Genomic DNA, 84,767 nt, shown 5'->3' with positions numbered 1-84,767 from the left:
GCATCTTCCATCGCGCCATCGCTCAGGTTGTACCAATGCTGCATGCAGTGAATGCGTAGCATGGTTTCCAGCGGATAAGGTCGCCGGCCACTACCAGCCTTGGGGTAAAACGGCTCGATGACTTCCACCATGTTTTGCCATGGCAGAATCTGCTCCATGCGGGACAAGAAAATCTCTTTTCTGGTCTGACGGCGCTTACTGCTGAATTCACTGTCGGCGAAGGTAAGTTGATGACTCATGATGAACCCTGTTCCATGGCTCCAGATGACAAACATGATCTCATATCAGGGACTTGTTCGCACCTTCCTTAGGCATGAGAGCAAGAACGGTATTTATTGAATCCTGATTTCAATGGGTACTTTCCTGTTGTTTTGACTGTTCATCCTCGGGCTAAACAAGATAGAATCTGGTCCAAAATCGGGTTTGGGGCATCAATTGCCCAAGATGTGAGCAATGCAGGCTGACGGATGGCCTGGGTGTGCAATGTGATGCGACAACATTGCTAAACATCAATCAAAACAAGAAGCTGGAGGATATGATGACCAACAGCGCACACAATCAGGTTAAAAGCAGCGTGTTGGGAGCTGTAACTCAAGGGCGGTAGCGTAATTTATTGCAAACAGGAACGATTTTTACCTACTGCCACTTGGTTCTTGGTATTAGGTATGTGCCCAGCTAGTCAATGGACCGCCTATCAAATTATTGAATTTAACGTTCACCCCATCACTACAATCATATTTTTGCTCCAGAAATAATCTGGTGGCATACAGCAATTACTCCTTATAAAAATATTTATTTTTCATTTAGTTAGAATAAAATCAGGAACCTCTCAATGAAAATCCTTGTGACTGGCGGTGCCGGGTTTATCGGATCTGCGGTTGTTCGCCATATCATCCAACATACCCAAGACTCAGTGGTCAACCTCGACAAGCTGACCTACGCAGGTAATCTGGAGTCCTTGGCTGAGGTCTCAAGCAACGGTCACTATGTGTTCGAGCAGGTAGATATCTGCAACCGCGCCGAGCTGGATCGCGTCTTTGCCGCCCACCAACCCGATGCAGTGATGCACCTCGCTGCTGAAAGCCACGTCGATCGCTCCATCACCGGCCCTGCCGATTTCATCGAAACCAATATCGTCGGTACCTATATGTTGCTGGAAGCCGCCCGTGCCTATTGGAGCATGCTGGACGAGACGCGCAAGGCAGCGTTCCGCTTCCATCATATCTCCACCGACGAGGTGTATGGCGACCTGCCCCATCCCGATGAAGTTGCCCCCGGTGAGGCGTTGCCACTCTTCACCGAGACCACCCCTTATGCGCCCAGCAGCCCCTACTCTGCGTCCAAGGCCTCCAGCGACCATCTGGTGCGCGCCTGGCGTCGTACCTACGGTTTGCCGACCGTGGTCACCAACTGCTCTAACAACTACGGTCCCTATCACTTCCCCGAGAAGCTGATCCCGTTGGTGATCCTGAATGCACTGGATGGCAAGCCGCTGCCGGTTTATGGCAAGGGCGACCAGATCCGTGACTGGCTCTATGTGGAAGATCACGCTCGCGCGCTCTACAAGGTGGTGACCACTGGTGTGGTGGGGGAGACCTACAACATCGGTGGTCACAACGAGAAGCAGAACCTGGAGGTGGTGCATACCATCTGCGATCTGCTCGATGAGATGGTGCCGAAAGCAGGATCTTATCGTGATCAAATCACCTATGTGGCCGACCGCCCCGGTCACGACCGTCGTTATGCCATCGATGCCAGCAAGATGAGCGCTGAGCTGGATTGGCAACCACAAGAGACTTTCGAATCCGGCATTCGCAAAACCGTGCAGTGGTACCTGGAAAATCAGCAGTGGGTCGGTAACGTCAAGAGCGGTGCCTACCAATCTTGGATCGAGCAGAATTACGGGGAGCGTGCCTGATGAATATTTTGCTGTTTGGCAAAAACGGTCAGGTAGGCTGGGAGTTGCAGCGCTCACTCGCCCCATTGGGCCAGGTTACTGCGGTTGATTTTGATTCCACCGACTATTGCGGTGATTTCAGCAACCCGGCCGGCGTGGCGGAAACGGTGCGCCTGCTCAAGCCGGATGTGATAGTCAATGCCGCTGCCCATACTGCAGTCGACAAGGCGGAGAGCGAGCGGGAGTTTGCCAAGCTGCTCAACGCCACCAGCGTGGCTGCGATTGCCAAAGAAGCCGAAGTGCTGGGTGCCTGGCTGGTTCACTACTCCACCGACTATGTGTTCGATGGTAGCGGCGAGCGCCCCTGGGTGGAAACCGATGCAACGGCACCGCTCAACGTCTACGGTGAAACCAAGCTGGCGGGTGAGCAAGGCGCCGCGCTTTGCTCCCGTCATCTGATCTTCCGCACCAGTTGGGTCTATGCCGCCCGCGGCGCCAACTTTGCCAAGACCATGCTGCGCTTTGGCAAAGAACGTAGCGAGATGTCAGTCATCAATGACCAGTTCGGCGCCCCAACCGGTGCCGAGTTGCTGGCCGATTGCACCGCCCATGCACTCCGCGTGGCGCAGCGCAAACCCGAGGTTGCCGGGCTGTATCATCTGATTGCCTCCGGCACCACCACCTGGTTTGACTACGCCCAGCTGGTGTTTGCCAAAGCCAGAGAGGCCGGGGTTGAACTGGCTGTGACGCAGCTCAATGCGGTGCCGACCAGCGCCTTCCCGACCCCGGCCAAACGCCCCCATAACTCCCGTCTTGATACCGGCAAATTCCAGCGCACCTTCGATCTGGTGCTGCCGGACTGGACTGTCGGTGTAGAGCGGATGCTGACCGAGATTTTGGGTAAGTAAATCACTGGCCAGGGATGTATTGCATGCACCCATGGCTGGTAGGGATAAAACAGAAAGGTATGGCTTCTCGCCACTCTTCTTTTGCAATTCAAAAATAAGAAACAAGCATCATGACTAAACGCAAAGGCATTATTCTGGCTGGTGGCTCTGGCACCCGTCTCTACCCGGTCACCATGGCGGTGAGCAAGCAGTTGCTGCCTATCTATGACAAGCCGATGATCTACTATCCGCTCTGCACCCTGATGCTGGCCGGTATTCGCGATATTTTGATCATCAGCACGCCGCAAGATACCCCCCGCTTTGAGCAATTGCTGGGTGACGGCAGCCAGTGGGGTCTGAATTTGCAGTACAAGGTGCAGCCAAGTCCGGACGGGTTGGCACAAGCCTTTATTCTGGGTGAAGAGTTTATCGGGTCAGACCCCTGTGCGCTGGTGTTGGGGGACAACATCTTCTACGGCCACGACCTGCAGAAACAGTTGGCGGGCGCAGCGGCCAAAGAGAGCGGGGCCACCGTCTTTGCCTACCATGTGCACGACCCCGAGCGATATGGGGTGGTGGAATTTGATAAAGAGGGCACAGCTATCTCTCTGGAAGAGAAGCCACTGGAGCCCAAGAGCAACTATGCGGTGACCGGCCTCTATTTCTATGACCACAGCGTGGTAGACATCGCTAAGAGCTTGAAGCCGTCGCCCCGTGGTGAGCTGGAAATTACCGATGTGAACCGTATCTACCTGGAGCAAGGGAATCTGTCGGTGGCCATGATGGGCCGTGGTTATGCCTGGCTGGATACCGGTACCCATGAAAGCCTGATTGAAGCGAGCAACTTTATTCAAACTATCGAAACCCGTCAGGGGTTGAAGGTGGCGTGCCCGGAAGAGATTGCCTATCGCCAGAAGTTTATCAATGCCGACCAGGTTCGTGAACTTGCAGCGCCGTTGGCAAAGAATGCTTATGGACAATATCTGTTAAGAATGATTGCTAAGGCATGATGTGATATGGGGGAGGGAATATACTTCCCCCATAAAAATTGAATTAAGTGTGGATAGACAGATGAATGTAATCAAGACAGCAATTCCAGATGTGCTTATCTTTGAGCCAAAAGTATTTGGTGATGAGCGAGGTTTTTTCTTTGAAAGTTTCAACCACAAGTTGTTTGAAGAGGCTGTAGGGTATCCGGTGACTTTTGTGCAGGATAATCACTCCAAATCATCGAAAGGGGTGTTGCGTGGGTTGCACTATCAGTTGGCGCCCCATGCCCAGGGAAAGCTGGTGCGTTGTGTGGCAGGTGAAGTGTTTGATGTGGCGGTAGATATCCGTAAAAGCTCCCCGACCTTCGGCCAATGGGTTGGCGTACATCTTTCAGGGGAGAACAAGCGGCAACTGTGGATTCCGGAAGGGTTTGCGCATGGCTTCTTGACGTTGACTGATACAGCTGAATTTTTGTATAAAACTACAAATTATTACAATTTAGATTGTGATAGAGGAATTAAATGGGATGATAAGGATATATCGATACAATGGCCTGCAGAAAACTTAAACTTGAATTTATCGCATAAAGACATGAATCAACCTTGTATGAATAAAGCAACTCTATTTTGACGTAATGCTCAAGTCGGTTGAAACCAATATTATTGTGCGAACTATCGTTCATAAAATAACTTCAAATTAAATTGCCATGAGTTAGTTCTACTTTATATATAGGTATTATCACATGGCAAATAACATAAGATAGATGTAAATAGGTTTCGATATGAAAAAACACATTCCTGTCACACAGCCATTTTTACCAGATTTAAACGAGTTTATTCCCTACCTTGAGCAAATCTGGGATAACCGCTGGCTAACCAACAATGGCCCGTTCCATCAAGAACTAGAAGCCAAACTAGCCGAGTATCTTGGTGTTGAGTATGTCTCTTTATTTAATAATGCCACCATTGCACTCATTACCGCCTTGCAGGCGATGCGCATTCACGGTGAAGTGATTACCACACCTTATTCGTTTGTGGCAACCAGCCATTCGATCATGTGGAATGGCTTAGAGCCTGTGTTCGTTGATATTGATCCTACCACTTTTAATATTGATCCTGCCAAGATAGAAGCAGTGATTACCCCTCGCACCACCGCTATTATGCCGGTGCATTGCTACTCCAATCCTTGCGATGTAGAAGCCATTCAAAAAATTGCTGATAACTATGGCCTGAAAGTGATTTATGATGCGGCCCATGCCTTTGGTGTGAACTATAAAGGTGAGAGTTTACTTAAATGGGGCGACCTGTCGATTTTAAGTTTTCACGCCACCAAGGTATTCAATACCTTTGAAGGTGGGGCAATAATCAGCCCAGATGCCAAAACTAAGCAGCGCATTGATCGCTTAAAAAACTTTGGTATTGCAGATGAACTCACCGTAACTGCCCCAGGCATTAACGGAAAAATGAGTGAAATCAATGCGGCCTTTGGTTTAGTGCAGCTTAAACATATTGATCAGGCTATGGCGCAGCGCCAAGCAGTCGATGCGCGTTACCGTGCCGAGCTTGCCGATGTAACCGGCATTACCATGTATCAGCATGACAGCAATGCTAATAGCAACTTCTCTTATTTCCCTATTTTGGTTGAGGCCGAATATCCACTCAGTCGCGATGATCTATACGAAAAGCTCAAAGCCAATGGCATTTTATCGCGTCGTTATTTTTACCCGCTTATTAGCAATATGCCGATGTATCGGGGTTTGCTCAGTGCTGATACAGCACATTTGCCACAGGCCAATGCTTTGGCTGAAAAGGTACTATGTTTGCCGATTTACGCTGATCTTGATAAAGAAGCTATCAATATCATTGTTAAATTAATCTCAGGGAGAAATTAAAATGAAAACTATTTATGGCATATATGGTGCGGGTGGCTATGGCCGTGAAGTTTATCCATTGGTTAGAGAACAACTAAAAAATGCTAACATAGATAGTGAAATTTACTTTGTTGCTGACGAATCAGAAGAAAATCAAATAAATGGAATTGACGTCTTAAGCTTTGATGATTTTGAGATCATCAAAGCTGATGAAAAAAAAGTGACAATCGCTATTGCTGACTGGCATGTTAGGAAAAAACTTACAGAAAAATGCAAGGAGCATGGATTTAAGTTATTTGATGTTTTTGCAAATAACATTGTCAAAATGGATTTTGTCGATATTAAAGAAGGCTATATTTTAAGTCCGTTTACCTGCTTGACATCCAATATTTCAATAGGTAAATCATTCCATGCAAATATTTATAGTTACGTAGCCCATGACTGTAAAATTGGTGATTATGTTACATTTGCTCCTGGTGTCAAATGTAATGGCAATGTGATTATTGAGGATTATGCTTATATCGGTACTGGTGCGATCATTAAGCCTGGCAGTAAAAATAAGCCGTTGGTTATTGGTCAAGGAGCTGTTATTGGAATGGGCGCTGTTGTGACTAAAAGTGTAGCGCCTGGCGTAACGGTTTTTGGGAATCCAGCTAAACCGATAGGGAAAACAAAATGAAAATTGAAAACACAGATGTAACAAACACAGATGTTATTAATTTTTTTTCAGTTGGAATGACAGAGTCATACTCTCAAACAATAACTGATTCTGATATTAAATCGTTTTCAGGTATTAGTGGTGATAAGAATCCTGTACATATGAGTGATGAGTTTGCGTTAAACACACAATTCAAAAGGCGTATAGCTCATGGATTAATGTCAGCAAGTTATTTTTCTGCATTATTTGGTATGAAAATACCAGGGCCTGGTTGCGTATATCTCTCGCAGAGTTTAAAATTTCTAAAACCTGTTTATATTGGTGATACTGTTACAGCAAAAGTAAAAATTACAAAATTGAATAAAAGATCTCGACGCTTTACATTTGAAACTTGTTGTTATGTTGATGGTGTAGAAGTTATTGTTGGTGAAGCAGAAATATTTTTGCCTAAACTACAATAAAAATAATTTATGCGATAATTAGCTCCCTCTTTTAATTATATTATCAGGTCTGAGCCTGCATGAAGGCACCACGGTAGGTTCATTATCAATGATTACCAAAATTGCGGAGCCTTTGGTATTTATATGTGGGTCTGCGAAAAATAAAATATAGAGAAAAATATGCTGTATCTTGAAATGGAACTTATGGATAAAAATAGTGTATAGATTTTTGATATAAAATAACCTCAATACTGAGTAAGTGGCTGTTTTAAATTGCTTAAGTCATTGCAAGGTTATCAAGATGAGACGTTATTGAGCTCTGTAGGTAGTGTTTAATTTATACGTTATGATTATCTTTTGATACTAGTTCATAGTATGTTTTTAAATATACATATGAGTTAACATAACGTTTTTTAGGTATTTTTTTAAGCGTGGTGATTAAGTGGGCCATATAAAAAATGGACTAAAATGGAGTGCAATTGAAAAAATAGTATCACAGGGTGTACAGTTTCTTACATTGTTGATTTTGGCAAGGCTGCTTACTCCAAATACATTTGGTGTCATCGCCATGACATCAATTTTCATTTCAATTGCACAATTATTAATTGATGGAGGGTTTACCAGTGCGTTAATTCGCAAAGGTAAACCTTCCGAAGTTGAATATTCGACAGCATTTTATTTTAATATAGTGGTTGGTCTTTTTATATATATTATAATATATTTTTCCGCACCACTGATTTCATTTTTTTATCATGAGCCTATATTACAAGATGTTCTAAGAGTATTAGGTGGCGTCATTCTTGTTAATTCTTTGACCGTAGTTTATCGTGCAAAACTAAATGTAGCCCTAGATTTTAAATCTCAATCAAAGGTTACTGTATCTTCATCTTTAGCAAGTGGAGTAATCGGTGTTGCGTTGGCATACCATGGGTATGGTGTTTGGGCTCTAGTTGCACAATCTTTGTTTAACGCAATAATATCAATGTGTTTATATGTATATATATTTAAATGGCGGCCAATAAAAGCATTTGATGTTAATGAGTTTAAAGATATGTTTGGTTATGGCTACAAACTAATTTTATCCTCACTCATTGAAGTTATATATGCGAATAGTTTCATCGTTATAATTGGTAAGATATATTCATCTAGTCAGGTTGGATTGTTTTATCAAGCACAGAGATTAATTGAACTACCAACAAGTTCATTTATTGGCATCATACAAAGAGTTAATCTTCCTTTAATGAGTAAAGCTCATGATGCTACGGAAATAAATAAAATATTTAGTGACAGCATAATATTATCTACATTTATATTCACGCCTTTAGTCAGTATTCTTGTTGTTCTATCAGATGCATTTTTTTATTATGTATTGGGGCCCGCTTGGCTTGCTGCATCAAAATACTTAATAATATTGTGTGGTTGCTATGTTTTTTATCCTATACACGTATTTAACTTGAACCTGCTTCAGGTTAAAAAGCGTTCAGATATGTTTTTAAAGGCTGAAGTTATAAAAAAGATAATTGGAGTCTTGAGTATTATTTGCTCGTTTAAATTTGGAGTCATTGGTTTATGCATTGGAATGATGATATCTTCTATATTAAGCCTATTCGTTAATTGCTTTTATAGTGAGAAGGTCGGTGGGCTAACTACTATTCAACAGTTTAAACTAACGTATAAAATTTATCTTTCAAATTGTCTTTCGCTTATTATCGCACTATTTATTGCCTCATCATTTTTCCATGAAAATATAATCATTTCATCACTCGTTGGATTATTGTTGTTTTGCCTTTCTTGGCTATTGTGTTGCTGTACTTTTATGAAAGATGAATTTATTACAACCAGAAATAAATACATAAAAGCAATTTGATAAGGGCATGTAATGGCTACCAGATATGTTATTTTTTCGCCCTCCTATACTCCCAATGCTGGGGGGATAGTCGTATTACATAAACTATGCCACATTATTAATGAATGTGGTGGTAATGCAGTTTTATATCCTTGGTTTCCACAGTTCAAAATAACAAAAAAAGACATGTCAGGATGCGTCTCTTTGATGCGCAATACTATTGGCAGCTTATTTAGAAAATATAAAACTAACGTTGACTTTAATACACCCGTACACACTGGAAATGTGCTGTCGGACAATGATATTGTCATATATCCTGAAATTGTTTTTGGCAATCCTCTGAAAGCTACAAGAGTTATTCGTTGGTTGTTGAATAAGCCTGGATATTTCACCGGTGATATTTATTATGGACCCGGTGAGTTGTATTTCAAGTTTGATGATGGCTTAGTTGATGATTTTGCTTTCTATGGTTCAGAAATTTCATCTTCACCATTGAAAGTGATTCATATTCCAAGTGTTTATAATGATAACAACATCCACTCAGTAAGAAGTGGCGTTGCATATTCAATCCGAAAAGGGTCTGATAAGCCTCTGATCCACCATCCTAAGGATGCAATATTGATAGATGGAATGGATCATGCTGAAATAGCTAGAGTATTCAAGAGTGTTACATGCTTTATATCGTATGATTTATATTCTGCATATTCAACATTCGCTGTACTTTGCGGTTGTGATTCGGTGGTAATACCAGATGACTGTTTGAGCAAAACAGAGTGGTATCCAGATGAAAAAAATCGATATGGTATAGCATATGGCTTTGATGATATTGACTATGCAAGAGAAACAAGAAGATTAAAGCTTGATGTTATAAGAAATAATGATAAGAAGAATACAGATTCAGTGCTTAGTTTCATGAGTACAGCAGAAACATTTTTTTCAGAGAAATGATGGTTCGTTTAATAGGTTTTAAATAAAATGCAGAAAATTAAGATAAGAGAAGTCTTTTCATATTACTTGCCACAATTTCATGAAATCCCTGAAAATAATGAATGGTGGGGGAATGGATTCACTGAGTGGTCATTGCTGAAGTCTGCTGCAGCTTTGTTTTCAGGGCATGATATACCTAAAGTTGGAGAGCTTGGGTATTACTCTTTAGAGGATGTCTCTGTTGTTGAAAAGCAATACCAACTAGCGAAGCAGCATTCTATATCTACATTTGCATTTTGGCATTATTGGTTTGGTGATAATGAAAAATTACTACATAAGCCAGCTGAGTTAATATTGTCGAGTGATGTTGATGTCAAATTTTGTTTTGCTTGGGCTAATCATACTTGGTATAACAAGTCAAAGGGATTGCTATTGAAGAAACAGAGGTATGATTACGATATTAAAAAGCATTTTAATTATCTGCTGCCATTTTTTATGGATGATAGATATACTAAAATAGATAATAAGCCCGTATTTTTCATTTACAATCCTCGCGAGGCAACTAACTGTGCCTTGTTCATGGATACGTTTAATAAGATGGCAAAAGAGCATGGGTTTGATGGTTGCTTCTTTATCGCTGAAAACAGCGATGTTCATATTGCTGAATATTATGGGTTTGATAGGTTTTTAAATAGCTGTAATTTTATGAAGGGGCGTTCACTACAACAGAAAATTACTGACAAAATCAGGATTATTTTAAACAAAAAAATTCCAGTCTGCCTTAGAAAGTATGATTACAGTGAAAGAATGCAAAGGTTTTCTGCTAATGTAGATGTGGCACATAATGAAATACCGGTAGTATTTCCACGTTGGGACTCCTCAATCAGACATGGTCGACGTGGTGTGGTGTTGACTAACGCGACTCCTGCCGCGTTTGCAGCTCATCTTGATCAGTGCTTGCTAAAGACGGCTCATATTCCTGAGTCTGAAAGATTGATAATGATAAAGTCTTGGAATGAATGGGGAGAGGGTAATTATATTGAACCATGTCTGAAATATGAAAGAAAATTCCTTGAGATCGTTAAATCTAAAATTGAAATAATGTGATGAATTTAAATAGCAACGGTTTGAAAAAGAATAGAACTGTATATTTGTCATTGTACATAATTTCCAACATATATTTTACTATTTATTATTCGTTTAGTGGGTGGCTGGGTGGGGATTTTGCTGGGAATTATCCAGCTGTACCCGAAAGCCTATCCATGGCATTGTTTTTAATACTGATGTGCTGGGGGGCGTATGTATTAATATTCAAATCCTTTGAAGTAATGTCAACCTATAACGTCGCGACAGTAAACTCTAAGCGCCTTGATGTAATATTCTTTGCTCTGGCATTGACTCACCTCAACGGGCTTGTTAATGGTTATATATCACCCTCATCAGATATTGAACGTTCATTTTTCTATCTGATGTTCAATTATCTTTTATCCGTAGATACACTGCTGCTTATATATTTATTTTATTGCATAAAGTTCAGAAGCGTACTTTATTATATTAATCTAGTTATTACAATTATCATCTATTTGTATTCAGGGCGAACCGGGATTTTTATTTATCTACTGGCATTAATAAATTTAGCTGCGTTCTACGATAAGGGAAGGGTGAATCTTAGATTGAATTTCATCTTGATTGTGATCGCTTTTTCACTATTTCCTTTCGTGCGTTCCCTTAAGCACTACATGTTACTAACTGTCATCTCTGATGAGTTTAGAAATATGTCATTTTTCGATGGCTTTATAGCTTTTTGGGGAAAGAATGATTTTTATGTAACATATATAAAATATTTTAATGAGACTGTAGAGCGCTTTCAACATGTATCAAATATCAGCTTTATATTTGATAACTCGAACGGTGTTAACAGGTTTCTCTCTGGATATGATTTTAGTTTGATGTATCCAACAACTCAAAGGATTTTTGAAAACCTCATTGGCTTACCGAATACGCCATACCAGTTTTATAAGCTCATTGGAAGCTATGTTAGTGGTGGGGAGACCTTTGATTGGAATGTTCCTGTGGGGGTGCCTGGATTAATTTTTATTGATGATGTGTCATTTGTTCTATATTTTTTTATATCCATATTACTTCTCTTCGCGGCAGTCATTTTATCCAAAACTATCGATCGTAATGGTGCTGTATTAGAACTATCTTTTTTGTCCATGGTACTTTTCATTCTACATGGCTGGATTAATGAATTCATGTCGTATGTTATGTCATTAGCTGTTTTTCTGTTATTAATTATTTTTATAAGAAGTTGCAACCATCTCAATAAAAGTTGATGAGTAACTTATACTAAGTTTCATATGTTTAAATAAACCTATACTTTAATTATTAGGTGCATTAATGAGGAAGCGTGTTTTAATTTATCTTGATAGTATGCAGCCTGCTGGTGGCATTGAGCGAGTAGTCGCAACATTGGCTAACGTTCTCTGTATTGATAATGAAGTTACTATTTTGGTGAAAGATAGACCATCATCTTTTTATGTTATTGATGATCGAATAAAGTTTGATTCAATTAATTCTGCACTTGTTTTTGATATGAGTAGTAGAATTAAACGAGCTAAAAGAATTTTAGGGAATATTATTGATTCAATACGTAAGTTACATTTTTACTTTAAAGATCATGATTATGATTGTGTATATGTTACAACCCCTCGCTCATATTTAGAGTGCCTTTTGGTCTTAAAGAGTGGGCGGGATATTATAGCATCAGAGCATGGAGCAAGAAGTAATTACAATGTTGTGTATAGAGCAATAAAATTAGCGTATAAGTTATCTAGGGCATATGTATTACCGACTACAGATGATTATAATTTTTTTGCATCTAATGGTTTTCCTGCCATACATATACCGCATCTGCGTCCCCCACTAAAGTACAAAAAAACAGATACAGCCCAAAAAACTGTTATTAACATAGGTCGTTTTACTCCAGATAAAAGACAAATCTTATTAATAAAACTCTGGGCTGACATTATTAAAAATAATATACAACTCAAAGATTGGGTTCTTTTATTGGTTGGGACTGGGGAATTGCAAAATGATATAAATTCAATTATATCTGAGCTAAATATATGTGATAATGTTCAAATAGTCCCCCCGCAAATAAATGTTGATGAGCTTTACACTAAAGCATCAATATTTGCTCTTACTTCGAGTAGTGAAGGCTTCGGAATGGTCGTTTTAGAGGCATTATCATTTGGATTGCCAGTTATATCTTTTGATTGTCCTTCTGGCCCTAAAGACATAATAAGTCATGAAGTGGATGGTTTCTTAGTCGAGATGGATAATTTCACTTTGTATCAAAAAAGATTGACAGAGTTAATGTTATGCAATGATTTGAGGGCGGCAATGTCAGAAAATGGCTTTGTTAAGGGGCAGCAGTGGAATGAATCTAATATAATAGATAAATGGAGAGGTTTGCTCTAACATGCTTTCAATTATTGTCCCTGTATATAACTCCTCAAAAACGATACTTCAATGTTTAAATTCCATAATTAATCAAACCTCGTTCAGATTAGTTAGTGAAATTATCATAATTAACGATGGGTCAACAGATAACTCTGACTTGCTAATCAGGGAGTTTATGGGGGAAAATACCAGCGTTAATTTTAAATATATTTACAAAGAGAATGGAGGAGTCTCAAGCGCGAGAAACTTAGGAATTAATATTTCCTGCGGAATTTGGATTGCTTTTATCGATTCTGATGATATTTGGCTTCCTAATAAATTATCAGAACAATTTAAAGTAATTAACTCATCCCCGTTTAACATTGATTTTATTGGTTGTGCGAGAAATGATGAAATGCTGACTCTTTATGGTAAAAAAATCACCTCTTTGCATAAGGCTACGTTACATCAACTATTGATTAAGATGTTTCCACAGACATCAACTGCAATTGTAAAGAAAACGCTTTTGAACAAAGTTGGTTATTATGATGAGTCAATGTCACATGCTGAGGATGGTGATTTGTGGCTCAGGTTGTGTGATGCTGGTGATTTTTATTATATGCCTCAGTCATTAGTTATCACAGGTGGAGGCAAAAATAATTATGGAGAGTCTGGTCTCTCAAGCAATCTATCTGCCATGCATAAAGGAACTATATATACAATAAATAAATTACACAAAAGCAAAAGATTATCAAATGTCGCTGCTTTTATGTTTAAAGTATTTTATTACGTTAAACATATTAGAAGAACCATTATTGTAATTTCACGGCGATTTTAACTATGCTATTTAAAATAAAGTGGATGCTAAGCGCATTATTTTTATCGCTTTTTTTTAAAAAGATAAAGTTTCCTACATATATTGCGTTCCCAATTTTTTTTATGGGGTTACATAAGGTATCAATAGGAAAGCGTGTACGAATATTCCCTGGTTCAAGAATCGAGGTTCATGGTGATGGTGAAATAATAATTGAGGATAATGTTGCAATAGGCCAATCATTTCACATAACATCAGCATCAAGACTAGTTATCGGTAGTGGCACAGTTATATTGGCTAGGGTTTTTGTAACAAATATAGATCATGAATATGACAAAATTGATACGCCAGTGTTAGAGCAGAATAATAAAATATCAGATACTAGTATTGGTAAGAATTGCTATATCGGAATTGGGGCAGCCATCCAAGCTGGAACCAAACTTGGTGATAATGTTATTGTTGGTTCAAATAGTGTTGTTCGAGGATCGTTTCCATCTTATTGTGTGATTGTTGGTGCTCCTGCAAGAATTATAAAAAGATATGATCATCAACTTGGTATCTGGAGACGCACGGATTCTCATGGTACCTTTATTCAAGAATTAAAATAGGTAATAAAAATGACGGGACATGTATTAATTACTGGTGGTGCAGGGTTTATTGGTTCTAATTTGGCATTGAAGCTGGTTGCATCTGGTTTCTCAGTAACTGTTTTGGATAATTTATCCCCGCAAATTCATGGCGATGATCCAGAGTTATCGCCTCTCTATTGTGCTATTAAAGATAAAGTTACTTTTATCAAAGGCACTGTTGAGTCAAGAGAGGATTGGTTAAGGGCATTGGTAGGGGTAGATATAGTCGTACACCTGGCAGCTGAGACTGGCACAGGGCAATCGATGTATCAAATCAAGCGCTATAGTGATGTCAATATTGGTGGTAGCGCGATATTTCTCGACTTATTAGCTAATCAAAAGCACAGCATTAAAAGAATGATAATTGCTTCTTCACGCTCTATCTATGGAGAGGGTAAGTACCAGTGTAAAGAACATGGCATTGTATATCCGACTGCGCGTGATGATGCAGCTATGCTGCAAGGGGACTTCAATGTCAAGTGTCCTTTATGCAATACGGATGTAGAATTGTTGGCGACAGATGAAAAAAGTAAAATTCATCCCTCATCTATTTATGGTGTCACCAAGCAAGTTCAAGAACAGATGTTTTTAATCACCGGTAAGAGCTTGGGTATTGATACAGTTGCACTGCGCTTTCAAAATGTATACGGAGCAGGACAGTCACTGTCTAACCCGTATACTGGTATTTTGTCAATATTTTCTACACGAATAAAGAATGGAAATGATATTAATATTTTCGAAGATGGTAAAGAGAGCCGAGACTTTGTCTACATTGATGATGTAGTCAACTCCATTATTTTAGCGATACAAAGTGATAAGGCTGCAGGTAAGGCCTACAACGTAGGCGCAGGTATATGCACGGATGTACTCACAGTCGCTACAACCCTTAAAGATATCTATCAGAGTGATTCCAAGATTAACGTCAGTGGTAATTACCGTGTTGGTGATATTCGTCACAACTATGCTGATTTGACTAGGGTTCAAAGGGACCTTGGGTTTGCGCCACGCATCAACTTTGAGCTGGGAATGAAGATGTTTACCAGTTGGGTTAATTTGCAGGATGTGCAAAGTGACCGTTATGAGCAATCCATAGATGAAATGAAAAAGAAAGGCTTATATAAATAATGCTATTCTCATGTTGTGCCTTGGATATCTTAATAATCAAGGCACTTCTCTTGGTATTGGTAGATAACATGAACGATTTGGCTGGTAAAAAAGTTCTTTTTATATGTCCGCGTTTTTTTGGATATGAATATGAAATTAAGAGTGGCTTGGCAAAATTAGGTGCTCAAGTTGACTATTATGATGAGAGGCCATTTAATTCCTCTATTGCAAAGATATTGAATAGGCTTAACTTTAAAACTGTAATTAAGAAGAGTATTTCGGATTATTATTTTGATATTTTACAAAATGCAGTAGCCGTGGATTATGACTACCTCTTGGTGGTGGCTCCGGAAACGATTACTGCTGATTTTATAAATGGTCTAAAGTTAAACAATACAAGAATAAAGACAGTTTTATATCTTTGGGACTCAATAAAAAATAAAAAAAACGCTTCCGATTTGATAGAGTATTTCGATAAAGTTGTTACCTTCGATAAAGTTGATGCTTTAATGGACTCCAGGATTAGTTTTTTGCCATTATTTTATGTAGATGCATATGCTAAAAGTGTAAATGAACCTAAAGATTGCCCCTATCAGTTTTCATTTATCGGAACGGCTCATAGTGGTAGATATAATCTAGTAACAACCATTGCAGATAGTCTGGGGATGAAAAAAGTAAGCAACTATTTATTTTTCTATTCTCCTAGTAGGTTATTGTTTATTCTAAAGAAAATATTTACTAATGAGCTAAATGGAATTTCTCTTAGAGACATATCTTTTAAATCAATGACATCAGAAGAAATAATATCTGTATTGGCTGATACAAAAGTTGTGATTGATATAGAGCATCCCAATCAGAATGGATTAACGATGCGAACCATTGAAATGGTAGGGATGCAAAAAAAATTAATTACTACTAACCGGAATGTTATGGAGTATGATTTCTACAACCCTAATAATATACTCGTAGTTGATAGAGAAAACCCCCATATAGATATTTCTTTTATGCATTCTGAATATCATGATATTGACGATGCAATTCGTGAAAAATATAGCTTGTCATCATGGCTGATTAATTTGCTATCATTAAAATAAGATAATAGCTTCTTATCGTAGGGGGATTTATGATCTTGTTGACCGGGGCAACTGGATTTGTTGGAAGGGCAATTCTTAAAAATTTAATTAAAAACATGAGGTTTTCTGTTCGAACTTTTGGACGTTCCCTACCATTTTCTGAGCCTGATCTAACTCAGCATGTATATGGAAATCTTGATGCCGATGCTGACTATACAGGTGCATTACTCGGTTCGGATGTTGTAATTCATTGTGCCGCTATGGCCCATGTTCATAAAGATTCTACAGATAAAAAGAGTGAGTTTAATAGAGTTAATTGTGCTGCGACTATAAAGTTAGCCAAGCAGGCCGTAGAACAAGGTGTTAAACGATTTATATTTATTAGTTCAATTGGGGTGAATGGTGGGCATAATCAGCAAAGAGCATTTCGTTTTGATGATATCTCCCAGCCTTGGGATGAATACACGCAATCAAAATATGCCGCTGAATTAGGGTTACAGCAACTCGCTAAAGAAACTGGACTAGAAGTGGTCATCATTCGCCCGCCGTTAGTGTATGGTGCTAATGCACCCGGTAACTTTGGTAAATTGGTTCAAGCAGTGAAGGCGGGTAAGTGGTTACCGCTTGGAGCAATTCATAATCAGCGAAGTTTTGTCGCACTTGATAACCTGGTCGATCTGATCATTACCTGTGTCACCCACCCTCATGCTACCAATCAGACCTTTTTGGTTAGTGATGATCAGGATGTATCAACCACTCAGTTACTTGAGAAGATGAGCCGTGCTGTGGGTAAATCTCCACGATTATTGCCGGTGCCAATGAGCTGGTTACGATTGGCAGGAAAGCTAACGGGTAAGCAGGCTGTGATTGATCGGTTGTGTGGTAATCTGCAGGTCGATATCAGCCACACCAAAACAATATTGGGTTGGCAGCCACCGATATCGCTGGAAGAAGGAATTAAACGCTGTTTTATTGAGGATAAAGAAGGATGTTGATTAGAACGCTTGATTTTTTTGCAGCATTTTGGGGCTTGTTATTGCTTTGGCCTATTTTGTTGGTCGTCACCTTGATCGGCCTGTTTGATACCGGCTCGCCAATTTTTATACAAGAACGTGTCGGACGACGTAAGAAACCGTTTAGGTTGATTAAATTTCGTACCATGTCGGTCGATACCCAGTCGGTGGCGAGCCACTTGGCGAATACAAGTTCGATCACCAAGCTAGGGGCCTTTTTACGCAAGACTAAAATTGATGAACTTCCACAACTGATTAATGTGCTTAAAGGTGAGATGAGCTTGGTTGGGCCGCGACCTAATCTTTTTAATCAGGAGGAGCTGATCAGAGAGCGTGATGCCTTGGGAGTTTATGAGGTGTTACCCGGGATTACCGGCTTGGCACAGGTACAAAATATCGATATGTCGACTCCTGCATTGCTTGCCAAAACAGATCGGCAGATGATCGATACCCTAACCTTAACTAGCTACTTTCGTTATATCATCATGACGGCAACCGGCAGCGGAGCTGGCGATGCGGTTGGATCGAAATAGTATTACGCCGAGTTACTTCACCTTATCTTTCTTACCGTTATTAACGAGATGGTGCCACTATGTTGACCTCTTTCTTGGCTATCCCCCGTGTTTATAAACGGGGGATTAGCATATGTGCTGATTTGCTATTGCTAACTTTGGCATTCTGGGGCGGTTATTGGGTGCGATTGGATGCCAATATTCCGTTACAGAGTGTGTTGCACTGGCAAATGCTGGGGTTGTTGCTGCCAATCACTATAGTCATATTTATGCGCTTGGGGCTGTATCGTGCGGTCTTACGCTATGTCGGTTTCAAGGTGTTGTGGACTGTGTCACTTGGCGTTCTACTTTCCACCATGTCTTTGGTCATGCTGGCGTTTTTTATGGAAGTGCCACTTCCCAGAACGGTATCGGTTATCTATTTTGCTTTTTCGGTGTTGCTGATTGGCGGTGTGCGGCTGTTTTTCCGGGCGCTGGTACATCGTAGTGGTCAGCAACGGGTAGCGGTTCTGATTTACGGTGCTGGATCTTCCGGGCGGCAGTTACAACTGGCGTTGAATCAAGGGCAGGAGTACCTGCCAGTGGCATTTGTCGATGATGATCCCGCTTTGGTTAAAACTGTGATCCAGGGAGTGAACGTTTACAGTACTGACGCTATCGAGGCGTTGATCGAACGCTTTGATATTAAAAAAATCTTGTTGGCCATGCCGAGTGCTTCGCGTAGTGTAAGGCAAGCTGTGATCAATCGACTGGAACAATGCCCATGTCAGGTTCTCTCTATCCCTGGTATGGCCGATCTGGTTGAGGGGCATGCTCATATCGATGAGCTTAAAGAGGTCAGCATTGAGGATTTGTTGGGGCGTGATGCGGTTGCCCCGATCCCTGAGCTGATCAACGCCAATATATCTGGCAAGCGGGTGATGGTGACGGGGGCGGGCGGTTCTATCGGCTCTGAATTGTGTCGTCAGATAATTCGTTGTAAGCCCGCGAAACTGGTGCTGTTTGAGCTGTCTGAATATGGTTTGTATGCCATTGATAAAGAGCTGCAAGAAATCATTCAGCAAGAAGGGTTGCAGGTTGAGATCGTGCCATTGCTGGGGTCGGTGCAGCGGCAACATCGTTTGCAAGCGGTGCTGAGCACCTTCCAGATCCAGACGGTTTACCATGCTGCGGCTTACAAGCATGTACCCCTTGTTGAATACAACGTTGTTGAAGGGGTGCGCAATAATGTGTTTGGCACCCTTTACTGTGCACAGGCAGCCATCAGAGCAAAGGTTGAAACCTTTGTGTTGATTTCGACTGATAAAGCGGTGCGTCCCACTAACACCATGGGCACCACCAAGCGATTGGCCGAACTAGTGCTACAATCGTTGGCTGCCGCGCAGCGGCAAACCCGTTTTTGTATGGTGCGTTTTGGTAATGTACTGGGCTCATCTGGTTCTGTTGTGCCACTGTTTCGTAAGCAGATCCGCGATGGTGGTCCCTTGACCCTGACTCACCCCGATATCATTCGTTATTTCATGACCATTCCTGAGGCGTCACAGCTGGTGATCCAGGCTGGAGCCATGGGGCAGGGGGGGGATGTGTTTGTGTTGGATATGGGGGAGCCGGTCAAGATCATTGATTTGGCGCACCGGATGATCCGCTTGAGTGGCCTTAAGCTCAAGAGCGACAAGCACCCCACTGGTGATATTGAGGTGAAGATCACCGGCTTGCGCCCCGGTGAGAAGCTGTTTGAAGAACTGCTTATTGGTGAGCAGGTTGAGGGCACAGCCCACCCCCGGATCATGAAAGCCTCTGAGTTAATGCTGCCATGGCCACAACTGCGGGCGTTTTTGGCCGAGCTCGATAGCGCGTGTTTCCGCTTTGATCATGAACAGATTCGTAGTCTGCTGTTAAGTATGCCGACCGGTTTTAATCCGACCGACGGAATCTGCGATCTGGTATGGCAGGCAAAAAACACTTTGCAGCATGAACCGCACTTAACAATGGTCGATGAGATTGATTTCTTAAATTCAGAAACTCATCAACCAGCTCATTAATATCCTTGGCCGGAAGACATCTATTCCGAATGTCTGCGAAAGGTTAGCGGGATGTAATGACAAAGGACTGTGAAGGGTATCTCCCTTACCTATAAAATCAGACCTGTTGGCTTGACAACTCGAACCTCAGGGCTAGCTGATAAAAGTGATCACCGGCACCATCTTCGATGTGGCAGTCGATCTGCGCGAGGGTAGTACGACTTATGGTCAATGGGTTGGCGTGCAGCTCTCGGCGGAAGACGGGGGGCTGTGGATCCCTCCCGGGTTTGCCCACGGCTTCTATGTACAGAGCGAATGGGCCCATGTGCTGTATAAATGTACCGACTATTATGTTCCCGAGCTGGAGGCATCTCTCAACTGGTCGGATCCGACGCTGGCTATTGCGTGGCCCCTCATGGACAATGTGCCATTAATCTTGTCTGACAAAGACCGTCACGCCCCTTTCTGGAAGTAACTTCATCATCTTTAGAGCTCAGTATGAACAAACAGGTATTCGATAATTCTGGCAAACAGTTACCTCAGGGTTGGCAAGCATCCGCCGGCGACGAGATAGATATGCGCGAGCTGATCCTGGTGTTATGGCGCCAGAAGCTCCTGATCCTGCTGGTCGCAGGTGTATTTGCCGCAGCAGGTATCGCTTATGCCCTTGTGGCACCTCAGGTCTGGGTCAGTCAGGCCGAGATCAAGCAGCCCACCCTCAAGGAGATGGAATCGCTCGAACTCAACATCAACCAGCTGATTAACGCTCAGATACCGGCGACCGCCTTCACCGCCTTTGACAAGAAGGCGCTCTACGGTGATTTCGTCAACAACTTCAACAGCTTCAATAACAAGCGTCAGTTCCTGATGGAGAAAGGGTATCTGGACGCCGAGGCGGCGCAGTCCGGAGTAACGGACGCGAAAGGCAAGCGACTGTTGCTAAAGTCGATGACCGAAGGGATCAGCGCCAAGGCCCCGGACAAACAGCGCGAAGATGTCACCCTCTCCTTCGCCGCAGGCACGGCGGCCGAGGCCAAGGAGCGTCTGGAGCAATACATCGCTTTCATACAGATGCAGGAGTCGGCGGCCAAGGGCAAGGAGCTAGACACCATCTGGCAGAACCGGATCAAGACGCTGCAGACCCAGTTCGAGAGTGCCAAAATAGATACCCTCAAGCAGTTGCAAGACGATATCCTGCGTACCGAGTACGGTCTTCGCATCGCCCAGGTGGCCGGACTGGAGGCGCCGGTGCAGAACCTGCAGGAGCAGGGCAGCCTGCCCATCGATCTGGGGGCTCGCGCCTTGGCCGAAAAGCTCAAGATCCTCAAGGAGATCAAGAACCCCGAGTTCATGAACCCAGGGATCGGCGATCTGCGCCTGCAACTGAGCAGCTTGCAGGCCATCAAGCTCGAGGAGCTGCCCTTCCAGTCCTTCGCCTATCTGGCTTCGCCGAGTGAACCCCTGAGCCGTGATAAGCCCAAGCGTTCCTTGGTCGTGGTCCTGGCTACACTGCTCGGCGGCATGCTGGGCGTGGGCATAGTGCTGGTGCGTCATGCGTTTCGCAGGCCAGAGCCGGCATGATGGCAAGGAAGTGAACAGGGGGGCGGTTGCCCCCTTTTACGTATTGGACGCTTGGTGACGACACCATGGAAATGACGCTGCAGGGATCAGGGACGATGAGGACAACAACAGGGATCTTTGGCTTGGTCAGCATCCTCTACTGGCTGCTGGGCATGCACTTTTTCATGCACAACCCGGGCGGGGCCGGGCTCTACCTGCCCTTCAACGCCTGGGGCTGGATCTTCGCGAGCCTGGTGATGGCGCTGGGACTGTGGCAGGTCACCCTCAACCAGCGGCTGGTGGTCTCGCCGCTGCTGACGGTCCTGTGGCTGGGGGCCTTGCTGCTGCTGTTGCCCATGGCTTATCCGGGCTTCGAGCTCAAGGACTATGCCATCCCCCGTCTGCTGGGGCTGTTTGCCGGTCTGCTGTTTCTCGCTTGCCTCTATCAGTGGCGACTGGACCGTCAGATGCGGGATCGCTTGCTCTACCTGCTGCTGGGGGCGGTCGCCATAGAGGCGATGCTCGGCCTGGTGCAATACTACCTGCTGGTGCCGGGCAACTGGATTGGCTATGACACCAGGACCAATCGCCCCTATGGCATCTTCCAGCAACCCAATGTGATGGCAAGCTTTATGGCAACCGGGCTTGCCCTGGCGATATGGCTTCAGATGCGAGGGCACGCCAACCCCTGGCTCAAGGTGCTGCGTCATGCCGTGATCCTGGCGACCGCCTTGCTGCTGGTGGTGCTGCAGTCCAGGGTGGGCCAGCTGGGAGGCGCCTTGGCCCTGATCCTGTTGCTGCCGCAGTTGCATCGCGAGCGACAACTGGGCCGGGTGCTGGGACTGGTTGGGCTGGGCATAGCGCTCGGGCTGGCTTCCCAGTACTGGATGGTTGGCGCCAAACGGGGGCTGGAGATGTATCAGTCCGGCGGCATGAGATCCATCTACTGGCCCTATGCCGCCAGGCTGATTGCCGAGGCGCCCTGGACCGGCTGGGGCTATGGCAGTTTCGAGTCCGTGTTCCTCCAGCATTACATGGCGGACAAGGCGCTCAATCCCGCCATGGCGCAGATCGAGTACAACCTGGATCACCCCCACAACGAGTTTCTCTACTGGGCGGTGGAGGGGGGACTGGCCCCCATGCTCGGCATGGCGCTGATGGGCGGGGCCCTGCTGTGGCGACTGGGTCGGGCTGGCTGGGTCAGAGGGACTGCCTTGCTGGCCCTGGTGATCCCCATACTGCTGCACACCCAGACCGAGTATCCCTTCTACCATGCCATCGCCCTGTGGTGGGCGCTGCTGCTGCTCATCCATGTGCTGGATGCGGAAGTGGAGGAGGGGGGGACCGCTGGCCATGCCAACTGGCGGGAGCATGTCTATCGCCCCTGGCTCTTGCTGCGTTTCCTGGCCATTGGCATTCCCCTGATCGTCGTTCCCTTCATGCTGACTGCCCTGCATACCGCCTGGGTGGTGACCAAGTATGAGCGCGGCGGCTACAAGCAGCCTGCGCTCTTGCTCGACATCGTCAACCCCATGGCCTGGCTGACCCGGGTGGAGTTCGACGTCAATGCGGTGCGCCTGATGGTGGGTTTGCAGGCCAACAACAAGGCGGAGCTGGAGGCCTATCTCGACTGGGGGCAGGCGTTCGTGCGCCATACCCCCAGGGCCAACATCTACGCCAACATGGTGATCGCCCTCAATGCGCTGGGACGGACCGAAGAGGCCAGCCGCCTGCGCACCCAGGCGCTGATGCTCTATCCGGGTGAGCCCTTGCTCACCGCCTCGGCGGCCAAGTCGGTCGCTTCGACCCTGGAGCCCAAGCCCTCCTCATGAGTGGGCCGGGCGCCGCTTCTCCTTCTCCCATCACGGCCGCCCTGCGGCCGTGATCATTTCCACCTCAGGCAAGCTCACAGTCAGGATCGGCGGTGTAGTCTCCCGAATGGGGATGGCGGGGCCGCGCAGGCGCGGTGCCGGCGCCATCGGGTCTCAGTCGTCATCGGAGTCGACATAGTGAAGAAGATTGCATCCATCATTACCAGCCTGCTCATCCTGATGGGCACACCGGCCCTCGCAGGCACCAGCGCCCAGGTGGAATACGGCACAGTGCAAGAGAGCCGCATCCTGACCCAGGAGGTGGCGCCCCAGCAGGGCGGAACCCGGCCACTTCGTACCATAGGGGCCGCCGCCCTGGGGGCAGCCGTCGGCAGTCAATTTGGCGGTGGCTCTGGCCAGACCGTCGCCACCACTGTGGGGGCAGTGGCGGGGGCCGAGGCTTCCCGTCGCCGTCAGGGCAACCAGCAGAGCGTGCAGGGCAAGCAGACGGTCGAGCTGCTGATCAAGACCGAGGCAGGCAAACTGCTCAACGTCGTGCAGGATCAGGATCCCGCGCTCACCTTCAACAAGGGGGACAAGGTGCGCATCCTGACCACGGGAACGGATACCCGGGTCGACAAGTCCGTCTAGGCGCTGCCTGGTGCTGGCTTCCTGGCGGTATGGTGTTGCCCCCTGGTCGTGGCCGGGTTGTACGATGTTTCATCAAGGGTTTCATCGGCTCGCAAAAATGCGGTTCCGTGCTGGACGGCGAGAGCGCCTTGGCTAAGATAACGGCCTTAACGTTTGGCAATGGAGGTTGACGTGGAGATAGTACTAGGCCCATTAGAGGCTCGCGTGATCGGCTGCCTGATAGAGAAAGAGATCTGCACGCCGGATCAGTACCCTCTCTCTCTCAATGCACTGGTCAATGCCTGCAACCAGAAGAGCAATCGTGAACCCGTGCTCGAGCTCGCCGAGCTGGATATCCGCGCCGTCATCGACGAGCTGATCCGCCGCCGCCTGGTGGTCAACACCGCTGGCTTCAATGCCCGGGTGCCCCGCTATCAGCACCGTTTCTGCAACACCGAGTTCGGCGAACTGAAGTTCAGTGCCCAGGAGCTCGGCATTATCTGCGAGCTCCTGCTGCGGGGCCCCCAGACCCCGGGTGAGCTGCGTTCGCGCACCAACCGGCTGTGCAGCTTCGACGATGTGACCGAGGTGGATGCGGTGTTGGCCGCGCTGGTCGAGCGGGGACCCTATGTGGTCAAGCTGCCCCGGGAGCCGGGCAAGCGGGAATCCCGCTATGCCCACCTGTTTGGCGGCGAAATCGATCTGGAAGCCCTGGCCGAGGCCGCTCCCGCCAGCAGCTATGCCTCTCCTACCGCAGATCGCCTGAGCCAGCTGGAAGAGGAAGTGGAGCGCCTCAAGTCGCAGTTGCAGGCTCTGGAAGCCCGTCTGACGCACTTGGAAGGCTGAATCCGGCGAGTTTGCTTACCCCATCAAGAGGCGCTGCGGCGCCTTTTTTCATGCCCTGCTGGCCGCCGCAGAAGAGGGGCTGCCCGGCCCCCAGCCCCCGCTTTTATGAGCCTGACCGCTTTTTTTGTACTAATTCGCGGTTAAGGGTCGAGCCGCCGCCGCTTTCCCGTTAAAATTCCGCCTTTGCACCTGCCCGCGAGTTCTGATGTCAGCCTTCACCCTCTCTTCGGATTGCCATGCCCTGCTCAGCGAGCTGCAACTGCAGCGCGCCGCCAGTACCCGTTATTTGCAAGACACGCTGTACCCACAGCGATCGCCCGGGCAGGCGCTGACGGAGATGCTTAACCAGTTGCAGCAGCAAGGGCTGATACGGCTGCGCACCGAGCAGCAGTGGAGTCTGACGGCGGAGGGCACCCTGACCCTGATCCTGGCGGTGCGGGGAGGGGCCTGCCCCATGCCGGACTGGACGCGGGTCCCCTCGGTCACCGGCCAGGAGATGGCACAAGGAGTGGTGCGCGAACTCTGCCTGGGGGAGGCGGGGCAGATCCCCGCCTACTACCAGAGCGCGGATCTCTTGAGCCTGCTGGACCTGCCCGATGCCCACCGCCTGCTGCCGGGCTCAAGCCCTGCCTGGCAACAGCTGCTGCTGGAACATTTCGCCCTGCAGACCCTGCTTGATGCCGAGCCTGACGCGTGCTGCCCGCTGGCGTCCGTGACCGTGGCCTGCGCCCCGGCGTTGGCAAGCCGCCTCGAGGCGCTGGCCAGCGAGTGGGACTGGCTCTGCGGCCCGCTGGCCGGCGAGGTGACCACTCACTGGCCGGCTCTGCAACAACTGGCGGAGCAGGGAGATGAGCAGCCCCTGGCGGAGCGGTTGCTCGGCGCGCTGGGGCAGTGGCAGGCCGTGGCGGCGCACGAGCCCTGGCCCAGGATGTTCAGCGCCCTGCTCTGGCTTGGCTGGCTGCAGCAGGCCGATCCCGTGCTCGCCAGCGAGCAGCGCAAGAAGTGGCAGCGCAGCCTTGGCAACCATTTCCCCCTGCTTTCGGATCTGCTGGGACAGTGGGCCGGTGATCGTCACGGTCAGGCGATAGGCCTGTTCGATACCCTGCAACTGCCGCTGGAGGAGCTCCACTGGGGCTACCTCTGGCTGGATCTCTGCGCCCTCGCGCGCCACGGCGAGCAGAGCCCCCAGGTGGCCATACTGCACAAGTGGGATCTCTCCCATGTGCTGGAGGCCGAGCCCCGCCATCGCCTGATGGCCTTCTGCCAGGATCTGTTGCGCCTCTTGCTGGGGGAGGGGGCCGAGTGCCCCCCGTTGCAGCAACTGCGTGCCACCGCGGCTCCCGAGGCGGCCAGCGACGCCGAGGATGAGGACAAGACCCCCGCCTCGGCCAGCTGGCTCAACTGGTTGCAGGGGCTGGGGCGCTCCAGCGGCGTGCGCAAGGCGCAGGAGCGGCTGGTATGGCTGCTCCATGCGGAAGGGCCCGAGCTCGAGTGCAAGATCCAGAAGCAGAGCACCAAGGGGGAGTGGACCGCCGGGCGCCGGGTCGATCCTGCCCTGCTCTCCACCCAGTATGCCGCCCTGCTCGACGAGGCGGACTGGGCCCTGGTGCGCACCCTGCCACGGGGCATGAGCAAGCTGCCCCGTGACGCCTGGGCCCCCCTGGCCAGCCATCCGCGCCTGTTCAACGCCAAGGGGCAGAAGCTGCAACTGGCCATCAGCGCCCCCTTGCTGCAGGTGGTCGCCACCGAGCAGGGCATGAGCGCCGTTTTGAGCCCGGCCGCCGCGGCGCGCGGGGCGCACATAGTGCCCCTGGCCCAGGATCTGTGGCAGCTCATCCTGACCCCGCAGGCGCTGCTGGACAGACTGCCTGCGCTGGAATCCATTCCGCTGCTGCCGGACGAAGGGCTCGCCGAGCTGCAACGCACCCTGGACGACATTCCCGAGCTGCCCTGGCACAGCCAGGTCGAGGGGCTCGGTGGCAATGCCGAGCTGACCCCCTGGCCCGGAGTGCCCTCGGTCCAGCTGGACTGGCAGGATGGTCAGCTGGTGGTCCAGCTGGTGACCCGGGAGGGGGAGCTGCCGCCGTTGCCCCTTGGCAAGGGGGAGGCCATAGTGCGCCAGGGCGTCAGGGACTATCACTACTGGCAACGGGATCTGGCCGCCGAGAAGGCCGAGGCCCAGTTGCTGCGCAACCAGTTGCCCATCGGCCTGCCGGGCAACGAATGGAAGCTGGACGGTGAGCAGGCACTGACCCTGGTCAATGCGCTGCCCGAGCTGGTGGACGCCGGAGTGGTCGTTCACTGGCATCAGGACAGCGCCCGTCTCAAGAGCCTCGACGAGGCGGCCCTGAGCCTGCGTATCGAGCGTCGCCAGGACTGGTTCCAGGTGGAGGGGGCGCTGGCGCTGGACGAGCACCAGATCCTCGACTTGCGCCTCATCCTGCGCCAGCTGACCCCGGGTCAGCGCACCGTTCAGCTCGACGAGAAGACCAGTCTGATGCTGAGCGACAAGCTGGTGGAGCGCCTCACCATGCTGGGGGCCATGCTGGATACCGAGCAGCGCATCAACAACAAGCTGGCCTACCCCCTGGCCCGCCTGCTGTCGGCGGTGACCACGGCCGGGGATGATGCCTGGCACTCCCTGCAGCAGGAGTGGCAGCAGGAGGTGGAGTGTGCCCCCGAGCTCCTGACGGCGCTGCGGGACTATCAGAAGGAGGGGGTGCGCTGGATGGCGACCCTGGCCCACCATGGCTTCGGTGCCTGTCTCGCCGATGACATGGGCCTTGGCAAGACGCTGCAGGCGCTCATGGTGCTGCGCATGCGCCAGCACCTCGGCCCCGCCCTGGTGGTGGTGCCCAAGTCCGTGGTCACCAACTGGCAGGAGGAGGTGACGCGGTTCGCCCCCGAGCTGGAGGTGGTGGTGTTCGAGAATCCCGCGGAGCGGGAGACCCTGATCCAGGAGGCCAAAGCGGGCCAGATCATCCTGGTCAACTACGGCATGCTCGGCAGCCTGGCCCAGTCCCTCAAGTCCCGCCGCTGGGCGAGCATGGTGCTGGACGAGGCGCAGCAGATCAAGAATGCCGGCACCCAGCGTGCCAAGCTGCTGTTCCAGCTCGAGGGGGATTTTCGCCTTGCCCTCTCCGGCACCCCCATCGAGAACCACCTGGGCGAGCTGTGGAGCCTGTTCACCTTCATCAATCCGGGCCTGCTCGGCAGCCTCGGCGAGTTCAAGCGCCGCTTCGGCAAGGCGGTGAAGGATCCCCAGCACATGGCGCTGCTGCGGGCGGTGATCAGCCCCTTCATCCTGCGCCGCCTCAAGCAGCAGGTACTGACCGAGCTGCCGGACAAGACCGAGATCATCCACCACATCAGCCTCTCCCCCGAGGAGCGTCAGCTCTACGAGGCGACCCGGCGCGAGGTGGTGCAGCAGGTGCAGAGCGCCGATGGCCGCGCCCTGATGCACGTGCTGAGCGGCCTGACCCGCTTGCGGCGGCTCTGCTGCTCCCCCGAGCTGGTGATGCCGGAGTGGTCCCAGACCAGCAGCAAGCTGGACGAGGCCATGGCGCTGCTGGAGGAAGCCATCGATGGCGGGCACAGGGTGCTGGTGTTCAGCCAGTTCGTCGATCTGCTGAGCCTGCTGCGAGCCCGCATCGAGCAGCGGCAATGGGACTACTGCTACCTGGACGGCGGCTGCTCCGCCAAGTCCCGTCAGGAGTCCATACTGCGTTTTCGTCATGAACCGGTTCCCCTGTTCCTCATCAGCCTCAAGGCCGGGGGCACAGGCCTCAACCTGACCCAGGCCGATACCGTGCTGCACCTGGATCCCTGGTGGAACCCGGCGGTGGAGGATCAGGCGAGCGATCGGGCCCACCGCATGGGCCAGACCCAGCCGGTGACCGTCTATCGACTGGTGTGCGAGCAGACGGTGGAGGAGAAGATAGTGGCGCTGCACGACGAGAAGCGGGCCCTGGCCGATGGCCTCTTGAGCGGCCAGTCCGAGGTGCGCGGTCTGGATGTGGAGAGCCTGCGGGCGCTGCTGATGGGCTAGGCGCGGCTCTGCCTGCCTGGGTGCGAGAGGGGGATGGTCCTGGTGGCCATCCCCCTCTCTGCTTCAGGGACTCATGATCCGGCTCTGGCCAGGAGGCGCTAGCCCTGATAACGATAGAGGTGCAGCCGCTCTATGATGGCTTCGCCGCCAATCTTGCGATCCCGCCGCGCCTGGCGCAGCTTGGGCGGATAGTGGCCGAGGTGGGTGACGGCGGGTTGGGTATCCGAGCAGAGCAGCAGGGGCAGGCTCGCCTTGAGTTGCTGCTTGCGCGGCTCCCTGTCCTGCCAGAGCAGGTTGATCATGGGATGGGTCTTGACCGGCCGGCGGATCCGCAGCTGCGCATCCGCCGGCAGGCGGCGGATGTCGTACACCTCCTGATCCACCATCTTGCTCCACTCCTCGTTGCTGGAGAGCGCCGGCACATAGCGGCGGCTGCGCTCCAGCATCTCCAGCACCTGCTCGCGACTGAGGCGGCTGATGCTCTGCTTGTCGGCCCAGGTGAAGCCGAGGGAATGCAGCTCTCCGGTGAGCAGGGTCAGCTTGCGATAGACCTGCAGGGTGATGACCCCGGGCAGTGCACCGTGCACCAGTTCGAACTTATCGTCCCGCCCGCCGGCGGCCTGCACCAGCGCCTTGAAGGCGAGCTTGTGGCCGTTGATCTCGTCGAGCAGCGGCTGCAACAGGGGGGCGCTGGCGGCGGGGAAGCGCAACCAGCCAGGCAGGCGGTGAGTCGCCTTGGTAGAGCAGCCGGGGCGGGCGCTGTGATCCTGAAAGGCGGCCAGGGTGGCGGCCAGCGCCTCCTCCCCCGAGAGATAGCCCACCTCTATGGCCTCGATGGGATCGTGCTCTTCCCCTTGCGGCACGGCGGGCAGGGGATAGACATGGGCCTCCAGCAACTCGAGCTGGCCGAGCTGTCTGGCGAGACGGGCAAGGGCGTCTTCCAGTTCGTCCATCTGTTGACGCAGGGCGGCGGTGGGGGTAAAGGTGTCCATCGGCATATCCTGTCTGTTCCCCCAATTCGTTGCCCGAAAGGTGACGATCAGGGGGCATGATTAAAGTACTGTATAAATAACCATACCAGTATGACGGGAAGGCGCCAAGTGCCGCCTTTCAAGCGCCGTCCGGGGGTGGCAGCCCTGGTCGCCTTCCAAGGGTTGCCTGTCTGTATCATCCTGTTAAATAACGATCTTTAAGTGATCCAACGATTAACAATTGGCGCCTGGGCCGAGGTAACCGCGTCCTGCCTGGCACTCGGGCTCTGCATAGCTAACGTGGGAAACTGCATAGTTAGAAGCCGATGATGCAGGAGAAAATGCTGTTGGGCAGAGGGAGGGAATGTCTTGTTAATATTTTACATATAAATCAATGTTTTGTGTTTCACCCCATGGCGAGATCAGCCATTACTTTTACTAATCCCATGTATCAAAATTCGTCAATTGAGGCACCTCCTCGCCCTGACTAAGCTTTGCGCATCAAATCCGAGCCTTGCGCAGAACTAGAGAGAGGAGCCATATCATGGCCAACATGACTTATACCGAAGCCGGTTACCAGGATTCCAGCGAATCGAATCTGGTTGCTCGCGTCAAGATGACCGTCCTGACCTGGCTGGAACGCAGCCGCAGCCGTCGCCAGCTCTCCGAGCTGCCCGCCTACCTGCTCAAGGACATCGGTCTGAACGAAGCTGACCGCTATCAAGAGACCACCAAGCCGTTCTGGCGTGGTTGATCAGCCGGGCATGGATGCCTCGTTTTCTTTCTGATCTGAACGGCTCTGCCTGATGCTCTTCGCCCCCAGACGGGCCTGATTTTTCCCCTGTTGCCGCTTCCTGTTTTTCCCCTTGTCTGTTTTTCCTTCTGTTTGCCCCCAGTGGCATGAATTGTCATCATCCCTCGCCAACTTTGTATCCTTACTGTTTGAATTTGTTTAAAAACTGATTTTAAGCCCGGCTGCCTTGCGTATAATCCGGCCATGGCATTCCAGACAAGAGGGTGAGATGGATGATTCCCCAGCATGACTTTTTGGCCCTGACCCGCCGCCACGAGTGGCAGCTCGAGCCCTTTGCCTTCGACCTGGCCAACGGCACCCGGGTGAGCGTGTGGGACACCGGCGTGCTCTGCCTGGAGCCCGCGCCTGGGTTGCCTGGCGGGCGCAAGGACATAGTGCTCTCCTGCGGCATTCACGGTAACGAGACTGCCCCCATCGAGATCTGCAACCAGCTGCTGACCCGGCTGCTCAGCGGGGAGCTTCAGGCCCGCCACCGGGTGCTCTTCCTCTTTGGCAACCCTGCCGCCATGAACCAGGGGGCGCGCGAGGTGGAGGAGAACATGAACCGGCTCTTCAGTGGTGCCCACAGCAAGGGGGAGGGGCTGTGCAATCGGGAACGCATTCGCGCCATGCGCCTGGAGCAGTATGTGAGCCGCTTCTTCGCCGATCCCGCCCGGCCCCGTTATCACTACGATCTGCACACAGCCATTCGCGGCTCCCGTCACGAGAAGTTTGCGGTCTATCCCTTCCCCCACGAGCGGCCGCACTGCAAGGAGCAGGTGCAGTTCCTCGGGGCCTGCGGGGTGCGCACCATACTGCTCTCGAGCGGCCCGACCACCACCTTCAGCTATTACAGCTCGCACCAGCATGGCGCCCATGCCTTCACGGTGGAGCTAGGCAAGGTGCGCCCCTTTGGCGAGAACGACATGACCCGCTTCATCGAGGCGCGTCAGGCGCTGCAGGAGCTGGTGACCCAGGATGAGGTGGCGCTAGAGCCCTGGCGGGCGGATGACTTCACGATTTTTGCCATCGAACGGGTGATCAACAAGCAAACAGCCGAGTTTCGTTTCCTGTTTGCCAGCGACGTGGACAATTTCACCGAATTTCCCCAGGGGTTTGTGCTGGCGGAAGACGGGGATCGCCAGTACAGGGTAGAGAAAGCGCGGGAGGCGGTGGTCTTCCCCAATGCCAACGTGGCCATCGGCCAGCGGACCATGCTGCTGGTGGTGCCAACCCGCCTGTGGTCGTGATCTGAGCCCCTCTTTTCACACCAACCCTGCGCCCCTGGCGGCGTGGCCAGGATGGACGTGATCCCGAACTCGCCCTGACAGGGAGCCCGAAAGGGCTCCCTTCTTCGTTTCTGCTCGCCGAAAATCTCATCTTCTTTCTGAAATTAAAGAAGTTTCTACTGGTCTTACCTGAATGAATCACGTTGCCCTTTGCTTAACATCTTATTTACATTCTAAGGGTCACCTCATGGTGGTGACGCTGACAACGGCAAGGAGCCAGTTATGACCCATGTCGACATCCCCTTCCTTCGTTACCTCGATGAGGAGGGGCGCCCGGTCGCGACACTGCCGACCTGGCTGGACAAGGCGATGCTGCACACCTTCTACCGCAACATGGTGATGGTGCGCAGTTACGACAAGAAAGCGATAGCACTGCAGCGAACCGGCAAGCTCGGCACCTTTCCCTCCCACCTGGGGGCGGAAGCGGTGGGGATCGGGGTCGGTCTCGCCATGCGGCCGGAGGATGTCTATGTGCCCTATTACCGGGACATGCCCACCCTCTATGTGCGGGGCGTGCCCATGGAGCAGAACCTGCAATATTGGGGCGGAGATGAAAGGGGCAGTGTCTTCTACAAGGCCGATGGCGAGTTGTCGGAAGACTTGCCCATCTGCGTCCCCATCGCCACCCAGATCACCCATGCCGCCGGCATAGCGGCCGCCTTCAAGCTGCGCAACCAGCCCAGGGTCGCCGTGGTGACCATAGGGGATGGCGGCACCTCCAAGGGGGATTTTCTCGAGGGGCTCAACTGTGCCGGCGTCTGGCACCTCCCCATGGTGATCATCATCAACAACAACCAGTGGGCCATCTCGGTACCACGCAAGCTGCAGTCGAGCGCGCCTACTTTGGCTCAGAAGGGCATAGGGGCCGGGGTGCGCAGCCTGCAGGTCGATGGCAACGACGTGGTGGCCGTCTATGAGGCGACCCGTGCCGCCGTGGAGCGGGCACGCAGCGGCAAGGGGCCGACGCTGATCGAAGCCGTCAGCTACCGGCTCGGGGATCACACCACGGCCGACGACGCGACCCGCTATCGCGAGGCCGCCGAGGTGGAAGCCGCCTGGGCCAAGGAGCCGGTCAAGCGGCTGCGCCAGTTCATGTTTGAGCAGGGCTGGTGGGACGAGCACCAGGAGCAGGCGCTGCTGGCGGAGGCGGGCCGGGAGGTCGAGCGTGCCGTCGCCGCCTATGAAGGCATGGCGCCGCAGGCGCCGGAAACCCTGCTCGATTACCAGTTTGCCGAGCTGCCGCGGGAGTATCGTGCCCAGCGTCAGCGCATCATCGCCAAGGGCATGCAGCAGCGCGGCGGGGAGACACACCATGAGTGACATGACACTGCTCGAAGCGATCCACCTGACATTGCATCACGAGATGGTTTTGGGTCTGGGGAGGCTGCATGAGTGAAATAACGCTGCTCGAAGAGATCCACCTGACATTGCATCACGAGATGGTTTTGGGTTCGGGGAGGCTGCATGAGTGAAATAACGCTGCTCGAAGCGATCAATCTGGCGCTGCATCACGAGATGGAGCACGACCCCGATGTGGTGGTGCTGGGTGAGGATGTGGGGGTCAACGGCGGGGTGTTTCGCGCCACAGTGGGGCTGCGCGACAAGTTCGGGTTCAAGCGGGTGATAGACACACCGCTGGCGGAGGGGTTGATCGCCGGGGTGGCGGTCGGCATGGCGACCCAGGGACTCAAACCCGTGGCCGAATTCCAGTTCCAGGGCTTCATCTTCCCCGGCATGGAGCAGATCATCTGCCAGGCGGCACGGATGCGAAACCGTACCCGTGGCCGGCTCTCCTGTCCCATCGTCTACCGCTCCCCCTATGGCGCCGGCATCCATTCGCCCGAGCACCACAGCGAGAGCGTCGAAGCTCTGTTTGCCCATATTCCGGGTCTGAGGGTCGTCATCCCCTCCAGCCCGAGACGGGCATATGGCCTGTTGCTGTCGGCCATTCGCGACCCGGATCCCGTGATGTTCTTCGAGCCTGACCGCATCTACCGCTCCATGAAGTCGGACGTGGTGGATGACGGCGTCGGCCTGCCGCTGGATGTCTGCTTCACCCTGAGGCCCGGACGGGATCTCACCGTGGTTGCGTGGGGGGCCTGCATCCAGGAGGTGATGCGAGCCGCCGCCCTGCTGGCGGAGCAGGACATCCAGTGCGAGGTGCTGGATCTCGCCACCATCAAGCCCCTGGACATGGAGAGCATCCTGGCCTCGGTGCGCAAGACCGGGCGTCTGCTGGTGGTGCACGAGGCCTGTGGCAGCTTCGGGGTCGGTGCCGAAATCGTGGCGCGGGTCACCGAGGAGGCGTTGACCTCCCTCAAGGCGCCGCCAAAGCGCCTCACCGGGGTGGATGCCGCCGTCCCCTACTATCGCAACGAGGAGTATTACCTCATCACCGAGCAGGATATCGCGGATGCGGCTCACCAACTGATGGAGAACAAGTGGCTATGACGTCTCTCAACTGTTGGCGCCCAGGCGCCCGAGCAAGGAAGAGCCATGAAGTCGGTCAATCTTTGGTGATGTTCCCGCGGATGGAGAACTGGTCATGAAATTTTTCAAATTACCGGATCTGGGCGAAGGCTTGGCCGAGGCCGAGATAGTCGAATGGAAGGTCAGTGCCGGCGATACCGTGAGTGTCGATCAGGTGCTGCTATCGGTGGAAACCGCCAAGGCGCTGGTGGATGTGCCCTCGCCGGTGGCGGGGGTGATCGCCAGGCTGTGCGGCCAGGAGGGAGACATACTCCACATCGGTGCTCCCCTGGTGGAATTCGAGGGGGGGGAGGACGACGGTACTGTGGTGGGTAAGGTCAGCGCCCATCAACGGCACATCGAGGATCACTTCGTGGTGGGAGCCATGGCGCCCGGTGGCGCCCTGGTGCAGGCCATGCCGGCGGTACGTCTGCTGGCGCAAAAACTGGGGCTGGACATCGACAGGCTCAAGGGCACTGGCAGCGCCGGCATGGTGACCGAGCAGGACGTGCAGAGCGCCTTCGAAGCGCTGCAGAGCAGCGGCAACGAGTTCCTCAAGGGCTCGCGCCGGGCCATGGCCAAGGCGATGGAGCACTCCCATCAGACTGTGGTGCCGGTCAGCATCACCGACGAGGTGGACCTGCGTCACTGGCGGGCAGACGAAGACGTGACGGTGCGCCTCATCAAGGCCATCGGGGTGGCGTGTCGTGCCGAGCCCTCCATGAATGCCTGGTTTGACGGGGATACCCTGTCAAGACGGCTGTTCAGGGAGGTCAACGTGGCCATCGCCGTCGACTCCAAGCACGGGCTCTATGTGCCGGTGATGGAGAACGTGGCCGAGCGGGAGCGGGCGGACATACGTCACGGACTGGATCGGATTATCGCCGACGTGAAGGCGCGCGCCGTGCCGCGGGAGATGCTGCAGGGGGCGACCATCACCCTCACCAACTTCGGTGCCATCGCAGGCCGCTATGCCAGCCCTATCGTCACGCCACCCCAGGTGGCCATCATAGGGGCGGGCAAATTGTTCGAAAAAGTGGTCTTCATCCATGGGGAGGCGCGGCCGGTCCGGGCACTGCCCTTGTCGATGACCTTTGACCACAGAGCCTGTACCGGCGGGGAGGCTGCGCGCTTCCTCAAAGCCCTGGTTCAGGCACTGGAAGCGGCTGATGCGTAAGTGATTGCACCCTGCCCCCGGCGGGGTGCAAATTTGGTTGCGTAATCGACAAAGGCACGTATAATCTAAACCAGCTTGAAAGGGCGTTAGTTATGTCAATGAATATGATGTTTTGCATCTTTTCCTGTTGTTCATAAGTTAATCCCGTTTTTGAGCTTTATCCGCTGAAAAGCATAAGTAATTATTTTGAATACAGGTTAAAGATATGTCTAACATGATCACCGGTACCGTTAAGTTTTTCAACGAAACCAAAGGTTTTGGCTTCATCCAGCAAGAAAACGGCCCGGACGTTTTCGTTCACTTCAGCGCTATCAGCGGTAACGGTTTCCGTACCCTGGCTGAAGGTCAGCGCGTACAGTTCTCTGTGACCCAAGGTCAGAAAGGCCCGCAGGCTGAGAACGTAACTGCTCTGTAATTCTTACAGAATTTAAGAAAGCCGTGGTACCTCTGGTGCCACGGCTTTTTGTTTTATGGCATATTCATAAACCACCTTTGCCAATGACCATCATCATGCTCCCATCACTCTTGTTGACCGTGGTGCTTGCCAATACTCCTGTGCCGGATCCCGCGGCCAGCGAGGCCGTGACCGTGTGCCAGCAATTCGTGCAGGTCCGTTTGGGCAAGGCAGAGCAGCCCGAGGAGATCAAGGCGCAGCCTGTCCCGAAGCGGGCAGGGGAGTGGCTGATCGATGGCAAGGTAAAAGGACCCGAAGGTCCTTTGTTGTTTGCTTGTCTGCTGCGGCAGGGAAAGCGCTGGGAATTGCTCAACTTCTCGCTCTGGGCGCCGCAGGAACTCAATTCGGCTTGAGTGCCACCAGCAGGTGCTGAAGATGCTCCAGCATGGTCATGCCGAAGGGGGTCAGATAGCCGCCATCAACGGCACTGATCATGCCTTGGCTGTGCAGGCGCTGCGCCGCCAGGCACAACTCTTCAGACATGTCGCTGCGTAACTTGATCCCCAGACTCATGTTGGCCGGATCAAAGCATGCCAGTATTTTCAGCTCATTCACAAAATCGTCAGAAACCTGGTCGATCCCACTCATGGATGCACTCCTTACGCTAAAGATGTATGCAAACTAGCATTCCCGGTTTGACTTTAGTGGGCGCTGGCTCAAAGTATTGGGCTTTGTCTGGGCCGGCTGTGCCCGAACGCTGCTTTTTTGGCCGGAAGCCTCACGCCCCAGCTGGCTGGACGAGCAGAGTCCGCGTGCCGCTAAACATGGTAGAATGGTCCCTCTTTTGTCCCCCTGGCCAGGTATGAACCCAGGTCTTCCAGCTCAAGGCGCGTCTCATGATCACTGTCACTCTGGTATCTCTGCTGCACACCCTAGGTCCCCGCTTTCCTGTTTATGCTCCGTCCTTGTTGCTTCCCTTGCTCGATGAGCATCAGGGGGATCTCTGGCTGCCTTCCATCAAGGGGGCGGATGTTGCCGCCCTGCGTCAGCATGGCAAGGGGGGCGGGGCCCAGACCCTGGCCCCTCTGGCGGCGGGGTGGTGCGATTTCGGGACCGGCGGCGAGGGGGATACTCCCGAGCTGGATGCGCTGGCGAGTTACGACGAAGAGATGCTGGACAACCTGCTGATGTACTGGCACAACCCTGGCAAGATCAACAGCCCGATCACCGATAACCTGTTCGAGCTGCGTCGCGAGGTGGTGGATGAAGCCCATGGCACCGGGCTGGCGACCGCCTGGCAGCAGCAGCAACAGGCGCGCTTCGAGCAGATCATGCAAGGTGTGCAGGCCGGGCGGGATCAGCTCTGTTTCGTCGAGGTGGAGTCCGCCTACTGGCTGCGCCAGCGTTTCTGCGAGACGGCGGAGATCACCCTGGTGACCCCGGCGCTGGGCTGAGATCGCCGAAACAGGGGCGACCGAGCACTCTTGCTGGACAAGGCGCCAGCAAGATGTGAACATGTCGCCCTTTATTGAATGAGAGACTTGACCAATGAGCTATGAACTTAGCGACACCGAGCGCAATGCCGCGCTGCAACTGAACGCCGACTACCGCTTTGATCACTTCATCAGCAAGCTGGTCGAGCACGAAGAGCTGTTTGTTCTGACCGACGAGCACGGCGTCATGATGCTGACCACCGAAGACGAAGACTGCATCCCGGTCTGGCCGCATCCGGAATACGCCAAGGCGTGGGCCGAAGGCGAGTGGGCAGACTGCAAGCCGCAATCCATCACCCTCAAGGTGTGGCTGGATCGCTGGGTCGATGGCATGGAGCAGGACGAACTCTGCGTGGCCGTGTTCCCGACCCCGGAACAGGAAGGCATAGTGCTGGATCCGGCCGACGTGGCCGACGCCATCGCGCAAAAGCAGGCCAAGCGCGGCTAAGTCCCGCCCAGGCGCTGCCGCCACAAAAAAGACCCCGCCACAGTGCGGGGTCTTTTGTTTGCGCCGAGCGAGAGCGTAGAGAGGGCTCAGGGCTGTTGATAGCGGGTGTCGATCAGGGTGACGGGAGGGAAGGTCTTGCCCTGCTTGATGGCGGCTTTCGTCTCCGCTTTCAGCTGCTCGTCAATCCAGAGCAGGCCGCCGAAGCTGTAGCCCGAGTTGGCGCCATCCAGGGGCCAGTAGAGCAGATCGCTCTGGGGGGTTGCCGGAATCTTGGGCAGTTTTACCCAGCGCCAGGCGCCAGCCCGGGTATAGGGGACCTGATAGGCGGGGACGAAGCTGGCCAGCTCATAGAGCCGCTGCTGGATCTGCCGTGAGAGCTCGGCCTTCTTGCCGAAGTCGAAGGCCTTGTCGTATTGCTCCACCAGGGCCGAGATGGCGTCGTCATCGAGGTTCATGATGTTGTTGGTCTGGGGCTTGTTGGCGTTGACCTTGTGGAAGTGCTCCCAGTAGGCGGGATAGCGGCCACTGCTCCAGGCCATCCAGGCGCTCTGGTGCTTCTTCTCCAACATGGATTTGAAGCCGGCTGAGGCATCCATCAGGTTCAGCTCCAGATTGAGACCCGCCTTCTTCGCCTCTTCCCGCAGCAGGGTCAGGCGCTGGGCATGCTCGGCCGTGGTGTAGGTGATGCTGAGGGAGAGGGGCTGGCCCTTGTCGTTTTGCAAGATGCCATCCGGCCCCGTCTTGGTGAAGCCCGCCTTGGCGAAGTAGTCCCGTGCGAGCCTGGGATCGAAGGGGCGTGCCTTGATGTCGGTGTTGGTAAAAGCCCCCTGGCCCGAGCCGTAGCTGTTGAGGCGCTGGTAGTCTCCCCGCAGCAGGGTGGCGATCATCTTGTCGAGGGCGAGGGCATACTGGATGCCGAGCCGCACATTGATATCCTTGAGCAGCGGGTCTGCGGTGTTGAGGTAAAGCCCCATGGGGGACTGCGGGGTCTGGTTGTAGAACCAGAGCCGCTCGATATACCCCTTCTCGAATTCCGCTGTCTTGCTCTTGTCGTGCCACCAGTTGGGCATGACCAGCGGGAAGGTGTCGAGATCGCCGCGCAGGAAGTGCTGCCAGGCGATGTTCTGATCCCTGAGCACCTTGATCTCTATCCGGTCCGGGTTGAAGCGGTGCTGGAAGTAGCGCTCCTCGTCACCCCACCAATCCTTGACCCGGTTGAAGGTGACCGACTTGCCCTTCTTCAGCTCGCCAATCTGGTAGGCGCCGGTGACCGGCAGCACCTTCCAGTTGTACTCCTTGACCCAGTTGGCCGTGAGCTTGATGGCATGGCTCGGCTCCGGGCTGAACGGCAGGGATTCCAGCAAATCCTCCCGGCTCTTCTCGGTGCCGCTGGTGATGGCGAGGGTGTGATCGTCGAACCTGGTGACCTCGCTTATCTGGGTGCTGTAGTAGTTGTTGTACCAGGGATCATTGATCTCCTTGCTGCGCATCATCTTGAGGGTAAAGAGCCAGTCATCGGCGGTGACGGGCTGGCCGTCCGACCAGCGCGCCTTGGGGTTGAGGCGAAAATAGAGGGTCTTGTGGTCGGCGCCGAAGGCCCATGCGCTGGCCAGCATGGGAATGGGATTGCCGGTCACCGGATGGGTGGCGAGCAGGGGCAGATTGGTTTCGCGGACGTAACCGGCGAAGCCGCCGTTGGAGTCGGGCCCGTACTTGCGCAAGGTGAGCGGGAAGCTCGACATGAAGTCACGGAAGGTGCCGCCCCGTTTGGCCTCTGGATCGGCATAGACGGGGTCTGTGTCGTTGCTCTCCCACTTGAGATCCGCCGGCAGGGTGGCGCTCCAGCCGAAGGCGCTCCAGCAGAGGGGGAGCATCATGGCTGCGGCCCGCATGACACGGGGCAAAGCGGGGATGACCGAGGGTGAACTGTGCAGCATGTCCTTGCTCTCCTGATGGTTGGCGTCCTGCCGGGTCAAGCTGTGGGGCCCGTGAGGGCCTGTCTCATCATGGGAAGTTTCCCCATCGAGGTCAATGCTCGGCTTGTGCCTTGAACAGCCTCATTTTTCCGCCCAGCAGATGGACCACGAAGCCGAGCAGCACCAGGCCGGATCCCAGCCACTGCAGGGACGTGGGGTGCTCATCGAGCAGCAGGGCGGCCGCCACCATGCCGACGCAGGGCACCAGCAGGGAGAGTGGCGCCACCTGGGCCACCGGATAGCGCATCAGCAGCCGCCCCCAGAGGCCGTAGCCAAGCCAGGTGGCGACCAGCGAGAGATAGAGCACGCACAAGAGCCCCTGCCAGCTGAAGTTGAGCAGGCTGGTGGCAATGGCATCGGGCCCCTCGAACAACCAGGAGAGCGCGAAGAAGGGCAGTATGGGCACCAGGCCGCCCCAGGCGATAAGGCTTGGCAGAGCTGTCTGGTAACGCAGCCCAATCTGGCGATTGATGACGTTGCCAAGGCCCCAGCAGGCGGCGGCGCACAGGGTCAGCACGAAGCCGAGCAGGGTCAGGTTGCCTTCGCCATGGGTGGCGATGAGATAGAGACCGGCCCCCGCCAGCGGCAGCGCTACCCAGTGGTGAGGCTGCCAGCGCTCCCCCAGCCAGATCATGGCGAACAGCAGGGTGAACACCACCTGGGATTGCAGCACCAGGGAGGCCATGCCCGCTGGCATGCCGAACTTCATGGCGCAGAACAGGAAGGCGAACTGCCCCAGGCTGATGGCGCCGCCATAGGCCAGCAGCCAGCGCCAGGGCATGGCCGGCCTGGGCACCAGCAAGATGGCGGGGAAGACAACGCCGACGAAGCGCAGCGCCCCCAGCAGCAGCGGCGGTATGCCCTCCAGCCCCCATTTGATCGCCACGAAGTTGAGTCCCCAGCAGAGAATGACCAGGGCGGCCAGACACTTGTCCTTGGCTTGCATACAGCGTCCTTGTGTGAGAGGCAGGGCCATCAGATGGCGCCGGAAGGAAACGAGCATACCCTCGACAGGGTGGCTGGCGTCAAGTCGCAAGCGGGGGGAGGGTGGGGCGGGTCCAGGCGGAGAGCCGCAATGACAGGTTCAGGCGGTGACGCAGTGCAGGGTGATCCCCTTGGCCGCGATAGCTGCCCGCATGGGGGCGGGCAGGGCATCGTCGGTGACCAGCACGCCGATCTGGCCCGGGGCACCCAGCTGGCTGGGGTGGATGGCGCCAAACTTGCTGCTGTCGGTAATGACCACATTGGTCACCCCCTTGGCCAGCACGCTGTTGACCACGTCGGCCCGCATCATGTCGCGGCCAGTAAAGCCCACTTCGGGGTGAAAACCGTCGACCCCGATGAAGGCCTTGGAGAAGTGCACCTGCTCGATACACAGGCGCGTCAGCGGCCCCACCACGCTTTCGCTCTGATGCTGGAACAGGCCGCCGAGCAGCACCACCTGGGCCGGGGTGTCCTTGAGCAGATGGGCGATATAGCTGCTGATGGTGATGATGGTGACCCGCTTGTGCAGGGCAAGGTGGCGCGCCAGCATGGCGTTGGCGCTGCCCCCTTCGATAAAGACCGTCTCGCCATCTTCCACCAGCTGGGCGGCCCGCTCGGCGAGGCGCTCCTTGAGCAGGTAGTTGATGTTCATCCGGGCATCCGGATCATCGGTCTCCAGCGCCATGGCCGAGCCGTGCACCCGTCTGAGCAGCCCCTGTTTCTCCAGCGCGGTGAGGTCGTTGCGCACCGTTACCTCTGACACCCCTGTGTGCCGGGACAGCTCGGCCACACTCATCTTGCGGGCCTGATGGACCAGGGTGAGGATCAGTTGATGGCGTGGATTCATGGTGCGCTCGCATGCAAGGTGGTGGATAGCGGCAAGCCACCCGTGGGGTGGCTTGCCAATCATATGACGTCACAGGCGCCATGGGACGCGCCCCGTCAGAGACTGTGCTCGGTGCGGGCGATGATATCATCTTGCGCATCCGGGGATAAGGCGGTGAAGAAGGCCGAATAGCCGGCCACCCGCACCACCAGATCCCGGTACTGATCCGGATTGGCCTTGGCCGCCAGCAGGGTTTCGCGCGAGACGATGTTGTACTGCACGTGCCACCCCTTGTGCACCTCGAAGAAGGTGCGCAGCAGGCTCATCAGCTTGGTTTTGTCCCGCTCGTTCTCAAGGCTGGCCGGACTCAGCTTCTGGTTGAGCAGCACCCCGCCGAGGATGGCCGCCGTGGGCAGCTTGCCGATGGAGTTGAACACCGCCGTCGGGCCGAGACGATCCGACCCCGAGGAGGGGCTGGCCCCTTCCGCCAGCGGCGTGCGGGCGCGGCGACCATCCGGGGTGGCCATGGTGGCGGCACCGAACGGTACGTTGGCGGAGATGGAGGAGGTGCCGGCATAGTAGGTACCGCCGATGGGGCCGCGCCCGAAGCGGGTGTTGTGCAGCCCCTTGAGCTCGTCGATGTAGCTCTGGTAAGCCTGCACCAGCAGCATATCTACCTCGTCCAGATCGTTGCCATATTTGGGGGCGGCGTTGGTGAGGCGCTGACGTAGCTGCTCCCCCGCCAGCCCGGCAAAGTCTTGCTCCAGGGCGGCGGCAAGCTCGTGCTGATCCACCGCACCCTGTTCGAACACCAGTTTCTTCAGGGCAGCCAGACTGTTGCCCAGGTTGGCGATCCCCACCTGCAGACCGGAGACCCAGTCATAGACGGCGCCCCCCTCCTTGATGGTCTTGCCGCGCTCGATGCAGTCATCTACCAAAGTGCTGCAGAGGATGTCGTGGGCCTGCGCCTCCAGCACGCTGTCGACCACGCAGTCGATTTCGATGGATTTGCGGGTGAAGTAGCGCACCTGCTCATCCCAGCGGGCCATCACCTCGTCAAAGTTGCCAAAGCTCCCGTCTCGCAGCGATTGGGGCTGGGGCAGGAACACCTTGCCGGTGGTGGCATCGCGGCCGCCATCGAGGGAGGCCAGCAGGATGCGGGCGAAGTTGATAAAGCTCATGCCGGTGCAGCGGTAGCCCCACTTGCCGGGCACGGCGGTCTCGATGCAACCGATGGCGGCGTAGTGGTGGGCATCCTCCACGCTCACCCCGAGCTTGATGAACTCGGGGATCACCACCTCGTCGTTGTTGAAGGCGGGCATGCCAAAGCCGCAGCGGATCACCTGAATGCAGGCGTCGAGGAAATCCTCGCTCATCCCTGCGTGGTAGCGCACCGAGAGGTTGGGCTGGGTCGAGCGCAGTTGGCCGCAGGACTCCAGAATCGCGTAGGAGAGGCCGTTGACCGCGTCATGGGCCGCACCATCGCGCCAGTTCTGGCCACCGATGGTGACGTTCTGGTAGAGCGGGCTGCCGGCGGAGGCCTTGGAGTGGGTGCCGGAGCGGATCTTGTTCACCTCCAGCAGTTTGAGCCAGCACCCTTGCAGCAGCTCGATGGCGCGCGTCCGAGACAGGGATTCCGACAGCTCCACCTCGCGGCGATACCAGGGATAGAGGTACTGGTCCATCCGGCCAAACGACACCGAGTGGCCGTTGGATTCGATCTGCAGGATGAGCTGGATAAAGTAGCAGAGCTGCAGCGCCTGCCAGAAGGTCTCGGGGGGCTGGTGGGCGATGTGGGCGCAGTTGAGCGCCATGGTCTCAAGCTCGCTTTGGCGCTCCGGGCGCGGCTCCTGCACGGCCATGTCATGGGCAAGGGTGGCGTAGCGCCCGATGTGATCGCTGACCGCCTCCAGGGTGATGGCGACGGCGTGCAGGAACTGCTCGCGCTGCAGATCGGCCCAATCCGCCAGATCCAGCCGACTGCGCCGCTCGGCCACCTTGGCCTTGAAGCCATCGAGCCCCAGCGTGAGCAGCTCCTCGTAGTTGACCGCGAGGTGGGCATCCCCCGAGGTCATGTTGCCCTCGGCCTTGATGATGCCGCTCTCCAGCAGCGCTTTCTGCTCGTCGGTAAAGAGGCCGAAGCAGCGATCCTGCACCGTCTGGCCACGCCAGAAGGGGGTGAGGGCGTGGATGACCGCCTTGTCGGTTTCGCTGACCGCAAAGCCGGCACCGGGTCTGTCTGCCAGCTCGTTTATTTCCTTCTCAATCCAGCTCACCGTGTATTCGGGAAACAGCGGCGCAGCCCGTACCTGACTGGCCTGATTGCCGACGATAAGCTCGTCGTGCTTGATCCAGATGGTGCGTTCCTTGAGGTGATGAGCCAGCGCCAGGGCGCGGCGCACCGGCAGCGGGCGGGCGAGATGAGCCTGATAGGCCTCGGTGTAGTGGCGGGCACGCTCGGTGCAGACCGGCGGCTGAACGATGTGGATCAGGCTCTCTTTGTGGGCGCGGATCCGCGGGCTGAGGGTATTGAGGTCGAGCTGGGTCATGATCTTATCCTCTGGTCACAGGGGTCAGCCCCTGACGTTGGGCGTATGCGTGGGCAAAGCGGAGTAAATCGGGGTCGTCGAGCGGTGTGTCCGGCGCCTGATAGGGCAGATCCAGCAGGGCATATTTGCCCATCCCCAGCGTGTGGTAGGGGAGGAAGTGGATCTCCTGCACTGTGCCGAGGCTGGCGGCGGTGTCGGTGATGGCTTCGATCGATTCGCGGTCGGCATTGAAGCCGGGAATGAGCGGCACCCGGATCTGCACCGGCACGCCGTGCTCGGCGAGGCGTTTGAGGTTCGCGATGGGCAGCTCCACCTTGCCGCGGGTCCAGTGGAAGAAACGTTCTTTATCAACGTGTTTGAGATCCGCCAGCACCAGATCCAGTGAGGGGAGGCTTGGCTCAATCTGGTGCCAGGGCACATGGAGGCAGCTTTCGACCGCTGTGTGCAGCCCTTGTGCCTTGCAGCGGGCCAGCAGGGCGGCGGCAAAGTCGGGCTGCATAAACGGCTCGCCACCGGAGAGGGTGACGCCACCGCCGCTGCGCTCGAAGAAGGGGCGATCCCGCAGTATGGTGTCCATCAGGGTATCCAGGGTTTCATCCCGGCCGCACACTTGCAGCGCTTCGCTCGGGCAGAGACCGCGCAGCCGTTCCATATCGTCGGCCTTGAGGGCTGAACGGGTGAGCTGGATCCCCTCGCTGTCATGCAAGATTGCCGGACAGGTCTGGCTGCAGAGCTGGCATCCCTCAATGCATTGGCGCCGGTCGAGTAATATGTCCGGCTTGGGAGAGCGGCTCTCCGGGTTTTGACACCACAGACAGGCCAGCGAACACCCCTTGAGAAATACCAGGGTGCGAATGCCGGGGCCATCGTGAGTTGAATATCGTTGCAGGTCGAAAATCATACCGCCCCCTTTTGTTTTTTCATTCTATCTGCTTTCATTCGAAGGTTGATTTGATTTCGATCAAGTAATTTGCAGATGTTTTATCGCTAGAATGGCGACATATTGAACATCCCGTTAAGGAGTTAGAGATGGAGCTGTATCTCGATACCGCCGATGTGGCGGCAGTGCGTCGCTGGTCACGGATCCTGCCGTTGGCCGGTGTTACCACCAATCCTTCCATTACTGCCGCCGGGGGATTGCCGCTCTACGAGCTGCTGCCCGCCCTGCGCGACGTGCTGGGACCCAAGGCTCGACTGTTTGCCCAGGTGATGGCCAAAACCGAAACCGAGATGGTGCGCGAGGCATTTGCCCTGCGTGAGCTGGACCCGGATCTAGTGATCAAGATCCCGGTATGCGCAGAGGGGCTGGCAGCCATCAAGAGCCTGACCGCCAACGGCGTGCCGACCCTGGGCACTGCTGTCTATACCCCGCTGCAAGGCTGGCTGGCGGCGGTGGCGGGGGCGGAATATGTCGCTCCCTACGTGAACCGGTTGGATGCCCAGGGGGGTGATGGCATTGCCACCGTGCAGGAGCTGCAACAGCTGCTTGAGCTGCACGCACCGAACAGCAAGGTGCTGGCGGCGTCATTCCGCACTCCCCGTCAGGCCCTTGACTGCCTGCTGGCCGGTTGCCAATCCATCACCCTGCCGCTCGATGTGGCTGAGCAGCTGCTGAACGTGCCTGCGGTGGATGCGGCGCTGGTGAAGTTTGATCAGGATTGGCAGCGCGCCTTCGGTCGCTGATTGCCTGACTGCAGTGATAGAGGGGGGAGGGTGAAGAGGCGCGGGTGATGGGGATTGACCGACTAGACTTGGAAGAGGTGGCCACCTTCGCTGGCCGCCTTGCTGTCTACCGGAGGTATCCCATGAGCGACCATACCCTGCTGCCCCATGGTGAGGATCTGCGCCGCGCCGTACGCTGGCTCAGCGAACACCATGAACACGACATCCGGGCCATCGAAGAGGCCTGCGTTCGCTTCGATCTCTCCCCGCTGGATGAGGAGTTCCTCCTCCGCTATTGCCGCGAGCAGGCACCGGAGTCCCAGGTTCGCTAGACGAAGTTGGCCAGGTTGATGCCAAACTCCTTGGGATCGACCGTGCTCTCTATGCTCTCCTGCCCCCCATTTCTGGCGAGATCCAGCCACTGCACCTCGAGGTAGTGGCGTTGGGTGGCGTGATAGATCACCTTGACCAGCGGCTTGAGCGGCTGCTGTTCGTTGCGCTGCATCACGACCGCCAGCCGCTGGTTGGATAGCTGCACCAGGGTGCCCACCGGATAGACCCCCATGCACTTGATGAACTTGGTGACCAGCTCGGCATCAAAGTGCTGGTTGATGCCTTTGAGCAGGATGCGAAACGCCTGGGTCGGCTGCATCCCCTGCTTGTAGACCCTGTCTGCCGTCACCGCATCGTAGACATCGACGATGCCGCTCATGCGGGTATAGAGGGAGAGCTGATCCCCCTTGAGCCGCTGCGGATAGCCGGTGCCATCGAGGCGCTCGTGGTGGTTGGCGGCCACCTCCAGCATGGTGGGGGTGATGCCAGCGGTATTGCTGAGGATGTCGTAGCTGTGCACCACGTGCTGGCGCATCACGCCAAACTCCTCGTCGGTCAGCTTGCCCGGCTTGTTGAGCACCTCGTCCGGGGTCATGATCTTGCCCACGTCGTGGAGCAGGCCGCCCAGGGTCAGCTCCTTGAGCACGCTGCGCTCAAGCCCGAGATAACGGCCGAAGTTGGCGAGCAGTATGGCCACGTTCATGGAGTGTTCCATCAGGTAGGCATCCTTGGCCCGGATCCGCGCCAGACAGAGCATGGCGTCGCCATGGGTGAACATGGTGTCCACCATCTCCTCGGCGACCGCCGCCAGCGGGGTGATGTCGATGGGTTCCCCGGCCTTGAGGTGGCGAATGAACTTGCCCTGCAGCTCGCGCGCCTCCTGATAGAGACGGCGGATCTTGAGCTCGCGCCCTTCGCCACTGCCTGCGGGACGCGCCGAGCCGGCGCTTTGGGCCGGGCTCGGGGAGACGACCTGCTCGATCCCGGGCAGTTTGCTGCGGGCGAGATCCACCCGCACCGTCAGCACGCCGCGCCGGATCAGCGCATCCACCTGCTGACGGTTGGTCACCAGCCCCGTCTGGGCGATTTCCATGGCGCCGGTCTGGCTGGCGATGGCTAACACGTACATGCCAGGTTGCAACTGGTTGACGGGGATGACGGGATGAGGCTGAGTCGGCTTCATGGTGGCTTCCTGGGATTATTATTATGCGTGTTGTCGGCGCTCTGTCGGCAGTCTATCACTGGCACATCATGGCGTCAGGCGCCATCTGCCTAACTTCTCCCTTAGTGCTGGCGTTGTGGGGGCCGGCCTATATAATGACGCCCCTTGATAACGTTGGATTCCGAGGTTTTGTGCATGAGGCTCGATAAATTTCTTTGCGATTGCTCCGATTTGACCCGTTCCCAGGCGGGCAAGCTGATCCGTCAGGGGGAGGTGATGGTGGACGGTATCCTGGTCAAGCAGCCCGCCTTCCACATCAATGAGCAGAGCCTGATCGAGTTTGATGGCGTGACCTTGACCCTGAATCAGCAGAATCGCTACTTCATGCTGCACAAGCCGGAAGGCTACGTCTGCTCCAACGAGGATCCCGATCACGCCACCGTGTTCCACCTGCTGGATGAGCCCGCCATGGGCAAGCTGCACGTGGTGGGCCGGCTCGATCTCGACACTACAGGCCTGGTGCTGATCACCGACGATGGCAAGTGGTCCCACCGCATCACCTCGCCGCGCCACGAGTGTGCCAAGACCTATCATGTCTGGCTGGCCGACCCCGTGAGCGAGGATGCCATCTCGCTGTTTGAAGATGGTGTCTACCTGCGCAACGAGACCGACAAGACCCGTCCCGCCCAGCTGGAGATCCTGGGGGAGTGCGAGGCCAGACTGACCATTCACGAGGGCAAGTACCACCAGGTGAAACGGATGTTTGCCGCCATCGGCAACAAGGTGATTGGGCTGCATCGGGAGCGGATCGGGGCGCTCGGCCTGGACGACGAGCTGGCACCGGGGGAATACCGGGAGCTGACTGCCGAGGAAGTTGCCCAGTTTTAATCACGCCATCCGACGGCGAAGGTTCGCAATGAGGTTACCGCGTCCGATTACGCCGCGACGCGACTAATCGAACCGGCAGAACTAATTGAATTTTGTAGGTTCGAATAGCGAAGCATATTCGGATGAGCTCGATGATTGGGCGCAGGTTGGCACTGAGCGAAGCCCAGCATCAACCCCCGACTGACCCCGCTCCCAGTACCAGGGCCGTGCCCAGGGTGGCCAGCAGGGCGCCGGCCCAGGCGGGCAGGGCAGGGCGTACCCCCGAGTGCCACCACAGCAGGGGCAGCAGTATGACCGGGGTGGTGGAGGAGAGGATGGCCACCATGCCCACGTCCCCCTGGCGCAGGGCCACAAGGATGAGCGTCATCCCCAGGGCCATCGCCAGGAAGCCGTTGATGCCTATCATGCCAAGCACCTGGCGATTGATGGGGTTGTGCGGCATGGCCAGGGGCACCCTCAGCACCCGCAGGGCACAGTGCGCCAGCAGGGCGCTCCCCATGCGGATGCCGGAGGCGCTCACCGCGTCCACGTTGCCAGCCATCATCACCGGCTTGGCGATGATGGCTCCCAGGCTCTGACACAGGGCCGCGGTCAGGCCGAGCGCGATGCCGACGGTGAGGTGGCCGCGCACCTGTTCCCATTCGTTGTGCTGTTGCGCCTGCTGCGGGTTGCCACGGCGGCCGAACAGGATGGCGAGCATGACCCCGGCCAGCACCAGCAAGGCCCCCACCAGACGCCAGCCACCGAGTTGTTCGCCAAACAGCCAGAGTCCGAGCAGGGCGGAGAAGAGTGCGTGGCAGGAGAACAGCAAGCCGCTGCGCCTGGGCCCCAACCGGTTCATGCAGGCAAATAGCGCGGTGTCACCGACGAAGATGCCGATGAGCCCCGACAACGCCAGCAGTGGCAGGGCGCTCTGGGTGAGGGTCTGCCAGCCCCCCGTGACCAGGCTGGCGCTGGCCAGCATCAGGCTGACCAGAAACATCCGCCAGCGGCTGTAGGCAAAGGCCCCCAGATGGCGTGCCGGTTTGACGGAAATCAGGGCTGCGACGGCCCATAAACTGGCGGCAGCCAGCGCCAGCCACTCATACCCCATAAAGACCCCTGAAACGGTAGAAATCAGCCGGGCTGATGCCTGCATCGAGCGCCATGGCGGCCTGACTGACCTTCATGCGAGGCGAGTCGAGGGGGCCGTCAGGCGGTCTTGCGCACTCGTGGCTGACAGTTGGGAAAAATCCCCTGAAAAAAATAGCCCGAAAGACTCCATCTGCCGGGCAAGCCCGATACAATACGGGGCGTCTTCGGGGATAACAAGCGCGGCATCATGCATTCGTTTTAAGGCGCGCCGCCGGCCTTCCCCCTTCTTGAAATAAAGTGAATTGAACGAGGTTGATGTCATGCTTTACCGTTTCGCCGCCCGGCCAGCCCGTCGCTGGCTCTCTCCCATGCTGCTCGGACTGATGCTGGCGCCGCCGTTGCAGGCGACCACAGTGGTGCAGCAGCCTGCGCTCTCTGACAGACAGACCCTGGTCAAGGGCAACGGCGCCGAACCCGAGTCCCTCGACCCTGCCCAGATCCGCTCCGGTTTCCCGGGGGAGGTGGTGCTGGTGGACTTGTTCGAGGGGCTGGTCAGCGAGGATGGGCAGGGCAGGATAGTGCCGGCCCAGGCCCAGCGCTGGGAGACGCGCGAGGATGGCCTGGTGTGGCGCTTCTTCCTGCGTCCGCAGCTCAAGTGGTCCAACGGCGAGCCACTCACCGCCCAGGATTTCGTCTACGCCTGGCGGCGTCTGCTGAGCCCGGCGCAGGCCTCGCCCTCCGCCGGTCTCTTGCTGGCGACCGGCATCAACAACGCCCAGTCCATCTATGCCGGTGCCCTCGATCTCGATGCCCTGGGGGTGGAGGCCGAGAGCGATCAGATCCTCAAGGTGACCCTGGAGCGGCCCGTGCCCTACTTCCTGCAGCTCATCAGCCAGCGCCCCTTCGTGCCGGTCAACGAGCGGGCCATCACCCTGTTTGGCAAGCAGTGGACCCAGCCTGGCAAGCTGGTCAGCAACGGCCCCTACCGGCTGGTGAACTGGGTGCCGAACGAGCGCATCGAAGCCGAGCGCAACCCCCAGTACTGGGATGATGCCCACACCCGGATCCAGCGGGTAACTTATCTGCCCCTGGCTTCCCAGCACGCGGAGCGGCTGCGCTACGAGGCGGGGGAGATCCAGCTCACCAACAAGGTGGCGCTGGAGTACTACCAGAAGACCATGGAAGAGACCCCGGAGCGGATCTGGGGCCTGCCGCTGCTGGGGACCTACCTCTATACCTTCAACCTGCGCCGCCCAGAGCTGCAGGATGTGCGGGTGCGTCAGGCGCTCTCCATGGCCATGGATCGCCGCCTGCTGACAGAGAAGGTGAGCGGTCAGGGGGAGCGGCCGGCCTGGTCCCTGCTGCCCGGCATGCCGGATTACGAAGAGCTGGGTTCGGCGCTGGCCCTGGAGGACATGCCGACCCGTCTGGCCAGGGCCGCCGCCCTGCTGACGGAGGCGGGCTACAACAGTGCCCACCCCCTCAAGCTGACGCTGACCTACAACACCTCGGAGAACCACAAGAAGCTGGCCCTGGCGGTCGCGGCCATGTGGAAGCCGCTGGGGGTGGAGGTCACCCTCAACAACATGGAGTGGAATGCCTATCAGGTGGCCAAGGACAGCGGCGACTTCATGCTGGCCCGCTCCTTCTTGTTTGGTGACTATGTCGAGCCCTCGTCCATGCTGGGCAGTTTCCGCTGTCAGGATCCCCAGAACGAGAGCGGCTACTGCAACCCGGCCTTCGACGGCCTGTTGCAACAGGCCGCTGACTCTCTGGATGGCGCCGCCCGAACCGGGCTCTACCGCAAGGCCGAGCAACTGCTGATGGAGGAGATGCCCGTCATCCCCGTCTATCACTACAACCAGATGAGGCTGGTGGACCCCGCCCTGCGCGGCCTGCCGAGCAGCAACCTGAAGGGGGCCATCGCCACCAAGGATCTCTACTTCAGCCAGCCATGAGGAGTGCGCGATGAAGATAGCCATCATTTCCGATCTGCACGGCAGCCTGCCTGCCCTGGAGCAGGTGCTGGCGCAGCTTGCCCCCTGGCAGCCGGATCACTATCTGTTGCTGGGGGATCTGCTCAACCACGGCCCGCGCAATCCGGTGCCGGCGGGGTATGAGCCTGCCGCCGTGGCGGCGCGGCTCAACCAGCTGGCCCCCCGGATCATGGCGGTGCGGGGCAACTGCGATTCCGAGGTGGATCAGATGCTGCTGCACTTCCCCATCACGGCCCCCTACAACCAGTTGCTGGTGGACGGTCGGCGCTGGTTCGTCAGCCATGGTCATCTCTATGAGCCCGAGGCGGTGCCCTTGCCGGCGGGCAGCCTCTTCATCAGCGGCCATACCCACCTGCCCGTATTGCGACGAGAAGTGCGGCAAGAAGGGGAACTGGTGCTGGTGAACCCGGGATCCATCTGTTTTCCGAGGGGAGAATGGGCGGCCAGCTATGGCCGGTATGAGGATGGCGTCATGAGCATTCATGCCTGCCGCGACGGGGCAAGGCTGATGGAACTGGTGCTCTGACTGCCGGGCATCAAGAGAAGGAAGGAGAGAGGATTAGGCCTTGATACCCAGGGAGCGGGTGCCGGAGCGGGTATTGCCCTTGGCGTCATAGGTCAGGGAGTTGCTGTCTCGCAACTTGCTGAGAAAGCTCGCCAGGCGGCGATTGGAGATGATGCTGAGCTCGAGCAGCCGACCGTTTAGGTTGTTCTGCTCCTGACAGGCTTCCAGCTTGGCTTGCAGGGCCTGCACCTGGGTCGGGAAGGCGCCGAGTTGTTGCTGCAGATCGGGCAGCTCGGCCAATGTCTTGTCCAGGGTCTCGATGGCCTCAAGCAGTTGCTGCTTGCGCTCGGCCAGCGCCGGCAAGGCCAGGGCCCGGTGTGCCTTGAGCAGGTCAAACTCCTCTGCCAGCAAACCTTGCATCTGGGAGAGGTTGTGGTCCTGGGCGTGCAGCAGCGAAGGCAGTTCCATCATCCCAGCCGTTTGTCCAGATCCGCTTCGAAGCTGAACATCTTCCTGGCCACGGCTTCGCTGTTGACCTTGTATTCCCCACTGGCCACGGCCTTCTTCAGGCTTTCGACGCGGCTCTCGTTACCGGTGGAGGCGGTGTTGAGGGTCTTCTGCATCTGTTGCAATTGCTGCGCCTCACTGGTCAAGGAGACAGAGTCGGTCTTGACGGTCGCCGCACGATTGCTCTCGGCAGAGGCCGCGGACTTGGTGGCTACACCTTGACTGGTCCCACTGTTTTGCAACCGGCTGTTTGCCAAGTTGTTGATATTGTTGATAGCCATACGGTTTACCTTCGTCTGCTTTGCTGTTCGCTTACCTGTTTATCGGTGACGGCGGTCAGAACTTTAGAAAAAAATTGCTGCATTAATAAAACAGTCAGAATGTGACCACCACAGAGCCGACGGCACTCACCTGGCCCTGCACCGCTCTGCCGGAACGAATGTTGACGAGCCTGATCATGTCTCCGAAGCTGCCATCTTGCAAGGCTCGGGCCATGGTTTTGATCTGCATGCTGCTGTTTTCCGCACTCAGGGTGACCTGGTCCCCCTTGCAGACCACGCAGACCTGAGTCAGCCTGATTGGCTGGCCCGGCTTGAGTTCACGCTTGCTGCGCACCCCGATGAGGGCGGCGGGGTCGGTGAGATAGTCACCGCGGATCAGGGTCTGATCCTGGTAGGCCAGGGTCAGCATGGACTCGCTCAGTATGTCCCCCTTGGCCACGGGAGCCGCGACGGTCACATAGGGTTTCTGGATGCTGACCCGCACCGGGAGATAGAGATCCCAGGGTTTGTCTCCCTCGCACTTGAGGTAGACGGTGGTGTTGCGGCGTATCTCCATCTTGGCCGGGAGGGAGATAGTCAGCCCCTCTTCGCAGTGGTTCAGGGGGAGGCGCTCATCTATGGTACCGGCGGTCACCTCGGCCTGGGCATCGAGGGGGACATCCAGCTGGTCGAGGACGAATGTCTGTGCCTGCTCCTGCAGATAGTCGGTCACCTCGGATGCCATGGCGTGAGAGAGGCTGCAAAACGGCAGTAAGATGAGGAAAAGTCTATTAATCATTTTTGCTTACCGGTCGATAAGTTGTTCACGTACACCATCGCAGTTAACTATGCTTGCTGCAGATTTCGGTTGTCGAGACATCGATAGTCTGATGCAAGCCAATGTGCATGCACACACAACATGCACGATCAGTGCCAAGCGTTTTTTAGGGAGTGTTTATGGCGAGTATTCTGGACTCGGTCAACCAACGGACCCAGCTGGTGGGACAAAACCGGTTGGAGCTGCTGCTGTTTCGTCTCAACGGACGTCAAAGATTTGGCATCAACGTATTCAAGGTACGTGAGGTGCTGCAGTGCCCTCCCTTGACTGTCATGCCCAAGCTCAACTCCTGCATTCGCGGTGTGGCGCACATTCGCGGCCAGACCATCTCGGTGATCGATCTCAGCATGGCGATGGGCAAGCGCCCCATCCAGGACATCTCCAAGTGCTTCATCATCATCTCCGAGTACAACAGATCCGTTCAGGGGTTCCTGGTCCATTCGGTCGAGCGCATCATCAACATGAACTGGGAGTCCATCCTGCCGCCCCCCAAGGGCGCCGGTCGCATCAACTACATGACGGCGGTGACCGAGGTGGATGGCGAGCTGGTGGAGATCCTGGACGTGGAGCGCATTCTCAACGAGATCTCGCCGGTCTCCACCGAGGTGAGTGCCGAGCTGGTGGAAGCCAGCGTGGAGCGCAACCCCCACGGCCGTCCCGTGCTGGTCGCCGACGACTCTTCGGTGGCGCGCAAGCAGGTACAGCGGGCGCTGGAGGCCATCGGGGTGCAGTGCGTGCTGGCCAAGGATGGACGGGAGGCCCTCAACATGCTGCTGGAGATGGCCAAGCAGGGCCCCATCCTCGATCAGATTGCCCTGGTCATCTCCGACATCGAGATGCCGGAGATGGATGGCTACACCTTCACCGCCGAGATCCGCAACAATCCCAACCTCAAGGATTTGCATGTTATCCTGCACACATCCCTCAGTGGGGTGTTCAATCAGGCCATGGTGCAGAAAGTTGGTGCGAACAACTTCATAGCCAAATTCCAGCCTGATGAGTTGGCCAAGGCCGTACAAGGCGCCCTCTAATAAAGAAGAACAACTGCATGAAGACACTTTCGGACGACTTATACAGGCAATTCAGCAATTTTCTGGCGCAGCAGAGCGGCATAGTGCTGGGTGACAACAAACAGTATCTGGTCAAGAGCCGTCTGTCGCCCTTGATGACTCAGTTTGGTATCGAGAGTCTGTCTGAACTGGTGACCCGGGCGATGAACGTGCGCGAGCGGGAGCTCAAGATGGCCGTGGTCGATGCCATGACCACCAATGAAACCCTGTGGTTTCGCGATACCTACCCGTTCCAGCTGCTGAGCGACAAGATCTTCCCCGAGCTCGGCAAGAGTGGTCGTCCCATCAAGATCTGGTCTGCGGCCTCCTCCTCCGGGCAGGAGCCTTACTCCATCGCCATGACGGCGCTGGAGCAGCAGGTCAAACGCCCCGGCACCTTGCCGGGCGGGGTGCAGATAGTGGGGACCGACATCTCCAGCACCATGCTCAACCAGTGCAAGGAGGGGGTCTATGATAGCCTGGCACTGGCTCGCGGCCTGTCACCCGAGCGCAAGCGGCTGTTCTTTGAGCCCTGCGGCGACAACAAGATGCGGGTATCGGAGCGTGTCAGAAAATTGACCAGCTTCCGGCCCCTGAACCTGCTGGAGAGCTACAGCCTGCTCGGCAAGTTTGACATCATCTTCTGTCGCAACGTGCTCATCTACTTCGCGCCAGAGGTGAAGTCCAAGATCCTCAACCAGTTTGCCAGCAGCCTCAATCCTGGCGGCTATCTGATGCTGGGGGCCTCGGAGTCCCTGGCGGGCCTCACCGACAAGTTCGAGATGATCCGCTGCAACCCCGGCATCGTCTACAAGGTCAAATAACTCCCCCCTCGTCCCTCTTTGGCACACCTCTTGCTAAACATTCGTGAAGCAGGAGGTGCGCTATGGCAATTTCATTCGACAAGGCATTCGGTGTTCACCAGTACACGCTGAGCATTCGCGCCAAGCGTGCGGAGGTGCTATCGAGCAACATCGCCAACGCGGATACGCCGGGCTTCAAGGCCCGTGACATCAACTTCTCCCAGGCGTTGCAGGATGCCCAGAGCCAGCAAGGGTTCGGGCTGTCCACCACCAGCGAGAAGCATTTCGCCTTGCAGATGGATGCCCCCGGGTCGACCCAGTATCGCAACCCCCTGCAACCGGATACAGGTGACGGCAATACGGTGGATGTGCAGCAGGAGCGCAGCGAGTTCCTGCGCAACAGCCTCGAGTACCAGGCCACCCTCGAATTCATGAATGGCAAGATAAGCGGCCTGCTCAAGGCGTTGAAAGGAGATCAGTAATGAGTTTGTTCAAGGTCTTTGACATTGCAGGCTCTGCCATGAGCGCGCAGTCCGTCCGCCTCAATACGGTGGCCAGCAACATGGCCAACGCCGACAGCGTCAGCTCCAGCGTGGAAAAAACTTACCATGCCAGGCGGCCAGTCTTTGCCGCCCAGCTGGATCAGGCCATGTCGGACAAGCAGGCCTCGGTGGGGGTGGATGTGAAGGGCATAGTCGAGAGCGATGCGCCGCTGCTCAAGGAGTACAACCCCAACCACCCCATGGCGGACAAGGATGGCTTCATCTTCAAGCCCAACGTCAACATGGTGGAGGAGATGGCGGACATGATAGCGGCATCGCGCAGTTACCAGACCAACGTCCAGGTGGCGGATGCGGCGAAGAAGATGCTGCAGCAGACGCTCGGCCTCGGCAAGTCCTGATAGAGGTGAACCCGGATGACAGTGATCAGTGACGGCCTGCATGGCCGCGACCATGGGTTCGACCCGTACGGCGCCCGGCAAACCCGGACAGAGGGGGAATCCTAAGTGGCAGATACCTATGACAGCCTGCTGGGGGTCAACCGGACGTCGTCCGCCCAGACCAATACCACCAACACCACGACCCAGAAGAAGGAGCTGGACCAGGAGTCCTTCCTGAAGCTGCTGACCATGCAGCTCTCCTACCAGGATCCGTTCAAGCCGGTGGACAACGCCCAGATGCTCTCCCAGATGACCTCGATGTCGACGTCCCAGGGGATCAGCAGCCTCTCCACCCAGATGGAGAGCCTCAACAGCCTGATGACCTCCAGCCAGGCGCTGCAGGCCTCGGCCCTGGTGGGCCAGAACGTGCTCATTCCCTCCAACACCGGTTATCTGGAGAAGGGGAGCACCCTCTCCGGCGTCATCGCCACCGGGGACGGTGGCAGCAACGTCAAGGTGACGGTGAAGGACGAAAGCGGTCAGGTGATCAAGGAGTTCTCCATCGAAGGGGACCAGAAGGGGAACGTGGCCTTCGAGTGGGATGGCCTAGACAAGTCGGGCAATGCCGCCAAGAGCGGGAAGTATTCGATAGAGGCGCACGCCACTGTCAATGGCAAGTCCGAGAGCGTACCGGCCCTGACCTATGCCAAGGTGGAGAGCGTCACCTTGGGCACCAGCACCAACCCCAGCACCCTCAAACTCAAGGGACTGGGTGGCATCTATCTGACCGATGTATTGGAAATTGGCGGGACGACCGGCAAGTCGACGCCGACACCGACCCCTAACGCAGTGATCTAAGGAGAAAGACATGTCATTCAACAATGCCCTCAGCGGCATCAATGCGGCTCAAAAAGACCTGAACGTCACCGCGAACAACATTGCCAACGTCAATACCACCGGCTTCAAGGAGTCCCGCGCCGAGTTCGCCGACGTCTACGCCAACTCCATCTTCGTCAACGCCAAGACCCAGGTCGGCAACGGGGTGGCGACGGGGGCGGTGGCGCAGCAGTTCCACCAGGGGGCGCTGCAGTTCACCAACAACGCGCTGGATCTCGCCATCCAGGGCAATGGTTTCTTCGTGACTTCCGATGGCCTGACCAACCTGGATCGCAGCTACACCCGTTCCGGCGCCTTCAAGCTCAACGAAAGCAGCTACATGGTCAGCAACTCCGGCGGTTACCTGCAGGGGTACGAGATCAACTCTGACGGCACCCCCAAGGCGGTCAGCATCAATGCGACCAAGCCCATCCAGATCCCGGACAAGGCCGGTGAGCCGGTGCAGACCACGACGGTCGAGGCCGGTTTCAACCTGCCTTCCAGCACTAAGACGCTGATGGATGTGAATGCCTCCAAATTCGATCCCAAGGATTCGAGCACCTACGCCTCCTCGACTTCAGTGGTGGTCTATGACTCCCTGGGTGAACCGCACACCATCACCCAATACTTCACCAAAGAAGCGGATCCCGCCGATCCGACCAAGGCGGCAGTGCCGACCGCCTGGCGCATGTACATGTATGAGGGGGACAAGCCCATCGACGTGGCGGGTGGCGTGGACACCACCATGGCCACCGGCGTCAGCCAGGCGCCCAAGAGTGCGCGTATGACCTTCGATGCCTCCGGCAAGATGGTGACGCCGACCGATCCTGCGGTGATCAAGACGGTATCATTAGGTTCACCTGCTGGAGGCACACCGGGCACAGGGGAGCCAGGTGCCGGTATCATAAGCAACGGCGCCGATGGGACTCAGCAGTTTGAATTGAAGCTCGGCACCGTGACCCAGTACGCCTCGCCGTTCGAAGTCAGTAAATTGACCCAGGATGGCTCCACCGTCGGCCGGCTGACCAAGGTGGAGATTGGGGCGGACGGCATAGTCTCCGCCACTTACAGTAACGCCACCACCGTCAAGGTGGCCATGGTGGCCATGGCCAAGTTCGCCAACTCCCAGGGGCTGACCCAGGTGGGGGACACCTCCTGGCGCCAGTCCCTGCTCTCCGGTGATGCCCTGCCGGGCACCCCGAACTCCGGCACCTTCGGTTCCATCAAGTCGTCGGCGCTGGAGCAGTCCAACGTGGATCTGACCACAGAGCTGGTGGACCTCATCACCGCCCAGCGCAACTTCCAGGCGAACTCCCGCTCCCTGGAAGTGAACAGCTCGCTGCAGCAGAACATACTGCAGATCCGCTAAGGTTGTTCGCGGTACAAGGGGCGCACATGCGCCCCTTGTCGTTTCCGATGCGGCGCTTTTCCCTCCACTGTTTCACCCTTCCCATATCTCTTGGCACTCAATTTGCAGTTGTCCTGCGAGAGTCATCTGTTTGACGGAGGATCCCATGGATCACCTGCTTTATATCGCCATGTCCGGGGCCAAGGAGAACATGAACAGCCTGGCTGTGCGTGGCAACAACCTGGCCAACGCCAACACCATCGGCTTCAAGTCTGACTTCGAGCAGGCGCGCAGCATGCAGGCGTTTGGCGAAGGGCTGCCGTCCCGGGTGTTCGCCATGACGGAGCGGCCGGGTCAGAACCTGCAGCACGGCCTGCTGCAGACCACGGGGCGGGATCTTGACGTCGCCGTCGACGGCCCGGGCTGGATTGCGGTGCAGGATCCCAATGGGGCAGAGGCCTATACCCGCATGGGCAACCTGCAGCTCAATGCCACCGGCAATCTGCAGACCTCCACCGGGCTCAACGTGGTGGATGACGCAGGCCAGCCCATAGTGCTGCCCCTGCCTATGGAGAAGATAGAGATCAACCGGGATGGCACCATCAGCGGCCGTCCCGAGGGGGCCGCCGCCAACCTGCCGGAGGATTTCCAGCGCATCAAGCTGGTCAACCCTCCCAGCGATGCGGTGGAGAAGGGGCAGGATGGCCTGTTTCGCCGCAAGGATGGCCAGCAGGAAGCCGCCTCTGCCGAGGTCGGCCTGCTGGCTGGCTCCCTCGAGGGGAGCAACGTCAACGTGGTCGACGAGATGACCAACCTTATTCGTTTGCAGCGTCAGTTCGAAACTCAGGTCAAGATCATGAAGACCGCCGAGGAGAATGACGAGGCCCAAACCCAGCTGCTGCGTATCAGCTAATCAAGGAGCATTAAATGAATCCTGCACTCTGGATCAGCAAGACCGGCCTCGATGCCCAGCAGACCAACATTTCGGTCACCTCGAACAACCTGGCGAACGCCAGCACCGTAGGCTACAAGAAGGCCCGCGCCATCTTCGAGGATCTGCTCTATCAGAACATCAACCAGCCAGGTGGCCGCTCCTCGGCGGATACCGAGCTGCCCTCCGGCCTGATGCTGGGGGCGGGGGCCAAGGTGGTCGCCACCCAGAAAAACCACAGCCAGGGCAATGTCCAGACCACGGACAACTCCCTGGACTTGATGATAAGCGGCCGCGGCTACTTCGAGATCCAGCTGCCGGACGGCAGCGCGGCCTACACCCGCAACGGCCAGTTCACCCTCAATGACGAGGGCACCATAGTCACCCCGGGCAACGGCTACCCGCTGCAGCCGGAGATCCAGATCCCCGAGAACGCCCAGAGCGTGACCGTGGGGGAGGATGGCCAGGTCTCCGTCCAGCTCAAGGGGGATGGCCAGTCCCAGGTGGTGGGCCAGATCAACACCACCGACTTCGTCAACCCGACCGGCCTGCAACCCATGGGGGAGAACTTGTTCCTCGAGACCCAGTCGAGCGGCGCCCCCATCCAGGGGACGGCAGGTGCGGACGGACTGGGGGTGATCAAGCAGGGCATGCTGGAGACCTCCAACGTCAACGTGACCGAGGAGCTGGTGAACCTGATCCAGGCCCAGCGGGTCTACGAGATGAACTCCAAGGTCATCTCGGCAGTAGACTCCATGATGTCCTTCCTGACCCAGCGGACCTGATGAAAGGAGAGCCATGATGAAAGCCCTATGGATGCTGGGCCTGCTGACACTGGCAGGCTGTACCAGCACCCCCAATACCGCCAGACCCGACGACCCCGAATTTGCCCCCGTGTATGGCGAGTCGGAGCCGGTGTCGGTACGTCCGACCGGGGCCATCTTCCAGCCCGAGCAGGTCAACGGCATCTACTCGGACATCAAGGCCCATCGAGTGGGTGACATCATCACCATAGAGCTGGCGGAGTCGACCTCGGCGTCGAAGAAGGCCAATACCCAGAGCGGCAAGGACAACAAGATGGAGCTGGAGCCCGTCACCCTGGGCGGGGTGCCGGTGACGGCGAGCCCCTATGACTTGTCAGCCTCCATCGGCCAGAGCAGTGCGTTCAAGGGCCAGGCCAAGGCGGATCAGAGCAACAGCCTGCAGGGCAACATCTCGGTCAGCGTGGTCAAGGTATTGCCGAACGGCAACCTGCTGGTGCGCGGCGAGAAGTGGATCATGCTCAACAACGGCAACGAATACATTCGCATCACCGGCCTGGTGCGCCCGGAGGACGTGAGTTCGGAGAACAGCGTCTCGTCCCAGCGGGTCGCCAATGCGCGCATCCATTACGGCGGCACCGGCGATCTGGCCAACACCCAGGAACAGGGGTGGCTGACCAGCTTCTTCAACGGCCCCTGGTGGCCCATTTAATACTCGGGCCTCGGGTCGTCAGTGGCGACCCGGGGCCGGAATGGTTTAGTCAGGAGATGTCATGAACCGACTCCGTTTGCTTGGCCTGCTGTGCTGTATCTTGCCCCTCGGGCTGGCGCACGCCTCCCGCATCAAGGATCTCAGCTCGGTGGAAGGGGTGCGCAGCAACCAGTTGATCGGCTACGGTCTGGTGGTGGGCCTGCCCGGGACGGGCGAGAAGAACAACGCCTTCACCGAGCAGACCTTCAGGACCATGCTCAACAACTTCGGCATCAAGGTGCCGGACAACATCAAGCCCAAGATCAAGGACGTGGCGCCCGTGGCCATCCACGCCGATCTGCCCCCCTTCTCCAAGCCGGGCCAGACCATAGATGTCACCGTCTCCGCCATCGGCGAGGCGAAGAGCCTGCGGGGCGGGACCCTGCTCCAGACCTTCCTCAAGGGGTTGGACGGCCGCGTCTATGCGGTGGCCCAGGGCAGCCTGGTGGTTGGTGGTCTCGGGGCCGAGGGAGCGGATGGCTCCAAGGTGGTGGTCAATACCCCCACAGTGGGGCGCATCGCCAATGGGGCGACAGTGGAGCGTGAAGTGCCGAACTCCTTCTCCCAGGGGGATACCATCACCTTCAACCTGAACCGGCCCGATTTCACCACGGCCCGTCGGGTGGCCGACGTGGTCAATGATCTGGTAGGCCCCAACACGGCCCAGGCCCTGGACGCCACCTCCATCAAGGTGTTTGCCCCGCGGGATCCGAGCCAGCGGGTCGCCTACCTCGCGACCATCGAAAACCTGGAAGTGGATCCGGCCACCGAGTCCGCCAAGATCATCGTCAACTCGCGCACCGGCACCATAGTCATCGGCAGCGAGGTCAAGCTGAGGCCCGCCGCCATCAGCCATGGGGGCCTGACGGTCACCATCGCCGAGAACCAGCAGGTCTCCCAGCCCAATCCGCTGGCGGGGGGCGAGACCGCGGTCACCAACAACTCCACCATCAACGTGCAGCAGGATCCGGGGCGTATGTTCAAGCTCGACACCGGGGCGACCCTGGATGACCTGGTGCGGGCGGTGAATCAGGTGGGGATAGCGCCGGGGGATCTGATGGCGATTCTGGAGGCCCTGCAGCAGGCGGGCGCCATTCAGGGGCAGCTGGTCATCTTGTAACGGGCTGTCTCGGCGAATCTCCGGGCTGGCGCAGCAGCCGGCCCGGAGAGCCAACAGGTAAAACAGTCATTTCTTGAGCGGCAAGAGGTTGCCACGGGCGGCAAAGAGGAAGGTTATGGCAGAGTTCGACACCCAGAGTGGTATCAATCTTGGCATGGTGCAGGACGTTCAGAATCTGGACAAGCTGCGCCAGATGAGCCACAGCAAGGAAGGGAAGCAAGAGGCACTGATGGCGGCGGCCCGCCAGTTCGAGTCCATCTTCACCCAGACCCTGTTCAAGGGGATGCGCCAGGCCAACTCGGTGCTGACTGAAGGCAACCCGATGAACAGCAGCTACACCCAGTTCTACGAGGGGATGCTGGACGAGCAGCGGGTCTCCGACATGTCGAGCAAGGGGGGCCTTGGCATCGCCGAGATGGTGGCAAAACAGTTCTCCCCCGAGAAGACCTTCACCCATAACGACGGTCGGGTGCTCAAGCTGCCCCAGCGCACCGAGCGGGTCTACAAGCCCTATGAAGCCCCCAGCGCCTCCAACGATCTGATCGCCGCCTCCAAAGTTGGCAAAGATTTTGCTGATAACGAAATGAAGAGCGAGCTGAATGGGGCCGAGTCCTCGTTGAACCTGCCCAGACGCCCCCATCGCACCGTGCCGCCCATGGGCAGCAGCCCGCGGGCCTCGGCCCTGGATGAGAGCGCCAAGGTGTTCGACAGTCCGGAGGAGTTCGTCGAGCGTCTGATGCCGCTGGCCAAGAAGGCGGCGGACAAGCTGGGGCTGAGCCCGGCGGTGCTGGTGGCCCAGGCCGCCCTTGAGAGCGGCTGGGGCAAGCGGGTGATCAAGGACGGGGAAGGGCAGATGAGCCACAACCTGTTCGGCATCAAGGCCGATCCCCGCTGGGAAGGGCCCAAGGCCGTGGTGAGCACCCTGGAGTACGAGCAAGGGGTGGCGTCGCGCCAGAAGGCGGCGTTCCGCTCCTACGAGTCGTTTGAAGAGAGCTTCAACGACTATGTGGACTTCCTGACCTCGGGGAGTCGCTACAAGGGGGCGCTGGCCAAGGTGGACAGCCCGGATCGCTATTTCGAGGCGCTGCAGCAGGCCGGTTATGCCACCGATCCCCAGTACGCCAGCAAACTTAAACAAGTGTTGCGCAGTGATGCCATCGCCGGCTACTCGATGCCCGGCAACGCTGCGACCAGGAACACAGAGATGGAGCTGTAAGCTATGGCAAGCGATCTGCTTGGAATCGGGACTTCGGGTGTATTGGCCCAGCAGCGACTGCTGCAGACCACCAGTAACAACATAGTGAACGTCAACAGCCAGGGCTATGTACGTGAACGCACCCTGATCTACACCAATTCCGTCGGATTGGGCACGGGCGACATGGTGAGCGAGCGGGTCATCAACGCCTACGCCCAGGCTGAGGTGCGCCGGGATACCTCCGCCTACCATGCCGCAGGCTCGCGCTACGATCAGCTGTTCCAGCTCGACAGCCTGCTGGGGGATGCCAGCAACAGCGTGGGCACCACCATCACCTCCTACTTCAAGGCCTTCCACACCGCCAACGAATCGCCGGCGGAAGTGGGCGGGCGCAAGACCACCCTGAGCGAGCTCAGCGGCATGGTGGATCGCTTCCACACCCTCTCCGCCCAGCTCGACAAGCAGAGCGACACCATCAACGCCACCATAGGGGACGAGACGGACAGGGTGAACAGCCTGCTGAGCAGCATCAACGATCTGAACCAGGCCATAGTGCGCACCCAGGGCTCGCCGGAAGAGAACCTGATGCTGTTCGATCAGCGTGACGAGGCGATCCGCCAGCTCTCCGAGAAGATGGAGATCCGCACCGTGACCCAGCCCAACGGCAGCATGCTGGTCAACATGAGCACGGGGCACTCCCTGGTGCTGGACGGCGGCGTGGCCCAGTTCAAGGTGGTGGCGGGCAGCCCGGATTCCCGGGATGCGAGGCTGCAGCTCACCCTGGGGGCCAACCAGGCCAACATCAATGACAAGGATCTGGGGGGCGCCATCGGCGGCCTCTTCACGGCGCGCAACGATCTGGAGCCCGCCAAGCGGGAGCTGGGCCAGCTGGCGGTCGCCATGGCCGATGCCATGAACCAGCAGAACCGCCTCGGCATGGATCTGGACAACGAGCTGGGAGGGGATCTCTTCTCCCTCAAGGGGAGCCAGGGGCTCCCCTATGCCGGCAACCAGGGCAGCGGGGCGGCCAGCGTCAACTTCGTGCCCGGCAAGGGCCCGGAAGTGACCACCTTCGATTACGAAGTGCAGTTCAACAACGGCACCGATTATGAGGTCTTCTCCATCGACGGCTCAGGGCAGCGGACCTCGGTAGCGACCGGCACCACGCCCCCGCCCCCCGCCAAGTTCGAGGTGGCCGGGCACGGCATCGAGATCGACCTGTCCGGCACCCCGGTCGGGGGCGACAAGATAGTGCTGCAACCCACCAAGCACGCCGCCGCCGGCATGGCGCAGGCCGCCACCAGGCCGGAAGACATCGCGCTGGCATCCCCCATCAAGGCGGACAAGCATTCCCAGAACCTGGGCTCGGGCGAGATCAAGGTGAACAGCGTCTACAACACAGGCACGGGGTCGGGCTTTGGCACCAATACCCTGGACTCGAGCGCTCCCCAGGTCATCAAGATCGACGGCAGCGGCAACTACGAGGTCTATGACAAGAACAACAACCTGCTCGGGGTGGCCCCCGCCTCCACCAAGGGGCAGAACCTGATGTCCGCCCTCGAACTGCCGCTGGGCACGCCCATAGTGCCGGCCCTGACCCCGGGCTACGACTTCAGCATCACCGGCAAGGCGGAGGCCAGCGACAGCTTCACCCTGAGCTACAACAAGGATGGCTTTGCGGACAACGGCAACGGGCTGGCGCTGGCGGAGCTGCAGAACAAGGAGTTGGTGCGCAAGAACAACAACGCCGCCACCAGCAACGACAAGATGACCTTCAACGACGCCTACAGCGCCCTGGTGACCGGGGTGGGCAACAAGGCCAGCCAGGCCAAGACCCTGCTGCAGGCCAATGAGGCCAAGCTGACCCAGAGCACCGCCATCTTCGAGAGCGTCTCCGGGGTCAACCTGGAGGAGGAGGCGGCCAACCTCATCCGCTTCCAGCAGTCCTATGCCGCCTCGGCCCAGATAGTCAATACCGCGAAGACCATCTTCGATACCCTGTTGTCTTCCGTGAGGTAAGTCATGCGCATCACCACCAACATGATCTATGACCGCAACCTTGCCACGATGAGCAAGGTCAGCGAACGCCAGAACACCGCCTACAACCAGCTGATGACGGGGGACAAGTTCACCCGCGCCGGCGAGGATCCCTCCGGCATGAGCCAGAAGCTGGCGCTGACCAAGGAGATCGATCTCTTCAAGCAGTTCGGTGTCAACGGCAGCCTGCTGGAGAACAGCCTGGGCCACGAGGATACGGTGCTTACCTCCCTCAACAGCGCCATGCTGAGTGCCCAGACCCTGATCCAGAAGGCCAACAGCTCGGCCATGGGCGCCGAGGAGCGCAACGCCATCGCGAGCGAGCTGGAGGGGCTGCAGAAACAGATGTTCGATCTGATGAACAGCAAGAACTCCCAGGGGGAGTTCATCTTCGGCGGCAACCAGAGCAAGACCCAGCCCTTCGTCAAGAACGTCAGCGGCAACTATGTGTTCCAGGGGGACACAGGACAGCGCAGCATCCAGGTCTCTCCCACGGTCAAGATCCCGGCCAACGACTCCGGCTTCGATCTGTTCGAGATGGTGGCGACCCGGCGCACCGCCAGTGGCACCAGCGCCAACATCCAGGTAGGGGTGGGGGATCAGGGGAACTTCGAGAGCTTCTATCGAAACAACTACGACCCGGCCACACCGGCCAACAACCAGTACACGATAAGCACCCAGATTGGTCCACCTGAAACCTATCATATTGAAAACAGCCAAGGTGACATTGTCCAGGGACCCGCTCTTCCCTATACAGCGGGCAACGCCATCTCCTTCAACGGGTTGGAGCTGACCTTGGATTTGCCCGCAGGTTCGACGGATCAAACTTTTGTGCTCGATAAGCCGGTGAACGACAACATACTGAACGGCATGTCCGACTTCATCTCCGCCCTGCGCGACCCCACGCTTCCGGCAAGCGACTTCCAGCTGGCGGTGGCCGATGCCACCACCCACATGAACAACGCCAGAACCAAGGTGGACAGGGGGCAGGGGGAGGTAGGCAGTCGGCTCAACAGCCTGGAACAGGTGATGAGTTCCAATGACGGGCTCAGCACCCTGAACCAGCAGGCGAGGGCCAAGGTCTCCGAGGCGGACATGTACGAGGTGATTGCGGCGCTCTCCAAGGAGGACGCGGCCATGAGCGCCTCCCAGCTCGCCTTCAGCAAGATAAGCAAGCTGACCCTGTTCGACTATATCCGCTGATATCTACCCGTTGATCGCCCGCTCCCCCGTGGCCCAGGCCCGGGGGAGCGTTCTTTTCATGGGCGGCCCGCTTCCCGCCCAATTTGTAACAACCCGTTGCCAGCAGCCCAATGGCCTTGACTCGGGGAGGCCCCGGACAGATGATGCCGCCCGCACCACCCAGGTGGCGCGCATTTTTCGCAGCATCTCGTTAGGCGAGGCTCCTGCATAAACACAGGCCACTGATCTCACGACGTCCAGAGACGCCCAAGATCAGGACAGTTTTCATCGGATTAAGGTGTCAACCCAAGTGGCTTCCGGCATGCCGGATACGTTATGCAGTGCTAAAGCTGGTACGTGGGGATGAAAACACGCCGGACGGCGTCATTTCCTGCCTGTTACTCGTCAATCAAATTGCTGTTTTCTTGTCGACAGCGACCGGTGCGAGCCGGTTGCCTTCAGGCCCTGCCTGAAATCACATGAGGATATCTGTGATGAAGAAAACACACACCCTGCTCAACCGTCATCAACTGCTCGATCTCGCCGCCCTGCAGGGCTGGCTCGACCACAACCTGGACCCGGTGCAGCGGGCCGATCAACTGCTGACCCTGCGCCCGGAAGAGCTCAACTGCGTCTTCGATACTCTCCCTGCGCCGCGAGGAGCCGCCCTGCTCGCCTCCCTGTCGGCGGAGAGCGCGGGCCAGCTGCTGCTGCGTCTGCATGGCAGTATAGTGGGCGTGCTGCAGGAGGCCATTCCCCGGCGCGATATGGTGGCCATCCTGCGCAAGCTGGGTGCCCAGGATCGCACCAGGCTGCTGGCCCGCTTCCCGACCCAGGCGCAGGCCATCTACGATGCTCTGCTCGATTGGCCGAGCGAGTCGGTCGGTGCCAACATGCGCCACGAGTACCTGGCCGTCGACCAGGGCACCACGGTGGAGAGCGCCAAGCGGCGGATCCACGACGCCTGGGACAAGGCCCAACTGTTTCAGCACCTCTATGTGGTCGACGGCGAGCGGCGCCTGCTCGGCAGCGTCTCCCTCAAGTCCCTGCTGATCGCCGATCCGCTGCGACCGGTGAGCGAGCTGATGGAGCGGGAGGCGGTGCGGATCAACGCCCGGGCGGATCAGGAGCTGGCCGCCCGCCTGCTGATCGATCGCGACATCTCGACCCTGCCGGTGGAGGATCAGGGGCGCCTGGTGGGGGTCTTCCACGTGGATGACGCCGCCGACATCCTGGAGCTCGAATCCACCGAGGATGCGGAGTTGCAGGGGGGCTCATCCCCCCTGGATACCCCCTATCTGCAGGCCACTCCCTGGCAGCTGTGGCGCAAGCGGGTGGGCTGGCTGCTGATCCTGTTCGTAGCGGAGGCCTACACGGGGACAGTGTTGCGGGCCTTCGAGGAGCAGCTGGAGGCGGCCATCGCCCTGGCCTTCTTCATCCCCCTGCTCATCGGCACCGGCGGCAACAGCGGCACCCAGATCACCACCACCATAGTGCGGGCCATGGCGGTGGGGGAGGTGAGCCTGAAGAACCTCGGCACAGTGCTGAGAAAGGAGCTCTCCACCGGTCTGCTCATCTCGGCCGCCATTGCGTTGGCCGCCTGGGTACGGGCCTGGAGCCTGGGGGTCGGTCCCCAGATCGGCATGGTGGTCACCCTGACCATCATTGCCATCGTGCTCTGGAGCGCCGCGGTCGCCTCCATCATCCCCATGGTGCTGCGTCGCCTGCGCATCGATCCGGCCGTGGTCTCTGCCCCCTTCATCTCCACCTTGGTGGATGGTACCGGCCTCATCATCTATTTCGAAATCGCCAAATGGTTGCTGCCCGAGCTGCAGTGACAACGACAGAAGGCAAGAAGGCAGCCATCGGCTGCCTTCTTTCGTTTGAGGTGAACGATCACCCGAGCTGGAACAGCAGGGGCCAGCCCTGCTCCTGGCAATAGCGGTGCTCCTTCTCCAGGTTCTGGATCAGCAGGCGGTTCTCCTCGCACCAGTCGGTGGGCAGGGTGACCACCAGCTGATCCCCGGCGGCCTGCACTCGCCACTCCGGCAGCAGGTTGTCCTGGCGCCTGTGGTGGGCCGCCACCGCGAGGCGCAGGATGCGGATGCAGCGCAGCACCGTCTGCTCGTCGTGGTTGGGCAGGGCGGGCAGCTCCGAGAGCTTGAGCCCCTTGCGCTGGAAGCGCACCAGGGCCGCCAGCAGGGCCTGATCGTCCTGGTTGAAACCGGGCAGATCCGTGTTTTGCAGGATGTAGGCGGAGTGGCGATGGATGCCGCTGTAGTTGATGGCCAGACCGATTTCATGCAGCCGCGCCGCCCAGCCGAGGATGGCGCGATAGGGCTCGATGGGCATCTCCCAGGGGTCGCTCAGGGCGTCGAACAGATCGAGGACGCTCCGCTCCACCCGGGTGGCCTGGCGCTTGTCGATGTGGTAGTGGGAGCTGAGGGCCAGCGCGGTGCGCTCGCGAATGTCGTGGTGCTGCAGCCGCTCCTCGAACTCATAGAGCAGCCCCTCGCGCAGGGCGCCGTCGGAGTACTCCATCCGCTCGATGGGCAATGAGGTGAAGAGCCCGAGCAGTATGGCCACGGCGGCGGCAAAGACTCCCTGGCGCTCCTCGGTGAGGCCGGCGAGTTTGAGCTGGTCGACCCGCTTGTGCCTGAGCATCTCTTCTTTCAGCCGCTCCAGACCCGCCAGGGTGATGGCGCCATCCGTCCACTCCTCCCCTTGCAAGACGTCGCGCACGGTGCGAATGGAGCCCGAGCTGCCGAGGCAGCTCTGCCAGCCCAGCTTGCGGTACTGGTTGATGATGGGGGCGAGCTGGTGCTGCGCCTCCAGCACGGCGCTGTTGAAGGCCTTCTCGCTCAGCTTGCCGTTGGCAAAGAAGCTCTGGGTGAAGCTGACGCAGCCCATCTTGCGGCTGGTGAGGGCCTTGTGTTCGAAGCCCTCGCCAATAATCAGCTCGGTGCTGCCGCCGCCGATGTCCACCACCAGCACCTGGCCTTCGATGTGCTGGGTATGGGCGACCCCCTGATAGATGAGACGCGCCTCTTCCTGGCCGCTGATGATCTCGATGGGGTGGTTGAGCACCTCGGCTGCCTCGCGCACGAAATCCCGGGCGTTGCTGGCGCGGCGAAGGGTGTAGGTGCCGGCGATGCGGATCTGATCCGGCTTGATGTTGGTGAGGCGCTCGGCGAACAGGGCGAGGCAGTCGAGCCCCCGGGCCATGGCTTCCGCCGACATGCGGCGCTGCTCATCCATCCCCTCGGCGAGGCGAACCCGCTCCTTGATGCGATCGACGATCTGCATCCGCCCCTCGTTGAGGCGGGCGATGACCATGTGGAAGCTGTTCGACCCCAGATCGACAGCGGCGTACAGACTATTGTCCATTGTTTGACTCGATACGTTTGAGATAGTCGTAAATCGCAACCTGGGAGCGAACCTTGCGGCGGTTGCCCCGCTTCACGTATTCGTTCTTCTGATCGGCATCGATGACCCGCGCCTTGCAGGTGTCGCTCAGCTGCAGCTCGAGGATGTCCAGGATGCGTTGTTTCAGCCGCTCGTCGTAGATGGGGGTGCCCACCTCGATCCGGCCGTCGATGTTGCGGCTCATCCAGTCGGCGCTGGAGATGAACAGCTGGGGGTTGCCCTTGTTGTGGAACACCATCACCCGCGGGTGCTCGAGGAAGCGGTCTATGATGCTGATGACCTGGATGTTGTCGCTCAGGCCCGGCACCCCGGGACGCAGGGCGCACATGCCGCGGATGATCATCTGGATGGGCACCCCGGCCTGGCCGGCGGCATAGAGGCGGTTGATGAGGTCTCTGTCCACCAGGTTGTTGATCTTGAGGGTGATGCCGCTGGGCTGGCCCGCCTTGGCGTTGGCCAGCTCGTTGTCGATGAGGCGATAGAGCTGGCGGCGGCTGTTGATGGGGGAGACCAGCAGGTGGTTGAATTTGTAGCGTTTATAGGGGTACTCGATGTACTCGAACACTCCCTCCACCTCGGCGGTGATGTCCGGGTGGCGGGTCAGCAGGGAGAAGTCGGTGTAGATCTTGGCGGTCTTCTCGTTGAAGTTGCCGGTGCCGATATGGGCGTAGCGCACCGCCTCGCCATTCTCGTGGCGGGTGATGAGGCAGAGCTTGGAGTGGATCTTGAGGCTGGGCACCCCGAACACCACCTTGACCCCGGCATCGGTCAAAATGTTGGCCCAGTCGATGTTGGCCGCCTCGTCGAAGCGGGCGCGCAGCTCCACCACCACAGTCACCTTCTTGCCGTTGTTGGCGGCGTCGATGAGGGAGTGGATGATCCGTGACTTCTTGGCGACCCGGTAGATATTGATGCGAATGGCGCTGACCGCCGGATCGAACGCCGCCTGGCGCACCAGCTCGGTGAAGTGGTGGAACTTGTGATAGGGGTAGTAGAGCAGTATGTCCTGCTTGGTGATGGCGTCGAAGGCGTTGACGAAGCCATCGAAATCGCGGCAATCGAGGGCCGGTAGCTTGGGGTTTTCCAGATAGTCCCGGCCCACGTTGGGGAAGCCGATGAAATCCTTGAAGTTGTGATAGCGCCCGCCCGGCATGATGGCGTCGTAGGAGCTGATCTGCAGCTTGAGCTTCAGGAAGCTTATCATGGCCGCAGGCATCTCCCGCTCGTAGACGAAGCGCACCGGCATGGCGGTGAGGCGCTGCTTCAAGCCGTCACTCATCTTGTCCACCAGGCTCAGATCCAGCTGGTCGGAGAGATCGTACTCCGCATCCCGGGTCAGCTTGACCGCATAGGCCGCTATCTCGTCGTAGTCGAAGAAGCCCTTGAAGATCTCGTCCAGACAGAAGCGGATGACGTTGTCCAGGATGATGATCTGCTTCTTGCGGCGTGTCCCCTCCGGCGGCAGCTGGAAGAAGCGGGGCAGATCGTCGGTCGGCACCTCCACCAGGGCGTACTGGATCACCTGGCCGTTCTTCTTCATCTCGATGGCGAGATAGGTGTGCTCGTCTTTGAGGAACTTGACCGGGTTGACCTCCTTGTTGAGGAGGATGGGGATGATGTGACGCAGCACCTTCTCCTTGAAGAAGACCCGCAGCCACTGCTGGATCGCCTCTGAGAGCTGGTTCTCGTTGACCAGGAAGATGTTGTGGCGGGCCAGGGCGATCAGCAACTCCTTGTAGGTGTTGTCAAACGCCTCGCCGAGCGCCATCACCTTCTGCTGGATGGCGCGCAGCAACACCTTGGCCTCGTCATCGCCACCGTGCACCTCGTTGATGAGGATGCGGCGCTTGACGTCCGAGACCCGTACCTTGAAGAACTCATCCTGGTTGGAGGAGAAGATCCCCAGAAAACGGACCCGCTCGATGAGGGGGACCGTCTTGTCCATTGCCTCTTGCAACACCCGTTCATTGAATGAGAGCCAGCTAAGCTCTTTCTCTTCATACTGCCTGTCGGTGCTCATCTGGTGCCTCTGTACTCAGGTTGCGTCTGCGCGGAAGTTATGGCGTCAAACCATGACAAATTTATGACAACCCGCGTTATTCGGTCAGATCGTGATCGATGTCGACCACCAGATCGTCGGAGAGGGACTCCAGCGCCGTGATCAGATCGTCGAGTTCGAGCTGGGGCGGCAGGGCCACCAGGGCATGGGCATAGAAGAGCGGTGCGCCTGAGTGGGGGGCCGGCTCGCACCCCGTGGTGAGGTCGGCGACGTTGATGTTGAGCTGGCGCAGTATGCTGGCCACCTCGTGGACTATGCCGGGCCTGTCGTTGCCGGTGACGCTCAGCATCAGCTGGTTGGCGGGCTCGGGGCTGAGCTGGCCTTCGGCGAAGCTCACGGTGAGACCCGGCAGCATCACCAGTGCCTCGCACAGGCTGCGGTAGTGTTCGTCCGGCACGGCGACGTGCAAAATGCCGGCAAACTGCCCCGCCAGTTCGCTCATGGAGCTGGCCAGCCAGTTGCCCTGCTGCCGGGTGATGGTGTCGGCCAGGCTCTCGACGATGCCGGGCTTGTCTGCGCCGATCACGGTAACGACCAATTGCTTTTGCATCCTGCTCTCCTTGAATGGGACTGCGTGGGGTCATTGACGCCTGGCCGCGACTCTGTGCGCCGAAACGTCCATAGGCTCTAGCATTGTGCCTGCTGCGACAGGCCATATGAAGCCCGCTCCACGCAAATTTAGTGAAAAAACGCGAATGCCGGAGCGGCGTTGATTTCAACTCTGCCTGCCGGGGTTCCCCCGTGGTAGAGTGTTGCCCCTTCGTGTTTGATGAACTGGATATGTCTTGTGAACGGGGTATGTGTTTATGAATAGCCTTGTCGTATCGGGATCCGTGTTGTTGGTGCTGCTCCTGCTGGTGATCCTCTGGCGCAGGAGCAAGAGGGGCAAGGCCGAGCCCTATGAGCTGCAGGAGACCCTGTTCAGCCCCGCCGAGCGCGCCTTCCTCGGGGTGCTGGACTTGGCGGTGGGCGACCAGGCCCGGGTCTTTGCCAAGGTCAGGGTGGCAGATGTGCTGACCCCGCAGGCGCGCCTGGGCAAGGGCAAGTGGCAGCAGGCGTTCGACATGATCAGCGCCAAGCGCTTTGACTATCTGCTCTGCCACCCGACGGATCTCTCCTTCCTGTGCGCAGTGGAACTCGATGACAGCGCCCATCGCCACCAGAAGCGCAAGGTGCGGGATCTCTTCCTGAAGTCCGCCTGTGACAGCGCCGGCCTGCCGCTGCTGCAGATCCCGGCCAGCAGCCATTACCAGGTCGACGAGCTGCGCGAGCTGTTGCTGCCTCTGCTGGTCAAGACGAGCCTCCCGGTGGAGGATCTGTTGCCGGGGGAGCGCCGCGAGCCGACCTTCAACCCCTTGCTGCTCGATGGTGTGGACTTGAGTGCATCCCACCACGGGGGGCGCATGCCCAGGGCGCCACAGGCCGAGCCGCCTCAGCCTGACGAGCAGGGGCCGGTGCTGATGGACAACCCCTTCATCGGCCCGGACGAAGAGGAGGAGGAAGCGTCCGCCTCTGTGCCCCATTGCCCCCGCTGCGCGGCGCCCCTGGTGGCCCGGGAAGCGAAGAAGGGTCCCCATGCCGGCCGTCTGTTCCTGGCCTGCAGCCGTTTCCCCGAGTGCCGTTACGCCGCCCCCCAGGAGCAGGCCAGGCACTGATCCCCGCGCTGGCGCCGGCTGCGGTCGGCGCCTTGCCTCTCCTGCACCGCGTTCCACCCCGGGCGCCTGGCCGACAGCGGCTGTCCGAGTGTGATCCCCATCCCGCCCGGACCGCGCCGAGCGCGACAAGTTTTGACAAACCGCCAGAATTTTGGCACTTTGTGCACCCTATAACACAGTGCATAGCTCATTATCATAAGCACTTAAAAAACAATAACTTGGCGTCAGGTGTGTAAGGAAGATAAATATGATGGCTATGGGGGTGTTGATCGTTGATGCCGATGAACAGCGGCGTCAGCAACTGGGGACTGTGCTCTCCTTCATGGGGATCCCCTGGCAGGAGGTGGTGGAAACCGATCTGGACGTGGCCATCGAATCCTCCGGCCCGCTGCAAGGGATACTGACGGGCAAGCTGCTGGAGCGCTCCCTCGGCGAGCTGCTGGCCGCCTTCCCCCGCATCCCCTTCCTCTCCCTGATGCAGGCCGATCACCCCAACAGCAACTTCATCGGTGGCAGCGACGAGCCCTATACCTATGAGTCTCTGACGCGCCACCTGCACTTCTGTCAGGCCTTCATCTCCCTCCATCCCCGCCAGCAGGTGCACGACAAGGGCCAGACCCTGTTGCGACTGCTGGTGGGCAAGGGGCGGGGGATCCAGGAGGTGCGCCGCCTCATAGGCCAGGTGGCACAGACAGACGCCAACGTGCTGATCCTGGGGGAGTCCGGGACCGGCAAGGAGGTGGTGGCCCGCGCCATTCACGAGCTCTCTGCCCGCAGCGCCGGCCCCTTCGTGCCCATCAACTGCGGCGCCATTCCGGCTGAGCTCCTGGAGAGCGAGCTGTTCGGCCACGAGAAGGGGGCCTTCACCGGCGCCATCGCCGCCCGTCGCGGCCGCTTCGAGCTGGCCCAGGGGGGCACCCTGTTCCTCGACGAGATCGGCGACATGCCGCTGCCGATGCAGGTCAAGCTGCTGCGGGTGCTGCAGGAGCGGCTGTTCGACAGGGTCGGTGGCGGCAAGCCCATCCAGGCCGATGTGCGCATCATAGCGGCGACCCACAGGGATCTGGAGGCGATGATCCGCACCCAGGGTTTTCGCGAGGATCTCTACTATCGCCTCAACGTCTTCCCCATAGAGACGCCGCCCCTGCGCGAGCGCTGCGACGACATCCCCTTGCTGCTGCAGGAGCTGCTCAACCGCCACGGGGAGCAGCACAGGGGGATCATCCGCCTGACCCAGCGGGCCATGGAGTCCCTGATGCAGTACCCCTGGCCTGGCAACGTGCGGGAGTTGTCGAACCTCATCGAGCGGCTGCTGATCCTCTACCCGAACCAGATCATCGACGTGGCGGACTTGCCCGGTCGCTACCGTCTGCTGCCAAGCGAGCCGAGGGACGAGCGGCTCACCGAGATGGACGAGCGGGATGCCCTGGCCGCCGTGTTCCAGACGCCTCCTGCACTGGATTCGGGCCTTGCCGCGCCGCTGCCCATGCAGCTGCCCCAGGAGGGGCTCAATCTCAAGGAGATGCTGGCGGATCTCGAGGTGGAGCTGATCCGTCAGGCGCTGGAGTCCCAGGACGGGGTGGTGGCCCGCGCCGCCGACCTGCTGAGCATGCGCCGCACCACCCTGGTGGAGAAGATGAAAAAATACGGCATGAGCAAGGACAACTGAGGTCAATGCTTTGACGGCCATAGTCAAGGCATTGATATATAACAAGTAATTTAATGGCATGGAAATTGAATAAGCTGACCCAATCGCCAGTTTGAGGTCAGCTTTATGACAATCTCGCAGCAGGACAATCCGCTCCAGTCACACGAAGTGAGTCAGCTTTATGCCATCTTCACGGCACTGCCGACCGGCGTGCTGCTGCTCGATGGGGAGGGGCGGATCACCCGCGCCAACCCGGCCGCCCTGACCCTGCTGGGGGAGCCGCTGGAGGGGCAGGCCTGGCGCCAGATCATCGCCCGCTGTTTCCAGCCCAGGGAAGACGATGGTCACGAGATCTCCCTGCGGGACGGTCGCCGGGTGCAACTCTCCACCCAGCCGCTGCCGGATCAGCCCGGCCAGCTGGTGTTCATCACGGATCTCACCGAGACCCGCCAGTTGCAGGACAGGGTCAACCACATGAAACGGTTGTCGGCCCTGGGCAACATGGCGGCCTCTCTGGCACACCAGATCCGCACCCCCCTCTCCGCCGCCATGCTCTATGCGGCCAACCTCGCTAACCGCACCCTGAAACCGGAATCCCGCACCCAGTTCCAGCAAAAGTTGATGGCCCGGCTGCAGGATCTCGAGAAGCAGATAAACGACATACTGCTGTTTGCCCGCAACGGCGACAACCAGGTGGTGGCCCCTGTCTCGGTACAGGGGTTGCTGGCGGAGGTGCAGGCCGGTGCCGAGGCCTTCTGCCAGCAGCAGGGCTGCGCGCTGCACATGGAGGCGCCGGAGCCCGATCTCTGCCTGCTCGCCAACAGCAGCGCCCTGGCGGGGGCCATCAACAACCTGATCGCCAACGCCAGACAGGCCGGGGCCGATTCGCTCCTGGTGAGCGCGGTGCGCAGCGGCAACCGGGTGGAGATGCGCGTCCTCGACAATGGCAAGGGGATGCCTGCCCAGCTGCTCAACCAGATCTTCGAACCCTTCTTCACCACCCGCTCCCAGGGCACGGGCCTCGGGCTTGCCGTGGTGCAATCCGTGGTGCGCGCCCATCAGGGGGAGGTCAGCGTGGCCTCGGTGCCCGGAGAAGGGACCTGTTTTACCCTGTCGTTCCCCCTGCATCAGCAAGCGGTGCAGCTTGGAGGTGTAGCATGAATCCCATCTTGTCCCTGTGGTGCAAGGCCTGCGGGCCCGTGGTTGGAGGTGTGGCATGACCCAGGCCCGTATTCTGGTGGTGGAAGACGACAACGGCCTGCGCGAGGCGCTGGTGGATACCCTGCTGCTCGGCGGCTACGAATGCCGCGAGGTGGACAGCGGCGAGCGGGCCCTGCTGGCGCTCTCTCGCCAGCGCTTCGACATGGTGATCTCGGACATCCAGATGGGGGGCATGGACGGCCTCACCCTGCTAGCCAACATCCGCCAGCAGTATCCCCAGGTGCCTGTGCTCCTGATGACCGCCTACGCCAACATCGACGGTGCCGTGCGCGCCATGCGGGAGGGGGCCATCGACTATCTGGCCAAGCCGTTTTCCCCCGAGGTGCTGCTCAACCAGGTCAGCCGTTACGTGCCGGCCCAGAAGGTGGAGAAGCGCGCCGTGGTCTATGGCGATCCCAGGACCGCCGAGCTGTTCCAGCTGGCGACCCGGGTCGCCAGAAGCGAGGCCACCGTCATGGTGACAGGCCCGAGCGGGACGGGCAAAGAGGTGCTGGCCCGCTACATCCACGACAACTCCAGCCGCGCCGAGCAGGCCTTCGTCGCCATCAACTGCGCCGCCATTCCGGAGAACATGCTGGAGGCGACCCTGTTCGGCTACGAGAAGGGGGCCTTCACCGGCGCCGTGCAGGGGTGCCCGGGCAAGTTCGAGCAGGCCCAGGGCGGCACCCTGCTGCTCGACGAGATCACCGAGATGGATCTCGGCCTGCAGGCCAAGCTGCTGCGGGTGCTGCAGGAGAAAGAGGTGGAGCGGCTCGGCAGCCGCAAGATGATCCCGCTGGACGTGCGGGTCATCGCCACCAGCAACCGGGATCTGAAAAAAGCGGTGCAGGACGGCCTGTTTCGCGAGGATCTCTACTACCGTCTCAACGTCTTCCCCCTGCGCTGGACCTCCCTCTGGGAGCGGCCCGGCGACATACTGCCCCTGGCGGAGCACCTGCTGGCGCTCCATGCCAGTCAGCAGGGGCTGCCGACACCGCAGCTGGCCGATGCGGCGCGCGAGCGCCTGCTGGCCCACCCCTGGCCCGGCAACGTGCGCGAGCTGGACAACGTGGTGCAGCGGGCCCTGATCCTCTGCCCCGAGGGGCTCATCGGCTGCGAGCACCTGATCCTGGAGGAGACGGACGAGGAGCTGGTGCGCCCCCTCGAGCGTCTGTCGGGGGAGGGGCTCGGCGGCGAGCTCAAGCAGCAGGAGCACCAGATCATCCTGGACACCCTGCAGGAGTGCAACGGCAGCCGCAAGGAGGTGGCCGACAAGCTCGGCATCAGCCCGCGCACCCTGCGCTACAAGCTGGCCCAGATGCGTGACGCCGGCATAGAGCTGCCCGCCTAGCACCTGTTGCCGGTGTCATGGCCTTGCCGGCCCGGCTCGATTATCATGGGGCCCTCGGCATCATGAGCCTGGGCCCCGTTGTGACTGCAGACAAGAGCCTGATCGCAGACAAGGGGGTGCAGCGCCTTTACAAGGGACTCCTATGATCTCTCATCGCAAACTGGAAACCGTGCTCAACCACCTGCTCGAGCCTCACGCCATCAAGGACTACTGTCCCAACGGGCTGCAGGTGGAGGGGCGCGAGCGCATTCGCCGGGTGGTCACCGGCGTCACCGCCAGCCAGGCCCTGATCGATGCGGCGGTGGAGCAGGATGCCGATGCCATCCTGGTCCATCACGGCTACTTCTGGAGCGGGGAACCGCCCCAGATCACCGGCATGAAGCAGCGCCGGCTCAAGACCCTGCTGACCCACGACATCAATCTGTTTGCCTACCACCTGCCGCTGGACGTGCACCCCGAGGTGGGCAACAACGCCCAGCTCGCCAGGCTGCTCGGCATCAAGGTGCGCCGTGGTCTCGAACCCTGGAACAGCAAGAGCGTGGCCATGGTGGGCAAGCTGGAAGAGCCCATGAGCGGAGCCGACTTTGCCAGACTGATTGCCGAGCGGCTCGGCCGTGAGCCGCTCCATTGTGGCGACAGCGGCCCCGAGCTCATCAGCTCAGTGGCCTGGTGCACCGGCGGCGGCCAGAGCTACATCAACCAGGCGGCCGAGCAGGGCATCGATGCCTTCATCTCCGGTGAGGCTTCAGAGCAGACCATCCACACCGCCCGCGAGATGGGGATGCACTTCTACGCCGCAGGTCATCACGCCACCGAGCGGTACGGCGTCAAGGCGCTGGGGGAGTGGCTTGCCACCGTGCACGGGCTGGAGGTGACCTTTATCGATATCGACAATCCGGTCTAAACCTGTCCACGATCTGGCTACGAAACCGTGATCAAGGCTTATGTGCTGCTCGCTTATTGACAGTTTCTCGCTGCAGGTCGTGAACAGGTTTAAGCCTGTGCCTGTGGTGGGAAAATTCAGGAAACAAAAAGGAGGTCATCGGCCTCCTTTTTTCACATTTCGACAAGACGTCTGCTTACTCGCTGGCGTGACCCGCCGGGCCGAGTTCGGCGCCATCCAAGAGGGCGGCACCCTCCTGCATCTTGAGCCGTCCCTCGCAGAACCACTGCACCACCAGGGGGTAGATGCTGTGCTCCTGGACCTGAACCCGGGCAGCCACCTCGTCGGCACTGTCCCCTTCGAAGATGGGGACGCGAGCCTGCAGGATCACAGGGCCGCCGTCCAGCTCTTCGGTGACGAAGTGGACGCTGGCACCGTGCTCGCGCTCCCCATCGTCGATGGCGCGCTGGTGGGTGTGCAGCCCCTGGTATTTCGGCAGCAACGAGGGGTGGATGTTGATCATCCGCCCGGCGAAGTGACGCACCAGATCGGCACTCAGGATCCGCATAAAGCCGGCCAGCACCACCAGATCCGGCTGATAGTCCGTCATCAGGGCGAGCAGGGCGACGTCATACTCCGCCCGGCTGGCAAACTGCTGCTGGGCGAGAATGGCGGTGGCCACCCCGGCTTCCCTGGCGCGTACCAGCCCGTAGGCATCGGCCCTGTTGCTGATGACGCCGACCACCTCACCGGCAACCTTGCCGCTGGCGCAGTGGTCGAGAATGGTCTGCAGGTTGCTGCCGTTGCCGGAGATCAGCACCAGGATCCGTTTCATGGGGGAGGTCATTTTATGATGACTTGCTCTTCGCCATCGGCCGCCTTGGCGATGTGGCCTATGTGCCAGGCGTTCTCGCCTTCGGCCTTGAGCAGGGTCAGCGCCTTGTCCAGCTGATCCGCCGGCAGGGCGATGATCATGCCGACACCGCAGTTGAAGGTGCGGTACATCTCGTGGCGGGTGACATTGCCGGCCTGCTGCAGCCAGCTGAACACCGCCGGCCACTGCCAGCTCTGCTCGTCGATCACCGCCTGGGTATTGGCGGGCAGCACGCGGGGGATGTTCTCCCAGAAGCCGCCACCTGTGATGTGGGACAGGGCGTGGATCTCGCACTCCTTGATGAGCTTGAGCACCGGCTTCACATAGATGCGGGTCGGCTCCAGCAGGGCGTTGGCCAGGGTGGTGTCACCCAGCGGCTGATGCACGTCGGCCTGGGAGACTTCCAGGATCTTGCGCACCAGGGAGAAGCCGTTGGAGTGGGGGCCGCTCGCGGCCAGGGCGATCAGGGCATCCCCTTCGCCGACCTTGCTGCCGTCGATGATCTCGCTCTTCTCCACCACACCGACGCAGAAACCGGCGATGTCGTAGTCTTCCCCTTCATACATGCCAGGCATTTCGGCGGTCTCGCCGCCCACCAGGGCGCAGCCGGACTGCTCGCAGCCTGCACCTATGCCGGTGACCACGGCGGCGGCGGTGTCTACATCCAGCTTGCCGGTGGCATAGTAGTCGAGGAAGAACAGGGGCTCGGCGCCTTGCACGATGAGGTCATTGACGCACATGGCCACCAGATCGATGCCCACGGTATCGTGCTTCTTCAGATCGATGGCCAGACGCAGCTTGGTGCCCACACCGTCGGTACCGGAGACCAGTACCGGCTCCTTGTAGCCAGCAGGGATTTGACACAGGGCCCCAAAGCCGCCAAGACCACCAAGGACTTCAGGACGACGAGTGCGCTTTGACACGCCCTTGATACGTTCAACCAGTGCATTGCCGGCATCGATATCTACGCCAGCATCCTTGTAGCTCAGTGAGGTTTTGTCAGTCACGCGTATTCCCCGTCATATAGAAAAGTGGAGGGTAAAATTCGGGGCGTATTCTACCAGTGGGTGGGTAAAAGCAGAAAGAAAATCGTTTGCGCGTTTTTGCGTGGAAAAGCTCTACAAGCCGCAGCTTTTGTTGTATGATTCCGCGATTTTTTGGCGCCGGTTCGAGGAGATAATAATGAAAGTCGTTGAAGTCAAACACCCCCTGGTCAAGCACAAGATCGGCCTGATGCGCGAAGGCGACATCAGCACCAAGCGTTTCCGTGAACTGGCCAAGGAAGTGGGCAGTCTGTTGACCTACGAAGCGACCTCTGACTTCGAAACCGAGAAAGTTACCATCGATGGCTGGAACGGGCCAGTGGAAGTTGACCAGATCAAGGGCAAGAAGGTCACCGTCGTGCCTATCCTGCGCGCCGGTCTTGGCATGATGGACGGCGTGCTCGAGCACATGCCGAGTGCCCGTGTCAGCGTGGTCGGCATCTACCGTGATGAAGAGACCCTGCAGCCGGTTCCCTATTTCGAGAAGATCGTCAGCAACATCGAAGAGCGTCTGGCCCTGGTCATCGACCCCATGCTGGCCACCGGCGGCTCCATGATTGCCACCATAGATCTGCTGAAGAAGAAAGGCTGCCAGTCCATCAAGGTGCTGGTGCTGGTTGCCGCCCCGGAAGGGATCAAGGCGCTGGAAGCCGCTCACCCCGACGTGGAGCTGTTCTGTGCCTCCATCGATCAGGGACTGAACGAGAAGGGCTACATAGTCCCGGGTCTGGGGGATGCCGGCGACAAGATCTTCGGCACCAAGTAACCCCTGACACCATAGCCGCTCTCTCTGAGCGCAAGCGGAGCCGGCACCTTGCCGGCTCCGTCGTTTATCCCGCCCTCCGGCTTGCTGCCATGCGCGCCTTGCCGCTACCATAAGCAGCATCCCCCATTTCGAGAATCTTCTTTATGCTGAAACGCTTAGCGACTCTCCTCTGCTGTCTGCCACTCATGGTGTCGGCTGCCCAGGTGACCGACCTCTATCAGGGCAAGGCGCCGACCAGCGGCGACATGACGGCCGCCCAGTCCCAGGCTCTGGGGGAGGTACTCGTCAAGGTGACCGGCAGGCGCGACATCCTCACCCAGCCCGAGGTGGCCAAGGCGCTGGCGGCCCCCGGTGACTATGTGCAGCACTACGGCTATCAGGATGTGGGACCGGTCAAGTTTCTCAAGGCCGATTTCAACGTGGCCAAGGTCAATGCCCTGGTAGGCCAGAGCAAGTTCCCCCTGCTGGGGCCCGTCCGCCCGCAAATGGCACTCTGGCTGGTAATAGATGAAGGGGAGCGCCGCATACTGCCGGATCAGTCCAGCGACGGCTGGTCCGCCGCCCTGCGCGGCCAGGCCCAGGCCATGGGGTTGCCGGTCAGCATCCCGCTGATGGATCTGGACGACAACATGGCGGTCAGCGCCACCGATGTCTGGGGCCGCTTCGCCGACCCCATCCTCAAGGCGAGCGAGCGCTATGGCGCCGAGATGGTGGTGCTGGGCAAGCTGACGCCGGAAGGGGAGAAGTGGAGCATCGACTGGGGGCTCTATGGCGCCAAGCCGGGAGCTCAGGGCGGCGCAGAGCTGACCGAGCTGACCAAGGGGGCCGGTTCGGGTACCCAGGCCGAGGTGGCGCAGGGCATGGCCGATGCCCTGGCGGGCTGGCTGGTGCAACAGTACGGCACTCGCCTGTCCGGGGTCGTCTCCAGCCAGACCCTGGTGGTGGAGGGGTTGTCCGGCATCGACGGCATGATCCAGATACAGAAGATGCTGCAGGGCATGGCCAGCGTCACCAAGGTGGCGATCGGCAAGCTGGAGGGGGACAAGGTGACCTTCAACCTGTCGCTTCAGGGGGACAAGGCCGAGCTGGTAAGGGGCCTGCAACTGGAGAGCCGCCTGCACCAGATCGAAGACAACGAGAGCGGTCTGCGTTATCAATGGTCGCAGCCCTGACGCTTTCTGCTGAGCCCAACCGCCCGGCATGAAGAGTCTGTGCGGTTCTCCAGCTCGAGAGCCAGCAGTGCTAGATCGAAGACAACGAGCGCGGTCTGCGTTATCAATGGTCGCAGCCCTGACGCTTTCTGCTGATCCCAACCGCCCGGCATGAAGAGTCTGTGCGGTTCTCCAGCTCGAGAGCCAGCAGTGCTGGATCGAAGACAACGAGCGCGGTCTGCGTTAACAGTGGTCGCAGCCCTGACGCTTTCTGCTGATCCCAACCGCCCGGCATGACCCGGGCGGTTCTCTATCTGCCGCTGCAATGATACACTTGGGCGCAAATATCACAGTCAAAGCCCAACGAGTGAAGCAACCGGCCCAACTGTCTTTAGCCGTACAATTACCGGATGATGAAACCTTCGTCAGTTTCTATCCCGGCAACAACGCCCATCTGATCACCGCCCTCAAGAATGCGGCCATCGGTCAGGGCGCTCCTTTCCTCTATTTCTGGGGAGCCAAGGGCTCCGGACGCTCCCACCTGCTGCACGCCACCTGCGCCGAGGTCAATGCCCGCGACGCCGCAGCCGCCTATCTCTCCCTCGATCAGTTCGAACAGCTGGATCCCAGCATGCTCGACGCCCTCGAAAGCCTGCCCCTGGTCTGTCTCGACAGCCTGGAAGCCATCGCCGGCAATGCCCTGTGGGAGCGGGCCCTGTTCGATTTTTACAATCGCTGGAAAGAGAAAGGCGAGGGTACCCTGGTGGTCACCGGCTGCAGCGCCCCGCGCAAGCTGGGGCTGCAACTGCCGGATCTCGCCTCTCGCCTCGATTGGGGAGTGAGTTTCCATCTCGACGAGCTCGATGACGAAGGCAAGCTCAGTGCCCTGCAGCTGCGTGCCGAGCTGCGGGGCTTCAAACTGCCCATCGACGTGGGCCGCTTCCTGCTCAACCGCTTGTCCCGCGACATGCGCACCCTGCTCACCACCCTCAATCAGCTCGACAACGCCTCCTTTCGCGCCAAACGCAAGCTCACCATCCCCTTTGTCAAAGAGATCCTCGAACTCTGAGCCAACGGTGATTGCCTGTCTGCGCCACATCTTTGAGTGGCGAGCAAAAAGAAACCCCGGCACCAGGCCGGGGTTTTGGTTCGAGCGAGATGGCTCGTGTCATGGGGTGATCAGTGGAACTGGTCTTCTTCGGTGGAACCGGTCAGGGCTGTCACCGAGGACTGGCCACCCTGGATGACGGTGGTCACCTTGTCGAAGTAACCGGTACCCACTTCCTGCTGGTGTGCCACGAAGGTGTAACCCCGCTCGGCGGCCGCGAACTCCGGCTGCTGCACCATCTCGACGTAGTGCTTCATCCCTTCGCCGCGGGCGTACTGGTAGGCCAGCTCGTACATGTGGAACCACATGTTGTGGATGCCCGCGAGGGTGATGAACTGGTACTTGTAGCCCATGTCGGAGAGCTCCTGCTGGAAGCGGGCGATGGTGGCATCGTCCAGGTTCTTCTTCCAGTTGAAGCTCGGGGAGCAGTTGTAGGCCAGGATCTTGTCCGGGTACTGGGCCTTGATGGCCTCGGCAAACTGGCGAGCCTCGTCCAGATCCGGCTTGGCGGTCTCGCACCACACCATGTCGGCGTAAGGGGCATAGGCCAGGCCGCGGGAGATGGCCTGCTCGATACCGGCCTGCACCTTGTAGAAGCCCTCGGCGGTACGCTCACCGGTCAGGAAGCCGGCATCGTAGGGATCGGCATCCGTGGTCAGCAGGTCGGCGGCGTTGGCGTCGGTACGGGCGATCACTAGCGTGGTGGTGCCGCAGACATCCGCGGCCAGACGGGCGGCGATCAGTTTTTGCACCGCTTCCTGGCTCGGCACCAGCACCTTGCCTCCCATGTGACCGCATTTTTTCACGGACGCGAGCTGATCTTCGAAGTGCACGCCGGCGGCGCCCGCTTCAATCATGCCCTTCATCAGCTCGAAGGCGTTCAGCACGCCGCCGAAACCGGCTTCCGCATCCGCGACGATCGGCAGGAAGTAGTCGATGAAGCCGGCATCCTGCGGACCCACCTTGTTGGCCCACTGGATCTGGTCGGCACGTGCAAACGAGTTGTTGATGCGCTCCACCACGGACGGGACAGAGTTGGCCGGGTAGAGGGACTG

Annotated in this window: 80 protein-coding genes and 1 riboswitch (1 of these 81 only partly in view); of the genes, 61 read left to right on the top strand and 19 right to left on the bottom strand. The window is 57.5% G+C overall.

The genetic code is table 11. From position 1 onward, the window contains the following. The coding region (locus tag HB860_RS10640; RefSeq protein WP_247626617.1) for a transposase at nt 1-239 on the bottom strand (239 nt) is incomplete at its 3' end. Nucleotides 240-832: 593 nt separating this feature from the next. On the opposite strand from HB860_RS10640, the gene rfbB reads away from it, so the two are divergent. The 25 genes from rfbB (at nt 833) to HB860_RS10515 (ending at nt 29,020) form a co-directional block, all read left to right on the top strand. Next, complete coding sequence (gene rfbB, locus HB860_RS10635) at nt 833-1,918, top strand: dTDP-glucose 4,6-dehydratase (protein ID WP_247626616.1); 1,086 nt, start codon at nt 833-835, stop codon at nt 1,916-1,918. After that, nucleotides 1,918-2,805, top strand: coding sequence for a dTDP-4-dehydrorhamnose reductase (rfbD, locus tag HB860_RS10630; RefSeq protein ID WP_247626615.1), 888 nt, complete (start codon nt 1,918-1,920; stop codon nt 2,803-2,805). Before rfbB ends, rfbD begins: the two co-directional genes overlap by 1 nt. A 110-nt stretch (nt 2,806-2,915) precedes the next feature. Continuing rightward, nucleotides 2,916-3,794, top strand: coding sequence for a glucose-1-phosphate thymidylyltransferase RfbA (gene rfbA / locus HB860_RS10625; RefSeq protein WP_247626614.1), 879 nt, complete (start codon nt 2,916-2,918; stop codon nt 3,792-3,794). A 61-nt stretch (nt 3,795-3,855) separates the two neighbouring features. Then, nucleotides 3,856-4,404: a dTDP-4-dehydrorhamnose 3,5-epimerase gene (gene rfbC / locus HB860_RS10620; protein ID WP_247626613.1), complete on the top strand. Its 549-nt coding sequence runs from the start codon at nt 3,856-3,858 to the stop codon at nt 4,402-4,404. A 151-nt stretch (nt 4,405-4,555) separates the two neighbouring features. Continuing rightward, on the top strand, nt 4,556-5,665 hold the full coding sequence (gene vioA / locus HB860_RS10615; protein WP_247626612.1) for a DegT/DnrJ/EryC1/StrS family aminotransferase: 1,110 nt from the start codon (nt 4,556-4,558) through the stop codon (nt 5,663-5,665). 1 nt (nt 5,666) lies between these two features. Next, a complete protein-coding gene (locus tag HB860_RS10610; protein ID WP_247626611.1) occupies nt 5,667-6,323 on the top strand; it encodes a NeuD/PglB/VioB family sugar acetyltransferase in 657 nt (218 codons plus the stop codon). Beyond that, the gene (locus HB860_RS10605) at nt 6,320-6,763 is read left to right on the top strand and encodes a MaoC family dehydratase (protein ID WP_247626610.1); all 444 of its coding nucleotides are present in this window, start codon (nt 6,320-6,322) and stop codon (nt 6,761-6,763) included. The genes HB860_RS10610 and HB860_RS10605 overlap by 4 nt, the downstream gene beginning before the upstream one ends. A gap of 421 nt (nt 6,764-7,184) precedes the next feature. Beyond that, nucleotides 7,185-8,609: a lipopolysaccharide biosynthesis protein gene (locus HB860_RS22275; protein ID WP_247626609.1), complete on the top strand. Its 1,425-nt coding sequence runs from the start codon at nt 7,185-7,187 to the stop codon at nt 8,607-8,609. Nucleotides 8,610-8,621: 12 nt separating this feature from the next. Further along, a complete protein-coding gene (locus HB860_RS10595) occupies nt 8,622-9,536 on the top strand; it encodes a hypothetical protein (RefSeq protein ID WP_247626608.1) in 915 nt (304 codons plus the stop codon). Between the two features lie 27 nt (nt 9,537-9,563). Next, nucleotides 9,564-10,622, top strand: a complete 1,059-nt coding sequence (locus HB860_RS10590) for a glycosyltransferase WbsX family protein (RefSeq protein ID WP_247626607.1) — start codon at nt 9,564-9,566, stop codon at nt 10,620-10,622. Next, entirely contained in the window at nt 10,622-11,851 is a 1,230-nt protein-coding gene (gene wzy, locus HB860_RS10585; protein ID WP_247626606.1) for an oligosaccharide repeat unit polymerase, read from the top strand. The genes HB860_RS10590 and wzy overlap by 1 nt, the downstream gene beginning before the upstream one ends. Nucleotides 11,852-11,915: 64 nt before the next feature. Then, complete coding sequence (locus HB860_RS10580) at nt 11,916-12,998, top strand: glycosyltransferase (protein ID WP_247626605.1); 1,083 nt, start codon at nt 11,916-11,918, stop codon at nt 12,996-12,998. Between the two features lies 1 nt (nt 12,999). Next, the gene (locus HB860_RS10575) at nt 13,000-13,797 is read left to right on the top strand and encodes a glycosyltransferase family 2 protein (RefSeq protein ID WP_247626604.1); all 798 of its coding nucleotides are present in this window, start codon (nt 13,000-13,002) and stop codon (nt 13,795-13,797) included. A gap of 2 nt (nt 13,798-13,799) precedes the next feature. Continuing rightward, nucleotides 13,800-14,381, top strand: coding sequence for a DapH/DapD/GlmU-related protein (locus HB860_RS10570; RefSeq protein ID WP_247626603.1), 582 nt, complete (start codon nt 13,800-13,802; stop codon nt 14,379-14,381). Nucleotides 14,382-14,390: 9 nt separating this feature from the next. After that, nucleotides 14,391-15,527 (top strand): NAD-dependent epimerase/dehydratase family protein, encoded by a 1,137-nt coding sequence (locus HB860_RS10565; protein WP_247626602.1) that lies wholly within the window; start codon nt 14,391-14,393, stop codon nt 15,525-15,527. A gap of 68 nt (nt 15,528-15,595) precedes the next feature. Then, the gene (locus tag HB860_RS10560) at nt 15,596-16,600 is read left to right on the top strand and encodes a hypothetical protein (RefSeq protein WP_247626601.1); all 1,005 of its coding nucleotides are present in this window, start codon (nt 15,596-15,598) and stop codon (nt 16,598-16,600) included. A 29-nt stretch (nt 16,601-16,629) separates the two neighbouring features. Then, nucleotides 16,630-17,574 (top strand): UDP-glucose 4-epimerase family protein, encoded by a 945-nt coding sequence (locus HB860_RS10555; RefSeq protein ID WP_247626600.1) that lies wholly within the window; start codon nt 16,630-16,632, stop codon nt 17,572-17,574. Continuing rightward, nucleotides 17,568-18,125 carry a sugar transferase gene (locus tag HB860_RS10550; protein ID WP_247626599.1) on the top strand — a complete coding sequence of 186 codons (558 nt, stop codon included), beginning with the start codon at nt 17,568-17,570 and terminating at the stop codon, nt 18,123-18,125. Before HB860_RS10555 ends, HB860_RS10550 begins: the two co-directional genes overlap by 7 nt. 59 nt (nt 18,126-18,184) lie before the next feature. Next, nucleotides 18,185-20,146 (top strand): polysaccharide biosynthesis protein, encoded by a 1,962-nt coding sequence (locus tag HB860_RS10545; RefSeq protein ID WP_247626598.1) that lies wholly within the window; start codon nt 18,185-18,187, stop codon nt 20,144-20,146. A 145-nt stretch (nt 20,147-20,291) separates the two neighbouring features. Continuing rightward, nucleotides 20,292-20,600 (top strand): dTDP-4-dehydrorhamnose 3,5-epimerase family protein, encoded by a 309-nt coding sequence (locus HB860_RS10540; protein WP_247626597.1) that lies wholly within the window; start codon nt 20,292-20,294, stop codon nt 20,598-20,600. Nucleotides 20,601-20,623: 23 nt separating this feature from the next. Then, nucleotides 20,624-21,706 carry an LPS O-antigen chain length determinant protein WzzB gene (locus tag HB860_RS10535; protein WP_247626596.1) on the top strand — a complete coding sequence of 361 codons (1,083 nt, stop codon included), beginning with the start codon at nt 20,624-20,626 and terminating at the stop codon, nt 21,704-21,706. Nucleotides 21,707-21,801: 95 nt separating this feature from the next. Next, nucleotides 21,802-23,517 carry a PglL family O-oligosaccharyltransferase gene (locus tag HB860_RS10530; protein ID WP_247626595.1) on the top strand — a complete coding sequence of 572 codons (1,716 nt, stop codon included), beginning with the start codon at nt 21,802-21,804 and terminating at the stop codon, nt 23,515-23,517. A 177-nt stretch (nt 23,518-23,694) separates the two neighbouring features. After that, entirely contained in the window at nt 23,695-24,147 is a 453-nt protein-coding gene (locus tag HB860_RS10525; protein WP_247626594.1) for a glycine zipper 2TM domain-containing protein, read from the top strand. A gap of 171 nt (nt 24,148-24,318) precedes the next feature. Further along, nucleotides 24,319-24,972 carry a YceH family protein gene (locus HB860_RS10520; protein WP_247626593.1) on the top strand — a complete coding sequence of 218 codons (654 nt, stop codon included), beginning with the start codon at nt 24,319-24,321 and terminating at the stop codon, nt 24,970-24,972. 205 nt (nt 24,973-25,177) lie between these two features. Then, the gene (locus HB860_RS10515; RefSeq protein WP_247626592.1) at nt 25,178-29,020 is read left to right on the top strand and encodes a DEAD/DEAH box helicase; all 3,843 of its coding nucleotides are present in this window, start codon (nt 25,178-25,180) and stop codon (nt 29,018-29,020) included. A gap of 98 nt (nt 29,021-29,118) precedes the next feature. Here the strand turns inward: HB860_RS10515 and HB860_RS10510 are convergent, their stop codons facing one another. Beyond that, the gene (locus HB860_RS10510; protein WP_247626591.1) at nt 29,119-30,012 is read right to left on the bottom strand and encodes a DNA replication terminus site-binding protein; all 894 of its coding nucleotides are present in this window, start codon (nt 30,010-30,012) and stop codon (nt 29,119-29,121) included. A gap of 523 nt (nt 30,013-30,535) precedes the next feature. Here HB860_RS10510 and HB860_RS10505 point away from each other — a divergent pair. The 7 genes from HB860_RS10505 to HB860_RS10475 all read left to right on the top strand — a co-directional run bounded on the left by HB860_RS10505 (nt 30,536) and on the right by HB860_RS10475 (nt 36,526). Then, nucleotides 30,536-30,745 carry a DUF1127 domain-containing protein gene (locus HB860_RS10505; protein ID WP_005331430.1) on the top strand — a complete coding sequence of 70 codons (210 nt, stop codon included), beginning with the start codon at nt 30,536-30,538 and terminating at the stop codon, nt 30,743-30,745. Between the two features lie 272 nt (nt 30,746-31,017). Then, nucleotides 31,018-32,034, top strand: a complete 1,017-nt coding sequence (gene astE / locus HB860_RS10500) for a succinylglutamate desuccinylase (RefSeq protein ID WP_247626590.1) — start codon at nt 31,018-31,020, stop codon at nt 32,032-32,034. A gap of 261 nt (nt 32,035-32,295) precedes the next feature. Further along, on the top strand, nt 32,296-33,393 hold the full coding sequence (gene pdhA / locus HB860_RS10495; RefSeq protein WP_247626589.1) for a pyruvate dehydrogenase (acetyl-transferring) E1 component subunit alpha: 1,098 nt from the start codon (nt 32,296-32,298) through the stop codon (nt 33,391-33,393). A 144-nt stretch (nt 33,394-33,537) separates the two neighbouring features. Beyond that, a complete protein-coding gene (locus HB860_RS10490; RefSeq protein WP_234569727.1) occupies nt 33,538-34,524 on the top strand; it encodes an alpha-ketoacid dehydrogenase subunit beta in 987 nt (328 codons plus the stop codon). Nucleotides 34,525-34,618: 94 nt separating this feature from the next. Next, on the top strand, nt 34,619-35,719 hold the full coding sequence (locus HB860_RS10485) for a dihydrolipoamide acetyltransferase family protein (protein ID WP_247626588.1): 1,101 nt from the start codon (nt 34,619-34,621) through the stop codon (nt 35,717-35,719). A gap of 205 nt (nt 35,720-35,924) precedes the next feature. Next, nucleotides 35,925-36,134, top strand: coding sequence for a cold-shock protein (locus HB860_RS10480; RefSeq protein ID WP_005331438.1), 210 nt, complete (start codon nt 35,925-35,927; stop codon nt 36,132-36,134). Between the two features lie 95 nt (nt 36,135-36,229). Further along, nucleotides 36,230-36,526, top strand: coding sequence for a hypothetical protein (locus HB860_RS10475; RefSeq protein WP_139434913.1), 297 nt, complete (start codon nt 36,230-36,232; stop codon nt 36,524-36,526). On the opposite strand, the gene HB860_RS10470 is transcribed toward HB860_RS10475, so the two are convergent. After that, entirely contained in the window at nt 36,513-36,761 is a 249-nt protein-coding gene (locus HB860_RS10470) for a TIGR02647 family protein (RefSeq protein ID WP_139434838.1), read from the bottom strand. The two genes, HB860_RS10475 and HB860_RS10470, sit on opposite strands and share 14 nt — an antisense overlap. 248 nt (nt 36,762-37,009) lie before the next feature. Here HB860_RS10470 and HB860_RS10465 point away from each other — a divergent pair, with 248 nt between their 5' ends. Then, nucleotides 37,010-37,567: a hypothetical protein gene (locus HB860_RS10465; RefSeq protein WP_247626587.1), complete on the top strand. Its 558-nt coding sequence runs from the start codon at nt 37,010-37,012 to the stop codon at nt 37,565-37,567. A 94-nt stretch (nt 37,568-37,661) separates the two neighbouring features. Continuing rightward, entirely contained in the window at nt 37,662-38,054 is a 393-nt protein-coding gene (locus HB860_RS10460; RefSeq protein WP_005331447.1) for a DUF2750 domain-containing protein, read from the top strand. An 86-nt stretch (nt 38,055-38,140) separates the two neighbouring features. Here HB860_RS10460 and HB860_RS10455 read toward each other — a convergent pair whose 3' ends face one another. From HB860_RS10455 to HB860_RS10435, 5 genes are all read right to left on the bottom strand, one after another. Beyond that, the gene (locus HB860_RS10455) at nt 38,141-39,946 is read right to left on the bottom strand and encodes an extracellular solute-binding protein (RefSeq protein ID WP_432612676.1); all 1,806 of its coding nucleotides are present in this window, start codon (nt 39,944-39,946) and stop codon (nt 38,141-38,143) included. Between the two features lie 136 nt (nt 39,947-40,082). After that, nucleotides 40,083-40,976, bottom strand: coding sequence for an EamA family transporter (locus tag HB860_RS10450; protein WP_247626585.1), 894 nt, complete (start codon nt 40,974-40,976; stop codon nt 40,083-40,085). 138 nt (nt 40,977-41,114) lie between these two features. After that, entirely contained in the window at nt 41,115-41,861 is a 747-nt protein-coding gene (locus HB860_RS10445) for a DNA-binding transcriptional regulator YciT (RefSeq protein WP_247626584.1), read from the bottom strand. Between the two features lie 95 nt (nt 41,862-41,956). Beyond that, nucleotides 41,957-44,389, bottom strand: coding sequence for a formate C-acetyltransferase/glycerol dehydratase family glycyl radical enzyme (locus HB860_RS10440; protein ID WP_247626583.1), 2,433 nt, complete (start codon nt 44,387-44,389; stop codon nt 41,957-41,959). Between the two features lie 4 nt (nt 44,390-44,393). After that, nucleotides 44,394-45,290, bottom strand: coding sequence for a glycyl-radical enzyme activating protein (locus HB860_RS10435; RefSeq protein WP_247626582.1), 897 nt, complete (start codon nt 45,288-45,290; stop codon nt 44,394-44,396). A 128-nt stretch (nt 45,291-45,418) separates the two neighbouring features. Between HB860_RS10435 and fsa the strand changes: the two genes are divergently transcribed. Together fsa and HB860_RS10425 are read left to right on the top strand one after the other, a co-directional pair. Further along, nucleotides 45,419-46,072 (top strand): fructose-6-phosphate aldolase, encoded by a 654-nt coding sequence (fsa, locus tag HB860_RS10430; RefSeq protein WP_139434853.1) that lies wholly within the window; start codon nt 45,419-45,421, stop codon nt 46,070-46,072. A 122-nt stretch (nt 46,073-46,194) separates the two neighbouring features. Then, nucleotides 46,195-46,383 carry a hypothetical protein gene (locus tag HB860_RS10425; protein ID WP_139434855.1) on the top strand — a complete coding sequence of 63 codons (189 nt, stop codon included), beginning with the start codon at nt 46,195-46,197 and terminating at the stop codon, nt 46,381-46,383. Here HB860_RS10425 and HB860_RS10420 read toward each other — a convergent pair. After that, nucleotides 46,380-47,567: an HD-GYP domain-containing protein gene (locus HB860_RS10420; RefSeq protein WP_247626581.1), complete on the bottom strand. Its 1,188-nt coding sequence runs from the start codon at nt 47,565-47,567 to the stop codon at nt 46,380-46,382. The genes HB860_RS10425 and HB860_RS10420 overlap by 4 nt on opposite strands. Nucleotides 47,568-47,741: 174 nt before the next feature. Between HB860_RS10420 and rsuA the strand changes: the two genes are divergently transcribed. Further along, on the top strand, nt 47,742-48,434 hold the full coding sequence (gene rsuA / locus HB860_RS10415) for a 16S rRNA pseudouridine(516) synthase RsuA (protein ID WP_106886353.1): 693 nt from the start codon (nt 47,742-47,744) through the stop codon (nt 48,432-48,434). 169 nt (nt 48,435-48,603) lie between these two features. On the opposite strand, the gene HB860_RS10410 is transcribed toward rsuA, so the two are convergent. Beyond that, a complete protein-coding gene (locus HB860_RS10410) occupies nt 48,604-49,527 on the bottom strand; it encodes a DMT family transporter (protein ID WP_247626580.1) in 924 nt (307 codons plus the stop codon). Nucleotides 49,528-49,828: 301 nt separating this feature from the next. On the opposite strand from HB860_RS10410, the gene HB860_RS10405 reads away from it, so the two are divergent. Beyond that, nucleotides 49,829-51,466, top strand: a complete 1,638-nt coding sequence (locus tag HB860_RS10405) for a peptide ABC transporter substrate-binding protein (protein WP_247626579.1) — start codon at nt 49,829-49,831, stop codon at nt 51,464-51,466. A 10-nt stretch (nt 51,467-51,476) separates the two neighbouring features. Next, nucleotides 51,477-52,031, top strand: coding sequence for a phosphodiesterase (yfcE, locus tag HB860_RS10400; RefSeq protein WP_247626578.1), 555 nt, complete (start codon nt 51,477-51,479; stop codon nt 52,029-52,031). 33 nt (nt 52,032-52,064) lie between these two features. On the opposite strand, the gene HB860_RS10395 is transcribed toward yfcE, so the two are convergent. The 3 genes from HB860_RS10395 to flgA all read right to left on the bottom strand — a co-directional run bounded on the left by HB860_RS10395 (nt 52,065) and on the right by flgA (nt 53,498). Next, nucleotides 52,065-52,481, bottom strand: a complete 417-nt coding sequence (locus HB860_RS10395) for a flagella synthesis protein FlgN (protein WP_247626577.1) — start codon at nt 52,479-52,481, stop codon at nt 52,065-52,067. After that, entirely contained in the window at nt 52,478-52,798 is a 321-nt protein-coding gene (gene flgM, locus HB860_RS10390) for a flagellar biosynthesis anti-sigma factor FlgM (RefSeq protein ID WP_247626576.1), read from the bottom strand. The genes HB860_RS10395 and flgM overlap by 4 nt, the downstream gene beginning before the upstream one ends. Before the next feature lie 94 nt (nt 52,799-52,892). Then, the gene (gene flgA, locus HB860_RS10385; RefSeq protein ID WP_310650727.1) at nt 52,893-53,498 is read right to left on the bottom strand and encodes a flagellar basal body P-ring formation chaperone FlgA; all 606 of its coding nucleotides are present in this window, start codon (nt 53,496-53,498) and stop codon (nt 52,893-52,895) included. A gap of 236 nt (nt 53,499-53,734) precedes the next feature. Between flgA and HB860_RS10380 the strand changes: the two genes are divergently transcribed. The 14 genes from HB860_RS10380 (at nt 53,735) to mgtE (ending at nt 68,386) form a co-directional block, all read left to right on the top strand. Beyond that, nucleotides 53,735-54,646 (top strand): chemotaxis protein CheV, encoded by a 912-nt coding sequence (locus tag HB860_RS10380; RefSeq protein ID WP_025327540.1) that lies wholly within the window; start codon nt 53,735-53,737, stop codon nt 54,644-54,646. A gap of 17 nt (nt 54,647-54,663) precedes the next feature. After that, nucleotides 54,664-55,488: a CheR family methyltransferase gene (locus tag HB860_RS10375; protein ID WP_005329773.1), complete on the top strand. Its 825-nt coding sequence runs from the start codon at nt 54,664-54,666 to the stop codon at nt 55,486-55,488. A 62-nt stretch (nt 55,489-55,550) separates the two neighbouring features. After that, the gene (gene flgB, locus HB860_RS10370; RefSeq protein WP_247626575.1) at nt 55,551-55,949 is read left to right on the top strand and encodes a flagellar basal body rod protein FlgB; all 399 of its coding nucleotides are present in this window, start codon (nt 55,551-55,553) and stop codon (nt 55,947-55,949) included. Beyond that, nucleotides 55,949-56,368 carry a flagellar basal body rod protein FlgC gene (gene flgC / locus HB860_RS10365; protein WP_005329775.1) on the top strand — a complete coding sequence of 140 codons (420 nt, stop codon included), beginning with the start codon at nt 55,949-55,951 and terminating at the stop codon, nt 56,366-56,368. Before flgB ends, flgC begins: the two co-directional genes overlap by 1 nt. Nucleotides 56,369-56,473: 105 nt before the next feature. Next, entirely contained in the window at nt 56,474-57,205 is a 732-nt protein-coding gene (locus tag HB860_RS10360; protein WP_247626574.1) for a flagellar hook assembly protein FlgD, read from the top strand. A gap of 10 nt (nt 57,206-57,215) precedes the next feature. Further along, nucleotides 57,216-58,592 (top strand): flagellar hook protein FlgE, encoded by a 1,377-nt coding sequence (gene flgE / locus HB860_RS10355; protein ID WP_247626573.1) that lies wholly within the window; start codon nt 57,216-57,218, stop codon nt 58,590-58,592. Between the two features lie 145 nt (nt 58,593-58,737). Beyond that, a complete protein-coding gene (flgF, locus tag HB860_RS10350; RefSeq protein WP_247626572.1) occupies nt 58,738-59,484 on the top strand; it encodes a flagellar basal-body rod protein FlgF in 747 nt (248 codons plus the stop codon). A gap of 14 nt (nt 59,485-59,498) precedes the next feature. Then, entirely contained in the window at nt 59,499-60,287 is a 789-nt protein-coding gene (gene flgG, locus HB860_RS10345) for a flagellar basal-body rod protein FlgG (protein ID WP_010675290.1), read from the top strand. A 16-nt stretch (nt 60,288-60,303) separates the two neighbouring features. Continuing rightward, complete coding sequence (flgH, locus tag HB860_RS10340; RefSeq protein ID WP_139434917.1) at nt 60,304-60,975, top strand: flagellar basal body L-ring protein FlgH; 672 nt, start codon at nt 60,304-60,306, stop codon at nt 60,973-60,975. Nucleotides 60,976-61,036: 61 nt separating this feature from the next. Continuing rightward, on the top strand, nt 61,037-62,134 hold the full coding sequence (locus tag HB860_RS10335) for a flagellar basal body P-ring protein FlgI (protein WP_111910118.1): 1,098 nt from the start codon (nt 61,037-61,039) through the stop codon (nt 62,132-62,134). A 115-nt stretch (nt 62,135-62,249) separates the two neighbouring features. Further along, nucleotides 62,250-63,350, top strand: a complete 1,101-nt coding sequence (gene flgJ, locus HB860_RS10330) for a flagellar assembly peptidoglycan hydrolase FlgJ (protein ID WP_162519139.1) — start codon at nt 62,250-62,252, stop codon at nt 63,348-63,350. 3 nt (nt 63,351-63,353) lie between these two features. Continuing rightward, on the top strand, nt 63,354-65,348 hold the full coding sequence (flgK, locus tag HB860_RS10325; protein ID WP_247626571.1) for a flagellar hook-associated protein FlgK: 1,995 nt from the start codon (nt 63,354-63,356) through the stop codon (nt 65,346-65,348). Nucleotides 65,349-65,351: 3 nt separating this feature from the next. Beyond that, nucleotides 65,352-66,569 (top strand): flagellar hook-associated protein FlgL, encoded by a 1,218-nt coding sequence (gene flgL, locus HB860_RS10320; protein ID WP_247626570.1) that lies wholly within the window; start codon nt 65,352-65,354, stop codon nt 66,567-66,569. Nucleotides 66,570-66,748: 179 nt separating this feature from the next. Beyond that, nucleotides 66,749-66,918: riboswitch (M-box (ykoK) riboswitch) on the top strand. A gap of 124 nt (nt 66,919-67,042) precedes the next feature. After that, complete coding sequence (mgtE, locus tag HB860_RS10315) at nt 67,043-68,386, top strand: magnesium transporter (RefSeq protein ID WP_202046125.1); 1,344 nt, start codon at nt 67,043-67,045, stop codon at nt 68,384-68,386. Between the two features lie 58 nt (nt 68,387-68,444). Here the strand turns inward: mgtE and ppx are convergent, their stop codons facing one another. From ppx to HB860_RS10300, 3 genes are all read right to left on the bottom strand, one after another. Next, nucleotides 68,445-69,935, bottom strand: coding sequence for an exopolyphosphatase (gene ppx / locus HB860_RS10310; RefSeq protein WP_139434879.1), 1,491 nt, complete (start codon nt 69,933-69,935; stop codon nt 68,445-68,447). Next, entirely contained in the window at nt 69,925-71,994 is a 2,070-nt protein-coding gene (gene ppk1 / locus HB860_RS10305; protein ID WP_247626569.1) for a polyphosphate kinase 1, read from the bottom strand. Before ppk1 ends, ppx begins: the two co-directional genes overlap by 11 nt. Nucleotides 71,995-72,070: 76 nt before the next feature. Further along, entirely contained in the window at nt 72,071-72,583 is a 513-nt protein-coding gene (locus HB860_RS10300; protein WP_139434884.1) for a glycine cleavage system protein R, read from the bottom strand. Between the two features lie 256 nt (nt 72,584-72,839). On the opposite strand from HB860_RS10300, the gene HB860_RS10295 reads away from it, so the two are divergent. The 5 genes from HB860_RS10295 (at nt 72,840) to HB860_RS10275 (ending at nt 78,791) form a co-directional block, all read left to right on the top strand. Beyond that, nucleotides 72,840-73,688, top strand: a complete 849-nt coding sequence (locus HB860_RS10295; protein ID WP_202046122.1) for a DUF2726 domain-containing protein — start codon at nt 72,840-72,842, stop codon at nt 73,686-73,688. 247 nt (nt 73,689-73,935) lie between these two features. Then, entirely contained in the window at nt 73,936-75,357 is a 1,422-nt protein-coding gene (locus HB860_RS10290; protein ID WP_247626568.1) for a sigma-54 dependent transcriptional regulator, read from the top strand. A 105-nt stretch (nt 75,358-75,462) separates the two neighbouring features. Next, the gene (locus HB860_RS10285; RefSeq protein ID WP_043128822.1) at nt 75,463-76,497 is read left to right on the top strand and encodes a sensor histidine kinase; all 1,035 of its coding nucleotides are present in this window, start codon (nt 75,463-75,465) and stop codon (nt 76,495-76,497) included. A gap of 55 nt (nt 76,498-76,552) precedes the next feature. Further along, on the top strand, nt 76,553-77,887 hold the full coding sequence (locus tag HB860_RS10280; protein WP_202046119.1) for a sigma-54-dependent transcriptional regulator: 1,335 nt from the start codon (nt 76,553-76,555) through the stop codon (nt 77,885-77,887). Nucleotides 77,888-78,029: 142 nt separating this feature from the next. Then, nucleotides 78,030-78,791, top strand: coding sequence for a Nif3-like dinuclear metal center hexameric protein (locus tag HB860_RS10275; RefSeq protein ID WP_282101195.1), 762 nt, complete (start codon nt 78,030-78,032; stop codon nt 78,789-78,791). Between the two features lie 175 nt (nt 78,792-78,966). Here HB860_RS10275 and purN read toward each other — a convergent pair whose 3' ends face one another. Next, nucleotides 78,967-79,605: a phosphoribosylglycinamide formyltransferase gene (gene purN, locus HB860_RS10270; RefSeq protein WP_247626567.1), complete on the bottom strand. Its 639-nt coding sequence runs from the start codon at nt 79,603-79,605 to the stop codon at nt 78,967-78,969. Between the two features lie 8 nt (nt 79,606-79,613). Next, nucleotides 79,614-80,651 (bottom strand): phosphoribosylformylglycinamidine cyclo-ligase, encoded by a 1,038-nt coding sequence (gene purM / locus HB860_RS10265; RefSeq protein WP_247626566.1) that lies wholly within the window; start codon nt 80,649-80,651, stop codon nt 79,614-79,616. 175 nt (nt 80,652-80,826) lie between these two features. Between purM and upp the strand changes: the two genes are divergently transcribed. From upp to hda, 3 genes are all read left to right on the top strand, one after another. Next, nucleotides 80,827-81,453 (top strand): uracil phosphoribosyltransferase, encoded by a 627-nt coding sequence (gene upp, locus HB860_RS10260; protein WP_005302745.1) that lies wholly within the window; start codon nt 80,827-80,829, stop codon nt 81,451-81,453. Nucleotides 81,454-81,596: 143 nt separating this feature from the next. Continuing rightward, a complete protein-coding gene (locus HB860_RS10255) occupies nt 81,597-82,625 on the top strand; it encodes a DUF2066 domain-containing protein (RefSeq protein ID WP_247626565.1) in 1,029 nt (342 codons plus the stop codon). 346 nt (nt 82,626-82,971) lie between these two features. Next, complete coding sequence (gene hda / locus HB860_RS10250) at nt 82,972-83,673, top strand: DnaA inactivator Hda (RefSeq protein WP_162519142.1); 702 nt, start codon at nt 82,972-82,974, stop codon at nt 83,671-83,673. A 110-nt stretch (nt 83,674-83,783) separates the two neighbouring features. Here hda and aceA read toward each other — a convergent pair whose 3' ends face one another. Continuing rightward, on the bottom strand, nt 83,784-84,767 hold the 3' portion of the coding sequence (aceA, locus tag HB860_RS10245; RefSeq protein ID WP_182788447.1) for an isocitrate lyase. Its footprint extends 330 nt past the window's final position; 984 of the gene's 1,314 nt are visible here — the last part of the coding sequence; its start codon lies beyond the right edge, outside the window; the stop codon is at nt 83,784-83,786.

Origin of the sequence: Aeromonas genomosp. paramedia (assembly GCF_023093515.1) — a bacterium.
GTDB lineage: Bacteria > Pseudomonadota > Gammaproteobacteria > Enterobacterales > Aeromonadaceae > Aeromonas.
This window is presented reverse-complemented; position numbering and strand designations above follow the sequence as displayed.

Bases quoted from the DNA above. Each gene is read 5' to 3' on its own strand.
- pdhA (WP_247626589.1), top strand. From the start codon at position 32,296: ATGACCCATGTCGACATCCCCTTCCTTCGTTACCTCGATGAGGAGGGG.
- HB860_RS10300 (WP_139434884.1), bottom strand. From the start codon at position 72,583: ATGCAAAAGCAATTGGTCGTTACCGTGATCGGCGCAGACAAGCCCGGC.
- HB860_RS10395 (WP_247626577.1), bottom strand. From the start codon at position 52,481: ATGATGGAACTGCCTTCGCTGCTGCACGCCCAGGACCACAACCTCTCC.
- mgtE (WP_202046125.1), top strand. From the start codon at position 67,043: ATGAAGAAAACACACACCCTGCTCAACCGTCATCAACTGCTCGATCTC.
- HB860_RS10460 (WP_005331447.1), top strand. From the start codon at position 37,662: ATGAGCTATGAACTTAGCGACACCGAGCGCAATGCCGCGCTGCAACTG.
- HB860_RS10560 (WP_247626601.1), top strand. From the start codon at position 15,596: ATGAACGATTTGGCTGGTAAAAAAGTTCTTTTTATATGTCCGCGTTTT.
- HB860_RS10420 (WP_247626581.1), bottom strand. From the start codon at position 47,567: ATGAAGCCGACTCAGCCTCATCCCGTCATCCCCGTCAACCAGTTGCAA.
- rsuA (WP_106886353.1), top strand. From the start codon at position 47,742: ATGAGGCTCGATAAATTTCTTTGCGATTGCTCCGATTTGACCCGTTCC.
- astE (WP_247626590.1), top strand. From the start codon at position 31,018: ATGATTCCCCAGCATGACTTTTTGGCCCTGACCCGCCGCCACGAGTGG.
- wzy (WP_247626606.1), top strand. From the start codon at position 10,622: ATGAATTTAAATAGCAACGGTTTGAAAAAGAATAGAACTGTATATTTG.
- HB860_RS10455 (WP_432612676.1), bottom strand. From the start codon at position 39,946: ATGCGGGCCGCAGCCATGATGCTCCCCCTCTGCTGGAGCGCCTTCGGC.
- HB860_RS10445 (WP_247626584.1), bottom strand. From the start codon at position 41,861: ATGAATCCACGCCATCAACTGATCCTCACCCTGGTCCATCAGGCCCGC.
- HB860_RS10485 (WP_247626588.1), top strand. From the start codon at position 34,619: ATGAAATTTTTCAAATTACCGGATCTGGGCGAAGGCTTGGCCGAGGCC.
- ppk1 (WP_247626569.1), bottom strand. From the start codon at position 71,994: ATGAGCACCGACAGGCAGTATGAAGAGAAAGAGCTTAGCTGGCTCTCA.
- rfbC (WP_247626613.1), top strand. From the start codon at position 3,856: ATGAATGTAATCAAGACAGCAATTCCAGATGTGCTTATCTTTGAGCCA.
- flgF (WP_247626572.1), top strand. From the start codon at position 58,738: ATGGATCACCTGCTTTATATCGCCATGTCCGGGGCCAAGGAGAACATG.
- HB860_RS10535 (WP_247626596.1), top strand. From the start codon at position 20,624: ATGAACAAACAGGTATTCGATAATTCTGGCAAACAGTTACCTCAGGGT.
- HB860_RS10575 (WP_247626604.1), top strand. From the start codon at position 13,000: ATGCTTTCAATTATTGTCCCTGTATATAACTCCTCAAAAACGATACTT.
- HB860_RS10290 (WP_247626568.1), top strand. From the start codon at position 73,936: ATGATGGCTATGGGGGTGTTGATCGTTGATGCCGATGAACAGCGGCGT.
- HB860_RS10580 (WP_247626605.1), top strand. From the start codon at position 11,916: ATGAGGAAGCGTGTTTTAATTTATCTTGATAGTATGCAGCCTGCTGGT.
- HB860_RS10595 (WP_247626608.1), top strand. From the start codon at position 8,622: ATGGCTACCAGATATGTTATTTTTTCGCCCTCCTATACTCCCAATGCT.
- HB860_RS10545 (WP_247626598.1), top strand. From the start codon at position 18,185: ATGTTGACCTCTTTCTTGGCTATCCCCCGTGTTTATAAACGGGGGATT.
- flgE (WP_247626573.1), top strand. From the start codon at position 57,216: ATGTCATTCAACAATGCCCTCAGCGGCATCAATGCGGCTCAAAAAGAC.
- HB860_RS10405 (WP_247626579.1), top strand. From the start codon at position 49,829: ATGCTTTACCGTTTCGCCGCCCGGCCAGCCCGTCGCTGGCTCTCTCCC.
- upp (WP_005302745.1), top strand. From the start codon at position 80,827: ATGAAAGTCGTTGAAGTCAAACACCCCCTGGTCAAGCACAAGATCGGC.
- flgH (WP_139434917.1), top strand. From the start codon at position 60,304: ATGAAAGCCCTATGGATGCTGGGCCTGCTGACACTGGCAGGCTGTACC.
- HB860_RS10550 (WP_247626599.1), top strand. From the start codon at position 17,568: ATGTTGATTAGAACGCTTGATTTTTTTGCAGCATTTTGGGGCTTGTTA.
- flgK (WP_247626571.1), top strand. From the start codon at position 63,354: ATGGCAAGCGATCTGCTTGGAATCGGGACTTCGGGTGTATTGGCCCAG.
- flgB (WP_247626575.1), top strand. From the start codon at position 55,551: ATGGCAATTTCATTCGACAAGGCATTCGGTGTTCACCAGTACACGCTG.
- HB860_RS10375 (WP_005329773.1), top strand. From the start codon at position 54,664: ATGAAGACACTTTCGGACGACTTATACAGGCAATTCAGCAATTTTCTG.
- HB860_RS10475 (WP_139434913.1), top strand. From the start codon at position 36,230: ATGCTCCCATCACTCTTGTTGACCGTGGTGCTTGCCAATACTCCTGTG.
- HB860_RS10285 (WP_043128822.1), top strand. From the start codon at position 75,463: ATGACAATCTCGCAGCAGGACAATCCGCTCCAGTCACACGAAGTGAGT.
- HB860_RS10255 (WP_247626565.1), top strand. From the start codon at position 81,597: ATGCTGAAACGCTTAGCGACTCTCCTCTGCTGTCTGCCACTCATGGTG.
- HB860_RS10280 (WP_202046119.1), top strand. From the start codon at position 76,553: ATGACCCAGGCCCGTATTCTGGTGGTGGAAGACGACAACGGCCTGCGC.
- HB860_RS10450 (WP_247626585.1), bottom strand. From the start codon at position 40,976: ATGCAAGCCAAGGACAAGTGTCTGGCCGCCCTGGTCATTCTCTGCTGG.
- HB860_RS10480 (WP_005331438.1), top strand. From the start codon at position 35,925: ATGTCTAACATGATCACCGGTACCGTTAAGTTTTTCAACGAAACCAAA.
- ppx (WP_139434879.1), bottom strand. From the start codon at position 69,935: ATGGACAATAGTCTGTACGCCGCTGTCGATCTGGGGTCGAACAGCTTC.
- rfbA (WP_247626614.1), top strand. From the start codon at position 2,916: ATGACTAAACGCAAAGGCATTATTCTGGCTGGTGGCTCTGGCACCCGT.
- rfbD (WP_247626615.1), top strand. From the start codon at position 1,918: ATGAATATTTTGCTGTTTGGCAAAAACGGTCAGGTAGGCTGGGAGTTG.
- HB860_RS10565 (WP_247626602.1), top strand. From the start codon at position 14,391: ATGACGGGACATGTATTAATTACTGGTGGTGCAGGGTTTATTGGTTCT.
- rfbB (WP_247626616.1), top strand. From the start codon at position 833: ATGAAAATCCTTGTGACTGGCGGTGCCGGGTTTATCGGATCTGCGGTT.
- HB860_RS10570 (WP_247626603.1), top strand. From the start codon at position 13,800: ATGCTATTTAAAATAAAGTGGATGCTAAGCGCATTATTTTTATCGCTT.
- flgJ (WP_162519139.1), top strand. From the start codon at position 62,250: ATGGCAGAGTTCGACACCCAGAGTGGTATCAATCTTGGCATGGTGCAG.
- HB860_RS10435 (WP_247626582.1), bottom strand. From the start codon at position 45,290: ATGATTTTCGACCTGCAACGATATTCAACTCACGATGGCCCCGGCATT.
- HB860_RS10295 (WP_202046122.1), top strand. From the start codon at position 72,840: ATGAATAGCCTTGTCGTATCGGGATCCGTGTTGTTGGTGCTGCTCCTG.
- HB860_RS10590 (WP_247626607.1), top strand. From the start codon at position 9,564: ATGCAGAAAATTAAGATAAGAGAAGTCTTTTCATATTACTTGCCACAA.
- HB860_RS10505 (WP_005331430.1), top strand. From the start codon at position 30,536: ATGGCCAACATGACTTATACCGAAGCCGGTTACCAGGATTCCAGCGAA.
- HB860_RS10555 (WP_247626600.1), top strand. From the start codon at position 16,630: ATGATCTTGTTGACCGGGGCAACTGGATTTGTTGGAAGGGCAATTCTT.
- HB860_RS10470 (WP_139434838.1), bottom strand. From the start codon at position 36,761: ATGAGTGGGATCGACCAGGTTTCTGACGATTTTGTGAATGAGCTGAAA.
- flgM (WP_247626576.1), bottom strand. From the start codon at position 52,798: ATGGCTATCAACAATATCAACAACTTGGCAAACAGCCGGTTGCAAAAC.
- HB860_RS10465 (WP_247626587.1), top strand. From the start codon at position 37,010: ATGATCACTGTCACTCTGGTATCTCTGCTGCACACCCTAGGTCCCCGC.
- HB860_RS10490 (WP_234569727.1), top strand. From the start codon at position 33,538: ATGAGTGAAATAACGCTGCTCGAAGCGATCAATCTGGCGCTGCATCAC.
- flgC (WP_005329775.1), top strand. From the start codon at position 55,949: ATGAGTTTGTTCAAGGTCTTTGACATTGCAGGCTCTGCCATGAGCGCG.
- HB860_RS10530 (WP_247626595.1), top strand. From the start codon at position 21,802: ATGAGGACAACAACAGGGATCTTTGGCTTGGTCAGCATCCTCTACTGG.
- HB860_RS10335 (WP_111910118.1), top strand. From the start codon at position 61,037: ATGAACCGACTCCGTTTGCTTGGCCTGCTGTGCTGTATCTTGCCCCTC.
- HB860_RS10605 (WP_247626610.1), top strand. From the start codon at position 6,320: ATGAAAATTGAAAACACAGATGTAACAAACACAGATGTTATTAATTTT.
- yfcE (WP_247626578.1), top strand. From the start codon at position 51,477: ATGAAGATAGCCATCATTTCCGATCTGCACGGCAGCCTGCCTGCCCTG.
- HB860_RS10380 (WP_025327540.1), top strand. From the start codon at position 53,735: ATGGCGAGTATTCTGGACTCGGTCAACCAACGGACCCAGCTGGTGGGA.
- vioA (WP_247626612.1), top strand. From the start codon at position 4,556: ATGAAAAAACACATTCCTGTCACACAGCCATTTTTACCAGATTTAAAC.
- flgG (WP_010675290.1), top strand. From the start codon at position 59,499: ATGAATCCTGCACTCTGGATCAGCAAGACCGGCCTCGATGCCCAGCAG.
- purN (WP_247626567.1), bottom strand. From the start codon at position 79,605: ATGAAACGGATCCTGGTGCTGATCTCCGGCAACGGCAGCAACCTGCAG.
- HB860_RS10515 (WP_247626592.1), top strand. From the start codon at position 25,178: ATGTCAGCCTTCACCCTCTCTTCGGATTGCCATGCCCTGCTCAGCGAG.
- fsa (WP_139434853.1), top strand. From the start codon at position 45,419: ATGGAGCTGTATCTCGATACCGCCGATGTGGCGGCAGTGCGTCGCTGG.
- HB860_RS10275 (WP_282101195.1), top strand. From the start codon at position 78,030: ATGATCTCTCATCGCAAACTGGAAACCGTGCTCAACCACCTGCTCGAG.
- HB860_RS10440 (WP_247626583.1), bottom strand. From the start codon at position 44,389: ATGACCCAGCTCGACCTCAATACCCTCAGCCCGCGGATCCGCGCCCAC.
- HB860_RS10610 (WP_247626611.1), top strand. From the start codon at position 5,667: ATGAAAACTATTTATGGCATATATGGTGCGGGTGGCTATGGCCGTGAA.
- HB860_RS10510 (WP_247626591.1), bottom strand. From the start codon at position 30,012: ATGGACACCTTTACCCCCACCGCCGCCCTGCGTCAACAGATGGACGAA.
- HB860_RS10425 (WP_139434855.1), top strand. From the start codon at position 46,195: ATGAGCGACCATACCCTGCTGCCCCATGGTGAGGATCTGCGCCGCGCC.
- HB860_RS10410 (WP_247626580.1), bottom strand. From the start codon at position 49,527: ATGGGGTATGAGTGGCTGGCGCTGGCTGCCGCCAGTTTATGGGCCGTC.
- flgL (WP_247626570.1), top strand. From the start codon at position 65,352: ATGCGCATCACCACCAACATGATCTATGACCGCAACCTTGCCACGATG.